Consider the following 108,876-nt stretch of genomic DNA (forward strand, 5'->3'; position numbering starts at 1 on the left):
GCCGGCTCGCGCAAGAAGCGTATGCGCGTCGGCCGCGGCATCGGTTCGGGCAAGGGCAAGCAGTCCGGCCGCGGCGGCAAGGGCCAGACCGCGCGTTCGGGCGTGCGCATCAAGGGTTTCGAAGGCGGTCAGATGCCGATGCATCGCCGTCTCCCCAAGCGCGGCTTCAACAACATCTTCCGCATCGAGTTCGCCGAGATCAATCTCGACCGGCTCCAGGAAGCGGTCGATGCCAAGAAGATCGACGCCGGCAGCGTCGTGAACGTGGAGACCCTGGTGAAGGGCGGCGTGCTGCGCCGCACCAAGGGCGGCCTGCGGCTGCTCGGCCGTGGCGAGCTCAAGTCCAAGCTCAACATCGAAGTGCACGGCGCCAGCAAGACCGCGATCGCCGCGGTCGAGAAGGCCGGCGGTTCGGTGAAGATCCTCGCCCCTGCCAAGGAAGAAGGCGAGGCGGCGTAACAACTGCGTCATTGGCCCGCGGCTCGCGGGCCTTTACGCATGCGAGACGTGGACTTATCGATGCCGAGCCCCAGATAATGTCCGGCGTCCGCGAGAGTAGCCCGGCCGCGGGCATGACGGCGCAATAGGCGGCGGGAGAAAGTCCAAGATGGCCTCTGCAGCGGAACAACTGGCAGCCAATCTCAATTTCGGTGCGTTTGCCAAGGCTGACGAACTGAAGAAGCGCATCTGGTTCACCCTGGGTGCGCTGCTCGTTTATCGGCTCGGGACCTATATCCCGCTCCCCGGCATCGATCCCAACATCTGGGAGCAGGTGTTCCGTTCCCAGGCGGGCGGCATCCTCGGCATGTTCAACATGTTCGCCGGCGGCGGCATCCACCGCATGGCGATCTTTGCGCTAAACATCATGCCGTATATCTCGGCATCGATCATCATCCAGCTCCTCACCACCGTCTCGCCGCAACTCGAGGCGCTGAAGAAGGAAGGCGAGTCCGGCCGCAAGCTGCTCAACCAGTACACCCGCTATCTCACCGTGATCCTCGCCGCGTTCCAGTCCTACGGCATCGCGGTGGGTCTCGAGGGCGCCGGCAACGTCGTCAGCGACCCCGGTCTGTTCTTCCGCCTGTCCACCGCGATCACGCTGACCGGCGGCACCATGTTCCTGATGTGGCTGGGCGAGCAGATCACCTCGCGCGGCATCGGCAACGGCATCTCGCTGATCATTCTCGCCGGCATCGTCGCCGAGCTGCCCGCCGCGCTCGCCAACATGCTCGAGCTCGGCCGTCAGGGCGCGATGTCGACCGGCCTGATTCTGGTCGTCATCGTCATGGCGGTCGCCGTGATCGCCTTCATCGTGTTCATGGAGCGCGCGCAGCGCCGCCTCTTGATCCAATATCCGAAGCGTCAGGTCGGCAACAAGATGTTCGAGGGCCAGTCCTCGCATCTGCCGCTGAAGCTCAACACCTCGGGCGTGATCCCGCCGATCTTCGCGTCCTCGCTGCTGCTGCTGCCGACCACGGTCGCCAACTTCAATGCGGGCAGTGGACCGGAATGGTTCCAGTGGATCACCACCCAGCTCGGCCACGGCCGTCCGCTGTTCCTGATCATGTATCTGGCGCTGATCGTGTTTTTCGCGTTCTTCTACACCGCGATCGTGTTCAACCCGACCGAGACCGCGGACAATCTGAAGAAGCACGGCGGCTTCATTCCAGGCATCCGCCCCGGCGAGCGCACCGCCGAATATATCGACTACGTGCTCTCGCGCGTCACCGTGTTAGGTGCGGTCTATCTGGCGATCGTATGCTTGATCCCGGAGATCCTGATCTCCTACGCCTCGGTGCCGTTCTACTTCGGCGGCACCTCGCTGCTGATCGTCGTCAGCGTCACCATGGACACGGTGTCGCAGGTGCAGGGCTATCTGCTGGCACACCAGTACGAAGGCCTGATCCGCAAGTCGAAGCTGCGCGGCCGCCGTAGATGAGCAGGGAGTTCGCGCGCCGGATCGCTTCACGATTGGCGCGCCGCTCCTTTTCAGGCCCGGCACCCAGATCCCGATCGCGGGATTGGTTATCTTCGACTATTCGCCGACGCTCGACCTCGTCTCCCGGCTCTGATCTTTGCACTCGGCCTCATTCCCTATCTGACCGGGGCGATTCTCATTCGCCTGCTCTCCGTGGTGTGGCGCGGCTTGAATTCGCTTGAGCGCCGTGGCTCTTTCTTTCTGCCGCTCGCCTTTGCGGGCTTCATCCTGAGTGCCGATCACCCTCTGCTCGCCGCGTCCTATCAACATCTCCAGCTGGGCCAGCCGGCGCACATGATCCGCGTGTCGATTGCGGGATTCGTGCTCGCCTTTGTCTACACGGCCTATGTCGTCGATCCCGAAAACACAGCCAATTCCCTGGCTCAGCGAAATGGCGCAATTCCCGGTGTTGCGCTGGCGAAGCCACGGCCGGCTATCTCGATCGCGTCGTGTCATTGACGAGTCTCGTCGGAGCCGTCTACCTGACGGCATTGCAGTTGATTCCGGAGGTGTTCGACCTTTACGGGATCGGCCTGCCTTATAGTATGATCGTCAATGGTGGTGCTGCACTGGTTGTGGTCTGCACTGCTCTTGATATCAAAACGCAGGTGCGCGACGTATCGCTCACCAATCCGGGGGGCGTACGCCGATGAGAATTATACTTCTGGGACCGCCGGGGTCGGGCAAGGGGACCCAGGCGCAGCTCTTGGTGCAGCGCTATGGCATCGTCCAGCTCTCGACCGGCGAGATGCTGCGTGCCGCGGTTGCGGCGGGAACGCCGGTCGGGCTGAAGGCCAAGGAGATCATGGCCAGCGGCGCCCTGGTGCCCGACGAGGTCGTGGTCGGTATTATCTCCGACCGGATCGACCAGCCGGACGCCAAAAACGGTTTTATCCTCGACGGCTTCCCGCGCACCGTGCCGCAGGCCGAGGCGCTGGACGAGCTGCTCAAGCGCAAGCACCTCAAGCTGGATGCTGTGATCGAGCTCCGCGTCAACGAGAGCGCGCTCCTGAACCGCGTCGAGACCCGCGTCGCCCAGATGCGGGAGCGCGGGGAGGAGGTCCGGCTCGACGACACCCCGGAGGTCCTGACCAAGCGCCTGGCCAACTACCGTAACCAGACGGAACCGCTGATTCACTACTATTCCGAGCGGCGGAAGCTCTCGACCATCGACGGTATGATGGCCATCGACGAGGTTACCCGCGCCATCCATCGCCAGCTCCTCGCCCTGGGGGCGCTCGAGCCGAAGACCCACGCCAGAAGCGCAGCCAAGGCGGCGCCGGCCAAGAAGGCCAGGGCGAGCAAGACGGCGACCCGGAAAGCAGCCAAAAAGGCGACTAAAACGGCCAGAAAGCCCGCCAAATCGGCCAAAAAGGCTGTCAAATCGGCGGTGAGGGGCTCCAAGAAGACGGCCAAGAAGGCCGGCAAGAAGGCCCTCACGAAAACCGTCAAGAAAGCGGCGAAGAAGGCAGCCAAAAAGACCGCCAAGAAGGCAGTCAAAAAGGGTGCCAAGAAGGCTGCAAAAAAGGTCACGAAAAAGCGAGCCAAACGCTAGCAGTGGTTGACGAAAGCCCCTGGAATCCCCTAATAAGCCCCCGCATCCAAGTCGGATAGTTTCAGACGATGCCGGGCCCCAGGAAGACCGGGGGTGGGCGTCGTGTTCGCGTTTGTGAACACCTGCCCGAGAACACAAGCACTTAAGCCCGATCCTGACGAGGATCGGCGACAGGAGAGAAGGCCTTGGCCCGTATTGCCGGCGTGAACATTCCCACCAACAAGCGCGTGCTGATCGCGCTCCAGTACATCCATGGCATCGGTCAGAAGATCGCCGGTGAGATCCTGGAGAAGGTCAAGATCCCCGTGGATCGTCGCGTCAATCAGCTCAGCGATGCCGAAGTGCTCCAGATCCGCGAAGTGATCGACCGCGACTATCTCGTCGAGGGCGACCTGCGCCGCGAGGTCGGCATCAACATCAAGCGTCTGATGGATCTCGGCTGCTACCGCGGCCTGCGTCATCGTCGCGGTCTGCCGGTGCGCGGCCAGCGCACCCACACCAATGCGCGTACGCGCAAGGGTCCGGCGAAGGCGATCGCCGGCAAGAAGAAGTAAGCTTTCGAATCCAATCGCGGCGTGTGGCGAACCGGGGATGACCCGTTCGCCACGCGCTTTTCGTTCCACAGGTGTAGCCGCTGGCATTACGGCGGCGTTCGAGATCTCCAGGAAAGGTACTCAATGGGCAAGGAAGCCACCCGCGTTCGTCGTCGTGAGCGCAAGAACATCGCCTCCGGCGTCGCGCATGTGAACTCGTCGTTCAACAACACGACCATCACCATCACCGACGCGCAGGGCAACACCATTGCCTGGTCCTCCGCCGGCACGATGGGCTTCAAGGGCTCGCGCAAGTCGACCCCGTATGCCGCGCAGGTTGCCGCCGAGGACGTGTCCAAGAAGGCGCAGGAGCACGGCATGCGCACGCTGGAAGTCGAAGTTGCCGGTCCCGGTTCGGGCCGCGAATCGGCGCTCCGCGCGCTTCAGGCCGCAGGCTTCACCGTCACCTCGATCCGCGACGTGACCACGATTCCGCACAACGGTTGCCGTCCCCGCAAGCGTCGGCGCGTTTGATTCCAAATTGCGGGTGCATCGGCACCCGCGATGATTTTTTGCAAAGCCGTGGGAATGATCTGCGGCCTTTCTCCAACGCCAGTGCCTGCAACAGCAGTTTGACTGGCCTGTATGGGTGAAACAGTGACGATCCAGAAAAATTGGCAAGAACTGATTCGGCCGAACAAGCTCCAGGTACAGCCCGGCGGCGATCCGGCCCGTTTCGCGACCATCGTCGCCGAACCGCTCGAGCGCGGCTTCGGCCAGACGCTCGGCAATGCGCTGCGCCGCATCCTGCTGTCCTCGCTGCAGGGCGCAGCGGTGCAGTCGGTGCATATCGACGGCGTACTGCACGAGTTCTCCTCGATCGCGGGCGTTCGTGAGGACGTCACCGACATCGTGCTCAACATCAAGGACATCTCGATCAGGATGCAGGGCGAAGGCCCCAAGCGCATGGTCGTGAAGAAGTCCGGCCCCGGCGTCGTCACCGCCGGCGACATCCAGACCGTCGGCGACGTCGTCGTGCTCAACCCGGACCTGCAGATCTGCACGCTCGACGAGGGCGCCGAGATCCGCATGGAGTTCACGGTTGCCACCGGCAAAGGCTACGTGCCTGCCGAGCGCAATCGTCCCGAGGACGCGCCGATCGGCCTTATCCCGGTCGACAGCCTGTACTCGCCGGTCCGCAAGGTCTCCTACAAGGTCGAGAACACCCGCGAGGGCCAGATCCTCGACTACGACAAGCTGACCATGACGATCGAGACCAACGGTGCGCTGACGCCGGATGATTCCGTGGCCTACGCTGCGCGCATCCTGCAGGATCAGCTCAACGTGTTCGTCAACTTCGAAGAGCCGCGCAAGGAAGTCGCCCAGGAGATCATCCCGGACCTCGCCTTCAACCCGGCCTTCCTCAAGAAGGTGGACGAGCTCGAGCTGTCGGTGCGTTCGGCCAACTGCTTGAAGAACGACAACATCGTCTACATCGGCGATCTCGTGCAGAAGAGCGAAGCGGAAATGCTCCGCACCCCGAACTTCGGCCGCAAGTCGCTCAACGAGATCAAGGAAGTGCTGGCTCAGATGGGTCTGCATCTCGGCATGGAAGTGCCGGGCTGGCCGCCGGAGAACATCGACGAGCTCGCTAAGCGCTTCGAGGATCACTACTAAGCATTCGTCATTCCGGGGCGGCTCGCAGAGCCAACTCCGGGATCTCGAGACTTCGGATCGTCGCTTCGCGCCGTCCGGAATGACTGACAGGGCGAACGCAGGCAGCCCACCTGAGCAACATGTCCGACGAACCGTCGCGGCAGTTTTAAGTAAGGACTACACACATGCGTCACGGCAAGGTTCATCGGAAGCTCAACCGCACTGCCGAGCATCGCCGCGCGATGTTCGCCAACATGTGCGCCGCGCTGATCAAGCACGAGCAGATCGTCACCACGCTGCCGAAGGCGAAGGAATTGCGCCCGATCGTCGAGAAGCTGGTTACGCTCGGCAAGAAGGGTGGCCTCGCGTTGCGCCGCCAGGCGATCTCCGAGATGCGCGACAAGGATCAGGTCAGGAAGCTGTTCGACGTGTTGGCACCCCGCTACAAGGATCGCCAGGGCGGCTACACCCGCATCATCAAGGCCGGCTTCCGCTACGGCGACAACGCCGCGATGGCCGTGATCGAGTTCGTCGATCGCGACGTCGATGCCAAGGGCCAGGATTCCGGTCCGGTGCAAGAAAAGGAAGCCGAGGCGGCGTAAGCCACTCAGCGCATGTGAATTGAAAGCGGCGCCCTCGGGCGCCGCTTTTTTGGGTTTTCGGGGCAGGTTAATATCCGCCGGATTATTCTTCCTTGATCCCTGCCTTTTGCGCGATCTCCTTCATTTCGCCGGTCTCCTTGCCGATCGCGCCCGCCCAATCGCTGTAACGCGCGAAGCCGGGCTCGAAGCCGACCTTGGCGAAGCGCCCGGCCACGGAGGGATTGTTGATCGTCTCCTCCAGGGTCGCCGAAAGCTTGTCGTGAATGGCCGGCGCCAGGCCCTTGGGAGCGACCACGGCGCCCCATGAGGCGAAATCGATGTTGCCGTAGCCGAACTCGGCGAGCGTCGGCACGTCGGGCAGGAAAGGCGTGCGCTTGGCCGAGAACACGGCGAGCACGCGGACGGTGCCGGCTTCGATCTGCGGCTTGACGGCGATCACCGTGTCAACGTGGTACTGGATGTGCTTGCCAATGAGGTCGTTCATGGCCGGCGCGCTGCCCTTGTAGGGCAGGTGGACCATCTTGATCCCGGCGGCCGATTTGAACAGCTCGCCGGCAAAATGCGAGACGGTCGCGACGCCAAAGGACGCAAGCGACAGCTTGTCGGGATTGGCCTTCGCCTCGGCGACGAGCGCAGCCACGTCCTTGATCGGGTTGTCCTGGTAGGTGACCAGCGCCAGCGTGATCTTGCCGACCTGGCCGAGCGGCTCGAAATCCTTGGCGGCGTCGTAGGGCACGCTTTCCTTCACGGCCGCCGGCAGCGTGAAGCTCGAGTTCGAGCTGAAGAACAGGGTGTACCCGTCGGGCGCCGCGCGCGCGGCTTCCTTGGCCGCGATCGTGGTGCCGCCGCCCGGACGGTTCATGATGATCACCGGCTTTCGGAGCCGCGTCTCCAGTTCGCCGCCGATGATGCGCGCGACGACGTCGGAGGCGCCACCCGGCGGGAAGGGGACGATCAATTGCAACGATTTTTCCGGATAGACCGGTTGCGCCGGCGCGAGCGAGTTGCCTCCCATCAGGCCGAGCAACCCGAGCGCAACAGTGAGGGCCGTTCTCTTCATCCCTTGGTCCTTCCCGCGTTCGCATCAGCAAAGATGCCCGGGTCTGCTTTAGCAATAATCATTCCACCTGCGGCCGAGGGGAGCGTGAGATCCAGATTGCTGTCGGAACAGCTCCCGATCGTCTCACTGATTGGTGAGCGCCGATTGCGACCCGGTCCACCGCGCCCGATATCCCGTCATCGATCTGATGGAGATACTACATGAACATCGACCTTTCCGGGAAAACTGCGCTGGTTACGGGCTCGACCGCCGGCATCGGCCACGCCATTGCCAAGGGCCTCGCCGCGTCAGGCGCCAGCATCGTGATCAACGGCCGCGGCCAGGACAAGGTCGATGCCGCCGTACGTAAGCTCGAAGGGACGGGCGCCAAGGTGCGCGGCATCGCGGCCGACGTCTCGACCGCGGCAGGCTGCAAGGCACTCGTTGCGGCGCTGCCCGATGTCGATATCCTCATCAACAATGCCGGCATCTTCGAGCCGAAGGACTTTTTCGACATCCCCGACGAGGACTGGAGCCGTTTCTTCGAGGTCAACGTCATGAGCGGCGTGCGGCTGTCGCGGGCCTACATGAAAGGCATGCTCAAGCGCAATTGGGGCCGCATCGTCTTCATTTCCTCGGAGTCCGGGCTCAACATTCCCGTCGAGATGATCCACTACGGTATGAGCAAGACGGCCCAGCTGTCGGTCGCGCGGGGCCTCGCGCAGCTCACCCGCGGCACCGGCGTCACCGTCAATTCCGTGCTGCCGGGCCCGACCATGTCGGAGGGCGTCGAGACCTTCGTGAAGGATCTCGCGAAGCAAAACGGCCAATCGGCGGACGAAGCCGCCGCCAATTTCGTCAAGCAGCACCGGCCGAGCTCTCTGATCCAGCGCTTCGCCAGCGTCGACGAGATCGCCAATATGGTCGTCTACGTGGCCTCGAAGCAGGCGTCCGCCACCAACGGCGCAGCGCTGCGCGCAGAAGGCGGCATCGTCAACACGATCGCATGAGGCCGTGTATGACAGCCTATCAAGCTGCGGCAGACGGCGCTGGAGCGGCGACTGCTATTCGTCGAGGGCGCGGTTCAATCGCAGCTGCCGTAGGGTGGCCAAAGCGGCTTGTCCGCCGTAGCTCGGAGAGCGAAGGCGGAAGCGTGCCCACCACGTCTGCCGCGCGCGTCGAAGATGGTGGGCACGGCGCAAGCGTCGTTGTCCACCCTGCGACTTTGCCTACCACCCCTCCAGAACGATCTTGCCGCGCGACTTGCCGCTTTCGAGCAGCGCATGCGCGCGCTTGAGGTTGGCGGCGTTGATCGTGCCGAAGGTCTGGTCGAGCGTTGTGCGCAAGACGCCCTTGTCGATGAGGTCGGCGACGTCGTTAAGCAGATGATGCTGCGCGATCATGTCCGGCGTCTGGAACGAGGAGCGCGTGAACATCGATTCCCAGTGCACCGAGATCGCCTTGCCCTTGAAGGCTGCAACCGTGAACTCAGGGGGATCGTCGATCAGGCCGAACCTGCCCTGCGGCGCCATGAACTCGGCGATTGCCTTGTAGTGCTGGTCGGTGAAGGTCAGGCTCGCCACCAGCGCGACCGGCGGCAGCTTGAGCTTTTCGATCTGCTCCTTCATCGGCTTGCCGTGGTCGATCACCGCGTGGGCGCCGCGATCGAGGCACCATTTCTGCGACTCCGGCCGTGTCGCGGTCGCGAGCACCGTGAGGCCGGTGAGGCGGCGCGCGAGCTGGATCAGGATCGAGCCGACGCCGCCGGCGCCGCCCGTGATCAGCAGCGTGCGTGGATCGACGCTCTTGGCCGGCACCGCGCCGAGCCGGTCGAACAGCAGTTCCCAGGCGGTGATGGAGGTGAGGGGAAGAGCGGCGGCCTGCGCGAAAGACAGGCTCTTCGGCTTGTTGCCGACGATGCGCTCGTCGACCAGATGGAATTCGGCATTGGTGCCCTGGCGCAGGATCGAGCCGGCGTAAAACACCTCGTCGCCCGGCTTGAACAACGTGACCTCGGGCCCGACTGCATCGACCACGCCGGCCGCGTCATAACCCAAAATCTTGGTCTCGCCCTCGGGCGGGGCAGCGCGCTTGCGCACCTTGTAATCGACCGGATTGGCCGAGATCGCCTTCACGGCGACGCGGATGTCGCGTCCCCCGGGAGCTGGCTTGGGGGTCTCGAAATCGATCAGCGAATCCGCGTCCTCGATGGGAAGCGATTTCTTGTAACCGACGGCCTTCATCGTTTGTCTCCATCAGATGGCTTGCTCGCCTGCCGTCTTAACTGTCGCTATGGCTCCGATTTAGCAAGTACTGTAAATTCGGGGATATAGTCCCTGTCTGGATACTATTGGAAAAACACGCATGAAACGGCGCGACTTTGCCCGTCGTCCCGGCTGCTCGGTCGAGGCGACGCTGGACCTGATCGACGGCAAGTGGAAGGGCGTGATCCTCTATCACCTGCAGAGCGGCACGCAGCGCTTCGGCGAATTGCGCCGCCGGATGCCCGGCATCACCCAGCGCATGCTCACAAAACAGCTTCGCGCGCTGGAGGAGGACAAGCTCGTCATTCGTAAGGTCTATGCCGAGGTGCCGCCCCGGGTGGAATATTGCCTCTCCGAACTCGGCGAGAGCCTCAAGCCGGTGATCGATATACTGAAGGCCTGGGGCGAAAGTCATCAGCAGCGATTGTCCTGTGCGCCGCCGCCGGTGGTCGTGAAGAAGCCGAAGCGCGCGGCGTAGTGAGTTGAGAGGAGACGGTGCCGGCCGGTACCTCTCGCGGAGCTTGCATCCAGGACACCCTGGAAGGGCACCGAATTGCCGCCCGGCGCCCTTCTATTGAGCGGCGAACGCGCCTATATTCCGGCGTCTTTTCCAAGAGGTAGGAATGTTTCGAACGACCTGGACCGCCGCCGTCGCAGCATTGTGCATAGGCTTTTTCGCCCACTTCAATCCGGCTGCGGCGCAGGACCGCCGCGTCCCGTCCTCTCCGGCCGAGCTGCGGCTGTCCTATGCGCCGATCGTGCAGCGGGTGCAGCCGGCCGTGGTCAACGTCTATGCCGCCAAGGTGGTGCAAAACCGCAACCCGCTGCTCGATGACCCCATCTTCCGCCGCTTCTTCGGCGTGCCCGGCCAGCAGCCCGAGCAGATGCAGCGCTCGCTGGGCTCAGGCGTCATCGTCGATGCCTCCGGCCTCGTCGTCACCAACGTGCACGTCATCGAGGGCGCGGACCAGGTAAAGGTGTCGCTGTCGGACAAGCGCGAGTTCGAGGCGGAGATCCTGCTGAAGGATTCCCGCACCGATCTCGCCGTACTCCGCCTGAAGGACACCAAGGAGAAGTTCCCGACCCTCGATTTCACCAACTCCGACGAATTGCTGGTTGGTGACGTCGTGCTCGCGATCGGCAATCCCTTCGGCGTCGGCCAGACCGTGACCCACGGCATCATCTCGGCGCTCGCGCGCACGCAGGTCGGGATCACCGACTACCAGTTCTTCATCCAGACTGACGCTGCGATCAATCCCGGCAATTCCGGCGGCGCGCTGGTCGACATGAGCGGCAAGCTCGCCGGCATCAACACCGCGATCTATTCGCGCTCTGGCGGCTCGCAAGGAATCGGCTTTGCGATCCCTGCCAACATGGTCCGCGTCGTCGTCGCCTCCGCCAAGAGCGGCGGCAAGGCGGTGAAGCGGCCGTGGCTCGGGGCAAAGTTGCAGGCGGTGACGCCCGAGATCGCCGAGAGCCTGGGCCTTCGTTCGCCGACCGGTGCGCTGGTCGCGAGCGTAGTCTCGAACGGCCCGGCGGCGAAGGCCGGCCTGAAATCCTCCGATCTCATCACCGGGATCGATGGCCAGCCGGTGGATGATCCCAACGCTTTCGACTATCGCTTCGCTACCCGTCCGCTCGGGGGCACCGCGCAGATCGACGTGCAGCGCAGTGGCAAGCCGCTCAAGCTGGCCGTGGCCCTGGAGACCGCACCCGATACGGGCCGCAACGAACTCGTCGTCACGGCGCGCTCGCCGTTCCAGGGCGCGAAGGTCTCGACGATCACGCCGGCGGTCGCCGACGAGCTGCATCTTGACGCCGATGCCGAGGGTGTCGTGATCACCGATCTCGGCGGCGACAGTGCAGCCGCGAATGTCGGCTTCCAGAAGGGCGACATCATCCTTGCGGTCAACAACCAGAAGATCAGCAAGACCGGTGACCTCGAAAAGGCGGCCGGCGAGCGCCCGCGGGTCTGGCGCGTCACGCTGGTGCGCGGCGGCCAGCAGATCAACGTCACGCTGGGCGGATGAGTCCGAAGCGACCACAGGAGACACCAACTCTCTTCGCCGCGGCGGGGCTCGACCACGACGCCCCGCATCCGCTGCCGGACCGTCTGCGCCCGCGCGCGCTGGCGGAGGTCGTCGGCCAGGACCACATTCTGGGTCCCGACGGGGCGCTGACGCGCATGCTGGAGACCCGCACGCTGGGATCGCTGGTGTTCTGGGGCCCGCCCGGCACCGGCAAGACCACGGTCGCGCGATTGCTCGCGGACGCCACCGATTTGCATTTCGAGCAGATCTCCGCGGTGTTCTCCGGCGTTGCCGATCTGAAGAAGGCCTTCGAAGCCGCGCGCGCCCGCCGCGAGATGGGCAAGGGCACGCTTCTGTTCGTCGACGAGGTGCATCGCTTCAACCGAGCCCAGCAGGATTCGTTTCTGCCCGTGATGGAAGACGGCACCGTGGTCATGGTCGGCGCCACCACCGAGAACCCGTCGTTCGAACTCAACGCGGCGCTTCTGTCCCGCGCGCGCGTGCTGGTGTTCCGCTCGCTCGATGCGGCCGCAATCGAGAAACTGTTCGCGCATGCCGAGGAGGTCGAGGGCCGCAAGCTGCCGCTCGATGAAGAGGCGCGCGCCGTGCTGGTGCGCATGGCCGACGGCGACGGACGGGCAGCGCTGACGCTCGCCGAAGAGGTCTGGCGCTCGGCGCGCGCGGACGAGATTTTCAACGCCGCGCAGTTGCAGGACATCCTCCAACGCCGTGCGCCGATCTACGACAAGTCGGCCGATGGCCACTACAATCTGATCTCGGCGCTGCACAAGTCGGTGCGCGGCTCCGATCCCGATGCGGCGCTGTACTATCTCGCGCGCATGCTGGACGCCGGCGAGGATCCGTTGTTCCTGGCCCGCCGCGTCGTGCGCATGGCGGTCGAGGACATCGGGCTTGCCGACCCGCAGGCGCTCGTCATCGCCAACGCGGCCAAGGACGCCTTCGACTTTCTCGGCCATCCCGAAGGCGAGCTCGCGATCGCGCAGGCCGTGGTCTATCTCGCCACCGCACCGAAATCGAACGCGGTCTACACCGCCTTCGGCACGGCGATGCAGGTCGCAAAGCAGGCCGGCTCGCTGCTGCCGCCAAAGCACATCCTCAATTCCCCGACCAAGCTGATGAAGTCGGAAGGCTACGGCGCATCTTACGAATACGACCATGATACGCCGGATGCCTTCTCCGGCCAGGACTACTTCCCGGAAGCCCTTGGCCGCCAGACCTTCTACGACCCGCCCGACCGCGGTTTCGAGCGCGAGATCCGCAAGCGGCTGGATTATTGGGCGAAGTTGCGGAAGGAGCGGGGTGGCTGAAGCCAAAATCGCCATTTCGCCGTGACGTGAGGCCGCTTTTGAGCTAGGCAGGCAGCCATGAGCCGCCGCATCAAGAGAATGAACCCAAAGCCCCGTTCGCGTGACGAGCGCGACGATTCGCGTCCGTTGAAGGCGCGCAGCGCGAAGAAGGCAGGGCCGCGGCTGGGCGGGAAGCCGGGCGCTAAGCCGCCGCGGTTTGCCTCTGAACGCACCGAGCGCCGCACGCCCAAATCTGCAGTGGAAAAGCTTGCGCAGGAAAAGCCCGAGCCAGTCAAGCCCGTCGAGGTCCTGCTGCCGACCAAGGTGGAGACCGTCAAGGTGACGGCCGACGAGAACAACATGCGGGTCGATCGCTTCCTCGAAGCGCGCTTTCCCGGCCTGTCGTTCTCCCACATCCAGCGTGTCGTGCGCAAAGGCGAGCTGCGCGTCGACGGCAAGCGCGTCGACAGCAAGGACCGCCTGGAGGAGGGCCAGAGCGTCCGCATTCCGCCGCTGAAGCTCGACACGCCGAAGGCGCCCAATCCGCAGTCGGAGGCAGCGCAAAAGACGCTTGCCGCGCTGAAGGAAATGACGATCTACGAGGACGACGACGTTCTCGTCCTGAACAAGCCGGCCGGCCTCGCCGTGCAGGGCGGCTCAGGCATGACGCGGCACATCGACCAGATGCTGGAGGTGATGCGCGATTCCAAGGGTCAGAAGCCGCGCCTCGTGCACCGCATCGATCGCGAGACGTCGGGCTGTCTCCTGGTCGCCAAGACCCGCTTTGCCGCCTCGCATTTGACCGGTGCATTCCGTTCGCGGTCGGCGCGAAAAACCTATTGGGCGCTGGTGCCTGGCCTGCCGAAGCCGAAGCAGGGCCGCATCTCGACCTTCCTCGCCAAAGAAGAGAGCGAGGACGACACCATCATGCGCATCGCCCAGCATGGCGACGAGGGTGCGAGCCACGCGGTGACCTATTATGCGGTGGTCGAGACCGCCGGCAACAAGCTGACCTGGGTCTCGCTGAAGCCGGTGACGGGCCGCACCCACCAACTGCGCGCCCACATGGAACATATCGGCCATCCCATCGTCGGCGATCCCAAATATTTCAACATCGAGAATTGGCAGTTGCCAGGCGGCCTGCAAAACCGGCTGCATTTGCTCGCGCGCCGTATCGTCATTCCGCATCCGCGCGGCGGCGTGATCGACGCCACCGCGCCATTGCCGCAGCACATGCAACAGTCGTGGAATCTGCTTGGGCTCGATGCGAGCCGGTTTGATCCGATCGAGAACGCACCGGAGGAGTAGGGGTACATTCTCCCGTGTCATCGCCCGCGCAGGCGGGCGATTCAGTATTCCAGAGGGCGGCGTGAGGGGAGTTCGCTCTCACAGCCCAAGCCCGGCGAACACGGCCACAATGCCCGCAAGTTCCCTCATGCCAGCCGCTCGCTTTATCGGCCGCCGGTCCTATCTTAAAAGCCTAGCATCCAGCGACCAGGGCCGAAACTAAATGCGTGAATTGTTCGAAGAAGCCGCGGGCCAGACCCCGCCCGATCCGCAAGGCGCGATCCGGCGGGCCGCGCGCCCGCCGCAGCGCAAGCGCTTCTACAAAGACGCCGGCGTCACCGATGTCGAAGGCGGCTACGCCATCACCCTCGATGGCAAGCCGATCCGCACGCCTTCCGGCCGTCAGGTGGTGATCCCCTCGCGCAGACTAGCCGATGCGGTGGCCGCGGAATGGTCAGCCCAGCGGGAGACGATCGATCCCGTGACCATGCCGCTGACGCGGATCGCCAACAGCGTCGTGGAAGGCGTCGTCGATCGCGTCGAGCTCGTCAGGGACGACCTCGCAAAATACTTCGAATCCGATTTGCTGTTCTATCGTGCTGGCCATCCCGAGGGGCTGGTCGCCCGTGAGGCCGCGCATTGGGATCCCGTGCTGTTCTGGGCCGCGGAGACGTTGGGTGCGCATTTCATCCTCTCCGAGGGCGTCATGCACGTGAAGCAGCCCGACGAGGCTCTGAACGCCGCGCGTGCCGCGTTGCCCGGTGACGCCTGGTCGGTCGCCGCACTCCATGTGGTGACAACCCTGACCGGCTCCGCGCTGCTGGCGCTGGCGCTGGCGCATGGCGCGCGCGATGCCGGCCAGGTCTGGGCCGCCGCCCATGTCGATGAGGATTGGAACGTCGACCAATGGGGCGTGGACGAGGAGGCAGCTAGCCGTCGGGCCGCGCGCCTGCGGGACTTCGAGGCCGCCGTGGCGGTTCTGGCGGCCTTGAAGGTGCCCGCGGCCAAAGGTCCTTAACGAGAGGTTTACGACGGCGGCGTTAGGGTGGGCCGTGCTCCCTCCCGTGTCCCTTGGGCCCCCTGAGATGCCGACGCCGGTCAATTCCATCGCTCCCGTCAGTGCCGCCAGCCCCGCGGCCGATGCGGGGACGCCTGACCTCGTGCTTCAGGCCGGCAGCGTCGTCGATGCCAGGGTGGTGAGCGTGCTCGCCGACAATCTGGTGCGGATTGCGATCGCCAACCTCTCGATGGACGTGATATCGGACGTATCGCTGACGCCAGGCCAGAATCTCCAGCTGACCGTGTCGCAGAACGAGGGCACCATCCGCCTCGCCGTATTGGGCGGGGCAGGCGAGGCGGCCACCGACCAGATCACGCTGACGCCGCGTGCGGCTTCGCTGGTGGAGAGCCCGCCGCTTGCGCCGTCGATCAATGCGGCACGCACTGCTCTGACGCCGACCGAACAGGTTGCAGTGACATTGGCCTCGGCCGAAGCCGCAACGAAGCAGGGCAGCCAGGCGCCGCTGTTCGCCAATCTGGCGTCCGTCGTCAGCGGCAGCAATCTGCCCGCGGGCTTGAAGCAGGCGGTGCTCGACGTATTGGCGCAGCAGACGCCGCTCAATTCCGGGCTCGATGGCGCCGATGTCGAGTCCGCATTCCAGAAGTCCGGCTTGTTCTTGGAGGCGTCACTGGCCGCGGGCGTGACGCCGCCCTCCGGCACGATGCCCGACCTGAAGGCGGCATTGCTGGTGCTGCGCCAGACCTTGGCCACGCTCGAGTCACCTGCGTCGCAGGCGCAAGGCGCCGCGCTTCCCGCCAGCGCCGCGGGATCACCGCAGGTCGCCGCTGCGTCCGCTCTGGCGGCAGGTGAGGCCGCGCAGGCGGCATTGCCGTCGATCGAACCCGAAATCCCCCAGCAGCCGCAAATGCCGCGCAGCGCCAATCTGGCGGCCACCGTGCTGGCCGACATGGCGGCCGACGCGCCGCAAACGGCGATGCCGCGGCTGATGTCCGCCGGCCTTGCCGCGAGCTTCCTGCAGGAGGTCACGCAAAACCTGCCCCGCCTGACCGGCAACGTGCCCGGCTCCAACAAAGCCGTGCCCGACGGCCATGTCTTCGAGGCAGCGGCGCGCGCGACACCGCCGCCGTTCCGTGGCGCGCTGCCGTCGCCGCAATCCATTGCTTCGCCATCGCTCGCGCCGGATACGCCGCTTGCCGCGACCGTGCATCGCCTGCTCGACGACACCGATGCCGCGATCGCGCGGCAGACGCTGCTGCAGGTCGCTTCGCTTCCCGATCGCGCTGACGCCAGCGGTCACCGCGTTGATCCGGCCGTACCGCAGTGGAATTTCGAGATTCCCTTTGCGACGCCGCAAGGCACCGCGATGGCGCAATTCGAGATCTCGCGTGACGGCGGCAACGAATCCGCCGATCCCGCCAAGCAAGCCTGGCGCGCGCGCTTTTCGCTCAATGTCGAGCCGGCCGGTCCGGTGCATGCGCTGATCACACTGAACGGCGACAAGACTTTCGTGCGGATGTGGGCGGAGCGGCCGGCGACCGCGCAGCAGCTCCGCGCCGGAATCGGTGAGCTCAATCAGGCTTTGACGCGAGCCGAACTCAAGCCCGGCGATATCATCGTGCGCGACGGCACGCCGCCGCAGCCGGCACCGGCCCGCGCCGGCCATTTCCTGGATCGCGCCACATGAGCGACCCCTCCAAGCTTGCGATCGCCCTGCACTACGAGAAGGGCACCAACGCGCCGGTCGTCGTCGCCAAGGGCAGGGGCACGATCGGCGAAAAGATCGTCGAGATCGCCAAGGCCCACGACATTCCGATCGAGGAAAACGAGGTCTTGGCCGGCGCGCTGTCCAAGGTCGAGCTTGGTGAGGAGATCCCGCCGGATCTCTACAAGGCGGTCGCGGAGGTGCTGGTATTCGTGCTGCGGCTGTCGGGACGAGGACGCTAGCCGTCATCGTTTGACCAGATATCGGCGGCATTGTAGCCGTCACCTTCATCGTTCAACGGACATCGCTCTTGATCACCCGCCGTTCCACCCTCGGCCTGCTCGCCGCAGCCGCCACTCTGCCGTCCCGCGCGCTCGCCCACGTCGCGCCGCCCCGCAACGAGATCCGCGACAGCCTGGCAAAGCGCTTCACCGACCTTGGCACATCAGGTACCTTTGTCGGCTACAAGGTCGAGGACTATCTCGTCATCGCCAGCGACAAGGAGCGCTCGGGCGAGGGCAAGCTGCCGGCCTCGACCTTCAAGATTGCGAACTCGCTGATCGCGCTGGAGACCGGCGTGGTCGCCGATCCCGACAAGGACGTGTTTGCCTGGGACGGCGTGAAGCGCTCGATCGAGGCCTGGAACAAGGATCACACCCTGCGCAGCGCGATCGCCGTGAGTGCGGTGCCGGTCTATCAGGAGATCGCGCGGCGCATCGGGCAAGAGCGCATGCAAAAATACGTCGACGAGTTCGACTACGGCAACCGCGACATCGGCGGCGGCATCGACCAGTTCTGGCTCACCGGGGCGTTGCGCATCGATCCGGTCGAGCAGATCGATTTCGTCGATCGGCTGCGTCGCCGCGCATTGCCGGTCAGCAAGCGCAGCCAGGATCTCGTCGCCGACATCCTGCCGGTGACCAAGGTGGGCGACGGCGTCATCCGCGCCAAGTCGGGCCTGCTGGGTGCAGAGCGCGGCGAGCCGTCGCTCGGCTGGATGGTCGGCTGGGCCGAGAAGGGCGAGGCGCACACGGTGTTCGCGCTCAACATGGATTGCCGCGAGCCGCGCCACATCAGTGAGCGCATGCCGCTGACGCAGGCGTGCCTTGCCGAGATCGGCGCGATCTAGAGCATGATCCGGAAAAGTGCGCAGCGGTTTTCCGAAAAGATCATGCTTAAACAACAACCTAAAGCGCGATTGCGATTCATCCTAATCGCATCGCGCTTTAGCCCCGCCAAGAGTATCTGCGTTTGGGCAGCCATGTGGCGCGCCCGCGCAGATGCCGTAGGGTGGGCAAAGGCGCAAAGCGCCGGGCCCACCATCTTTCTGTGATGGGCTACAATCCGTGGGCACGCTGCGCTTTGCCCGCCCTACGGCACCGGTGAAGGCCGAGGTGCCTCTCAGCCCAACTTGAACAACACCTGCAAAAACTCCTCCACAGCCTTGCGCGCTTCAGCGGCCGTCTTCGGATTGCCGCCGACATGCGGATTGAGCTCGACGCAGGCATCCTTGTAGGTGAAGGGCGCGTTGGTATCGCCGTTCATCAGCACGCCGCCGTCACCTTCCCTGATGTGGCAGTTGCGTACGGTCTGCGCGTTGGCTGATACGGTCACGGTGTTGATACCGAGCAGGCCGCTGTCGAACCCGTGCGCGCTATCAGGATATTCGGTCATTATCACGTCGCGCCCGGCGGTCTTGAGCCGCTCGACGAAGGCCTTGCAACTCCTCACGGGATTGTAGTCATCCGGTGTGCCGTGGAAGATGCGGATCGGGCGTGCGGTGACCTCGCTATCGCCAACGTACGTCGTCGAGCAGTCCGGATAGAACGGGATATAAGCGGCGAACTGGATGCCGGACTTGTTCCAGAGCTTGTGGAAGCGGTCGAGGCTCGCATAGAGCGTCGCCTGTCCGCCGCGTGAAAAGCCCATCAGCACGATACGGTCCGGATCGACGCGCGGGTGTTTCGCCAGGATTTCCAGCGAGCGGTAGATGTCGATGATCAGATTGAGCCGGCCAAGGAGCGCCTGGTTCGGTCCCACCACCGTCAGCCCGCGGCCGGTGAAACCGTCGATCACGAAGGTCGAAATGCCCATTGCATTGAACGCGTGCACCCAGGCTTCGGTGGTGGCGCCGACGCCGCTGGAGCCGTGCATCAGCACCACGACTGGAAGCTTGCCGGAGCCCTGGGCCACGCGCAATTCGCCCGCCACGGTCACCGGCTTGCCCGCTGCCGCATCGCCGCTGAGGAATTGCTGGTCGGAGAGGGTGAGCGAGGGGATCGGGTAGATCTCGGCGCGGGTGGCGACTTCCTTGGGCAGTGCCTGCGCGACGGCTGCGCCTCCGGCAAACGAGCTCGAAACGCACAGCGCGATCAACGCTGCGACGGCGCGCGATGTCGTGGCCATTGGATGCTCCCCTGGTTTTTGGTCAGTAGAACAACGGGTCCACGCGCTGTCAATCGACGCGTGCAGTTGCCTGCTAGGCCGGCACCTGCACTTCAGTCGTCGCAATCAGGCGCCAGTCGGCGAGCGCGGCCAGGCGGTGCGGCTCGGCGTCACGCCGATAGTCCGCGCTCAAGACAATGCGCTGAAAGGTTGGAAAGTCGGGATAGCGGACGATCGCGGCGTCGTGCCAGCCTTCGCCTTCAGCTCCCACCAGCACAGCTCCGACCGATCCAAGCCAGTTTGGCACGACCCCTTGATTGAGGGCCAGCTTGCGAAAGGCGGGGACATAGCGCGTGTAGTAGGCCTCGCGCCCGCTGCAGGACGGAAGCTCTCGGTTCGCCCGGTACAAGGCTTCATCCCGATAGCGCAGGAGGTTGAGCATGAAGATCGGCTGATCTTCCGGCAATTTTGCATGCGCCGATACGAGTGATGCTTCGCCGATTTCAACAAACACTGTTCCCTCCAATCGTCAGATCCATTGCTGCGATCTGATATCAGCCCTCGCAGGCGGTCTTGTAGTGGGCGCAATGTCATTGCTATGATGACAGCATGGCGACACCGCGCAGCCATCAGCAGCTCCTCAATCTGCTTCAGTTCGTCCGCGTCGTCGAAGCAGGCTCGTTCGCCGAAGCCGCCCGCCGCGCCGGAACGTCGACCTCGGCGATGTCGAAGGCGATCGCGCGGTTCGAGCAGATTCGGGGCGTGAAGCTGCTTCACCGGACCACGCATGCGATCTCGTTGACGCATGACGGCGAACGCCTGCTGGAGAGCGCGCGCGATCTGTTGCGGCAGGCCGAGCAACTCGACGTGATGCTGGACGAAGCCACCGGCGGCGAAGCCGGACGCGTGCGCCTTGCAGCTCCGGGCGCTTTCCTCAGGACCTGCATCGCGCCGAAACTACCGGCCATTCTCAAGGCCAATCCGGCGCTCGAGCTTGAACTGAAGGTGGACGATTTCGGCCTCGATCTGGGAACCGAAGGAATCGACATCGCTATTCGGTTCGGCTCCCTCGATCGCCACCCCGGCGTCACTGCCAAGCGGCTCGCGACGTTCCCCTGCGTGCTGGTTGCGACCCGCCGCTATGTCGAGTTCATGGGAGAACCGCGCTCGATTCGAGACCTCAAGGCGCATCATCAGATTGGTTTTCGCGATCCGGCAACGGGGCAGCTCATGCCGTGGCAATTTCAGAATCCGTCGGACGGCGCGCTGATCAGGATGCTGCCGCGAAAGCGCGTGGTCGTCGAGGACATGTCGGTGGCGTGGGCGATGGTCTCGCGCGGCCTCGGAATAGCCTGGCTTCCGGCCTGGTGCGGCCTGAAGGACCTCGAAGGCGGACGCATTGTGGAGCTATTGCGCCGCTGGCGGGTGCCGAATACGCCGATCCATGCCGTGCAAGTCAGCCGCAAACAGATGCCCACGCGTATCCGGAGTCTGTTGCGGGTTCTGTCGGACAGTGCGTCGACTTGGGAATATCGCGGATAAATCCGCGGCATCGCCTGCGGCGGCTGGGCTGGGGGACCTCAGGCGGCGTCGGTCTTCTTCGCTGTCAGTGCCTGGTCGATGGCGAAGCCGCCGATCTCGCTCATCGCCTGCGAGATGACATCGCCGCGCCTGGCAAAGCCGCTCGAGAGATGATCGAACTGCGTCCGTGCCAGCTGCAGCACCTCAATCGGTACGGAAACAAATGTCTCGTTGAAGCTGTCGATGGAGGCGCGCAGGCTGTCCAGCTCGGTCGTGAGCTTGCCGATATGGCTCTCGGCATTCTGCATCAAGCCGATCAGCTTGCCGCGCTCGGCATCGAACGCGGCGCGCTCGGCCGCGGCTGCCGCGGTGACCTCGGCAAGCTGCGCCCGCAGCAATTCGATCTGGCCGACCATGGCATCGGAGGCGAGTTCGGCGGCCAAGCGCAGCTCGGCGTTGCGCGTGCTCTCGACCTGCTGCTGGTGATAGAGCCGCTCGGCCGACATCGCCCGCTGCGTCAGCGACTCGATCAGGCTTGCGGCACGCAGCAGCATTTCGCCGTTCCGTCCCGACACCATGCTGGCCATCCGGCGCAGGAAGTCGGTGGTTTCGGACGATGAGTTCGGCGGCAGGGTGACCGTCGCGGACATGTGTGATGCCAAAGCCAAGGCCTGGTGACCGCCGCCGTACCGAACTGGGCTCACGCAACATTCGGCGCCTGATCGTAAGCTCCGAGCAAGCCTGAATCGGCAGGCCCGGTCAACCGGGCGGGGACACCAATTTGCTAGAGATAGCAGGGATCAGGCGCTCTTCTGCGAGCCGATCCGGCCGAGACGGGTGAAGCGGAAGCCCGGCCCGTCCGGCCATTCCCGCGTCCACGATCGGCTCGCAGGCAAAACTTTGTAATTCCTTGCGCTTTCCCGCTGCTTCACGGCAGCTCTGCGGCGCCGAAAGCGGCTTCCTGCTCCGCAAAATGCCGTGTTAGAACCCCGGTCGCGTAGAGGCTTAAGAACTGGCGGGAGCAAATGAAACACATCCTGGACGCCCTTGAAGATCGTCGCGCCGGCGCAAAGCTCGGCGGCGGGGAGAAGCGCATCGAGGCGCAGCACGCCCGCGGCAAGCTGACCGCGCGCGAGCGGATCGAGCTCTTGCTCGACAAGGGATCGTTCGAGGAATTCGACATGTTCGTCGAGCACCGCTCCACCGAGTTCGGCATGGAGAAGACCAAGGTCCCCGGTGACGGCGTCGTGACGGGTTGGGGCACCGTCAACGGCCGCAAGACGTTTGTGTTCGCCAAGGACTTTACGGTTTTCGGCGGTTCGCTGTCTGAAACGCACGCGCTGAAAATTACAAAACTGCAGGACATGGCGATGAAGGCGAGGGCGCCCATCATCGGCCTCTATGACGCGGGCGGCGCCCGCATCCAGGAAGGTGTCGCGGCGCTCGCCGGCTACTCATACGTGTTCCGCCGCAACGTGCTTGCCTCGGGCGTGATCCCGCAGATCTCCGTCATCATGGGCCCTTGCGCCGGCGGCGACGTCTATTCGCCGGCGATGACCGATTTCATCTTCATGGTGAAGAACACCAGCTACATGTTCGTCACCGGCCCCGACGTGGTAAAGACCGTGACCAACGAGGTCGTCACGGCGGAAGAGCTCGGCGGCGCCTCGGTGCACGCCACGCGCTCCTCGATCGCGGACGGGGCCTTCGAGAACGACGTCGAGACGCTGTTGCAGATGCGGCGCCTGATCGACTTCCTGCCGTCCAACAACACCGACGGCGTGCCGGAATGGCCGAGCTTCGACGACATCGGACGCGTCGACATGTCCCTGGATACGCTGATCCCCGACAATCCGAACAAGCCCTACGACATGAAGGAACTGATCCTGAAGGTCGTGGACGAGGGCGATTTCTTCGAGATCGCGGATTCCTTTGCCAAGAACATCGTCACCGGCTTCGGGCGCATCGCGGGCCGCACCGTCGGCTTCGTCGCCAACCAGCCGATGGTGCTGGCCGGCGTGCTCGACAGCGACGCATCGCGGAAAGCGGCCCGCTTCGTCCGTTTCTGCGATGCCTTCAACATCCCGATCGTCACCTTCGTCGACGTGCCGGGCTTCCTGCCCGGAACCGCGCAGGAATATGGCGGTCTGATCAAGCATGGCGCAAAGCTGCTGTTCGCCTATTCGCAGTGTACCGTGCCGCTGGTCACCATCATCACCCGTAAGGCCTATGGCGGCGCCTTCGACGTCATGGCCTCCAAGGAGATCGGCGCCGACATGAACTACGCCTGGCCGACCGCCCAGATCGCGGTGATGGGCGCCAAGGGCGCGGTCGAGATCATTTTCCGCTCAGACATCGGCGACGCCGACAAGATCGCCGCCCGGACTAAGGAATACGAAGACCGCTTCCTGTCGCCCTTCATCGCAGCCGAGCGCGGGTATATCGACGACGTCATCATGCCGCACTCGACGCGCAAGCGGATCGCGCGAGCGCTGTCGATGCTGAAGGACAAGAAGATCGAGACGCCGGCGAAGAAGCACGACAATTTGCCGTTGTGAAAGCACGTAGCCCCGATGAGCGAAAGCGACATCCGGGTCTTTGCCTGGGCCTCGCATGTCGCTTTGCTCGTGCGGGTAGTAATTCTCTTGAAGTGGCATGACCGAAGACGACCTCACCGACGAAATTTCCGACATCGAAGATCGGATCGAGCGGCTCGCCGAGATCGCCGAGCGGTGCCGGAAGTATATCCTTGCGTCCAAGATCGCGATCGGCGGCGGGGCCGCGCTGCTGCTGATCACGATCCTTGGCCTGCTCGGGATGGGGCAGTCCGCCGCGCTTGGATCGATCGCGCTGGTGCTGGGCGGGATCGTATCGCTCGGCTCGAACGTCTCTACGCTGCGCCAGACCGAGAGCGCTATCAGCGCTGCGGAGGCGCGCCGAGCGGCGTTGATCGGCACGATCGACCTTCGCCTGGTTGCCGATACCCCAATGAAGCTGGTGTGACGCGGCGCGCGGTCGAATGCTTCACGCGGCGGCTCTGTGCGTCAGCACGGACAACTCGGAGCGGCATTCGGCCGCGAATGCCTGAAGTCGCTCGGCAGTCTGCCGGTCAAGGATCGCCTTCGCCAGCCGCTCGGCGCGGGCAAGCTGGTCTTTGAGATATTCGATGCGGGCCATGTGATCCTCCGTTGCTTCGTTCCGGTCGGGGTGACTGTACGGCCAAGGTGAAGCCAGTTAAGTGAGGCGCATCACACCTCGCGAGCCTTATCCGCTGCGGCGAAATGCGCCATTTGGTCTGCGTGGGCTTTTGCAAACGCCGGTCGACCCGTAGCCCGTGCGACGTAGGCGCGGCAGGCAGGACTGTCCGCCAGGCCGCCGAAACTATCCACGACGCGCAGCACATCCGACATCAGGATGTCGGCGATGGAGAAGGAACCGGCCAGCCATTCGCGGCTGGCCAGCACCGGCTCGAGATGCTTGAGCCGAAGCTTGAGGAAGTCGTCCACGAATTTCCACGCCGCCGTGTCGGTCGGATGTCCCATGAACTTCGACATTCCCCAGGGCAGGCTGGCCATCTCCACCGAATTGAGCGCGGCGAACACCCATTCCGTCGCCTCGACGCGACCGCGCGGGTTGGCGGGCATGAGTTTCGCACTTAGCCCGCCGAGATGCAGCAGGATCGCGCCGCTCTCGAAGATCGAGAGGTCGCCATCGGTCAGCCACGGCACCTGGCCGAACGGCTGGTGCGCGAGATGCGCGGGCCCGCGATCGTCGAACGGAGCGCTGGCGACACGATAGGGCAGCGCCGCTTCTTCGAGGGCCCAGCGCACGCGAAGATCACGCACGAAGCCTCGCGGCGGTTCGGGAACCCAACTGAAGGTGGTCAGGGTGAGGTCGGCCATTTGCTGTCTCCGTGTCCTGGTTCGAAGCAAAGGACGAGGGAAGGGCGCCCAGTCCGACACCGATGCCGACTCTTTTTGTCGCCGGCGACCAGAGCGGCTAGTCTCATTCCAAACACAGGAGGAAACCCGATGCCGTCAGCCTTCTTCGTCGTCCGCGCCATTGTCTCCGACACCACCAAGCGCGCCGCCTTCGACCGGTGGTACGAGACGGAACATTTGCCCGACGCCGTGAAGGCATTTGGCGTCAGCAAGGCATGGCGGTACTGGAGCCTTGATGATCCCTCGCTGCACCAGGCGATTTATCAGTTCGATGACGAGGCCAAGCTCGCGGCTATGCTGAAAGGTGACGCGCTGCAAAAGCTCGTCGCCGATTTCAACCGCGACTGGCCGGACGTGAAGCGTACACGCGAGACGCTGGTGCTGGCGCAGGAGTTTTCGCAGTAGGGCACACCGAATCTCCGCTACGCAACGAATCTGAACATGCGATTCAGCCTCGGTTCATGTCGTGCCCGCGACACTCCTTCTGCATCACTTGCTCGGTAGACTGGAGGACATGTCATGGAGCGTCGAAACTTTTTGAAACTTGCACTCGGGGTGACGGCGGGCGCCGCCGCATTCGCTGCGACCGCGCAGGCCGCACCGCTGTCGCCGCAGCCGCTCAGTGAGCCCGCTCGCACCCCGCAAGGCAATCCCGACGCTCGTCCTGCCGTCACCACCGGCGAGGAAGCCGCCAACCTGACGCCCGAACAGGTTCACTGGCATGGCCGCCATCGCGGCTGGGGCCATCGTCATTGGCGCCGGCATCGCCGGCGCTGGCACCGCCGTCACTGGTAAGCTCGCGGTCAATAGCGAATCGGACGGGGATCGCAGCCAGCGGTCCCCGTTTCGATTCCGAGTTGCTCGGCAAACGAATCGTCGGCGGCAAACTCTGAAAACGAAGATGGCCGCGCAGGCTTTCGCCGCGCGGCCATTTTGCAATGCAAATGGACCAGATCAGAACGGGCGGCAGCGGCCGGCGTACCAGCGGAAGCCATAGGGGCACGCGCGCGCGCGGGGCACGACGACGACCGGCGGGGCTACATACACGGGGCCCGGGCGCACCACGACTGCGCCGCGCATCGGACGGCAATTTCCATAGGGACCGCGATAGAACCCTCGGCCGCAACCCTCGGCGGCGCTGGCCGCCTCGCTGAAACCGACGACCGCGCTGGCGAGCATGGCGGCGGCGAACAGGTATTTCATTTGGTCTTCCTTCTCGTCCTTGGGGGCAAGTTCTTGGGGGCACGTCTTGGGGGCAAGTCTTGGTGGCAAGTCTTTGGGGTTGGCGCTTGCGGCGCACAATGAATCAAAAGACACGATTCGACATGTCAAATCTTGCAACACATCGACACGGCGCGATCCAAACCTGCCAATCATGACCTGAATGCGGCATGAACATTCGCCGCATGCGGCCTTGGGCGACAGAAGCTTGGCGCTTGCGGATGGAAAGTCCGGCATCCGCACCTAAAGCGCGCGTGGTCAGTCCTTGCTGTTACCGAACAGCGCGGCAAACTGCTTCTCGCCGGTGCGGGTGAAGTTCACGACACGGCTGCCGGGCGTGGCGTCGCGCGCCGCCCATTTCAGTTCCGCGAAACGCTGCATCATGGAGGCTCCCAGCGTGCCGGCGAGGTGATGCCGCCGCTCGCTCCAGTCGAGGCAGGCCTTGCACACGGGGCGGCGCGGATGGGTCAGCATATCGGGCGAGATCTGCAGATGTTTGGCGAGGAAGCGCTCGCCCTCGGCCGTCAGCTCGATCTCCTGCTTCTTCTGCCGGACCAGATTGCGCTCGCGCAAGGAATCCAGCATTTGCACGCCGAGATCGCCGGCGAGATGGTCGTAGCAGATCCGCGCGCGCCGCAATGCCGGATCCTTCGGCCCGGTGCGCACCCGCATGTGGCCGGTCCGCGCCGCAAGTCCTGCAAGACCTTCGAGCACGCCGGCGACGTCGTCGTCGGTGAGGCGATAGTAACGGTGGCGGCCTTGCTTCTCTGGCTCGACCAGCCCGCCGGCCTCGAGCTTGGACAGATGCGAGCTCGCAGTCTGCGGCGTGATGCCGGCCTCCTGCGCCAGCTCGCTCGCCGTCAGGGCGCGGCCGTTCATCAGGGCGGTGAGCATGTTGGCGCGGGCGGGGTCGCCGACCAGCGCAGCGATCACGGCGATGTCGGGTCCTGATTTCATGCTTCGATGGTAGCCGAAGCATCGCGGTGAGACAAGGGCGTAGCCTGTCGCAGCAAACACTTCATTGCGAGCGAAGCGAAGCAATCCAGTGCTTCAGCGGCGACGGTGCCGCACGCGCTTTCGCAACGACAAAGAATACCAAAGGAGCCCACCATGTCCCTCACCGTCTTCATCCGCTACCAGCTCGACCCCTTCAAGCGCGCGCAGTTCGAGGAATATTCGAAACGCTGGCTCACCATCATCCCGAAATGCGGTGGCGATCTGATCGGCTATTTCATGCCGCACGAGGGCACCAACAACATTGCGTCCGCGCTGATCACCTTCGACAGTCTCGCCGCCTATGAGGCCTATCGCGCCCGGCTGCGGCAGGACGCAGAGGGCATGGCGAATTTCCATTTCGCCGAGGAGCACAAATTTATCATGGCCGAAGAGCGCACCTTCCTGCGCCAAGTGGTCTTATAAGGGGTATTGTAGGCGAAATAGCAGCAGGAGATGCCCATGATCGCCGTGATCTTCGAGGTCTGGCCCAAGCCCGAACACCGCCAGGATTATTTCGACCTCGCAGCCGATCTGAAGCCGCTGCTGCAAACGATCGACGGTTTCATCTCGGTCGAGCGTTTCGAGAGCCTAAGCGAGAAGGGCAAGATCCTGTCGATGTCGTTCTGGCGGGACGAGGCGGCGGTGCAGGCCTGGCGCAACACGATGGAGCACCGGCGCACCCAGGCCAAGGGCCGCGCAAATATCTTCGCCGACTATCATCTGCGCATTGCCAGCGTGATCAGGGACTACAGCATGAACGATCGCGAGCAGGCGCCGAAGGATAGCCGTGCGGTGCACGACGCGCACTAGCGCTGCCAGGCGCGCACTGGCGCTGCCAGGCGCGCACTGGCGCTGCCGCGTGAGCGCGCCTATGTCTGCGCGGCAAATAGGGGAGAGAAACATGCACGTGACAACTGCTGACAAGCGCGCGACGTTCAAGAAGATGCACGAGAGCGGATGCTTCATTCTGCCCAATCCGGTCGACGTCGGAAGCGCCAAGGCGTTGCAGCATCTCGGTTTCAAGGCGATCGCCTCATCGAGCGCGGGCTTTGCCTGGACCATCGGCAAGGCTGACAACCACATCAATGTCGAGGAGGTCTGTCAGCATCTGGCAGCATTGAGCTCGGCCGTCGATATTCCGGTGAACGCCGACTTCGAGGGCGGCTTCGCGGTCGAGCCGGACAGGGTCGCGGACAATGTCGAGCGCTGCGTACGCACCGGCGTTGCCGGCCTGTCGATCGAGGATTCCACCGGTGACAAGGACGCGCCGATCTACGAGCGCACGCTCGCGGTCGAGCGCATCAAGGCCTCGCGCAAGGCGATCGGCGACAGCGGCACGCTGCTGGTCGGCCGCTGCGAAGCCTATTTGTGGGGCATGACCGATCTCAAGCTGGTCATCGATCGGCTCACCGCTTACGCGGACGCCGGGGCGGATTGCCTTTACGCACCGGGCCTGAAGACCCGGGAGGACATCGTTGCCGTGGTGAAGGCGGTGCATCCCAAACCGTTCAACCTGCTGATCGGCGGCTCCGGGCTGTCGTTGCAGGAAGCTGCCGATCTCGGCGTGCGCCGGATCAGCGTCGGCGGTTCACTCGCACGCGCCGCCTGGGGCGGCTTCATGCGCGCGGCGAAGGAAATGGCGGAGAAGGGCACTTTCGCGGAGCTCGCGAGCGGGTATCCCGGCGGCGAGCTCAACAAGATGTTCAGCTAGGAACAACGAAAACGGCGGGATGTAAATCCCGCCGCTGTTGCATGTTGTTGCAAATCGTTACTTCGCGCCCTCAGCCGGGGCTGGCGTATCCGGAGCGGTCTTGCTCGGCGCTGCGCCCGTGGTTACGCCCGGCCCGGTGTTGGTGCGCGGCGTCACGTCGCGCACGCCCGGAGGTGCGGCCGGATTGGCAGACGGCGCCTGCTGCGCGGTCTGCGTCGCCGGCGTGTTGCTCGCTTGGTTGCCGGTGTTCGTATTGTTCAGGCCGTAGAAAACGGCACCCAGCACCAAGGCGATTGCCACTGCGAACAGGGCTACCTTGCCGCTGGAGGCCGGGCCTTCGCCAAGCTCCGGGTCGGCCTGAAGTTGGGCATCCCGTCGCGCCGCGTTGCCATACTCATCATCGGCGAGATTCGGGCGGTACGGATCGTTGGTGAAACGGTCGTCAGCCATCGATTGGGTCTCCTCGATTATTGTGGCTGGACAACCGTTAGATGCGAGGTTCAGTTCCGCCCTCCCTAAGGCTTTCGTCGCATGTTGCCCTCCTGCCGGGAATCGGGAACCACTCTGGCAGGGGAACTGGACGCGAGTTCCATCGCGGCGAGGAAGGAATAAACCGGTGTGGAGCCTGCCGCCGACGGATAGCGTGCTGCATTTCCTGGCCCTGGTCGCGATAGCCGCCCAAGGCATGACGGCTGCGCTGGCTGCCGGACGCCGCAGCATGGACTGGTTGGGGGTCTGCTTTCTCGGCTGCATCACCGCGCTCGGCGGCGGCACGTTGCGCGATCTCTTCCTCGGACATTATCCTTTGGCGTGGGTGCAAAACCCCCTCTATCTCGCGCTCGCCGGCGGTGCGGCCTTCCTCACCATCCTGATCGCGCGTCTCGTGCACCGACTGAAGGTGGCCTTCATCGTGCTCGACGCCATCGGCCTCGTCGTCTTCACCATGATCGGCTGCGACGTTGCTTGGCAGATGGGTGCCTCGCTGCCGATCGTGATCGTCTCCGGCATGGTGACGGGCTGCGCCGGTGGCGTGTTGCGCGACGTGCTCTGCAACGACGTGCCGCTGTTGTTTCGCTCCGAGCTCTACGCCAGCGTCTCGGTGGTGACAGGGCTGTTCTATGCAACCGCGTTCGGCCTCCATCTTAATGCCGAGCTCTGGACGATCTTGACCTTCGTGCTCGGCCTCAGCTTCCGCCTGCTCGCGGTCCGCTACAAATGGGAGATGCCGAAATTCGTGTTCACCGAGGATGGGGAGCGGTGAGCGCCTGCGCGAGCAAACGCCGAACAGCGAATAGATCGGGCCATTCGTTACTCACTCCTGCGCATTCGCCCCTCGCGTCCTCGCCTTCGCCACCTGCGCCGGCGTCACCAGCAGGCCCGCATTGCCCCAGGAGTTGCGGATGTAGTTCGTGACCGCCGCGATCTCCTCATCGGACAGCTGCTTGTCATATGCCGGCATCTCGCCAGTATTGGGCGCGCGTGGCGTCGTCACGGTATGGGCGCCGTCGAGGATGATGCGCAAGGTGGAGGACGGATTGATCGATTGCAGCAGCGCGTTGCCGGGCAGCGGCGGATAGATCCGGGGCGCGCCTGAGCCGTCGGCTTCATGACAGGCGATGCAGAGTTTTGCGTAGACCGCCTGGCCGGCCTTCATCTCGGCGTCGTCAGGCGGCGTTACGATCGTCTCGCGCCGTGCCGGCGGCAGGCCCTTCAAGTAAACCGCGATCGCACGCACATCGGCATCGCTCATCTTCGAGGTCGCGTTGACGACCACTTCCGCCATCGGTCCTCCGGCGTGGCTCCTGGCGTTGCGTCCGCTCTGCAAATACTCCGTGATCTCAGCCTCGCTCCACGACTTCAGCCCAGTGCGGGAAGCGCCATCGAGGCGCGGGGCAAACCAGCCGCCGATCTCATTGCCGGATAGCGCCTGCGTGTCCCTGTCGGCGCCGAAATAATTCTTCGGCGTGTGGCAGGCGCCGCAATGACCGAGCCCGGTGACGAGATAGCCCCCTCTGTTCCAGGCCGCGCTTCTGCTCTGGTCGGGCTCGAACAGGCCGGGTTTGAAATACACGGCGTTCCAGACTCGCATCAGGCCGCGATAGCCGAACGGCCAGCGCAGCTCCGGCGGCTTGTTGCGGCTCACGACAGGCGCCAGCGTGCCGAGATAGGCGCGGATCGCCAGCGTGTCGTCCTTCGTCATCTTCGTGAAGTAAGGGTAGGGGAACGCCGGATAATAGTTCGAGCCGTCGGGCGCGATGCCATAGCGCAAGGCGCGGGTGAAATCGGCGTCGCTCCAGGCGCCGATCCCGGTGTCGCGGTCCGGGGTCAGGTTCGGCGCATAGATCGCGCCGAAGGGTGTGTCGATGCGCTTGCCGCCCGCGAACGGCTTGGCGGGATCGGCGGTGTGGCAGCCCGCGCAATCGCCGGCCTCGACGAGCGTCTTGCCGTAGGCGATCAGCTCCGACGACGGCTCGGCCGCGTCTGCAACGCTTGCAACCGCACTGCACAACGCCAAGCCCGCAACGGCCAGGCCGGCCAGAATTGTCCGCATCGAAGCCACTCCTGCGACCAAACGCCCGCATTCCCGCCCGAGGCGCCGTCAATTCATTTCGCGGCGGCGGGGGTATGGTGACACAAATTGCAAATGGCCAGCGTGTTTCAGGCCACGAAATTGCGATTTTTACCCGGCGCTCCCTTTAGTCCAGATTTGTGATGCGGATGGTGAAATATCCGACATAGAGTGGCGGAGTTGGTCGGCGCGCCCTAGCTAAAAATAACGGGCAAGCAACGGCTTAAGGCAAGACCTGAACAGGGCGTTGGAAAGAGGACAGCATGGGCATCAACCAGGGTCCGATCAGTCTCGATCAAAAATACACCCAGGAAACCGGACACGTCTTCACCACAGGCATCCAGGCGCTGGTCCGCTTGCCCATGGCCCAGATCCGGCGCGACCGCGCCAGCGGCCTCAACACCGCGGGCTTCATCTCCGGCTATCGCGGCTCGCCGCTCGGCGGCTACGACCAGCAGCTCTTTGCCGCCCGCAAGCATCTCGAAGCCTACAACATCAAGTTTCAGCCCGGCGTGAACGAGGATCTGGCGGCCACCGCCGTCTGGGGTTCGCAGCAGCTCAACCTCTCGCCCGGCGCCAAGTATGATGGCGTGGTCGGCATCTGGTATGGCAAGGGCCCCGGCGTCGACCGCTGCGGCGACGTGTTCCGCCACGGCAATGCCGCAGGCTCGGCCAAGAACGGCGGCGTGCTGTGCCTTGCCGGTGACGACCACGGCGCAAAATCCTCCACGGTCCCGCATCAATCCGACCATGCCTTCATGTCGGCGCTGATGCCGTATCTATATCCATCGAGCATCCACGAGATGATCGAGATGGGCCTGCTCGGCATCGCGATGTCGCGCTACTCGGGCTGCTGGGTCGGCATGAAGGTGATCACGGAGACGGTGGAGACCACCGCCGAGATCGACCTCACCGACGAGATGACGCCGTTCGTGATCCCGACCGATTTCGAAATGCCGGAGGGTGGCCTCAATCTGCGCTGGCCCGACGATCGCTTCGCCCAGGATCGCCGCCTGCAGGACTACAAGGGCTTTGCCGCGATCGCTTTTGCGCGCGCCAACAAGGTCAATCGCATCACCATGGATTCGCCGAACGCCCGCTACGGCATCATGGCGTCCGGCAAGAGCTACGAGGACATCCGTCAGGCGCTGCGCGAGCTCGGTATTACACCCGAGGTCGCCGCCAAGATCGGACTTCGATTGTACAAGATCGGTATGCCGTGGCCTCTTGAGCCGGAAGGCGTCAGGCAATTCGCTGTAGGTCTCGAGGAAATCTTCATCATCGAAGAGCGCCGCGAGATCGTCGAGAATCAAGTGAAGCAGGAGCTGTTCAACTGGCGCGACGACGTCCGTCCCCGCATCATCGGCAAAATGGACGATCACGATAAGCGCTTCCTTCCCTTTGCTGAAGAACTCAGCGTCGCTTCCCTGGCCAGTTCGCTGACCGAGCGCCTGCTTCGACTTGATCTCAATCCCGAAATCGCAACGATGCTGCGCGCCAAGGCCGATTGGTTCAACGGCCGCCAGGCTTCGCAAATGCAGGCGACAGCGCCTGTCGCCCGCACCCCGTATTTCTGCTCCGGCTGCCCGCACAACACCTCGACCAAGGTGCCCGAAGGCAGCCGCGCCTTTGCCGGAATCGGCTGCCACTTCATGGCGCTCTGGATGGATCGCTCCACCGAGACCTTCACCCACATGGGTGGCGAGGGTGTGCCGTGGGTGGGCGTTGCCCCTTTCACCAAGGAAGAGCACGTGTTCGCCAATCTCGGCGACGGCACGTATTTCCATTCCGGCAGCCTTGCGATCCGCCAGGCGGTCGCCTCCGGCGCCAACATCACCTACAAGATCCTCTATAACGACGCGACCGCGATGACCGGCGGCCAGCATGTCGACGGCGAATTGTCGCCGCAGCAGATCACCTTCCAGCTCCATAGCGAAGGCATCCGCGAGATCTATCTGGTCTCGGAGAACCCTGACGCCTATCCGGCGAACGAGATCGCGCCAGGAGTCAAAACCGCGCATCGAGACGAGCTCGACGCCGTCCAGAAAACGCTGCGCAAGATCAAGGGGGCATCCGCAATCGTGTTCGTGCAGACCTGCGCCGCCGAGAAGCGCCGCCGCCGCAAGCGCGGCACGCTGGAGGATCCGGCCCGCCGCGTGCTCATCAATCCCGCGGTGTGCGAAGGCTGCGGCGATTGCTCAGTGCAATCGAACTGCATTTCGGTCGAGCCGCTGGAGACCGAGTTCGGCCGCAAGCGCGCCATCAACCAGTCGACCTGCAACAAGGATTATTCCTGCGTCAAAGGTTTTTGCCCGTCCTTCGTCACCGTCGACGGCGGCAAGATGCGCAAGCGCGCGCCGGCCGGCGTTGGCGATATCGGCACGCTGCCTGAGCCGGCATCGCGCCCCAATCTGGATAAGCCCTACAACATCGCGGTCGGCGGCGTCGGCGGTACCGGCGTGCTGACCATCGGCGCGCTCCTGGGCATGGCCGCGCACATCGAAGGCAAGGCCTCGATGATCCTCGACATGTCGGGCCTGGCGCAAAAGGGCGGGGCGGTGCTGAGCCATGTGCGCCTGTCCGATCATCCGGCCGAGGTCACCTGTTCGCGCATCGTTACCGGCACGGCTGACGTTGTGCTCGCGGCCGATGAGGTGGTCGCGGTCGCCAAGGACACCATCTCGCTCTGCGACACCAGCCGCACCCGCGGCATCATCAACAGCCACGTCATTCCCACCGCAGACTTCGTCCTCAACCGCGATTTCAACTTCCAGACCCGCAAGCTGAACGGATTGCTGGAGACGGCGCTGCACGAGGAGTCGGTGTTCTTCGATTTCACCAAGCCGGCCGAGCAGCTGCTCGGCGACAGCATCGCCACCAACATGATGATGATGGGCTACGCCTACCAGAAGGGCCTCTTGCCGCTGTCGGCGGAGTCGATCGAGCAGGCGATCGAGGTCAACGGCGTCTCGATCAAGATGAACAAGGAGGCGTTTCGCCTCGGCCGCCTCGCCGTCGCGGACCCCCAGCGTCTCGCCGACATGCTCAAGGGAACGGACGAGGTCATCGCGCCCAAGACCCTGGACGCAATGACACTCGACGAAGTCATCGAGCACCGCGCTAGGCATCTGACCGCCTATCAGAATAGCCGCCTCGCCGAACGTTACCGCAAGCTGGTCGATCAGGTCCGCGATGTCGCGGTGAAGGGTGGTTATGATGAGGCGCTGCCGCGCGCGGTCGCCGTCAACTATGCCAAGCTGCTGGCCTACAAGGACGAATACGAAGTCGCGCGCCTCTACTCCGACGGCGCCTTCGAGCAGCAGCTCCGCGACCAGTTCGAGGGCGAATTCAAGTTCAGCTTCAACCTGGCTCCGCCGATCTTGGCGAGCGGCGTCGATGCGCTGGGACGTCCGAAGAAGCGCGCGTTCGGCCCGTGGATGCTGAACGTGTTCCGTGTGCTGGCCAAGTTCAAATTCCTGCGCGGCACCGCGCTCGACGTCTTCGGCCGTAGCGCCGACCGCAAGCTCGAGCGCGATCTGATCGCCGGCTACGAGAAGGACGTCGCCACCGTGCTCGGCCTGTTGTCGCCAGTCACGATCGATACCGCGGTCGAATTGCTGTCGCTGCCCGACCGCATCCGCGGCTACGGCCCGGTGAAGGAGAAGGCGGTGAACGACGCCAAGCTGCGCTACGCCCAACTCGCGGCTGATCTCGCCAGCCCGCCGCCGGCGCCAAGGCAGATCGCTGCGGAGTAGGGTGATCTCGTAGGGTGGGCAAAGGCGCAAAGCGCCGTGCCCATCATCTCACCAGGATTGCAGGAGAACGCGGGGACGCTTCCGCCTTCGCTCTTCGAGCTACGGCGGACAAGTCGCTTTGTCCGTCTTACGAATTCCGGTGTGAAACCAACGACCGGTCTACTGTGCATGGGGTTGTTTTCGCAAAATCGAAGCGCCGGGCAGAGCACCTCTACGATGTTGCTCGGCCTGTCGTGCCCCGCTCTGCGCATCAACGCTGAAGCGATGCAGCGCGTCCGGGACACGAGAGCTCGCCAATTGCGCCAACCCGCTGCCCTCTCGCGGGGCGGAATATTTCCGCGCTTGCCAAGCTGCCATCCGCGGTTCAGAAAAACGGAGCAACAAGAAACGCCAGCGGAGACCTGAAGTTTGACCATCAAGGGCAAGGCCTACATTGCCGGGATATTCGAACACCCGACCCGGCACGCGCCGGACAAATCCACCGCGCAGCTCCATGCCGAGGTCGCCAAGGGCGCGCTCGAGGATGCCGGGATCAGCAAGGACGACGTCGACGGCTATTTCTGCGCAGGGGACGCCCCCGGCGGCGCCTGGCCGATGGTCGATTATCTCGGCCTGAACACCAGGAAGCTCCGCCACGTCGATTCCACCGAGACCGGCGGCTGTTCCTATATCATCCATCTCGGCCATGCCGCCGAGGCGATCGCGGCGGGCAAGTGCTCGATTGCGCTGATCACGCTGGCCGGCAAGCCGCGCACCGGGGTGATGCCGCCGCGTGCGGCCGGTGCCGAGGCCGATTTCGAGTCCGCCTACGGCGCAACCACGCACAATGCCTATGGCATGTGTGCCATGCGCCATATGCACGACTACGGCACCACCTCGGAGCAGCTCGCCTGGATCAAGGTCGCAGCGTCGCATCACGCGCAATACAATCCGCATGCGATGCTCAAGGACGTCGTCACCGTCGAGGACGTCCTGAACTCGCCGATGATCTCCGATCCCTTGCATCGCATGGATTGCTGCGTCGTCTCCGACGGCGGCGGTGCGCTGATCGTGACGACGCCGGAGATCGCCAGGAGCCTCAAGAAGCCGCTGGTCAAACTGATCGGCCACGGCGAGGCCATGAAGGGCCCGCGCGGCGGCAAGGATCTCGATCTCACGTACTCCGCCGGCATCTGGTCCGGCCCGCGTGCGTTCGAGGAAGCCGGCATCACGCCGAAGGACATCAAGTATGCCTCGATCTACGACAGCTTCACCATCACCGTGCTGATGCAGCTCGAGGACCTCGGCTTCTGCAAAAAGGGCGAGGGCGGCAAGTTCGTCGCCGACGGCAATCTGATCTCGGGCGTGGGCAAGCTGCCGTTCAACACCGATGGCGGTGGCCTCTGCAGCAACCATCCCGTCAACCGTGGCGGCATGACCAAGATCCTCGAGGCCGTGCGGCAACTGCGCGGTGAGGCCCATCCGAAGGTGCAGGTCAAGAATTGCGATCTCGCCATCGCCCACGGCACCGGCGGGCTTCTCGGCGTCCGCCACGCCGCCTCGACGGCGATTCTGGAGCGCGTGTGATGAGCGAAGCCAAGAAATATCCGGCCCCCGTGACGAACCCCGAGACCGCCGCGTTCTGGGACGCGGCCAAGCAGGGCAAGTTCATGATCAAGCGCTGCACCGCCTGCGGCGAAGCGCATTACTTCCCGCGCGCGATCTGCCCGTTCTGCTACTCCGACAAGACGGTGTGGGAGGAGTCTTCGGGCGAAGGCACGATCTACACTTACAGCTTGATGCGGAAGTCGCCGACCGGTCCTTACGCGATCGGCTACGTCACTCTGAAGGAGGGACCGTCGCTCCAGACCAATTTCGTCGATTGCGATCTGACGACGTTGAAGATCGGCCAGAAGGTGAAGGTGGTGTTCAAGCCGACCGATGGCGCGCCGCTGCCGTTCTTCACGGCGGCCTGACTTCTTCCCTTCTCCCCTTGCGGGAGAAGGTGGCGCGAAGCGCCGGATGAGGGGTATTTCTCCACCGAGAAATTGTTCGATGCGGAGCGAACCCCTCACCCAAACGAGTTTGTTGCACGGCTCTCGCGGCCCTCTCCCACAAGGGGAGAGGGCAGATTAACGAGCGCCGCTGCTCGCTGAGAACAACGCCGGGAGGAAACCAGAAAAATGTCCGCCAGATACGAAGAGCTGAAATCCCTCAAAAACCTCGGCCAGAAATATGCCTACACCGACCGCGAGGTGATGCTCTACGCCTGTGGCATCGGCCTCGGCGCCGATCCCATGGATGAAAACGAACTCGCCTTCGTCAACGAGGGCACGCTGACGCCGCGGCCGCTGAAGGTGGTGCCGACCTTTGCCTCCGTCGCCGCGTGGGGCTCGGGGCCGGGCGAGATGAATCTCAACCGCGTGATGGTGGTGGACGGCGAGCGCGACATCACCTTCCACCAACCGCTGCCGGTGGCCGCGAACATCACGGCCGACTCGACCGTCGTCGAGATCTACGACAAGGGCAAGGACAAGGGCGTCGTCATCGCTCACCAGACCGTGCTGAAGAACGAGAAGGACGAGAAGCTGGCAACGCTGGTCGCCTCGCGCTTTGCCCGCGGCGACGGCGGCTTTGGCGGGCCAAGCCTGACCCAACCCGATCCGCACAAGATCCCCTCGCGCAGTCCCGACAAGACCATCGACATCACGACGAGGCCCGACCAGGCGCTGGTCTACCGCCTCTGCGGCGACCGCAATCCGCTGCACTCCGATCCCGAGTTCGCCACGAAGGCCGGCTTCCCGCGCCCGATCCTGCACGGCATGTGCACCTATGGCATCACGTGCCGCGGCGTGCTCCAGACCTATGCCGACTACGACGCCAGCGCCTTCCGCCAGCACGTCGCGCGGTTCTCCTCGCCGGTCTATCCGGGCGAGACCGTGACCATGGACCTCTGGAAGGACGGCAACGTCATCTCGTTCGAAGCCAAGGTGAAGTCGCGCGGCGTCACCGTGATCAAGAACGGCAAGACGGTGCTCGCGTAACTCTCGTGCCCCGGACGCAGCGCAGCGCTCCTTAGCGGTGCGCTGCAGAGCCGGGGCCCAGAGGGTCCCAACCAAGAACTGGGTCCCGGCTCTGCGAAGCAGCGTTGCGCGCTGCATCGCGTCCGGGACACGAGAAAACGAAAACAAGGAGAAGCCACCATGGGACTACTCGACGGCAAGGTCGCGCTGATCACCGGCGCGGGCGGCGGGCTCGGTGAAGCCTACGCAAAGCTGTTCGCGCGCGAAGGGGCCTCGGTCGTTGTCAACGACCTCGGCGGGCCCCGCGACGGCTCCGGCGCCGACAAGTCGATGGCGCAGCTTGTGGTGGACGCGATCACGGCCGAGGGCGGCAAGGCCGTTGCCAACGGCGCCGACATCTCGACAATGGAGGGCGGCCAGTCTGTATTCGACGACGCCATCAAGCACTTCGGCCGCGCGGACATCCTGGTCAACAATGCCGGCATCCTGCGCGACCAGACCTTTACCAAGGCCTCTGAATCGGATTGGGACAAGGTCATCAAGGTGCATCTGAAGGGCACCTTTTGTTGCACCATGCCGGTATTTCGCTGGATGCGGGAAAACGGCGGCGGTGTCATCGTCAACACCTCCTCGACATCAGGGCTGATCGGCAATTTCGGCCAGACCAACTATGGAGCTGCCAAGGGCGGCATCTGGGGCCTGTCCAACGTGCTGGCGATCGAGGGCCGCAAATACAACATCCGGATCTGGACGCTAGCGCCGGGCGCGCTGACCCGCATGACCGCAGACCTGCCCCGCTATAAGGAGAACCCGGGCGCGGCGCTGGGGCCGGACGGCATCGCGCCGGCCGTGCTATACATGGTCAGCGACTTGTCGGGCGACCAGACCGGCAAGGTGCTGGGCGTGTCCGGGCCCCGCGGCGTGCGCGAGATGCGGATGATGGAAATGGAAGGCTGGAAACCGCCGCACACGGGCTGGAAGGCCCAGGACATCGCCGATCATGCCAAGGAGATCTTCTTCTCCGACGAGCAGATCAAGATGGGGGCGCGGCGGTTTTAGACTTTTCCGTCATTCCGGGGCGTGCGAAGCACGAACCCGGAATCTCGAGATTCTCAGGTGCGCAATTGCGCACCAGAGTTCGGCTCTCCGAGCCGCCGCGGAATGACGAACAAGGGATGCAGGACTGATGAAACTCACCGCCGAGGCCAAGGGCACCTTCGCAATCGCGCCGACGCCGTTCCACGACGATGGCCGGATCGACGAGCGCTCGATCGACCGCCTGACCGATTTCTACGAGGAGGTCGGCTGCGACGGCGTCACGGTGCTGGGCATCCTCGGTGAGGCGCCCAAGCTCGACGCCACTGAAGCCGAGCAGGTGGCGGTGCGCTTCGTCAAGCGTGCCAAGACAATGCAGGTGATCGTCGGCGTCTCCGCGCCAGGTTTTGCCACCATGCGCTCGTTGGCAAGGGCCTCGATGGAGGCCGGTGCGGCCGGTGTGATGATCGCGCCGCCGCCGTCCTTGCGTACTGATGACCAGATCGTCGGCTATTTCAAGCAGGCCGCGGAAGCGATCGGGCCTGATGTACCCTGGGTGCTCCAGGATTATCCGCTGACGCTGTCGGTGGTGTTCACGCCCGCCGTGATCCGCAAGATCGTCATGGACAATCCGAACTGCGTGATGCTCAAGCACGAGGACTGGCCGGGGCTGGAGAAGATCACGACACTGCGCGGCTTCCAGAAGGACGGTTCGCTCCGTCCGCTTTCGATTCTCTGCGGCAATGGCGGCACGTTCCTCGACTTCGAGATGGAGCGCGGTGCCGACGGCGCCATGACTGGCTACGCCTTCCCGGAGCTTCTGATCGACGTGGTGAACCTCTCGAAAGCCGGCAAGCGCGATGCCGCGCATGATTTGTTCGACGCGCATCTGCCGTTGATCCGCTACGAGCAGCAGCCCGGTGTCGGCCTGACCATCCGCAAATACGTGCTGCAGAAGCGCGGCATCATCGCCTCCAGTGCCCAGCGCAAGCCCGGCGCCACGATCACGGCGATGGCGCGGGCGGAGGTCGAATATTTGCTGTCGCGCGTCGCCCGTGTCGACAAGCGCGCCAATCTCGGCCCGCAATCCAGCGCCGCAGGTTAGTTGCATGGCCGAGACATCAGCATCACGCCCGGCCTCGACGATCCTCCTGCTGCGCGACGGCGTTCAGGCCGACGGCAAGAGCCGCGGCGCGATTGAAGTCTTCATGATGGTTCGCCATCATCAGATCGAGTTCAATTCGGGCGCGCTGGTGTTTCCCGGCGGCAGCGTCGATGCCGGCGACAAGGAGATCGTCGCCCGCTCCGACCTGTATTCCGGCGGCGAGGGTCTCAGTGAAGGTGACCGCGGATTTCGCATCGCCGCGATCCGCGAGACCTTTGAGGAGAGCGGCATCCTGCTGGCGCGGTCGAAGGAGACGGGCCTGCCGATCGACGCCGAGCGCGCCGGTGAGATTGCGAATGCGCATCGCGTCGCGCTGAACGAGCACAAGGTCAGCTTCCTGAGCATCCTGACCGACAACAGCCTGCAGCTCGCGCTCGACACGCTGGTGCCTTACGCGCACTGGATCACGCCGGAGGGCATGCCGAAGCGTTTCGACACCTGGTTCTTCCTTGCCGCGGCGCCGCCCGATCAACTCGGCGCCCATGACGGCCGGGAGTCGACCGATTCGATCTGGGTCTCGCCGCGCGAGGCGGTGGAGGGCGGAGAAAGCGGCCGCTTCAAGTTGCCGTTCCCGACCACGCGCAATCTGATCCGGCTGGCGAAGCAGCAAACGGTGCAGGCGGCGATGGAGCATGCCCGTGGCATGTCGATCGTCATGGTGATGCCGGTCATGACCAAGACCGAAACCGGCCGCCAGCTCCGCATCCCCCGCGAGGCCGGCTATGACGGCGAGGTGTTCGAGGTGGGGGCGCTGGGCTAATACACTTCGACGCGTGACGAAGTATCGAGGATCGCGGTCACGCTATGTTCCGTCCATCGCGAATGGATGGGACGCACAGGATGATTAACCGGCAGGGCACCAACATTGCCGTCGAGCTGGCGCTCCTGGTCGCCCTCGCAACGCTCTGGGGCGGCTCCTACACCTTCATCAAGCTCGGCGTTGCCACCATCCCACCGATTACGCTGATCGCGGCGCGCACCACGATCGCAGGCCTCCTGCTGCTGGCCGTCATGTGGGCGCGCGGCATCCGCATGCCGACGGATGCCGCCACCTGGCGGCGCTTCGCCTTCCAGGCCGTGCTCAACAGCGTCATCCCCTGGACGCTGATCGCCTGGGGCGAGCGCCATGTCGATGCTACGCTGGCCACCATCCTCAACTCGGCCGGCCCGATCTTCACCTTCCTGCTCACGGCGGTCGTGACCCGTCACGAAGCGACGACACCACGAAAGCTGTTCGGCGTCGTCGCCGGCATGGCCGGCATCCTGCTGATCGTCGGCGTCGACGCCTTTCACGACATCGGTAGCGGCCTCGTCGCGGAGGCGGCGATCGTTGCCGCCACGATCTGCTACGCCTGCGCCGCGATCTTCGGCCGCAGCTTCAAAGGTCTCGACCCCATGGCGCCGGCAGCCGGCTCGCTGCTGGCCGGGGCCGCCGTCCTGATCCCCGCCTCGCTGGTGGTCGAACAGCCCTGGACGCTGTCGCCCTCGCAAAGCTCAGTGCTGGCGCTGCTCGCGCTCGCCGTGTTCTCGACGGCCGCGGCCTTTGCGATCTATTTCCGCCTGATCCAGACCCTGGGCTCGGTCGGCACCACGGCGCAGGCCTATCTCCGCGTGCCCATTGGCGTCGCCATCAGCGTCGCCTTCCTCGGCGAGAGCCTGAGCCGGACCGCCTGGATCGGGCTGGCCTGCGTCGTTCTCGGCGTTGCCGCCATGACGATCCCGGGCCGGCGGCGGGCCAGTATCGAAGCGTCATAGCTTGGGGTAAGGGGGCTCCGAGGGCCGCAATATTAACGATAATCGGCGGCCCGAGGCATGTTCCCCCCGGGCGGCAATACGTCGTATATTAGGCCCCCGATATCCCGGTCCTCAAAGCCCAATGTCCGCCGAATTGACGCCGCCCCCTGAGAAAAAGCGAACATTCTCGCTCTCCATCGGCCAGCTCACTTTCGGCAGCTTCCTGTTGGTGCTGGCGGTGATCATCGTCACCTCGACCGCGAGCGTGATCGCGATCCGGCACATCGACACGACCTTTGCCGAGCTGCAACGGCTCCAGAGCGTTGGTGACCTCGCCGAGGACATCGACCGTCGCATGAACGAGCTGCGGCTCGCCGCGCGCGACTTCGTCACCGATCCCGGCGCGGGCACCCAGTTCCAGCAGGTCGGCGAGGCGGCCTCGACGCTCAGCGACATCCTGAAGAAGACCCGCATCGAGCTTGCACCCGAGCAGCAGGACATGATCGATGGGGTCACCGAGCGCCTAGCGACCTATCGGAGCGGCCTCGAACGGATCTCGACCCTGATCGATCGCCGCGCCCAGCTGCTTGCCAGCCTGCCGCCGCGGCGCGACCAGTTCGACGCAGTCGTCGCAGGCACCGCCGACCGCGAGCTGGCGTCCCGCTTGTCCGAGGCGCAGAGCCGCATCGCGCTCGGGCTGCTCGCGCGCAACCCGTCCGCTGCGGAGCAGGCCGCGCAGAACATGCGGGCGCTGAACATTGGCGATGCCGGACTGAAGTCGGCAGTGAACGATTATGCCGAGGCCATCATGGCCGTGGCCGTCCGCGAGCGGCAGATCGCCGACATCGACCGCGAGGTGCTGGGAACCGAGGGCCGGCTGATCGGCCGCGTCACCGAATTGCTGCGCGAAGTCAGCGACCGGCGCGGCCACGTGCTGTCGCGCGACTTTGCCCGTACGCTGACGGAAGCGCGGTGGCAGAGCATCGTGCTCGGCACCATCGGCGTTCTGATCGGCATTCTCGCGGCGGGCTTCGTGGTGCGCAGGACGGTCCGTCCGCTCGCCCAGATCGCACGTTCCATTCGCGCGCTTGCGGCGGGCCAGAAAGACACCTCGATCCCGTCAGCCGACCTCGACAACGAAATCGGCGACATCGCGCGTGCGGCCGAAGTGTTCCGCCGCGCGCTGGAGGAGGCCGATACTGCGCGCGAGGCGGCCGTGCGCGCGCTCACCGAGCAGCGCCTCGCCGAGGAGAGCTACCGGAAACTGTTCGAGGGCTCGGTCGACGGCATCTATGTGACGACGCCGGCCGGCGATCTGCTCAACGCCAATCCGGCGCTGGCGCGGATGATGGGCTACGACAGCCCGCAGCAGCTGATCGACAGCATCAAGGACATCGCCCACACGATCTACGTCCATCCCGAGGCGCGCGTCGAATACCAGCGGCTGATGGCGCGCGACGGCATGGTGCGCGAGTTCGAGTATCAGGTGCGCCAGCGCAGCGGCGACATCCTGTGGCTCTCCGACAGCGCCACCGGCGTGCGCGACGAAACGGGCAACATCGTCCGCTACGAGGGCACGCTGCGCGACATCACCGACCAGAAGCGGGCGGAAGACGCCATCGCCGAAGGCCGTCGCCTGCTCCAGCAGGTCATCGACACCGTGCCCGCGGTGATCAACGTCAAGGACCGCGACCTGCGCTACGTGCTGATGAACCGCTACATGGCCGGAATCTTCGGCATCGAGCCGGGCGATGCGCTCGGCCGCACCACGGCCGACCTGATGTCGCGCTATGGCGCGGCCAAGTCGGACGAGAGCGACAAGAGGGTGCTCAAGCTCCGCAAAGGCCTTGGCTTCTACGAGGAGGAGTACGAGGATTCCTTCGGCAACATGCGGCAATGGCTGGTCAACAAGCTGCCGCTGCTCGATGCCGAGGGCGAGATCGAGCGGATCGTCACCGTCGCGCTCGACATCGGCGAGCGCAAGCGCGGCGAGCAGGAGATGCGCAAGGCCAAGGAATCCGCCGAGACCGCGCTGCGCAATCTGCGCGAGACGCAGGCCTCGCTGATCGAGGCCGAGAAGCTCGCGGCGCTCGGACGCCTGGTCGCCGGCGTCGCGCACGAGGTCAACAATCCCGTCGGCATCAGCCTCACGGTCGCTTCCGCGTTGGAGCGCAAGACCGCGATGTTCACTGCCGAGGTCGAGCGCGGCGAGCTCCGCCGCTCCACGCTCAACGACTACCTCAGCACCAGCCGCGACGCATCCTCGCAGCTCGTCTCCAATCTCAACCGCGCCGCCGAACTGATCCAGTCGTTCAAGCAGGTCGCGGCCGACCGCAACTATTCGGACCAGCGCAACTTCGATCTCGGCGACCTCACCGAGCAGGTGGTGATGAGCCTGCGGCCGGGGCTGCGCAAGCACAATCTGACGCTCAACGTCGAGTGTCAGCCCGATCTCACCATGAACAGCTATCCGGGCCCGTACGGCCAGGTGCTGACCAATCTGTTTCTCAATTCAGTGGCTCACGCTTTCCCGGACGGCCGGCCCGGGACCATCGACATTCAGGTGCGGGAGTCCGGCAAGGACAATGTCGAGATCATCTTCTCCGACAATGGCTGCGGCATGTCGCTCGACGTCCGCCGCCGCGCCTTCGATCCGTTCTTCACGACGCGACGCGACCAGGGCGGCACCGGCCTCGGCCTGCACATCGTCTACAGCATCGTCACCAACCGGCTCGGCGGACGGCTCGATCTCGATTCCGAGCCCGGCAGCGGCACGCGTATCCAGATCATCCTGCCACGCGCGGCACCGCTCGAGCAGGCCGCGGAATAGCTAAAGCACGATCCGGAAAAGTGCGCAGCGATTTTCCGAAAAGATCATGCTTAAACAACAACCTAAAGCGCGATGGCGATTTGTCTTGATCGCATCGCGCTTTAGTCGGCGTCAGCGAGCTTCTGCAGAGTCGCACCGAAAATCTGACTGGCCTTGCCGACCAACGCCGTGCCCGTCATCTCTCCGCGCGTTTCTGTGAACGTGCCACTGACGCCGATGCCGACCGGGGCAGGACCGCCGAACAGCGGATTGTCGTCGCCGCGGGGTGAGGTATGGCGTTGCACCAGCACCTCGCCCTTGAAGGTGTTGTTGTCCTTCACCACGTAGCTGCCGATGTAATAGAGGTAGGCATCGCCGCCAAGAATCTTGCCGTCGCGAAAAAGAATGACGCCGCTGCCCTTGCCGGCTCGACCATCGAGCAGGGTCACATGAATCGAATAGAGACCGTTCTTCATAACGTCCCGCGGGCCGGCCGCCATCGCCCAATGGCGTAACCGATCCTGCTTTTATGCCAAAGCGCATCCGCTCGCGCAACGCGGCAGTTTGCCGGCCGGCCGCGGGAGTTGCCGCTTCCAGCCGCAATTGTCCCGTGATCTCCGAACCGAACCGGGTGGGGCGCACCATGGTGTCGCCGATCCACGGCTACATGGGCGTCACCATCCGCTGCTTCATGCCCGGCAGCATGACCTGGCCGGATCGGGCGCATGTCGTTCGGTCGGGCAGGCGCCGCGTCAGGTGTATTTCTTGTCGCGCTCCAGCAGCTCGACGGAGATGCCTTCGGGGCCGCGGATGAAGCAGATGCGCACGCCGGGCCGGATCGTGGTCGGCTCGCGCGTGAAGGTGACGCCCTTGGCCTTGATCTCGGCCGCGACGGCATCGATGTCCTTCACCGTCAATCCGATATGGTCGAGGCCCTGATGCGGGTGCGGAGGCGGCGGGTTGACGGCGCTATCGCCCTCGAGCGGCGCGATGAAGATCCTGGCGCCGCCAAGATTCACGTCGATCCGTCCTGGTGCGTGCACGATCTCGCCCCCGAGGATGTCCCGCAGCCAAGCCGCCGTGGCCTCCGGATCAGGGCTGCGTAGATGGACGTGATCCCAAGTGACGACAACTGGCATTCCAATTCTCCCAACGCGATCGTTCGATGTTGCGGCGCATGTTAGCGGCGCCGGCCGGCGATCGCCACCGTCCTTGCCGATTCGCAACTGCGCGGGAACCTTAGTTCGTCTTCCGGTTTAAGGTAAGCAGTGACCGGCTCCCTCGTTGAATGTGCTTCGGCCGCGATCGGTGATGCAACCATGAACGCCAGGCTCGACCGGATCGGATTGGGGCGCTTCGCCGGAATCGGCGAGAGACTGGCGCGAGGCGTCACGATGGCGAGCGTCTCATTCAGCCGAAGCCTGCTGTGGCTGCTCGCCGCCATCATCGTGGGTTGCGGCGTCTGGATGCTGCTGCCCCTCTCCAAAGGCAATAGCGCTGAGCAGTTGAAGTCGGAGCTGGCAGCAGTCGAGCCGGCTCCTTCGGGCGATCCGGCAGCATCGGCCTCACTGGCTTCCGAAGCTCAGGTACCGGCCATGGCGGACACCGGTCGTCTCAGGATCTCGTCGCAGACCTGGCGCCGCGGCGGCCTTGGCTCAAAAGCCCTGGTGACGTTCACGCTGCGAAACGACAATGACTATGCCGTAAACAATGTCGAGATCGTCTGCGCCTTTACGCGGCGCGACGGCAGTCATCTGACCGATCGCAGCCGCGTGCTGGCAGATCCCGTCAACATGAAGAGCCGCAAGACCTTTGCGCTGATCCCCGTGGGCTATGTCAACGTCAATGCCGATCAGGCGAAATGCTCGTTGGTTGCGGCACGTCGCGCGTAAGGACGGCACGCTCCGGTAGCGGAAAAGTTACCCTCCGTGATCCTTGGCAAAAAACCTCGCGTCGCCATTTGAACCGAACGGCTGGGCCAGGAACCAATCTAGTGATCGCCTGTTGAAGGCGAAGAGCCCACGCGGGGATGCGGGGGGCGGAGCGCGGCCAATGCTCATCTTTCGGTATTTCGTCTTTGTCGGTGGAGCCTTGCTCGCACTGCTGTTTGCAGCGGACTACGTTCTGCCACCGCAACCGATTGCGCAGGCCGCCGCCAACGTAGGCAATGATCAGCCGCTGATCCGGATCCGTTCCGACCGCCATCTGCCCGAGCGTGTCGTGCTCGATACGACCCAGCCCACGATTGTCGCGCCCGCGGTGACGACCGCCGCTGTGGTTGCGCCTCAGCGGCCGATGCAGGATAGCGCCTCGGCAGCGCTCGCCGAGATGTCGGCGAAGGCGCGAGTGCGCGAGACCTTCGCCCAGTTCACGCCGGACGCCAAGGCCGAGGCCGCGGCAGCCAGGAAGAGCGACGGCAAGTTGCAGGCTCAGGCTCAGGCTCAGGCCCAGCAGAGCCAGCCGCAGACGCCTGCGGCTTCGCAGCCTCAGCCCAAGCGCAAGGTCGTGAGAACACATCCGGCCCCGCAGCCGGGCGGGCCGATGGTGGTGGCACAGCGCCCGCAGTTCGGCTTCTTCGGCAATACCTGGTGAGCACGGTTAGCCCGCTTCGAAACGGGGCGGGGAGGGCTTTTTATTCGCCGTCCTCTCTGCTAATTCGAACCCATCCGAACACCGCCCGGTGCGCTGGCTCGTCAGCGTTCGGTCGGACAGGTCTCGGTTTGCGGCCCGGTAGCCCCGGGCCAGGGCGCTCGTAGCTCAGCTGGATAGAGCATCGGATTTCGATTCCGAGGGTCGGGAGTTCGAATCTCTCCGAGCGCGCCAGTCCCCCTGCCGTTCCAGATATGTTCCGAAATGACGCCGATGCCGGGTCACCGTCGCGATGGGCTGCTGCGTCAGACCGCCTGTCAGGATCCGCTTTGCCGCCCACGGGCCAGCGTGTCTGAGGGTGCTTCGTGGAACGTCGCGCGATAGGCTGCGGCAAATTCACCGAGATGGTGGAAGCCCTGGGCACGTGCGCACGTGGCGACGGTGGCGCCGCCACCCCTCAGGAGGCGGCCGCGGGTCGCCCACAGCCTCTTGAGGCGAATGTACTGGTGCAGGCTCATGCCACGCACCTTGCTGACTGCGCCGCCGAGTGTCCGGATCGAGACGCCGAACTCTCCGGCAAGATCGGCGGTGTAGATCGGCGCGGTCGGCCGGGCTGCGACGTAGTCGTCGATGCGCTGCACGAGCTTGATCGCTCGCTCGCCCTGGACCGAGGCGCTCAGATCCAACATCGAATCGATCCCAAACAAATCGTCGAGCGCGAGCAGCAGACCTTCCTGGAGATGGGAGGCCACCTCGCTGGTTTCGAACAGGAGGGGCTGCGCGGACGCGGTTCGCAGGATGTCCCGCAGGAGTTGCCGCGTGTGGAGCAGGGCGCGCCGGTTCGCGACGCGGGCCCGCAAGTCGTCGGCGTGATCGAACCAGCCCCGGTCTCTCAACTCGGGGGAGAAGATGATCATTGCAAAATGATTGGTCTGAGGCTCGACGAAATGGCATTCATCGTTGCCGCGCAGCGTCACGAAGAAGCGCGCATCGAGATCAAGGCCCTTGAAGTTGACTTGAAGTTCGTCGGTCATCGACAGGATCACCATCCCGCCCGGCATTCGATAGGCGGTGTCGAGGATGCGCGCGAACGACCTCATCACCACGATGCGGCACCCTGGGAGGGAGACCACGGCGCGGGCCGCCGCGAAGTTTGCAACGTCGAGCGGAATGCTTCTCGCATCCTCCATCGTCTCGATCGGGCGAAACGCATCGACATCGGCGAAGCCGACCAGTTGAAGCGCGGAAGATGGAGCGAGGGCGTCGAAAAACATGGATCTGGCCGGCTGCCGAAATGTGACAATCAAATGAACGTCGATACATCGCCATCAATGACGGAACAGCATGCTTCAGTAAATCGGATTTCGTGCCGTAGTATTGCGGACATCATGCCTTGAAGCCCTGCAGTTTATGTCACCGTCAATGTTCTCCGCTCATCGCTTGGCGGAAGGCAAGGTCGATGACATGCAGGCGCGTGCAGGCGGGACAGGCGTAGGACGCAAAGCTTCGTCCCTCCTGTCTCAGCTGCTTCTCAAGATGCGTCTGTACGTTCATGCCCGTCTAAGGGCATCGAAAAACGATCAACTCGGCCATCACCGCAGAATGGCAGTGTGGGCCGATTTCATCTTGATCTGGATCAATTTTGGAGTCCCTCCAGCCCGGCGACAGCCGCAAGGAATGATCTTGCAAAAAGCGAAGGGGTCCGAGGGCCCCTTCAGACGTCACCAGCGGCGATAGCGTGGGCCATAGCCGTAATAGCGGGGACCGAAATAGCGCGGCGCATAATACCGCGGGGCGTAATATGGCCGCGGACCGTAATAGTTCGGACGCCACCAGCAGCGTCCCCAGGCATCGCAGACCATGCGGACTTGCTCGACGCCGGAGACCTGCGGCGTCGCAGGTGCGGGCGCGATGGGCATGGCGGATGCCGCCGGTGATGCCGCCAAGCCACCCAACGTGGCGGCGAACATTGCTGCGGCGACGAGGCCGATCTTGAGAGTCATGAGTCTTCCTCTGCTTACAAGATGCAGGATATCGAGGCTGTTCTGATCAAATTGTGGCGGAATCGAAATGTAATGCTGATGAACACATCGTCAGCAAATCCGCTCGGCTCGCCGGCTTCGGCTGCATGGCCGATGCCGTGCCCAGACCTTGACCCTGCGCAATTCGCAAGTCTGCCTCGGCCTTTGGTGTTGCTGGCGTGGCAGAGGCGCGGTGCTTGCGTCCCGGCAAGGTGAACGGGATGCTGGTCATTGCCAATCTGTCGATCTCGCCGGGAGACCTTCTTCGTCATCTTGTGAACGCGCCGGTCCGACAGCGAGGTGCCGGTCTACGAGATCGAGAAGCAATTGCTGCAATGGGGCGCCGCCAAATAAGGGCCTCCGCAGAGGCCGCGCAGCGTCCCTCAGTAGCAGGGGTGCCGGCGGCGGTCCTGGCCGACATAGCCGGCCGCGCTCTGGTAGCAGTGGTTGGTCGACGGGCCGTCGTAGAAGGCGAAGGTGCCGGGGGTGACGCCCGGACCGTAATTGTGGACGTAGCTGATCGGGTAGGGCAGCGGGTTGACGTAACGGTGGTGCCGGTGGTGTCCCCGAGCCTCCGCGAGGCCAGGGGCTAGGATTGCGGCCGACAAGGCAGCAATTGCGGCTACAAGCTTCAACTTGCTCATCTTGATTCTCCGGAACCCGCGCGAATAGGTCGGCCATCTATAGCCATTTCGGGCCTCCGGGGCACCCGTCCGGCGCCCGGAAATCCGGGATGATCCCGCAGATTCCCCGGTGGGTGTGACAGAATTGCCCGAAACGCCGTCCGGCCTGCCCATTTTTGGCCTTTTCAGGGTGCTTAACGAATTCCCCACACAAGTATGACCAAAGACTATTCGATTAAGAATCCCGTCGCCGGCCTTTTGGGGGTCCTTCGAGGCCGGTGCATTCCTGAAGGCTTTCGCCGTCACCTCGCCATGCGCATCACGCTTTTGAGCCTGCTGTTGCTCTGCCTCGCCGCCGCTACGCCGGCGCGGGCCGACCTGCATATTACCCGCGACCACGGCGGCTATGTCGAAGAATACAAGGCCAAGTACAAGCGGGTGCGCGAGAAGGGCGAGCGCGTCATCATCGACGGCATCTGTAATTCGGCCTGCACGCTGGTGCTCGGTATCGTGCCGATGAACAAGATCTGCGTGACGCCGCGCGCCAGCCTTGGCTTCCACCAGGCCTATTACGACAAGGCCTTCACTTTCGGCATCAAGGTCACCAGCTCCGAGGGGACGTCTGACCTGATGGCCTACTACCCCAACACGGTGAAGGACTGGATTCGGCGCAATGGCGGGCTCACCACCGACATGAAAAAAATCAAGAACGGCATCGAGCTCTGGAAGATCGTCGACCCCTGTCCGGAAGAGTGGTGAGCGGCTGGGCTGAGCCGCCGTCTCGCCTCGCAGCGCAGCATCATCAAGACGAAATTCGCATTGCCGCATGAGCCCCCGCTGGGGCAATGAGGGCGGCAATGGACCGCAATCAAGAAGCCCTGACCGCCCGCGCCGCGCCGATCCTGTTCGTCCTGCTCTGGAGCACCGGATTCATCGGCACTAAATATGTCGTCGACAACGCCGATCCCTTGACCTATCTCGCCATCCGCATGGCGATCGTGGTCGGCCTGATGGCGATGATCGCTGGCGTCGCGCGGCCGAAATGGCCGGATCGTATCGGTATTGCGCACAGCGCGGTCGCCGGCATTCTCGTCCACGGCTTCTATCTCGGCGGCACCGCGATCGCGATCGCGCATTCGATCCCGGCCGGGCTCTCCGCCCTCATTCCGGGCCTTCAGCCGATCCTGACCTCGACCATCGCCAATCGCTGGCTCGGCGAGCGGGTGACGCCGGTGCAATGGGCCGGGCTCGTGCTCGGCCTCGGCGGCGTGGTGCTGATCCTGCACAACCGCCCCATGACGGGTGAAGCCGGGCTTGGCTGGCTCGCCTCGGTGGTCTCCCTGATCAGCATCACCCTCGGCACGCTCTATCAGCGCCGCTACTGCAACCAGATCGACTGGCGCGCCGGCAATCTCGTGCAATATGTCGCTGTTACCATCTTCTTCGCGATCGGGGCCTTCCTGTTCGAAGACCGCGTGGTGCACTGGACGCGGGAGTTCGTGCTCGCGCTGGCCTGGCTTGCCGTGGCCCTTTCGATCGGATCGATCGGGCTATTGTACTGGCTGATCCGCCACGCCGCGGCGACCTCGGTCGCGAGCCTGTTCTATCTGGTACCCGCCGTGACCGCGCTGATGGCTTATTTGCTGTTCGGCGAAAAGCTCGATGCGCTGGCGATTGCCGGCATGGCGATGTGCGCGGCCGCGGTGTTCGTCGTCAACCGGCGCTCCTAGGCTGGTACCCCCGGCCGGCAAAATACATCCCTGACGTGCGTGGCACGCTCGTGTTAGGCTGAGCGCATTTCAGTTTCACATTCCCCACGGTGATTTCCATGAAGAAGGCGAGGCGCGCGTTGCTCGGCAGGTCATTGAAGCCGGTCCGGATTGCCTGCATCAACTACGCCGAGGAGATCATAAGCGACCGGATGATGGCGCGGCTCACGGCCGCGCTTCAGAAATGCTACGACGAGCACTTCCTGCCCGTGTGGGGCTACCCCGTCGATCTCGACGTCACCCGCAAGCCGAAGCCGACGGACTGGCAGCTCGTCTATTTCGGCGATGCCACCCACAAGAACTTCCTCGGACGGCACGAGTTGACCCATCGGGGACAGCCGATCTCGAAGGTCTTCGTCAAGGCGCTGGGTGACGAGCCCGTCAGCGTGGCGGCGTCGCACGAGCTGTTCGAGATGGTGCTCGATCCCATGGCCAATCTGTGGGCCGACAAGACCCGCCACACCCAATATGCCTACGAGGTCTGCGACGCCGTGGAGGAGGAATCTTTTCTCGTCAACGGTTTTCCGATGTCGAACTTCGTCTATCCGTCCTGGTTCGAGCCTTTCGGGCATCCCCGCGGCACCAAATTCGACCATATGGGATCGCTGAAGGAGCCGTTCTCGATGACCGAGGGCGGCTACGTCATCAAGAAGGTCAACGGCAGGCGGGTGATCAAGCAGTTCGGCTCGCCGGAAAAGCGGCGGCGCTTCAACGCTGAGGACCGCCGCGGCCATCGCAGCGAATTCCGCGATCCGAAGGGAGAGCATCACCCGGGCCGGCGCGCAGCCAAGCGGCGAGGGTAGGGCGCCGCTGTCTCCGGGTGCGTCCGCACCCGGAGACGCATCCGTTGCGATCAGCGCTTCGCCTTCTTGGCCTTCTTCTTTGACCTGGTGGCTTTCTTGGCAGCTTTCTTGGCGGCCTTCTTCGCAGACTTCTTCGTGGCCTTTTTCGCGGCTTTCTTCGAAGACGTCTTCGCCGCTTTCTTGGTGGTCTTCTTGGCGGCCTTTTTGGCTTTCTTCTTGGCAGCTTTCTTCGGCGTTATTTTCTTCGCGACCTTCTTGGCAGCTCTCTTCACCTGCTTGACGGCGGTGACTGCGGCGTCCTTGGTCGCTTCCACCGCATTGGTGATGCTGTCCATCGCTTGCTCGGTGATAGGCTTCTCGTCGTCCATGTCGTCCCCCATTGTTTGAATGGAGCGATCACGATAGCGGGATTCGAAATTGTGTCAAAGCAGCGCTCAACCTTTGCGGATCTTCGCGTAAGCGGCCAGCGCGCGCTCGCGCCCCCCTGGCATGAACTGCGGGGACGAGGGCGGGATGGTCGGACAGACGAACATCATCACGGGACCCAGATGATGGGCGGCGCGCTTGGGATGGCCAGGGAGGGCCTCGTTTACGATTTGGAAAGCAGGCTGCGACCGTCGTTAATGCGGCCGTAAGCCGATTGCACGAATATGCAGGAATTACGGGGGTCATTCCACTCATGTCCAATATCCTAACGGCGAAGTTCCTGCCGCAGTTCAAGCTCGGCACCAAAGCGGTCCTGTGTGCCGTGCTGCTGATCGCCGTGAACACGGCACTCGTGGTCGGCGCCGGCTACTGGTCGCTGACGTCCGCCTTCAATGATCGCGCATTGCGCGACATCGAGGTCAGTCTGCGCACGTTGGCGCTGGCCTTTACCGAGAACGTGCCGGCCGCCAAGGTCACGATCCGGGAAGGCGCGGTCGCGCGCGCCGAGATCCCCAAGATGCCCGACTTCAATGATCACGCCATCGTGGATCGCGCCGTGTCCTATGTCGGCGGCAACGCGACCCTGTTCGTGTTCGACGATGCGAGCGGGCAGTTCGTGCGACGCTCGACCAACGTGAAGAAGGAAAATGGCGACCGCGCCGTCGGCACCCAGCTTGCCGCCGACCATCCGGGGCAGGCGCCGCTGCGCCGGGGCGAGGCCTATAAGGGGCCGGCCACGCTGTTCGGCAAGTCGTTCATGACGGCCTATTTCCCGGTCGCGGACGGGGCCGGCAAGGTCGTTGGCATTCTCTATGTCGGCATTCCCATGATCCAGTACGAGAGCATGCTGGCCCACGCCATCGAGAGCATGGCAGCGGCCGCCGGGCTCGCCGCGCTTCTGGTGCTGGTGCTGACCCTGCTGGTCGTCCGCCGCGTCACCCGGCCGCTCACCTCGGTCACGCGCTCGCTCACCGCGCTTGCCAACGGCCAGAGCGACGTCGCGATCGAATGCGAGGATCGCGCCGACGAGATCGGCGAGATCGCCCGCACGGTTGCGGTGTTCAAGAGCAACTCGCTTGAGCGGGCGCGCATGCGCAGCGAGCAGGCGGCGGCCTCGGCCGCAGCGATCGAGCAGCGCAAATCCGACCTGCGCAACTTCGTCGTGGAATTCCGCGGCAGCGTCGGCAGCGTCCTCGACAAGGTGCTGACGTCGTCGGGCGAGTTCGAGCGCGCCGCGCGGCAACTCACCGACGTCGCACGCTCCACTGCGGATCTGTCGGCTCAGTCCGCCGGCGCTTCCGAAAATGCCTCCGAACATGTGCGTTCGGCAGCCTCAGCGTCCAACGAGCTGTCTCAATCGATCTCCGAGATCACCCGGCGCGTGCAGGAATCGAACGAGATTTCCGCCGAGGCGGTGCAGCAGGCCGAGGCGACCGACCAGCGCATCGCGCAGCTCTCCGAGGCCGGCGCGCGCATCGGGGACGTGGTCAAGCTGATCACCTCGATCGCCGAGCAGACCAACCTGTTGGCGCTGAACGCCACCATCGAGGCCGCCCGCGCGGGCGATGCCGGGCGCGGCTTCGCGGTGGTGGCCCAGGAGGTCAAGACGCTCGCCGGCCAGACCGCCAAGGCGACCGACGAGATCTCGAACCAGATCGAGAGCATGCAGCTCGCGACCGAGGAATCGGTTGCCGCCATCAAGGCGATCGGCCAGACCATCGAGCGCATCAGCGGCATCGCGGGCTCGATCTCGGCTGCGGTCGAGCAGCAGAAGAGCGCGACCCACAACATCGTGGCCAGCGTTCGCGCCGCGGTGTCGGGCACGGCCGATGTCGCCCTCAACGTCCGTCACGTCGCCGAGGGCGCCAGCGAGACCGGCGAGACCTCGAGCCGGATGCTCGTCTCCGCGCAGGGGCTGTCGGGCGAGAGCCTGCAGCTGAAGGCTGAGGTCGACAGGTTCCTCGACCGCGTGCACGCGGCGTAAGTTGTCACCGTCATTCCGGGGCGGTGCGAAGCACCGAGCCCGGAATCTCGAGATCCCGGGTCTGGTCCTTCGGACCATCCCGGGATGACAATGAGTTATTTCGGCTGCGGCACGATGCGGATGTAGGGCTTCGGCTCTTTCCAGCCCTGCGGGTAGATCGTCTTGGCCTCGTCGTTGGAGACCGAGCCCGCGATGATGACGTCGTCACCCTGCGACCAATCGGCCGGGGTGGCGACGCGATGCTTGGCGGTGAGCTGGAGCGAGTCGATGACGCGCAGGATCTCCTGGAAGTTCCGCCCCGTCGTCATCGGGTAGACCAGCACCAGCTTGATCTTCTTGTCAGGCCCGATGACGAAGACGTTGCGGACGGTCTGGTTATCGGCAGCGGTGCGGGTGAGGGGATCGCCCGAGATCGCGGCCGGCAGCATGCCGTACAGCTTCGAGACGTTGTAATCGGTATCGCCGATCATCGGGTAGTTGGGAGCTGCGCCTTGCGTCTCCTTGATGTCTTCCGACCATTTGGCATGGCGATCGACCGGATCGACCGACAGGCCCATCAGCTTGACGCCGCGCTTATCGAACTCCGGCTTCAGCCTGGCGAGCGCGCCCAGCTCGGTCGTGCAAACCGGCGTGAAGTCCTTCGGATGCGAGAAAAGCAGCGCCCAGCTGTTGCCGATCCAGTCGTGGAACTTGATCTTTCCTTCGGTCGTCTCGGCTTCGAAGTCGGGTGCAGTAGTGCCGATCGGAAGTGTCATGGATCTACCTCATCGTATTGAATTTACTTGAGAATTCGTCTGTGTCGTCGCGGACATTATAGGTCGTTGCCGAGCTGAAGTGAACCGCTTCAAGCAAAATGTGAATTCCTTCTTTGAAGACCCGATGTCCTAGCACTTTTTTGTTACAGCGGCGCCTGCGGCGAAACATCTTCACCGGAGCCGCACGGGGCTCGATTGCCCCGATATTGCCTTTTATGACTTTCATCACGCTCGCCCGGCGCTGCCAGAACCAAAATGGTCCTGATAGCGACCAATTGGCAACCATCTCGAAAAGTCGCGATCGCCGTATCGAATCGTTAACCACCCCTTTACGTCGGCATGAAAATGCTGGCCGATCAGAAGAAGTCTGGAAGTGCATTATGTCTGCCGCTGCGCCTAAGTCTGTTGAGTCGCCGTCCCTGGAACCGTCCTGCCGCGATACCGCGGCCCATGCGCTGAGCATCGTGCGCGACGGCGTGATCACGGGCGAAGGCCCGACCACCAAGGGACGGGTGCATTTCTCCCGCTCGCTCGATGCCGATGATACCGCCTGGTGCACGCGCATCCTGACCGCAAGCGCCGTCAACGACCAGCCCGTCAGCCGCACCGAGGCTGAAGTGCTTTTCGAGATCAACGAGGCCGCGACTGAGCGCACCGATGGCGGCCGCTTCGACGATTTGCTCGCCAAGGCCGTTGCCCACTATGCCGCCAGCGCCTCGGGCCTGAAGGTGCCGCCGCGCAGTGTTGCGCTGTCGGCCGACACCGACATCGAGACCTGGGCGCCGTCCTATGCCTCCAAGGTCAACAGCGAGATGCTGGAGTGGATCGCCGGCCAGATGCGCGGCAAGCGCCACAACAACCGTCGCCTGATGGCGATGGTGGCGACCTTCCTGGGCGCCACCGCGCTGCCTCTGGCGGGCCAGCTGCCGAACGTGTTCGACATTGGGATGTAAGAAGTCGGGCACTTTAAGATTTTTGCGCCTCTCACGAGGAGCATTTGAACGGCGGGGTTATTTCCCCGCCGTTTTTTGTTTGCCGGCGTCGACCGCGAGCCCGAGCGTGCGGCCCGGGAAGCCGGCGGCGTCGAAATAGCGCTGGCTGCCGACGCGCTGGAAGTTCAGCACGGTGGTCAGGCCGCCCTCGGCAGGCTTGGACTTCTGCGTGCCCGCATAGGCCTTTGGCACGGTGCCGTTGGGCATGGCTTCGGACATCACGCGGCCGACCAGCTCTCCCTTCTGCGTAGTGGACAGGCCCATGAGCCGGGCCGCCGTCATGCCGACGTCGGCATTGCTGACCGGCAGCTCGTCGACGAAGCCGGCTTTGAAGTCCGGCCCGATTGCGGCCATGAAGTTCATGGTGTCGCCGCGGCTGAAGCTGCCATGCATGCCCTGGCCCTGGCGCAGCACCGTGTCGGCGACCTGCACCGAGCAGTTGGTCGGCGCCTCGCCGCAGTCGCTGGCATAGGAGCGGAAGTTGACGACGATCGACGGTGTCGGCGTTGCCGACTTGCCGCGCAGATTGATGCTCGACAGCGGCAGCGTGCCGGGGAAGCGGCCGAGCGAGTCCTCGACGAACAGGCCGGAGACGTAGTCCTGCTCGAGCAGCGCCTTGATGGTTTTCGCCGCCAGCTTCTTGTCCTTGTTCGGGAGATAGACGAGGTCGGAGCCGCCATTGGTGGCGACGACGAGATCGGGCTTGGCGGGATCCTTGCCGAGCACGCCGTTACCGGCCTTGGGATGCTTGTTGCCCTCAATCTTCGCGTTCTTGTCGTTGGGATCGAACAGCGGCATGTCGAGCGCCTTGGCAAGATCGAGCGCCAAGAAGCCCATCGGCAGGAAATCCTTCGGCGTGTCGTCATAGCTGATCTTGGCCGAAGGGCTGGTCGTGCTCTCCTTGGAAATGGTGGAGAAGCCGTGGTCGGCCGAGATGATGATGTTGGTCGAGGCGGCGAGCCCGAGTTCGTCGAGCGCCTTGCGGAGCTGGGCGAGGTTGGTGTCGGCGTTCTTGATACCGGCCATCGAGGTCGGGCCGTTGATGCCGGGCTTGATCTGGTTGAGGCTGTCGCCGGTGTTGTGCTGGCTGCCATCGGGGTCGCGCGACCAGAACACGAGAACGAAAGGCTTGTTGCGCGCCTTGAACATCGGCAGCACCACCTTGGTGGCGGCGTCGGCGAAATAGGCCTGCTGCGCGACGTTGGCAGACGTGGTGCCGGGCGTCTTGGCGTCGCCCGCCTTGGAATTGTCGCCGCGCGGCGGCGTGGCGGTGGGCAGGCCGGCCTTGATCAGCGCGTCCTTCACCTCGTCCGATAGCGCGACACCGTTCTTGCCGCCCGTGGCATCGTCGAACACGATCGAGTGCAGGCCGGGCTTTTCGGGCTTGTCGGTATGGTCGAACTGGTAGGTCGGACCATGCTTGCCCAATGCGGCGGTGCTGTATCCCTTGTCACGCGCCAGCTTCAAGAGGGTGTCCTCGTTGAGGTAGTTGCCGTTAAAATGCTCGTCGATGTCGCCGAGCACGGCGTCGTTCTCGATGAAGGGGACCACGGTGTTGCCGGCGGGGACCGAGGTGTAATTGGTCCAGATCGTGTTGGAGAACACGCCGGTATCGCCGAGATAATGGCCCGTCGACATCGCCGAGCCGTTGGCCATGGTGAAGGTCGGGAACAGCGAGTGCGAATTCTTGAAATTGACGCCCTTGTCGCGGACCTCGGCCATGGCGGGCGCCGTTTCGGGGGTGACCTTCAGCGCGCGCAGGCCATCCGGAATGAACAGGATCAGGTTGCGGGGCGTGTTGTTCTGAGCGGAGGCAAGTCCGTTGACAAGTCCGGTGGACAGCACTGTCAGTCCGGCGGACAGCAACACCAGTGAACGGCGCATCAGAATCTCCCTGCGGTGAGGCTTGGCCGCCAACCGCGGCCACCGGTTCGTTTAGTTTCGCTGGATGTCAGTTTTGTTACAAGACCGGAGCGGCATGCAGAGGTGACGGGGAGGGGGCCGGGGCTCCAGGTTTCGTCATTGCTTGCTCTCGTGTCCTGGACGCGATGCGGCACGCAGTGACGCTCCGCGGAGCCGGACCCAGCAAGGCCGCAGCACTCGCTAATGGATGGGCCCCGGCTCTGCAGCGCACCGCCGCGCCGGACGATGCTTCGCAAATGCGCTACGCTGCGTCCGGGGCACGGGACTGTTGTTGAATAGCTGACATGGGATCGCATCCTCGCGGCGTGTTCGCCCGAGCTTTGCTTTTTGGTCTCACCCTCGATTGGAAGAGGGGCGCAGGGAAGACCGGGTGCCGGCCGGGCACCCACGGTCCACTGTGCGAAAGGTGGCAACAAGAATTTGCACAGCGGCATACAGGTGAAGCCAAACAACCGGCCTTCCCTGCGCAGTGGTTTTACGGCTTATGTCGTGCTCTCCCCGGGGAGCGATGCACTATTGCCCCCGTCGCCCTGCGGATGACTGACGCATGCGTCCGGTTGGACGACACGCATCACCACAAGACTTGACGCACAGACCCCGGGCGCCAGGACCACACGATTTTGCCGTACGCCGATCACACCGGTCGTGTGCGCGACGCGTTCGCTCACGGCTCTCCGCCCTGCGAAGCTCTTCGCGCCGATGCAACTAGCGTCCACTGCCGCCCGGCCCGCGTTCGTGACGATCGCGATACGCCCCTCTTCCTCGGGCCGGGTTGCGACGACACATACGCCGTTTCCGAATTTCGGCAAAGTGGAATATTTTCCGCAACGCGGATTGACCGACCCATGGCCTGTTCTGCCCGTCGGGCAACGCAAGGGATTGTGTCCGGAGCGTTCAATCCGGTGGTCCAGGACGAGAACGGCACGTCGGTGATCACGCCGAGTGGCGATCCGGCGCAGGCCGAGGCCAAAATCGAAGAGGAACCCGGGCGCACGACAGTCTATCGCCGCGGCGGCGGCAACACGGCCCTCGTGACGCAGGGCACCGGACAAGGCGCCGCTGCCGCGCAGGACCTGCTCGACTGGCTGCGCAAGCCGCAGGGCCATTGACGCGCGAAGGCCCACCGTCCGATCTGGACGGTGGGCCTCGGGTCGAGTGGCTCTAGCGGCGATAGCCGCCGGTCAGCGTGCCGTTGTTGTTGCCATCAGGGCCGACATCGCCCTGGGTCGAGCTCGGGGTCGGATGGTTGGTGCCGTTCATTGCGCCATAGGGTCCCGCGACATCAGGATAGTACGCACGCGGCTGAACCGGCTCGTAAGGTGACGCGGTCCGATCCCAACCCACGCGCGGGCCGTTCCCGTCGTAGTAGCCTTGGGCCGAGGCAGCTGCAGTGCCCGCGACGAGTGATGCCGTGATCAGGCACAGGAGTTTAGATTTGTTCTGCATTCGAGATGCTCCTTGCTTGTGTCGGGAGCCAACGGTTGCAGTGCGGGAGCGTTCCGAACCTGTTGGCCCGTCCGCGATCAACTCCGATCAACTGGTTATGAGATGCGTTTTCGGAACGGAGTGCCTGTCAGCCCCGAATTCCGGGCGTCTTGCCGCAGCGGTTCCGCCGTTAATCCCGTGCCTTAACCAATAATTAATTATACGTTTGCGGGTGGGCGGCAGCCCGGCCTAGCGTCACTGCGGGGAGCCGCTATCGCTTAAGCCAAACGAGTTGGTGCGTATCATGACGTATAGAATGCATGGGGCCTTGCTCGCCTCGCTCAGCGCAGTCGCGCTGCTCCTTCCCGCCAATGACACTCTTGCCCGGGCTGGCGGCGCCGCGCCGCATGGGCTGACGGCTGCGCCTTCCGGCGCGATGGCGCGTGCGCCGATCGGGCCGGGAGCCAGGTTCCATCGGCGGAATAATCCCTGGGTCTACTGGCCGGGCGGCGGCGGGTTCTTCTACGATGGCTCCGGCTACAGCCAGCCCTTCGTCGATGCCGGGCAGCCGGTCTCCACCGACGTGCGTTACACCTACACCTATGACGTTCCCTGGGACTGGACGCATCGCTTCCCGCCGAACGTCGTGCCGTCCGACCGGCCCTATGTACCGAGCTGCCCGACGGAGCAGGTGACGGTTCCCGGCCGCGGCGGCAGCGAGCATACCGTCAACATCATGCGCTGCTATTGAGCGGCGATCTAACCTAGCTCGAAGCTGGTCACGCCGAAGACGCGGTCGATGCGCAGCGGCGCGATCGCTCCCGTGTACATCCGCGCGGTCTCGAAGACCGGCTCGAGGCCAAGCGCCTCCGCAAGCGCGATGGCCTTGCGATTGACGGCAGGGACATCGAGGAAGACTTCACCGATATCGGCGCTCGCAAGCAGGGCTTGGACGATCGCCTCCGCCGCCGCGCGATCGTCGGCGACGAGCGGGCCGATCTTGTGGCCTATCAGGCACGGCCGGATCACGCCCCATGCGGCAAGCTTGCCGTCGCGCACGAGCGCGCGGCCGACATGGCCTGACGTGTTGATCCATGCGCGCAGGAAGGCACTGCGCCGGGCCGGGAAGACGGTGGCGTCGTCGGCCTCCACATTTGCGAACGGGATCCTGTCGAGCGCAACGACATCGGCGGCCGGCCTTGAGGGTGCGGCGACGATGCCGCCATAGCGGATATTGGCGTAAGCGAGCTGGAAACCGGATTTCCTGTAATTGTCCTGCTGCGCCACGACGCCGTCGAGCCCGATCACGCGCGCGTTCGCATGCGCGATCGCCGCGTTCCAGATGCGCAGGCCGTGGCCGGAGCCGCGCAAATCTGCGCGCACGATGTAGAAGCCGAGGAAGGCGAAGCGGTCGTCGTAATTGACGCAAGAGACAGTCGCGACCGGCTCGCCGTCGATCTCGCCGACGAAGAAGCCCTGCGCGTCGGGAGCCGCGAAGCAGCCAGCATCCGAGAGGCCCGGATTCCAGCCCTCGGCCGCGGCCAAGTCGATGACGAGAGGGATCTCCTCGGGGCGCAAATTGCGGATCTGCAAATCACTCATCTTGCATTGCTCATAAGGCGCGTCCTTCGACCATGGACCTGCCGACAGGTCTGGCTGTAGAAGGCCTCATGATAGGTCGAGCCTGTGGCTCGCCTCAACTGAAGGGATGATCGGTCATGGCAGCAGAGAAGGTTGCGCTCGTTACCGCCGGCGGCAGCGGCATGGGGGCAGGGGCTGCGCGGCGGCTGGCGGCGGACGGGTTTCGCGTCGCGATCTTGTCGTCCTCCGGCAAGGGCGAGGCCCTGGCCGCCGAGCTCGGCGGGCTCGGCGTCACCGGCTCGAACAAGGAGAACGACGATTTGAAGCGTCTCGTCGACGGTGCCATGGCGAAGTGGGGACGGATCGACGTGCTCGTCAACAGCGCCGGGCACGGGCCGCGTGCGCCGATCACCGAGATTACCGACGAGCAGTGGCACACCGGCCTCGACACATATCTCCTGAACGTGATCCGTCCGACGCGGCTGGTGACACCGCTGATGCAGGCGCAAAAGGGCGGCGCCATCATCAACATCTCGACCGCTTGGGCGTTCGAGCCCAGCGCGATGTTCCCGACCTCGGCGGTATTCCGCGCGGGCCTTGCCGCCTTCACCAAGATCTTCACCGACGCGCATGCCGCCGACAACATCCGCATGAATAACGTTTTGCCGGGCTGGATCGACAGCCTGCCGCAGCAGGATGCGCGCCGCGACAGCGTGCCGATGCAGCGCTACGGCACGGTCGAGGAGATCGCGGCGACGATCTCGTTCCTGGCTTCCGACGGCGCGGCTTACATCACCGGCCAGAACATCCGCGTCGACGGCGGGCTGACGCGCTCGGTCTGAGGCAGGCCCATCCTGGTGCGGAAAGCCCCGGCTCGGCCGCGGCTTTCTATTTTGAAGCTCAACTGGCGTGCGCTGCCAGCAGTCGCGTCAGCGCGGGCAGGATCTTGTAGCGGGCGATCTCGTGCGGGTACTCGCCGCGATTGGCGAGCAGAACGATGGCGATCCGCCGCGCCGGCACCAGCCCTATATAGCCTGAGGCGTTGTTGAGGCCGCCCGGCTTGTCGACGACGGTGGCATCAGGCAGATGCACGGTCTCCCAGGCCATGGCCTGTCCGAATTTTTCGTTGACGCGGACGGCCTCACGTCGCGTCATCCGCAGCGCCTCGCGCAAATGCGGATCAATCGCCCGGCCGTCGACGCAGGCCGCGGTGAAGGCGGCAAGATCCCGGGCGGAAGAGAACATCTGACCCGTGCCGGGAAAGTCAAAATAGCTCTGCTGGCTGCCGATCGGCCCGATCGCCGCGCCCTGGTCGGAATAGCCCTGGACCACGCGCTGCATCCACGCCTCGTCCATGACGGCGCGATTGTCTGCGCCGCGCTCGGGGATGAAGGTGGCCCGCATGGCGAGGGGACGGAGAATGCGGTGCTGAATCAGCTCGCGGATCGGCCTGCCGTAGCAGCGCTCGAGCACGAGCTGAAGCACCACGTAGCCGGCATGGGTATAGACGCGCTGCCGGCCGGGCGCGACGCCCGGCGCCGGCGCGAAGGCGTTCAGCATGGCGAGGAACTGCTCGCGCGTGTACTGCTCGTTCGGCCAGGGCGGATGGTCGGTCGGCAGCAGCAGCCCCGAGGTATGCGTGACCAGCTGGCCAACGGTGACATCGCGGATATAGTTGCCGTCCAGCTCGGGCAAATATTTCGGCAGGCGGTCGTCGAGCCGCAGCTCGCCGCGCACCACGCCCAGCGCGACAAGAGCTGCCTCGAACGGCTTTCTTAAAGAGGCGAGGTTGAACAGCGTGTCCGGCGTCACTGGTCGTTTGGTGGCGTCATCGGCAAGACCATAGGTGAAGAACTCGACGTGGCGCCCGGCATAGAGGGCGGCGGCGAGGCCGCCGGCATGGTCCGGCGTCGCGGTCGGCGCCAGGTCGTTCGCGACGATGTCGCGCATCTGCGCGATCATATCCGAATCCGCCGAGGCGCGGCGCGGCCAGGCGAGGGCGAGTGGAACGAGCGCCGCCCTCAAGAGCGCGCGGCGGGTGAGGTGCGATGAAGTGACAACGGCTGGCACGGCTGTGACGCATGTGTGTGATGCGCCCCCGTGGCCTTCATAGCGTGAAGAGGTGAGGGTCCCAATTCACGATTGCGCGTTGTCGGTTCCTCATGACGGATGGTGGTTCGCAGCGCTGGATGCGCGAAGCGTTATCGAATGCTTTACTCCGAGCACGAACGCCCGGATTGTGCTTCGCGCCATGGGGCTGCGGCGCGACAATTTAAACTTAGCTAAGCGGCTAACAATCGTTGACGCCGGATCGTGGTGGCACTATAGTTAGCTTCATGGCTAACCAATTATGCCCCCTCGACCAGGTCTTCTCCGCGCTCTCCGATCCCACGCGGCGGGCGATCGTGATGCGGCTCTGTGCCGGCGAGGCTTCCGTCGGCGAGCTCGCCGATCCCTTCGACATGGCGCTGCCGAGCTTCATGAAGCACATCCACGTGCTGGAGACGAGCGGGCTGGTTCAGTCGGAGAAATCCGGCCGCGTGCGGACCTGCCGCCTCAGCCCGGATGCGCTGCTCGGTGCGGAGGACTGGTTCCAGCGGCAGCGCGCGATTTGGGAGGCGCGGCTCGACCGCTTCGAAGCCTACGTGATGAAGCTCAAGAAAGAGAAGGAGAGGGCGGCCGCCAAGCGGCCATCCCGAACAACCAAGAAGAAAGGTTATGAGTGATGACGAATTCTGCCAACCCCGCTCTTTCGCTGTGGTCGCTCGACCGCGAGATCGTGATGTCCCGCGTGATCGATGCGCCGCGCGATCTGGTGTTCGAGGCCTGGTCCGACCCGAAGCATTTGCCGCAATGGTTCGGGCCGAAGGGGTTCAAGGTCGAGACCTTCGAGATCGACGTGCGGGTCGGCGGCGTCTGGCGCTTCAACATGATCGGCCCCGACGGTACGGTCTATCCAAACCGCATGCGCTTCCGCCGCATCGAGCGGCCGTCCCTGATGGAGATGGATCACGGCCTCGACCAGGACGAGGACCCCGGCATGTTCCGCTTCACCGTCACCTTTGCCGAGCAGAGCAACGGCAAGACCGTGCTGATGATGCGCCAGTTGGCCTCGAGCGCCGAGCAGCGCGACGGCATGATCGGATTCGGCGCCGTCGAATATGGCTACCAGACGCTGGACAAGCTGGCAGCGTATGTGGCGAACCTGAAGAGGTGACAGGGCCGTGGTCATTCCGGGGCGCTGATAGAGCGAGCCCGGAATGACTGGATAGCGGAGCGATGCTAATCAAGCCGTCACCGCAAACGACGGCTTGACCCGCAAAGGTCAGGTGAGCGCGTTGGTGACCGGCGGCTCCTGCATCTGCTCAACTTGCGCCGCGCTGTCCGGCCGCGCCGGTCCAAGCACAGGCTCGTCTCCAAGCGGTTCGAAGCCTGGACGGGCGCTGAATTCGCCCCGGCCGTCGAGCGAGGGGCCTTCAGAATAGCGACCCGGCTCTACAGGAGCCCCGTTGCGTTCTGTGCCCATGAACATGTAGCTGAACTCGGTTGCTTCCTTGCTCCGGTCGAAGCTGTTCGGAATCGGCAGCGAGGCATCTCCCCCCATCTCCTCGATCACGGCGAGCCATTGCTGCTGATGCATGGTGTCGCGCGCGATCAGATAGCTCAACATATCCTGCATGCCCGGATCGCTGGTGGAGTTGTAGAGGCGTACGGCCAGCGTCCGGCCGGTGGCTTCCGCGGCAACGTTGCAATACATGTCGGCGGCGAGATTGCCGCTGGCGTAAACGTGCGAGCAATCAAAGGGGGTGCCGTCGCAATCGGCTGGAAGGGCTGCCATGCCGGTCGAGAGGATGTGCCGATGCAGCATCCCCTCGATCACATGCCGCGGCCTTTCTCCACCCGACATCACCGCTCCGACGATTGGATTGCCTTGAAGACTGGTCTCCTGCATCGTCGCCGGTGCATTCTCGAGGTTCAGCGCGACTGCGGTCGAGAGCATCTCGATGTGGCTGATCTCCTCGGTCGCGGTGTTGAGCAACACATCGCGATATTTGGCGGGGCCGCGCGCGCCCCAGGCCTGAAAGAAATATTGCAGGCAGACGCGGATCTCGCCTTCCACGCCGCCGATCGCCTGCTGCAACTGGCGGGCGAAGATCGGGTCGGGCTTCTCGACCCTGACCGGGTATTGTAGCCGCTTGTCGAAGTAGTACATGCGCAACTCCTTATGTCCTGGCGCAACTCGCCGAGGTGCAATTGCGCAATGAAGGCCGTCGGGTTGCGTTCCTAATCAGGTGCAATCGCAATTCAGATCGATTCCAAATTTGCGCGCGAGCGGTTGGCTGAAACGGATGCGGCCCCGGCGAGCACGATCGCCGAGGCCGCTTACGCGTCGTCCAGAGATTGCCGTTCAGGCTGCGCGAGCCGTGATCCGGTTAGCGTCGAGGGGCGGTACCGGTCGATGACGGAGTCGTCTCGTTGCGCATGCCCGGAGCGCTGGAGGCGCCTTGTCCGCCGCGCTCGGTATGAGTGGTGCCGCCACTGCCGGAGCCGGAGCCGTCTCCGGCGCTCCCTGAGGAGCCAGCGCCGCTACCGCCCGCACCAGCACCTGCGCCCGCTCCGGCGCCCGCGCCACCGGCGCCTGCACCTCCCGCACCGCCGCCTGCGCCACCCGCACCGCCGCCACCGGCGCCTTGTGCGATCGCTGCGCCCACAGAAGCGCCGGCCAACACGGCTGCTGTAAAGATCGTCAGAATTGTCTTACGCATATTGCTTCTCCTTGAGGTTTACGATGAGCCAATCACGCGCGGCGCCAAGCGTTCCTAACGCGGCGCGCGATCACGCCCGTCGATGCGGTGGCACGGCAACTTCGTCGAATCGTTCGGCGAGTGCGTCGAGCGCAGCGCGCATCTCCGGGCCTTGCATCGCCGCACCGTGACCGGTCACGACGATTTCGGGAGCGAGCGCGGCAAGTTCACGCACCGAGTTCTTGGCGCTCGCCCAATCCGGTGTGAAATACATGGGCGGTCCGTGCATTTCCGGCGTTTGGGTCATGGCCGCGTAGACGGACTCCTGCCGTGTGGTGATGAAAGCATCGCCGGCGATCAGCACGTGGTCGCGCTCGCGCCAGAGCGAGACATGACCGGGCGTGTGACCCGGCGTGGGGATCCATCGCCACTCTTGCATGAAGGGCACGCTGTGATCCGAGGGAAGATCATAAAGGTGGGATGCAACGTTGACCGGCCTGGTCGGAAACAGCGGAGAGAGCAGGGCGAGAAGGCCGCCACCAACGCCAGGATCGGCCGGCGGATAGGACTGCGTGCCATCGAGATAGGGATGTTCGGCAGGATGGGCGTAGACGGGTACGTCCCATTCGCGCGCGAGCGTCTCGAGCACGCCGACGTGATCGAAATGAGCGTGCGTCATGATGATGCACGCCGGACGGCCGTGGCCGCCGAACCGCGCGACGGCCGCGGAGCGGATCGCGGGAGCGGAGCCGGGAATCCCGGCGTCGACCAGCACCCAATTGCCGTCGCCCGCGCCTTCGAAGCCGACAAAGATCACGTTGACGATGGCAAGCTGCCGATAGGCGACGTCAGCAACGATTTGCCGCGTATTGTCGTTGCGGTCGACATCGAACTCGGGATGTTCCGCTTCTGCTGCGGAGGAGAGCGGAATTTGCGTCATGCCGGTCGAGCCCACCGTATCTGATGTCTCATCGTTCGATCGTCCCCATGCGCCGGATCTTTTGCTGAAGCAGCATCACCCCGTAGAGCAGCGCTTCCGCGGTGGGCGGACAGCCGGGCACATAGATGTCGACGGGCACCACCCGATCGCAGCCGCGCACCACGGAATAGGAATAGTGATAGTAACCACCGCCATTGGCGCAGGACCCCATCGAGATCACGTAGCGCGGTTCGGGCATCTGGTCGTAGACCTTGCGGAAGGCGGGAGCCATCTTGTTGGTCAAGGTGCCTGCCACGATGATCACGTCGGATTGCCGCGGCGATGCCCGGGGCGCGAAGCCGAACCTTTCGGCGTCATAGCGCGGCATCGACATCTGCATCATCTCGACCGCGCAGCAGGCGAGCCCAAAGGTCATCCACATCAATGATCCGGTCCGGGCCCAAGTGATCAACTCCTCCGCGGTGGCGGTGAAGAAGCCCTTGTCCGCCAGGTCATCCCGGATCTGCATGAAATACGGGTCCGAGCCGTTGTGCGGTTGTCCGTGCCCGGGACGCGCGCCGGAGAAATTGCTGGCAGCTGGAGTTCCGTCGGTCATCGGGCCATCGTTAATTTTGGGCCGCAACTTCGCGATGTGGCCCCTCGCTGCGATGAACCGCCGGTCGAGCTCGACGTTCCTGCCGCTGGAGCCTGTTTGGCGTTTTGCTATCGCAGGTTAGCGACGGGTCCTTCGACGGAACACCTGCTGAAACGGGTCAGCTCTGCTTCGGTCATCAGTCCCGTCTTCTTAGGAACAATCGCCGGTGCTTCCCGGTTGCGGGAGCGAGACCAGCCAATACGGAGGACAGCAAAATGGCCAACACAGCCCGTGATACGTTCGTGGTCGGACTACGCAATGCGCATGCAATGGAAGTGCAGGCGCGAGAGTTGATGGAGCGCCAGTCGGAGCGGCTGGATGAGTATCCGGAGGTCAAGGCGAAGCTCACCGCGCACCTTGAGGAAACCAACGAGCAGCTCAGGCGGCTGGAAAGATGCCTTGAAGCCTGCGGCGAGAGCACGTCCACCCTGAAGGACACGGCGCAGTCGGTGATGGCCAACATGATGGCCATGGCGCATTCGGTTGCCGGTGACGAGATCCTCAAGAACACGTTCGCCAACAATGCGTTCGAGAATTTCGAGATCGCCGCCTACAAATCTCTGCTGGCGCTCTGCGGCGCCGCCGGCATGCCGGAGGCCAAGGCACCGCTGGAGACATCGTTGAAGGAGGAGCAACGCATGGCCGCCTGGATCGATTCCAATGTCGAGAAGGTGACGATGGAGTTCCTGTCGCATCAGCGCCAGGCGGCGTAGTTTTTCGTTGCTCTCCAGGATCGAACCACCGGCGCGCGAGAGCGGCCGGTGGTTTTTCGTGCCTTGAGCCCGGCCGTGCCCCCGTAGGAACGATCGCCGCGCTCCGGCCTTGCCAATGATGACGCACATTATCTTCAGCGACTATCGCGATCCCGCCGCGGAGCAGGCTTACGAGATCGCCTGGGACTTTCTCGCGCGCAGCGGGACCATCCGTGATGAGTTCGAGGCCTGCGTGTTCCTGGCGCAGCGTATCACGATGATGGTCGAGGAGGGGCTGACGAACCGGATCCGCATGGCCAATCGCGCGATCTCGGAGTATCAGCACTATATCGAGGAGAGCGACGATGTCGTCCGCAGCGGCGGCCGACGTGCCGAAGGGTGAGCGGTACCCCGGCGAGTTGCTCGCCGCCTCACTCCCTGGCTTCGTCCGTGACGATGTCTCCGAGTTTCCGCCAGCGCTGGCCATCGAACTGCACCATCTGGAACTGCTTGTTGACGCGATAGTCGGTCGGCGAAGTCGTGACTGAGATGCCCGGCAGCGTCAGGTCGAGTTTGACGTTCTTCAGGTTGGCCGCCTGCCGCATCACGTTGTCGCGGGTGAGATCGTCGCCACATTGCTTCAACACCTCCACCAGCAGCTGGGCTGTGATGTACCCGTAGACGTTCAGGTTCGAGTCCTTGTCGCCTTCGGGGTAATATTTCGCCATGAAGGCAAGGTAGCGCTTCATGCCGGGATCGTCCTTCCATTCGGGATCGGCGGCATCCTTGACGTATCCGACGCTGATGACGCCCTTGGAATTGTCCAAGCCCGCCGGCTTCAGCACGGCGCTGAGCGAGGAGGCGTTGATGTCGATGATGTGCAGCGGCTTCCAGCCGATCTCCGCGACCTTCTTGATCGCCTGCGCCGCCTGTTTCGGCGTCGTTGCGCTGAACAGCACGTCGGCGCCAGCGTCCTTCAGCCGCAGGATCTGTGAGTCGATCGTCGGTTCGGTGATCTCGTAGGACGTCTCGGCCACGATCATGTTGGCCTTGCCGCCGAGACCAGCCTTGAGGCCGGCGAGATAGTCCTTGCCGAGATCGTCATTCTGGTAGAGCACGCCGATTTTTGCGTTCGGATGGTTCTTCAGCAGGTACTGCGCGTAGATCCGGCCCTCGACGAGGTAGGAGGGATTGAAGCCCATGGTCCAGGGAAAGTTCTTGGGATCGGTGAAGCGCGCCGCACCGGTTGCTGCGAAGAGCTGGGGGATCTTCTTTGCATTGAGATATTTCTGTACCGCGACGTTCGGCGCGGTGCCGATGATCTGGAACGTCAGCAGCACCTCGTCACTTTCGACCAGCCTGCGGGTCTGCTCGACGGTCTTCGGCGGCGAGTAGGCATCGTCATACTGGATCAGGTCGACCTTGCGCCCGTTCACGCCGCCCTGGTCGTTGATCATCTTCATATAGGCTGCCTGGGTCTTGCCGATCACGGCGTAGGCTGACGCCGGGCCGCTGAGCGGCACGGTCTGACCGACCTTGATCGCAGTATCGGAGGCGCCGGCATCGTATTTCTTCTGCGCATATGCTTGTGCGATCGACATCACGAGGGTGAGCGCGGTGACCGCCACGCGATCGAGAAGACGGTTCTTCATTTTCATTTTCCTGTTCGGAGACGGTCATTCGCCCTTGAGACCGGCGTCCCGGATCAGCTTGGTCCATTTCTGCGTCTCGGCGTCGATGAACCGACCGAACTCGGCCGCATTGCCGGCGCGCACCTCGAGGCCCTGAGCAGTCAGCTTGTCCTTGATCCCTGGTTCTGCGAGCGCACGCAGAACTTCGGTCTGGAGCTTGTCGACGATGGCGTGCGGCGTCGTCGAGGGCGCCATGATGCCGTACCAGCCGGCAGCGGCCACATTGGGAAAGCCCTGCTCGCGCAGGGTGAGTGCCTGCGGATAGAGTGCGCTACGCTCCGGCGAGGCGACGCCGAGCACGATGAACTTGCCGCTCTGGATGTAAGGCAGGGCGGTCGGCAGCGCCGTCAGGGTGGCATCGACGCGGCCCGCGAGCAGCTCGGTGTAGGAGGCGGCATCGCCCCGGAACGGGATGTTGAGACCCTTGACGCCGGCGTCACGAAACAGGAGCTCGCCCGCGAGGTGCGGCTGCGAGCCTGCGCCCGGCGAAGCGAAGGTCAGCCCATCGGGTTTTGACTTGCCGTAGGCGATCAGCTCGGGAAGCGTCTTGAATGGCGCATCGGCACTAATGATGAGAAACAGCGGCGCGACCACCGCCATTGCCACCGGCTGCAAATCCTTGCGGTCGTAGGTGAGTTTGCCGAAAAGCGCCTCGGCCGTGGCGTAGGGGGCGGCGACGTAGAGAATGGTGTAGCCGTCGCCCGGCGCATGGGCGACCATGTCGTTGGCGATGCGGGTGCCGGCACCCGGCTTGTTCTCGACAATGAATTGCTGACGTAGGCTGCGGCCGAACTCTTCGGCCAGCAGGCGCAGCGAGATGTCGTTGGAGCCGCCCGGGCCGTAGGGCGAGATCAGCCGCACCAGGCGCGAGGGCCAGGCATCCTCGGCCCGTGCCGTTGGGACCGAGCCGGCGACTAGGCCGCCTGCGATTGTGCCCAGCAGGGTTCGGCGTGTGACCTTGAGCGATGTCACTGTCATCTTCCTCCCTTTTGTGTTGTTGGTCATCTTTATTGTTGTTCTTGTTGCGATCAGATCACCTTACGCTCGGTGAGCCGTTCGATCTCATCCTTTGAAAGGCCGAGCCAATCCCGAAATACTTCGTCGTTGTCCTGGCCGACATCACCTGCAGCGTGACGCATGCGCGTGGGATCGACGGTGAAGCGCGGAACGACGTTGGTCATGGCGACGGTGCCGAAATCCTTGTCGGGGACTCGCGTGATGACTTCGCGCGCTCGCATTTGCGGATCGCTGGCGATCTGGTCGACCGAATAGATCGGGGCGAGCGTTCCTTGCGCGGCGTTGAATCTCGCGAGGACCTCGTCGAGGGGATGGGCGGCACACCAGCCGGCGAAGATATTGTTGAGCTCGGCAGCATGCTTGACGCGCTGGTCGTTGGTGGCGAAGCGCGGATCGTCGATGAGGTCGCGCCGCTCGATTGCCCGGCAGTTCGCCGCAAACAGCGCGTTGGTCGACCCCGCGAGCGTCACCCAATGATCATCGCCGGTGCGAAACACGGCGGCTGGTGCCGAATAGCCGTTGGCGTTGCCGATCCGGCTGCGAATGGCGCCGAGCTGATCGTGCTCGATGGCGAGGACGTCGAGCAGGCGGAAGGTGGCTTCGGTCAGCGAAAGATCGATCTCCTCGCCGGGAGCGTTCGGATCACGCGCCCGTTTCCACAGCGCCGCGAGCACGCCGACGGCGCCGAACAGGCCGCCGATCGAATCCCCGATGGGGTAGCCGGGATGGGTCGGCTCGCCCTTGCTCTCTCCCGTGATGTAGGTGAGCCCGCCCATGGCCTCGAAGATGCGGGCAAAGCCGGGTCGCTCGCGATAGGGTCCATCCTGCCCGAAGGCGGTGGCCCGCAGAATCACGAGGCGCGGCTGGATCGACCACAGCACCTCCCTCGGCAGGCCCCATCGATCGAGCGTTCCCGGACGGAAATTCTCGACCAGCACGTCGAAGCGCGGAAGCAGCTGCTTAAACAGCGCAAGCCCGTCCGGCATGCGCAGATCGAGCGTCGCAAATTTCTTGTTGCGGTTGGCCGCCTTCCACCACAGCGGCTTGCCATCCTTGAACGGCGGAAACGAACGCACGCCGTCGCCGTGGCCGGGCATCTCAATCTTGAGCACGTCCGCGCCGTAGTCGGCCAGCAGCGTTGCGGCAAAGGGCGCTGCGATGATGGTCGCGATGTCGAGAACCTTCAGTCCCTCGAGCGGTCCAGCCATGTCACGCCCTGGCGCTTGTGGTTTTCTTGGCTTTGCGCAGCGGCGTGAGCTCTGCTGGCCCGACGATGGCGCGGATGCTGTCGGCGAGCGCTGCGATGCGCGGTCCGATCTCACCCTCCAGCTGCCCCGGCTGGAGCCGGAAGGCGGGGATGCCGCAATTGATCGAGAACGACTGCCTCGATTCGCTGGCGTGAAACAACGGCGCGGCGACCGCATGGATCGAGGCCATGTATTCGCCCCAGCAGGTGCAGAAGCCGCGGCTTCTGCTTTGAGCGATCCCGGCTCGGTATTTGTCACGAAACGCCGACCATAGCTCGGCGTCTTCGGCTGCGATGTTCCGCTCGAGCCGGTCTGCTTCGGCCGGCGGCAGGGTCGCTGCCGCGGCGCGCCCCATCGCGGTCATCACCACGGGAATCGGCATGCCGATGTCGGGCGCGTGCGGCCCGACATCGCCGGAGCGCGCGGTCTCGACATAGATCATCGCGGTGGCGTCGAGCAGGCCGATCGAGACCGTGCCGCGGACGCTGAGCGCCAGCTCCTGCATCATCGGCCGCGCCACCTGGCGGAATTGCAATCCGGCAAGCAGAGGATGCGCGATCCGCAGGGCCCGCGCACCGACGCGGTACTTGGCTCGCCCGGCGTCGTAGCGGAGGTAGCCGAGCTCGGCCAGCGTGTGGGTCAGCCGCGCGACCGTTGGCCGCGGAATTCCGGTGAGCGTCGACAGCTCCATGTTGCCGAGCAGCGTGCTGCCGGCCTTGAACGCCTCGAGCACGACAAGCCCCTTTGCCAGCGTCGTGGCGAAGGCGGCGTCATCGATACTCTCAGCCAACACTGCGGCAGCGGAGGAGAGCGGATGTCGCGGCTTGGCAGAGTTGGTCGGTGTCATTCCTAAATATCAGCCGGAGAGATTTTCATCTGTCCAATAGATTCGAAGCTTCGCCGCAAAATGTCCGCTATGTGGACGCGCCAAACCGGCTGACCCCACAGATATTTGTCGATTGCGTGTCGTGCTGTGACAGGAATATTACGACGACATGTCAGATCGATAATTTGCGGAGCGGTTCATGCTGCAGTGGCAGGCGCGGTCGAATCCCCTCGCGTGGTGGTGGGGATCCCTCACGCTCGTGAGCGGCGCCAACATCCTCGTCTGGTTCATGCTGTACCGCGAGTTCTACCCAACGTCTCCGGGTAGCCTTAGTGGCCACTCAGATATCGGGCTGATGTTCCTGCTGTGCGCCGGCTATGTGTTCGGCTGCGCGTTCCGCTCGATCCTGCCGCGCGCCGACGTGCAGCGCATTTGCCTGTTCGACACCTGGCTATCGAGCGTGGTCGTCGGACGCTCGGTCGCGACGCTGGCCGAGCTCTGCTTCGTGGCGCAATGGGCCATTATCCTGCACCAGCTTGGCATCATGACCGGCGCCGAGACGGCCCTGAACGTCGCGCTCGTGATCGTGCCCATCATCATCATCGCGGAGTGCTTCTCCTGGTACGCGGTGGTGACCACCAACTTCCTCCACAACGCGATCGAGAATTCGCTCTGGGCGGTGACCTTCTTCCTCGCCGGCATCGCGCTATGCCGCCTGATCCCGGAATTCCAGGGGCCCGTGCGCTGGGTGCTGATCGCAGGCATCGTCGGCATCGCCTGCTTCCTGGCCTTCCTTATCACCGTCGACGTGCCGATGTATCTCAGCCGCTGGCGCGCAGGGCACGCCGAGGGCGGCAGGTTCCTGGGCTTCCTCGAAGGCCTGCACGACGTCTCAACGCGCTGGGTGGTGACCCGCGATATCGCGCATTGGAAGGGCGAGCTGACCTGGATGTTCCTGTATTTCAGCGCCGCGGTGTGGTCCAGCCTGGCACTCTGCGCGCTCTATGCGATGGGCTATCTGGCGCGTTATCTGGCCTGACGTTCAGGCCTCGCCGAGATCGAGCTGCGTCAACAGTCCCTGGCGCAGCGCCAGCCGGACCAGCTCGATGTCGGAGCCGACGCCGAGCTTGTCCTTGATCAGGGAATGCAGGTTCGCCACCGTCTTCGGGCTGACATGCAGCGTCTCGGCGATTTCGTCCGTCGTCTTCTCCGCGAGCAGCAGCCGCAGCACCTCGAACTCGCGCGCGGTGAGCACGTCGGCGGCCGAGCTTTCGCCGCCGAGCCGGCTTAGCGCCAGCTCGTGGTCGATGTCGGGGCTGATGGCGATCTTGCCGGCGAGCACGTCCATCACGGCGCGCACCAGCGTTTCGGGCGGGCTGGTCTTTGTGACGTAACCCCTGGCGCCGGCGCGGATCGCCTGCACGGCGAAGCCTGCATTCTGGTGCATGGTGAAGATGAGGATCCTGGCGCTCTTGTCCCACTGCCTGATCCGCCTGACGGCCTCGATCCCGCCGATGCCGGGCATGCTGAGGTCCATGATGACGAGATCTGGCGCCTCGGATTTGTACAGACGGTAGGCTTCCGCGCCGTCGGCCGCTTCAGCGATGACGCGCAGTCCCGGCTGCTTCTGCAGCACGGAGCGATAGCCCTCGCGGACCACGGAATGGTCGTCGACCAGCAGAATGGTCGCGTCGGCCGCGCTCATGCGGCATGCTCCAGCGGCTGCCGATCGGCGGCTGCGAGCGGAATGACGACGCGCAGCGCCGAGCCGCCATTGGTTCCGATTTCAAAGGTCATCCGGCCGCGCAGGGCCGCAACGCGCTCGCGCATGCCGAGCAGGCCCATGCCGGATTTGACGGACGCATCGCTCGGCCGGCCGTCGTCGTCGATGGCCAGCGCGATCTCATTTGCTGCCATCGTCAAATGTAGCCCGACCTTGGTGGCGCCGGCATGCTTGGCGGCGTTGGTGAGCGCCTCCTGGACGATGCGGTAGAGGTTGGCGCTGATCGCGGCGGGCAGGGTCTCGAACGCACCGTCGAAATGGATCGTGAAGCGCGTCTCGCCGCGGCTGCGTCCGTTCCAGCCGGCAACGAGGCCTTCCAGACTCGCAACCAGCCCGAGCTCCTCGACGTCGGGCGGGCGAAGCCGGAACAGCGTGCCGCGCAGCGTCTCCATCATGCCGGTCGCTGTCCGCGCGATGCCGTCGCATTCGGAAAGCAAAGCGGGGCAGTCCTGCGCGGCGGTCTGGCGGGCGGACGAGGCCAGCGCGCGGATAGCGGCGAGCGATTGGCCGAACTCGTCATGCAGCTCGCGGGCAAGATGGCGGCGCTCGTCGTCCTGCAGCGCGATCAGCTTCCGCGTCAGCTCGCTGCGTTCGGCAAGCGCATTGTCGAGGCTTTCGGCAAGATGGTTGAAGCCGTTGCGGATCGCGGAGAGTTCGGCGAGATCGAACGGCGGCAGCCGTGCCGTGAGGTCATTGGCCGCGATCCGCTCGAGGCCGGTGCAGATCAGGCGGGTTGGGCGCAGCGCGCGCGCCAGCGCGGCGTAAACCAGCAAGCACAGCAGCGGCAGCGCGATCGCAAGCGCGATCATCAGGCGGCCCGCCTCGTGCCACGCCTCTGCCGTCTGCACGGCCGAATCGACCGACACCACGGTCTCGCCGAGCTTGGCGCCGCGCACGATCACGGGCCGTGACGCTTCGCGGCCGGGATCGAACAGGCTGCGATAGAACGCCGCGAAGGCCTGCGGCGGCGGGCTCGCCGGGGCAGGCGCACCGCTGCAGAACCGCTGCAGCATCTCGCCGCTAGCGCCGCGGAAAGCCAGACACAGGCCCGGCGTCATCACATAGGCCGCGACGGGGTCAAGGTTGGGAAAATCGCGCGGGCCGGCCACCCACTGGATCTTGCCTTGTTGCAGCTCCAGCGACTTGGCCACGATCGCGGCGATGCCGTCGATGCGCGCGTGCACCGCGCGGTCGGCCGCGATCAGGAAATAGGCGGAGATTGCGGCGAAGCAGGCGGCCGTGATGGCGGCCACGCGCAACGTCAGACGGACCTTGAGATCGAATCTCGGGCGGTTCCACATCGAGGGCACCTGGCGCGAACGGGTTTGTCGCCTGCGCATTAAACGGCAGAACGCCAGCCGCGGAAAGCGCTACGCCCTGCCGCAGTGCAGCGTCGTGACATTTTCCCGGCGCTCGCCGGGACCGTTGCCGTTGCAAGGCTCGGGCTGGCCGCCGAGATTTGCGAACCGCTTGCTGCTGCGAGGCCCGCTCATGCACCTCTTCCGGTTGATCCTCCCTGCTTTTCTCTGGCTCGTGCCGCCTTGTTCGCCGGCTGCCGCCGAGCCGGCCATTGGCGTTGCCATGGATGATTTCAGCTATACCGATACCTCGGCCGAGCCAGCCAATCAGACCGCGGCCCATGAGCGGCGGCTGTCGGCATTCATGGCCGCGCTCAGGCGGGACATCGGGGAGGGTGGGCGCTATCGGCTGGTGCCCTCCGCCCAGGACGGCGCCGCGTTCAAGGTCATCGGCGGCATCCAGAAGACGAGCACGCTGGTGCAATGGGCCAAGGTCGCCGTGATCGAAGTCGGCGCCAAGCGGCTCGTGATGGACAAGCTCTACACGTTCCGCGGTGACAATGACGAATCGTGGGAGCGCGCTGAGATGTTCGTGTCTCGCGAGGTCATCGCGGCGCTCGCCCAGCCTGCGCCGGTCACGCTTGCCGTGTTCGATTTCGAGCTCGAGGACATGACCGCCGCCTCGGGGAGCACCTTAGCCGCTTCAGACGTTTCGTACCTGGCCGAGGTTACCGGCGGCGTGCGTGACGTCCTCGGCCAATCCGGCCGCTACCGCATCGCCGATGTCGGCAGCGCGCGCGGCGAGGCGGCGAAGGCAGGCGCTCTACGCGACTGCGGCGGTTGCGAGGCGGTGATTGCGCAGAAGCTGGGGGCGGATCAATCGCTGATCGGCGTGGTGCGGCGGGTCAGCCGTACCGAATACACGCTCGGCTTCCAGCTGCGCGACGCAGGCACCGGCGCGGTGCTGGCGCGTGGCGACAGCGGCCTGCGCGTCGGCGCGGACGATTCCTGGAAACGGGGCGCCGTGCGGCTGGTCAGCGACCAGCTGATCGAGAGCCAGCAGGCCGCGAGTGCAGCTAAAAAGTAAGCTGCACCTTCATTGATCGCGAGCGGTCGCCGGCAAGCTCGAAGGCCGCCACCGCGTCTCGAACGGCATGGTGGCCGTGATCAGCGGCTTTTTGTCGATGCCTTCGCCCATCAGCCGCACTTCGAGATCTTTGACCCGGACTTCGCCGGGGCCGCGCTCGGTATCCGGATAGTTGTCGATCCGCAGATCCTTCGGGGCGTGAATGACGACGGCGCGCATGGTCTCGTGTTCTGTTTCGAGGATCACATCGCGGCGATCATGCCGCCATCGACGTAGATGATCTGGCCGTTGACGTAAGTGGAGGCGTCCGAGGCGAGGAAGATCGCGGCGCCCACCAGCTCGTCCGGCCGGCCCCAGCGCTTCGAGGGAACGCGGCCCATCAGCCAGTTGTTGAAGTCGGTGTTGTTGACCAGCGCCTCGTTCATGTCGGTCAGCATGTAGCCGGGGCCGATCGCGTTGGCCTGGATGCCATGCTGGGCCCATTCCACCGCCATCGAGCGGGTCAGGTTCTTGATGCCGCCCTTGGCGGCGGTGTAGGGCGCGATAGTGGGACGCGCGAGCTCGCTGCCCAGCGAGCCGATATTGATGATTTTGCCGTGCTTGCGAGGGATCATGCGCTTGGCCGCCTCGCGGCCGATCACGAAGGCGCTGGTGAGGTTGGTCTCGATCACCTTGCGCCATTCGTCGGTGGTGAACTCGACCAGCGGTTTACGGTGCTGGATGCCGGCGTTGTTGACGACGATGTCGACCGCAATCCCTTGTCTGTCGAAATCGTTGAAGGTGGCGACGATGGCGGGCTCGTCGGTGACGTTGAAGGCGGCCCCTTCGGCCTCGTGGCCGGCGGCGCGAAACTCGGCGACAGCCTGCTCCACGCGCTTGGGGTCGACGCCGTTCACGATGATCCTGGCGCCGGCCTTCGCCATGCCCTCGGCGATGGCGCGGCCGAGCCCGCGGGAAGAGCCGGTCACAAGGGCGGTGCGGCCGGAGAGATCGAAGAGGGACGTGCTCATCTCGCGAATCCTTAAGGGTTGGAGCGGCGCACGATTAGATCGGCGCGCTCGAAGACGGCGGGCAGAAGGTCGACGCCGAGGCCGGGCCCTTCCATCGGATAGACAAAACCGTCCTTGATCACGGGCATCGTGGTGACGAGCTCGTTGTACCAGCCTTTGTAGAAGGCGCGCACCGATTCCTGGATCAGCGTGTTGGGCTGGCTGAACGACATGTGGATGGCGGCGATGAAGCCGATCGGTCCGATACAGTCGTGCGGGGCGAAGGGCCGATGATAGGTCTCGGCCATCGCCGCGATCTTGCGGCCCTCGGTGAGGCCGCCGGTCCAGCACAGATCCGCCATCACCACGTGCATGGCGTCGCGGTCGAGCATATCCTTGTATGGGAAGCGCGAGCCCAGCGTCTCGCTGGCGCAGACCCAGACGTCGGTGGAGCGCGCATATTCGGCCAGCGCCTGCGGCGAGTTCATCCTGATCGGGTCCTCGTACCAGGTCGGCTTGTAGGGCTCGATCGCGCGTGCGATCTGCTTGGCGGTCGGCAGATTCCACAGCGAATGGAGCTCGACCATGATCTCCATCTTGTCGCCGACCGCTTTGCGGATCTTCTCGAACGGCTCGATCGCCTGCTTCATCTGGGCTGCCGTGATGTAGAGGCCCTTGTTCTCCTGGGCCGCCGGATCGAACGGCCAGATCTTCATCGCGGAGATGCCGCTTTCCAAAAGGTTTTCGGCCAGCGCATCGGCGCGGTTCATGAAGCCGTCGAGATCCTCGTAAGGCCCCTTGTTGGCACCGAGATTCCAGTTCGCGACCGGGCTGATATTGTTCGAGCGGACATATTGCGTGCCGGCGCAAGTGTTGTAGATGCGCTGCTTGTCGCGGCAGAGGCCGCCGAGCATCTGGTGCACCGGCTGGCCGCAGACCTTGCCGAACAGATCCCACAGCGCGATGTCGATCGCGGAGGCCGCGCGATATTCGACGCCGGTGGATGACTGCGCCATCGGCAGGTTCAGCATGTCGCGGTGGATGGCCTCGATATGCAGGGGATTGCGGCCGAGCAGGCGGCCGGCAAAAGTGTCGTGGATCTGCGCCTCGACCGCACCGGCGCCATAGAAGGTCTCACCGAGTCCGATCAAGCCCGTATCGGTATGGACGCGCACCCAGATGACGTTCGAGAATTCCTCGGTGCGCAGCGTTTCGATCGATGTGATCTTCACGGCAACAATCCTCTCGTCGGGTCCATAGCGCCCGGTTTGTTTGTCATTTCTGCGCCGCCATTACCGGGACCTGTTCTACGCGCGCTTGTAATATATCACAATATGTTTTAGGGATTCACAAACAAGGCGCCGCCCTGCAACGGGGCGCGGGCTGAGGGAGAGGACAACATGGCAACGCGCAAGCGCGCGCTCGAGGTGGTGAGAAACGACGACGGCGAGGGCAAGCCCTCGCGGCGCAATCGCCTCAACTTCTTCGAGCTGGCCTATCAGAAGATCGAGGAGCTCCTCGTCCATTGCGAGCTCAAGCCCGGTCAGTTTATGACGATGCTGGAATTGCAGCACATCACCGGCTTCGGCCGCACGCCGGTGCATCATGCCGTCAATCGTCTCTCCGCCGACACGTTGATCATCATACGCCCGCGCCACGGTCTGCACATTGCGCCGATCGATCTGGCCCGCGAGCGCATGCTGCTCGGCCTGCGCCGCGACATCGAGCGCTTCGTGATCCGGCTTGCGGCGGATCGTGCCAGCCTCTCGCATCGCAATCAGGCCCTGCATATCGACAGGCTGTTGCGCGAGCGCCGCGCCAGCCTGACCCTCGACGAGTTCAACAGCATCGATCGCCGCATCGACGCGCTGGTCCTGGACGCGGCCGGCGAGCCGTTTCTGGTGCACACGCTGCGGCCATTGCACACGCTGTACCGACGTATCGGCTACATCCACCACCGTTTCATGCCGGGGCAGGCGGAGCTGTCAGGAACAATCGATCATCATCTGGCTATTCTCAATGCGGTTGCCAATCGCCGTGTCGAGGACGCCGTGAAGGCGAGCGATGCGCTAATCGACTACATGGGTGAGATGTTCACGGGTATGGAGGCCGGAATCGACCCGCGGCTGCTGGATTGCAGCATCGAGCCGCTGCTCGGCACGTAAAAGTTCAGGAGGACCAGACATGTCAACGATGGCGATGCCACAACCGACCGCGAGCGAGGCCGCGGTCCGCTACCTCATCACGAACTACAGTCCCAAGGGCAACAAGGTCGGCTGGCTGATGATGGCCTCGATCCTGGTCGAGGCCTGGGATCTCTATTCGATCGCCTTCGTGCTGATCTTCATCAAGGAGCAGTTCAATCCCGATCCGCTGATGCTGGGCCTCGCCGCCGCCGGCACCCAGGGCGGCGCCCTGATCGGCGCGCTGCTCGGTGGCTGGCTCTCCGACAAGATCGGCCGCCGCGTGATGTTCCTGGTGACGATGGTATTGTTCATCGTGCTCGCATTGGCGCAGGCCTTCGTGCCCAACGTGTTCTGGCTCGTGGTGGTCCGCTTCCTGCTCGGCGTTCCGCTCGGTTCGGACATCTCGACCGGCTACACCTACATCATGGAATCCATGGCCAAGGGTGAGCGCGAGGTCATGGGCAACCGCTGGCAGTTCATGTTCGCGGTGGGTGAAGTCCTCACCATCGGCGTCATCGTGATCTTCCTGCTGCTCGACATCAACCACGAAACGCTGTGGCGGGTGACGCTCGGTCTCGGCGCGCTGCCGGCGCTGATCATTCTGGTCATGCGCCACGACGTGCCTGAGACGGCGGTGTGGCTGGTGCAGAAGGGACGCTACCGCGAGGCCAAGCAGGTCGCGCGCGAGATGTTCAACGACAATCTCGACATGCTGCCGGACCATGACGTCGAGGTGCCGAAGGTCTCCACCCGCGCCTTCCTCGCCGACCTCAAGAAGGATCCGATCCGCTGGCGCGCCACGGTGTACGGCTGGATCGCCTGCTTCGCGCAGGCCAGCGAATTCTCGACCTTCGCGTTCTATCTGCCGGTGTTGTTCGTGATGGTCGGCGTGTCGAGCGTGCTCGGCATCAATCTGGTGACGATGGCGCTGTTCTCCTTCGCCGCCCTGTCGGGCTGGGTCGGTCCGCTGCTGACGCCGAAGATCGGCCACCGCGGCATCTCGATCGCGGGCTTCTCGATCGTGCTGGCCGCGCTGCTGGTCGCGGCGTTCGCGCTCTACACCGACAACAAGATCCTGCTGCCGTTCGCGGCCGCCGCGATGCTGTGGGGCCATTATTGGGACGCGTCGAACTGCATGACGATCCCGACCATGGTTGCCAAGCCGAAATATCGCGGCACCGCCAGCGGCTTCGCCTACATGTTCGTAAAGCTGCCGTCGTTCCTGGCGATCTTCCTGTTCCCGACGGTGTTCGCCGCGATTGGGCAGGCGAATGCCACGCTGATGGTCGCGATCTTCCCGCTTATCGGATTGCTCGCCGCAATCTTCATCCTGCCGGAAGTCTACGGCTACGAGAACGACTGAGGATGCTCGCTACCTGATCGCGGCAGCCAATGCCGCGATCAGGGCGGGCGGCGTCACCAGCATCCCAAGCTTGAGGAATGGCCAGGCGCCGACCTCGATCTTCTCCCGCCGGAGCGCAACCAGCCAGAGGATGGTGGCGAGCGATCCGGTCACCGACAGATTGGGGCCGAGATCGACGCCGATCAGGATCGCGCTGACGACCGGGGCGGGCAAATGATCGCTGGCGGCGACCGAGCCGGCGACGAGGCCGACCGGAAGGTTGTTGGCGACATTCGTGGCGATCGCGGTGGCGATGCCGACGCTCCAGGCCGCCTGCGGGGCCGATTGCGCCACCGCCTGATGCAGCAGCGCGCTGAGCTGCGCGATCACGCCGGTCTTGACCAGCGCCTCCACCATGACAAAAAGTCCGCCGACCAGCGGCAGCACGCTCCAGGATACGCCACGCAGCACGGGCAACGGTGATTGCCGGCTGAGCAGCAACACGATCGCGGCCGTCACGCCGCCGCAGATGAAGGTCGGCAGGCCCAGTTGCTTGTCCAGTGCGGATGCCGTGACCAGCACGAGGCCGATCGCGACGATGCCGATTGCGGTCAACTTGCCGCCGCGGCCGAGCTTGGGATGCGGCACGCTGCGCGCAATCGTCGCCTCCTTCAGCGCGCGGTGCTGGGTCAGGCGCAGCACGATGTAGGTCAGCAGGATCGAGGCCGCGGAGGGCAGGGCGAACAGGCGCAGCCATTCGGTGAGCTCAGGCATCCGGGCGCCGAACACGACGAGGTTGGCGGGGTTGGAAATCGGCAGCACGAAGCTTGCGGCATTGGCAATGAAGGCGCAGACGAACAGATAGGGCAGCGGTTTTGCGCCGGCCGCGCGCGTCGCGGCATAGACGGCCGGCGTTAGCACGATCGCGGTCGCATCGTTGGAGAGCAGCACCGTCACGAGCGTGCCGACGAGATAGATCAGCAGGAACAGGCGCTGCGGCGAGCCGTCAGCATATTCCACCGCCAGCGCGGCGAGATAGTCGAACAGGCCCTCGAGCCGCGCGAGCTCGGCGATCAGCATCATGCCGATCAGGAAGAGGTAAACGTCGAGGCCTTTTTCGATGCCGGTGAGCGCATCCCGCCAAGGCAGGAGGCCTGATAGCATCAGGGCGCCCGCACCGATCACGGCCCAGACCGCCTCGGGGAGGCGAAAGGGGCGGATGATGACGCAAGCGGTCGCGAGGACGATGATGCTCCAGGCCAAGATGGCGTCAGGCGGCGGGGTCGGCAAGTCGATCTCCAGAATCCGTTCCTGACTACCGTGCCCGGAACGGGTCCGCCAGCCTCAAAAATTCACTACGCCGAGCAGTCCAGACTGCTTCTGCGGAAAGAGACTGGATGGCTTCGCGTCGCTCGCAATGACGGAGTTTGTGGTAGCCTCCAGCCCCCCATAACGATCACCGCGTCAGCGACCGCTTCTCCGTGATCGCCTTGCGCAGGATGCGCGAGAGCGATTCGACCGAATACGGCTTCTGGATCAGCTCGAAACCACGATGGGCGCTTTCGGCGAGCACGTTGCTGTAGCCCGAAGTGAGCACCACGGGCAGGCCCGGATAGCGCTCGCGGATGATGCCGGCGAGCTCGACGCCGTTCATGCCGGGCATGATGACGTCGGAGAAGACGAGGTCGACGGCGAACTCGTTCTCGCCGAGGATCGCGAGCGCCGCGTTGGCGTTGGCGACGCGGCGCACGACATAGCCGAGATCTTCCAGAAGCTCGGTCGAGAACTGGCCGACATCGTCATTGTCCTCGACCACGAGCACGCGGTAGCCGCGCCCGGTCGTCGCAGCCTCGTGGGTCAGCGCCGCGGCTTCCTTCTCCGCGGTGGGACTCTGCGCCTGCGGCAAATAGATGGTGAAGGTCGCGCCTTTGCCTTGCGTGCTCGTCACGGCGATGTCGCCCTCGGACTGCTTTGCGAACCCGAAGGCCTGGCTGAGGCCGAGACCGGTGCCCTTGCCGACCTCCTTGGTGGTGAAGAACGGCTCGAAGATCGAATCGAGATGGTCCGCTGCGATGCCGCTGCCGGTGTCGGTGACGGAGATTGCGACATAATCGCCGCCCCGCGCCGATTGCGCGCGCAGGCTTGGAATGCCCTGAACCTTACGCACCGCGATGGTGAGGCGACCTTCGCCGTCCATGGCGTCGCGGGCGTTGATGGCGAGGTTGATCAGCGCGGTCTCGAACTGTGCGATGTCGGCGACGGTGAAGCAGTCGGCATCGTCGATCTCGACGACGATCTCGATGCGGCCGCCGACCAGCGGCCGCACCAGTTGCGCAACGCCCTCGACCTGGCTGCCGACGTTGAAGATCTGGGGTTTCAGCGGCTGCCGGCGCGCGAACGCCAGAAGCTGCGCGGTCAGCTTGGAGGCGCGCTCAACCGTGTCGGAGATGGCGTCGACATAGCGGCGACGGCGCTCCTCCGGCAACTCGCGGCGGCGCAGGAAATCGGTGGCCGAGCGGATGATGGTGAGGAGATTGTTGAAGTCGTGCGCGACGCCGCCGGTGAGCTGGCCGATCGCCTCCATCTTCTGCGACTGCCGCAAAGCTTCCTCGCCGCGGCGGCGCTCGGTGATGTCGACGGCCTCGGGCACGACGCCGGTGATGTTGCCGTGGCGGTCGAGCACGGGGCGCATGCCGAAGTCGAAATCGCGCTCACCGACGGGAAGGCGCAGGTGCAGCTCGAGCCGCACGGCTTCGCCCTTGAGCACGGTGTGGAAGGCTTCCTGCACCAGCGCACTCATGCCTTCCGTGGCGCTGAACCAGGGGGTCTCCCAGAACGGCTTTCCGATCACATCTGAAGAGCTCGCCTTGATCCCGTCGAGTGCGGTTTTGTTGGCGTAGAGCAGTTCGCCCCTGAGATTGACCAGGCCTTGATACTGATTGCTGGTCTCAAGGATCGTGCGCAGGCGGGCCTCGTTGGACTCGAGCTCGGCGGTGCGCTCGACGATGCGCTCTTCCAGCGTCTCGTTGAGCCGCCTGAGCTCGATCTCGGCCTGCTTGGCGACGGTGATGTCGTGGGCGACACCGATGAAGCCGATATGCTTGCCGGTCGGGTCCCAGCGTGGCTGCGATTCCGAGCGCAGCCAGCGCCATTCGCCGCGGGCGTCCCTGTAACGCGCTTCGAGCACGAACGGCTTCAACGAGGCTTCGCCTTGGACCGATTGCTGGAGCACGTGCGGCAGGTCGTCCGGATGCAGCACCTTGCGCCAATCGAAGTCGATGGCCTGATCATAGGGCAGGCCGACGAAGTCGACATAGGCCTGATTGGCGAAGGACCGCTTGCGATCGAGCTTGGTCACCCAGATCGGCACCGGCGCGCTGTCGGCGATCAGCCGGAAGCGCTCCTCGCTCTCGCGCAGGGTCTCGCGCGCGAGCATCTGGTCGGTGACGTCGATATGGGCGCCGACGAGGCGGATGGCCCGGCCATCCTTGTCGCGTTCGATCTTTGCGACGACCCGGATCCAGCGGGTCTGGCCGTCGCTGGGACGGATGATGCGGTATTCGGCGGTGTAGTCTTCGCTTGTGCCGGCGAGCGCGTCGAAGAACTGCCTGACCGTCGCTTCGCGATCGTCGGGATGGAGGCGATTGACCCACTCCTCGTGTGACTCGTCGGCGGCCTCGAGCGGCAGGCCATGAATCATCAGATATTCGGGCGAGCGGCGGTTCTTGAAGCCTTCGCGGAAGTCGACCTCGACGCCGCCGACCTTGCCGATGCGCTGGATGCGCGCGAGCTCGGCCTCGCGCTCCTGGAGCGCGCGATAGGCGTTGTCGCGCTCGCGCGCGACGTCTTCGAGGTGCTGGCGCAGCCTTTCGGCGGCGATGGTCTCGGGCAAGGGATCGTTCAAGGCATCGGCCGTTGTCATGCGGTTGCGCACGTGCCGGACCGATATTCACATAGACGGAGCGTGATGGCCATCGTTTAGAAGAAATAGACTGTCTGGAAAAATCGGGGAAGTGCGGAAAGTGCGCTCGGGCAATGCCGGGTCTGGCATTTTGTTCCTGCAGCTGGAACGATGCACCTGCGGATGCGTCTTCGCGAGGCGCCACAACTCTCGTTCCTCAGACTCCCTTTCCGAAGAGGCTAAATCTTGAAGCTCTTTCTCTGCCAGGCCTGCGGCAACGTTCTCTATTTCGAGAACCGTGCCTGCGAACGCTGCGGTCATCAGGTCGCCTTCCTGCCGGAGAAGGAGACGATGTCGGCGATCGAGCCCGACGGAGAGGCCTGGAAGACACTAGCCGGCAAGGGCGAAAGCCGGATGCTGTGCCGGAATGCCGCGTACGATTCCTGCAACTGGCTGACGGATCCAGGGGAGGGCAACGGCTATTGCCGCGCCTGCCGCCACAACGGCATCGTACCTGATTTGTCCGACCCCGCCCAACTCGCAGGCTGGCGCGAGCTGGAGGTGGCAAAACACCGTCTGTTCTATTCCCTGATCCGCTGGAAGCTGCCGCTCCGGACCCGGCAAGACGACCCCGAGCATGGCCTGATCTTCAATTTCCTCGCCGACGATCCGAACAGCGGAGAGAAGGTCCTGACTGGCCACGACAACGGCCTGATCACGATTGCGCTCACCGAGGCCGATACGATTGTGCGCGAGCGGCGCAGGCTCGAGATGGGCGAGCCGTACCGTACGCTGCTCGGGCATTTCCGGCACGAGGTCGGGCACTATTTCTGGGACGTGCTGGTGCGCGACGGCGGCAAGCTCGAGGCATGCCGTGCGGTATTCGGCGACGATTCCGCCGATTACGGCCAGGCCTTGCAGCGCCACTATGCCGAAGGCCCGCCGCCGGACTGGCAGCAGAATTACGTCTCGGCCTATGCCACGACCCATCCCTGGGAAGACTTCGCCGAGACCTGGGCGCACTATCTCCACATCGTGGACGCGCTGGAGATGGCTGGCGAGTTCGGCATGGAGGTACGCCCCAAGGTCGACCGCGCCGGAGAGTTGACGGCCCGCATTCGTTTCAACCCCTACGAGGCAAGGGAGGTCGAGGCGCTGGTCAACGCATGGCTGCCCTTCACCTTCGCCATGAACAGCGTCAATCGCGCCATGGGCCTGCGCGACCTCTATCCCTTCATCCTGTCTCCCGCAGTGGTCGGCAAGCTCGGCTTCATTCACGGCTTGGTCCGGGACGTGGCCAAGGCCGGAAAGGCCGAGGACGCGGCACGACGTCCCTAGGGGGTGCCGAGCCCGTTTCGGTCTTGCGCTGGTACGCCACAGCGGGCCGGATTTAGACCGTTGCCTCCGGCCTATTTTGATGTACCACGGAAGCCACACGGCCCGTCCCCCATAGGCCCGAACGGCCAGGGAAGGGTCCCGCCGAAGGTCGAGACTCAAGAAAAGCATGTTCAAACGCATCCTGATCGCCAATCGCGGCGAAATCGCCTGTCGGGTCATCAAGACCGCTCGCCGCATGGGAATTCAGACGGTTGCGGTCTATTCCGAGGCCGATCGCGACGCCCTCCATGTCGAGATGGCCGACGAGGCCGTACTGATTGGCCCGCCCGCTGCAGCCGAGAGCTATCTGGTGATCGAGAAGATCGTGGAGGCTTGCCGCAAGACGGGCGCCGAGGCCGTGCATCCGGGCTACGGATTCCTGTCCGAGCGCGAGGCGTTTCCGCGCGCGCTGGAGGCGGCCGGCATCGTCTTCATCGGCCCGAACCCGGGCGCGATCGCGGCCATGGGCGACAAGATCGAGTCGAAGAAGGCGGCCGCCAAGGCCAAGGTCTCGACCGTCCCAGGCCATCTCGGCGTGATCGAGGACGACAAGCACGCGGTCAAGATCGCCGACGAGATCGGCTATCCCGTGATGATCAAGGCTTCCGCCGGCGGCGGCGGCAAGGGCATGCGCATCGCGCATTCGACGGCCGAGGTCGCCGAGGGTTTCAATCTTGCCAAGGCCGAGGCCAAGGCCTCGTTCGGCGACGACCGCGTCTTTGTCGAGAAGTTCATCGTCGATCCCCGCCACATCGAGATCCAGGTACTGGGCGACAAGCACGGCAACGTGATCTATCTCGGCGAACGCGAATGCTCGATCCAGCGCCGCAACCAGAAGGTCATCGAGGAGGCGCCATCGCCGCTGCTCGATGAAGCCACCCGCCGCAAGATGGGGGAGCAGGCGGTCGCGCTGGCAAAAGCCGTGAATTACGACTCCGCCGGCACCGTCGAGTTTGTCGCAGGACAAGACAAGAGCTTCTATTTCCTGGAGATGAACACGCGCCTCCAGGTCGAGCATCCCGTCACCGAGCTCGTCACCGGCATCGATCTCGTCGAGCAGATGATCCGCGTTGCCGCGGGCGAGAAGCTCGTGCTGGCGCAGAAGGACGTCACGCTGACGGGTTGGGCGGTGGAGTCGCGCCTCTATGCCGAAGACCCGTTCCGCAATTTCCTGCCCTCGATCGGGCGGCTCGTAAAATATCGTCCGCCGGCGGAAGCCAGCCAGGACGGCATCACCATCCGCAACGACACCGGCGTGCAGGAGGGCGGCGAGATCTCGATCCATTACGATCCGATGATCGCCAAGCTTGTTACCCACGCGCCCTCGCGCGCGGCCGCGATCGAGGCGCAGGCAACCGCGCTGGACTCGTTCTATGTCGACGGTATCAGGCACAACATCCCGTTCCTCTCGGCGCTGATGCATCATCCGCGCTGGCGCGAGGGCCGGCTGTCGACCGGCTTCATCGCCGAGGAATTTCCAAAGGGCTTTGCGGCGCGCGTGCCCGAAGGCGAGGTCGCGCGGCGGATCGCCGCGGTCGGGGCTGCCATCGATCACGTGCTCGGGGAGCGCAAGCGGCAGATCACGGGCCAGATGGGCGGCCGCGTCGTGCAGCGCGAGCGCCGCCGTGCGGTCTGGCTCGCCCGTCAGGAGATCCTGCTGGAGGTCGGCCGTGAATGCGAGGCGATCGCGGTGCGTTTCGTCGATGCCGCCGGAAAGGCCGGCAATGCGCATTTGTTGCAGTCGCCGTGGAAGCCGGGCGATCCGGTCTGGCAGGGCACAATCGACGGCCACTTCGTCGCGATGCAGGCGCGCCCGATTGCCAACGGCATTCGTCTGGCGCATCAGGGCGTCGAGGTGCCGGTCTATGTCTGGACCGAAGCCGAAGCTGCGTCCGCGCGCTTGATGCCGGTGACGACGGCCTCCGATAGCGGCAAGAAACTGCTCTGCCCGATGCCCGGCCTCGTAGTCTCGATCGCGGTGACCGAGGGACAGGAAGTCAAGGTTGGCGAGACGCTGGCGGTGGTCGAAGCCATGAAGATGCAGAACGTGCTTCGCGCTGAGCAGGACGGCACCGTGAAGAAAGTCCACGCCAGCGCCGGCGCGACGCTTGCGGTGGACGCGCTGATTTTGGAGTTTGCGTAAGAGGCGAGTGTGGCGGGGCAGGCTGCCCGCCACCATCCTCATTGCGAGGAGCCCTTCGCGACGAGGCAATCCAGTCTGTCTCCGCCGACGCATCTCTGGATTACTTCGCTTCGCTCGCAATGACGGAGTATGCTGCGGGCTCCGTGACCTAGTCGAGACAGCACCATGGCCTTTCGTTCCCGCCGCGAAAAACTGCGCTTCGTCCTGTCGGGCGCAACTTGTGTCCATCCCGGCTCGGTGTACGACGCTATCTCGATCCGCATCGCCGAGGACCTCGGCTTTCCGCTTGGCATGTTCGGCGGTTCGGTCGCCTCGCTGGCGGTGCTTGGCGACCCCGACATCACCCTGATCACGCTTACCGAGCTCGCCGAGCAGATGCGGCGAATGTCGCGCGCTGCCGCGCTGCCGGTGCTGGTCGATGCCGATCACGGCTACGGCAATGCGCTCAATGTTCGCCGCGCCGTGCAGGAGCTGGAGGCGGCGGGCGCGGCCGGTCTCACCATCGAGGACACGCTGCTGCCGGCCGCCTTCGGCGAGGCGAAGGCGCAGCTGATCTCGCTCGAGGAGGGCGTCGGCAAGATGAAGGCCGCGCTCGGGGGCCGCAGCGATGCCTCGCTGGTCGTCATGGGCCGCACCGGCGCTGCTTCGATCACCTCGATAGAGGACGCGATCCGCCGCGCCATTGCTTATGAAGCCGCCGGTGTCGATGCGCTGTTCTTCACCGGCATCAAGTCGCGCGCCGAGCTCGAGGCGGTTACCGCCGCGACGCACCTGCCGATCGTGCTCGGCGGGGCGCCGGAGGATTTGAACATGCTCGATTACCTCGCCGGTCAGCGCGTCCGCATCGCGCTCCAGGGTCATGCGCCGATCGCAGCCGCGACGCAGGCGGTTTACGAGACGCTGAAGGCGCTCCGCGAAGGCGCGCCGCCGAAAAGCCTCAGGGGGATCGCATCGTCGGAGCTGACGGCCCGTGTCATGCGCGAGGCCGATGCTAGGGCGCGCAGCGCTGACGTCCTCGGATTGAAAAAATGAGCCGGGCGATTCTCCAGGTCATGATTCGCGGGCGCGTGCAGGGCGTCGGCTATCGGGCCTGGGTCGAGCACCAGGCGACGACGAGCGGCCTCGAAGGCTGGGTCCGCAACCGCCGCGACGGCAGCGTGGAAGCGCTGTTCGCCGGCACGCCGAAGCACGTCGCCGACATGGTCGCGCTCTGCCGCCACGGCCCGCCATCCTCGCGCGTCGACAGTGTCACCAGCGAAACGGCGAGCCTCGACGAACTGGGCCTGCGCAGGGCAGGGGAAGCCTTTTCGGTGCTGCCGACGGTGTAGGTTTCAGAGAAGATCGCCAAGCCCGGCCCTGACGCCGTGAGGCTGAGCTACCCCAAGCTCTCGACGGATATTTCACCGCGGCAGCTTTGCGATCGCTTCGCTGAGTTCGTGGATCTCATACGGCTTGCGCAGGATCGGGAAATCCCCGCGCACGCCGGCGGCGACCTCGCTGTAGCCGGTGGCGAGCAGGATCGGCAGGCCGGGACGGATCTGGCGGAGATGACGGGCGAGGGTGATGCCGTCCATCTTTCCGGGCATGACGATGTCAGAGAATACGAAGTCGACGCCGTTGTTCTCGATCTCGCGCAGCGCAGCTTCGGCATCGGCGACCCGGCGCACATGGTAGCCGAGCTGCTCCAGCAGGCCGATGCTGACGATGGCGACGTCCGGATTGTCCTCGACCAGCAAAACCGTGCCGCTGCCTTGGAACGCCGGCTCCCCGGTCGTGTCAGACGATGGCGCGTCTTCGCCGCGGGGCAGGAGGATGGTGAACGTCGTGCCCTTGCCGAGCTCGCTTGCGACGCTCACGGTGCCGCCGGCCTGGTGCGCGAAGCCGTGCACCTGAGACAGGCCTAGGCCCGTGCCCTTTCCGATCGGCTTAGTGGTGAAGAACGGCTCGAAGATCTTGTCGAGAACGTCGGAGGGAATGCCGAAGCCGGTATCGGTGACGTCGATCGCGACGAATTCGCCGGCGAGGGGCGCCTCGTCCAGCACGACCTTGCGCGCGCCGATCGTCACCGTGCCGCCGTCGGGCATCGCATCGCGGGCATTGATGACGAGGTTGAGCAGCGCTGTCTCGAGTTCGGAGGCGTCGGCCTTGATCGGCCAGATGTCGTGGTCGATGTCGAAGGCCAGGCGTACGGAGCTGCCGATTCCGGCATCGAGTACCTCGCGAATCGCCGTGATGCGTTCGGCGAAATCGATCGCCTGCGGATTGACGCTCTGCCGTCGCGCGAAGGTGAGGAGCTGGTTGGTCAGCGCCGCGCCGCGCTTGGTGGCGGTCTCGATAGCCGAGATCGCGCGCTGCAGCTTGGCCGCATCGTCGGCGCCTCGTTTCAGCATGTGGAGGCTGCCGCTGATGATCATCAGCAGGTTGTTGAAGTCGTGCGCGACCCCGCCGGTGAGTTGCCCGAGCGCGTCGAACTTCTGGGACTCGGCGAGCTGCTTCTGCATCGCCTCTAGCTTGACCTGGGTATTGCGGCGTTCGGTGATGTCGCGCGTGATCTTGGCGAATCCGACCAATTCGCCGTTCTCGTAGATCGGGTCGATCACGACGCTGGCCCAGAAGAAGGTGCCGTCCTTGCGAACGCGCCAGCCTTCCTCTTCGTAGCGGCCCTTATCCCTGGCGATGCCGAGCGCACGGGCCGGCTTGCCGTTGGCGCGGTCGGTTTCGGTGTAGAAGCGGGAGAAATGCTGGCCGAGGATCTCCTCGGGTGAATAGCCCTTGATGCGCTCGCCGCCGATGTTCCAGCTGGTGATGATCCCGTTGGGATCGAGCATGTAGAGCGCGTAGTCTGCAACTCCCTCAACCAACAGCCGGAAACTGCGTTCGCTCTCGAACAAGTCCCTCTGTTGACTAGACTTTTCGACCATTCCCGCACCCTGCCTCGACCGGAGCAAACGCCGCAGCCGCCGGATGGTTCCCTGAATTTGGAACATTTTTAGGCAGATGCCCCGCCTCGTGCCCATCGGCGCCGCTCTTGACAGGAGAGCGGTATTGTCAGATATTTCTGTCATGACAGAAATAGCCGCAAAGAAGAAGCTTCCTTCTGCCGTCGAGCGCTTCATCCTGCATTGGGGCGACATGGGCGACGAGTGGGGCGTCAATCGCTCGGTCAGCCAGATCCACGGGCTGCTCTACCTCGCCGAAGCGCCGATGACCGCCGAGGACATTGCCGACACGCTCGGCATGGCGCGCTCCAACGTCTCCAACTCGCTGAAGGAGCTCCTCGCCTGGAACCTGATCCGGCGGGTGCCGATCCTCGGCGACCGCCGCGACCATTATGAGGCCGAGACCGACATTTGGGAGGTCGCGGCCAGAATCGCGGCGCGGCGCAAGGAGCGGGAGCTCGATCCGGCGATCGCGGCGCTCAGGGCGTGCGTGTCCGACGCCGCCGGCGATCCGGCCATCAATCCGGTCGCGAGCAAGCGGCTGAAGGAGATGCTCGCCTTCACCGAGCTTGCCGACCACTGGTTCATGCAGATGCTGAAGGTGCCGCGGCCGCGGCTGGCCGCCTTGATGCGCCTTGGCGAGAAGATCGCCAACCTGCTGCCGCTGGGCAAGGCCAAATAGTGTCGAGGAGGGTACGATGACGTCGGCAAGATTATCAGGCTGCAACGCATCGACCCACGCTCACACCAGACTGCGCGACGATCGCCGCTTCCGCGCATTGCTGTCGGACGAGGATTGGGGCCGCCTGCCGCTCGCGACCTGGCGGCGCTTCTCCAAACGCGTCGCCGACGGCGACAGCGTCGTCTATGTCGGCGTGGTCGAGGAGATCCGCTTCAGCGCGATCGGCTGGTGGCTGGCACAGGCCGCACGCATCATCGGGGGGCCGCTGCCGACCGGCCGTGACACCGGCGTGCCGATGATCGTGACTGTTACCGAGGATGCAGCAACCGGCGGTCAGACCTGGACGCGCATCTGCGCGCGCAAACGTCGCTTTCCGCAAGTGATCCATTCCGCCAAGCGCTTTGACGGTCCGACCGGGCTCGAAGAATATGTCGGCTTCGGCGTTTCGATGGCGCTCCGCATCGCAGTCGAGGACCAGGCGCTGACCTTTCGCAGCGCCGGCTATGGGCTCCAGCTCGGACGCCTGTGGATCCCGTTGCCGCCATGGCTCACGCCGGGCGATCTCACGGTGACGCATCGCGATCTCGGCGAGGGCGCATTCCGCTTCACCCTCGATGTCATTCATCCGCGTTACGGCGCGCTGATCCACCAGTCCGCCATCTTCAGGGAGGCCGTGTCATGACACAGCTCTTGTGGACGCTCATCGCCATCCAGATCGTGATGGGCGTGTTCGACACTTTCTATCATCACGAATTCACCGAACGCCTGGCGTGGCGTCCGTCGCAACGCTTCGAGCTGAAGCTGCACGGTAGCCGCAACATGCTTTATGCGCTGCTATTCCTGCTGCTCGGCTGGGTCGAGGTCCATGGCGTGCTGGCGCTGCTGATCGTCGCGGTGCTGATTGCCGAGATCGTCATCACGCTGATGGATTTCGTCGAGGAGGATCTTAGCCGAAAGCTGCCGCCGAGCGAGCGCATCAATCACACCCTGCTCGCGATCAACTACGGAGCCATTCTCGTGCTGCTGCTGCCGGTGCTGATCGACTGGGCGATGCAGCCGTTCGGCGTGACCCTGGTCTATCAGGGCCTGCTCAGCATGGCCGCGACCGCCTGCGCGGTCGGCGCGGCGCTGTGCGGCGTCAGGGATTTTGCCGCGGTGCGCCGATTGGGTCGCATGAAAGTTGTTGCAGCACCCGACCTCGTCGAGAAAATTCCCGGTCGCAAGACCGTGCTGATATCAGGCGCCACCGGCTTCATCGGCAGCCGCCTGGCGGCGGGCCTCGGCGGGGCAGGGCACGACGTCATCGCGTTGATCCGTGACCCCGCCAAGGCCGAGATGCTGCCGCCACCGGTCACGTTGATCACGAGCCTCGATCAGCTCTCCTCGGACACGAAGATCGACGCCATCGTCAATCTCGCCGGCGAGCCGATCGGCAACGGCCTCTGGACCGAGGCGAAACGCGCGAAGATCATCGGCTCCCGCGTCGACATGACCGGCGAAATCGTCAAGCTGATCGCGCGGCTTGAGCGCAAGCCCAAGGTGCTGGTCAGCGGCTCCGCGATCGGCTGGTATGGTCTGTGGGCCGACCAGGTGCTGACGGAATCGGCGAAGTCGCACGCCTGCTTCAGCCACGAGCTCTGTGCGGCCTGGGAGACGGCGGCGCAGCCGGCGGAGGAGTTCGGCGTGCGCGTGGTTTACTTGCGCATCGGGCTCGTGCTCGGCACGGAAGGCGGCTTCATCACGCGCATGTTGACGCCGTTCGAGTTCGGCCTTGGCGGTCCGCTCGGCACCGGGCGGCAGTGGATGTCCTGGATCGAGCGCGACGATCTGATCCGCCTGATCGCCTATGTGATGGCGACGCCCGATCTCACCGGGCCCGTCAATGCCACCGCGCCGATCCCGGTCACCAACGCCAAATTCACCGAGGAACTCGGCCGCCGACTGCACCGGCCGGCGGTGTTCCGCATCCCCGGCGGCCTGCTGCGCCGGATCGGCGGCGGCTTCGCCGACGAACTCCTGCTCGGCGGCCAGCGCGTGCTGCCGAACAAGGCGCTTAGCCGCGGTTTTGTATTTCGACATGAAACGCTGCGCAGTGCGTTCGAGGCGATCCTGTAAAGGCGTACGGCGTCACGCGGCTGCGCTCCGAAATGTCGCCGCCACCGCACGCAGCGCCGCCATTTTCGCGGGATCGCTGACCTTCGAATGCAGCATCACCTTCGAGCTGCCGAGCTTCGGCAGCTTGTGCGCAGGCCCGATGTCGACGAGGCCAGGAGGCGCGATCCGCCGTGCCAGCGGCGCGATCGCAAGTCCGGCAAGTGCCGCTGCGACCACGGCCGTGACGCCGCCGCCGACGAAGCGCTCGCGCCAGGCGATGTTGGCCTTGTCGAGCGCGCTCACCGCGACCGCGCGGACCCCGCAGGGCGGTGCGAGCGTCGCGAGCGGCAGCGGCTCGCCCTTCGGCAGTGTGAGGCGGCGTGCAGCGAACCAGCCGAACTCGTCCTCGGTCAGCTTCTCGCCGCCGCGGCGGCTGCCTTCCTGGCGGACGATCACCGCATCGAGCTGACCCGCGTCGTAGGCATCCTGCATCTCGCGCGAGAAGCCGATGCTGACGGCGAGGGTGAGATTCAATGACATCGCGTGCAGGCGTTCGAGCAGCGGCACCAGTTCAGGGCCTGCAGCGTGATCGGAAATGCCAAGCGAGAGCGACTGCACGGCCGGTGCCTCACCCGACAGCGCGCGGTCATGCGCCGCGATCAGCGCACGGGCGCGTTCGAGGAAGCCGGCGCCCTCGGCGGTGAGCCGGACTGCGCGCGGCGAGCGCTCGACGAGACGTTTGCCCAGCAACGTCTCCAGCCGTTGCAGCTTGAGGCTGACCGCCGCCTGGGTCGTACCCAGCGCTTCGGCGGCACGGGTAAAGCTCTGGAGGTCGGCGACAAGCAGGAAGGCCTTGATGGTGGCGATGTCGAGCGTCGGTGTCATTATGAATGCTTATCACTGATATCAAGAGAGATAAGATACCAAAATGAGGAGCAAAGGTCTAGCTTCTCATCAACGCCGCACCAACCGGCGCAGCATCTTGAGGAGACCAGCATGCCCCTGATCACCGTGTCCTATACCTCGTCCCGGCAGTCGCCGACCCTGAAGGCCGAGATCGCGAACGCCGTGTCCGAGCTCACTGCACAAATCCTGCACAAGGATCCCAAGGTGACCGCCATCATCGTCAAGGCGGTGGATGCCGATGACTGGTTCGCCGGCGGCAAGTCGCTCGCCGAGCAGAAGCTTGCAAGCTACTGGATCGACATCCACGTCAGCGAAGGCACCAACACCAAGGACGAGAAGGCGGCCTATCTCGCCGCGATGTTCAAGCGCATGGCCGGGATTCTAGGCCCGCTGCATCCCGAGACCTATCTGCATGTCGACGAGGTCAAGGGCGATGCCTACGGCTTCGGCGGCCTGACCCAGGAGCGCCGCTACATCGCCGGCAAGCTCGAGGTGTCGGTGCAGGCGGCGTAAGGCAGCAAGCCGCGGGTGAGCAGTCTCATCCGCGGCCTGATCGTCAGCTCGCCGCCCGCAACCGGACTTCGGAATTGTTCAGGAAGCACATCTTGTCGAACAGCGTCAGGTCCAGCGGATTCGGCAGCCTGACATCGCCGAGATCGGGGCAGGGCTTGACTGAAGGATCGTAGGATCGGTCGATCTGCGAGATGAAGACGACGATCAGCCCCTGATCGCGCGCGAACGATTTCAGCGCGCGCACCTGAACGGTGAGGTCTGGATTTTCGCGTCTCTGGTCGAGCAGTTGCAAGTAGTCGATCACAACGACCGTGCCGCGGGGCGCCGCGGCCATCTGCTTGACGACGTAATCGGCGCTGATGGCGTCGGAGCAATCGACCTCGAATAACTCGCCAAATTGCGCCGGCTCCACGCCGATCGCGCGCAAGCGATCCAAAACATCTTTCTTGGTGTATTCGAGCGAGAAGAACGCGGCACGATGGCCCGACCTCATGGCCTCCACCGCAAGTTCGAGGCTGATCAGCGTCTTGCCCTGACCGGGCCGCGCGCCGACCAGCACCAGATCACCGGGCCGGAATTGCGGGAACAGCCTGCTCGCGGGCGTCAGCGCGGCGGCTTTCGCGGCCAGGATGCTCCAGGCGGAAAATCCTTCCGTCGCGGCGATGCGGTCAAGGGCGTCGTGCAGCGGAATGCCTTCCTCGCGGGACAGGCGCTTCGCGCGTCGTTTCAGATGATAGATCGGCGCAGAGAGTCTCATCGTCAAAACCTCCCATTGCGAGCTGAAACGCAATCCCTCCTTATGCCCAGTGCTCGAACAGTCGGTCGATGATCTTATCGCCCGGCATGAGGTCTGTTTTCCCGGCGGAGGGGGGGAGGCGTGGGCGGCACCGGAATCGAACATAACCGATTCCGCGTCGGTGGAGAACGCGGACGCTGCGTCTCCAACAGGAATGCGTCAGGCGGCCACTTCGGGCAGCAGCGCGCGGGTCGGCCCGAACAGCTCCTCGAACGCCTGCCGGAGCGCGACGTCGATATCAGCCATCGTCACGAGCTGGCCGAGGTCGACCAGCGAAGTGACGCCGTAACGGGCGTCAGTGACGCCGCACGGCACGATGCCGGCGAAATGCGATAGCTCCGGCTCGACATTGATCGCGATGCCGTGGAACGAGACCCAGCGCTTCAGCCGGACGCCGATCGCCGCGATCTTGTCCTCGTGGTCCGCGCCCTTGTCTGGCCGCTTGACCCAGACGCCGACCCGGTCCTCGCGCCGTTCGCCGCGGACGTTGAAGGCAGCGAGCGTGCGCAGAATCAGCTCCTCCAGGCTCGCGACATAGGCGCGGACGTCCGGCCGCCGGCGCTTGAGGTCGAGCATGACATAGGCCACCCGCTGGCCCGGCCCGTGATAGGTGAGCTGGCCGCCGCGTCCGGTGGCGAAGACCGGGAATCGGGAATTGAGCAGGTCCGTTGCCTTGCCCGAGGTGCCGGAGGTGTAGAGCGGGGGGTGTTCGAGCAGCCAGACCAACTCCGCGGCCTCACCCGCCGCAATGGCGGCGACCCGGGCCTCCATGGCGGCCACCGCCTCCGGGTAGGGCACCGGAGCGTCCGAGATCCGCCACTCAACCGGCTCGCCGTCGGACTTGGAAAACGACGCCAAATCGAGCTCTTGACGCTGGTTTTGGCGAGGGTTTTGAGGCGAATTAACCATTGGCTAACCATAACGTGGTGATCATCTCGGGAGCAAATGCTAGTCCCTAGTTGCGGCGGTCCTGACAGTGCCCACCCTCGATAAAGTTACCGTGGATCTCATGGTCGTCCTCGGAACGACCTCCATGCCGATCCATCAAGTATTACGTCTTTCCCGCGGCGCCATCATCGAGCTGGACGCAACCGAGGCCGACGAGGTCAAGGTTTTGGCCAATAATCTGCCGGTCGCTTCCGGCGTCGTCCTGGTCGACCGCAACCGGATCGCGGTCGAGGTCAAGCAGATGCTGCCGCGCTCACCGGGCATGCGATAGCGACCTGGGCAGCCGGAAGGCGCCTAGCACGCGGTTGCGGCCCGGACACCGGGGTCAACGCCGATTCGGGGCGAGCGGCCCGACTTTCCTGCAAAGCTTGTGGAATTCAGGGCCTTTGCAGGCTTGTACCCCTCTGATGGATTTGTTAGATCGGCGCCGTTGATCCGGCTGGCCTTCAAGCCTCATGCCGGCATCCCCAAAGCGCTCGTGGCGGAACTGGTAGACGCGCTGCCTTGAGGTGGCAGTGAGTAAAATCGTGGGGGTTCGAGTCCCTCCGAGCGCACCATGGTTCATTCTTCCCTTTGAAATGATTGATATTTCCGACGCAGTCCGAGGATTGCGTCGATGCAATCGATTCCGCCGCACTGGATTTGGGCGACCTGGCGAAACCTCGCAGTCGTGACAGCCAAAGCCTAATGCGGCTCGATTCCGGCCGCTTTGATGATCCGTCCCCAACGCGCCGACGCCCGAGGATGTGATCCTCACGCATCTGCACTACGGTCATGCCGGAAACTTCGTCCCGTTTCCGAACGCGCGGTTTCATCTCCAGGAGCACGAACTCGCCTACGCCACGGACGGCGATTCATCCTGATCGCATCGCGCTTTGGGGAACGCTGGCGCGACCGGGCTCAGCGTGCTCGCGGAACCAAAGCCTTTCCATTGGCATTCAGTCGCTGAATTCGCCGCGGCGATGTCGACTGACGTGGCGGGGCGATGCGCTTGACGGTGGAGAACGATGAGGGACAGCGCTTCGGAAGTCACCGAGATCAGGAATGCCGTTCATCTCTGCATCGACATGCAGAACATTTTCGCCCCCGGTGGTCTGTGGGCGACGCCATGGATGGAGCGGGTCCTGCCGGCGATCGTCGGGGTCGTTGCGCGCCACCAGGCCAGGACCATCTTCACGCGTTTCATCACGCCGCAGGATCCGGAAGATCGTCCCGGCCAGTGGCAGAGCTATTTTCATCGCTGGCATCAGGCGACCCGCAGGCATCTGCCGCCATCCGCGCTCGAACTCGTACCTGCCCTGAGCAAGTTCGTTCCGCCGGCTGCGGTCATCGACAAGCCGGCCTATTCCGCCTTCAGCAATCCCGCCCTCGCGACCCTGCTGCTCGACAAGACTATCGGCACGGTCGTGATATCGGGCGCAGAGACGGACGTCTGCGTGCTGTCGACCGTTCTGAGCGCCGTCGATCTCGGCTTCCGGGTCGTCATCGTCGAGGACGCGCTGTGCAGTTCGTCCGACGTCGGGCATGACGCGCTCATGACGATGTACCGCACCCGCTTTCACGGCCAGGTCGACCTCATGACTGCGGAGGAGCTGTCGGAGTTCTGGCGCGAATAGGGGGGATCATCGGGACCGCTGCCGAACACGCGGCGCCGGAAAGAGTTCGGGGCTGCCGCGATGCGGCCGTGTCCCAGGGCCGAAAAACGCATCGCGGCCGATTCACATAGTCTAATGCGTTCGGCCCTCAAGCCGGTCAATCTGGGCTCGCTGGATAGGGGCCGGGCAATGGATCGCATCGAACAGGCGTTTGTCGCCACCGCAATCACGGGTTTTCTCGTGATGATGGGCGCAATCGTGTGGATGATGATTTGAGGGGGCGGAGGCTGTCTTGCGCGTCGCGCTGCCTTATGCCGCGGTTCTCCTTTGCCTGGCGGTCAGCGCCTGGCTCGCTTTCGCGCATCTGTTCTGATTGCCTCGCCTTATCGATCCTTTGGATCGGCGATCAGCGCCGCCAGCTTCCGTGCCATCGCGGTCAGATCGATCGGCTTTTCAATGAGCGGCACATCCTGGAATTCCGCGCCGACGGTGATCCTTTCGTATCCGGTGGTGAACACGAAGGGCACCTTGCGCGCCATCAGTTCGCGGGCGATCGGAAAGATCATCTCGCTGTGAATGTTCACGTCCAGGACCGCGGCATCCAGCGTGCTGCCGTCGTGCAGGATCTTGAATGCGTCCTCGACGTGACCGGCGGGACCTGCGACCTCGGCCCCCAGCGCGCGGACTGCCTCGCTGATGTCGTCGGCGAGAAAATATTCGTCCTCGACCACGAAAACTCTGCGCCCCGTGAGAGGCGCAGGTCGATCGGATGACGAGCGCGATATTGTCATTGTGCCTCAGCCTTGGCTTCCGCCCCCGTTGGAACATAAACCGGGGGGCCCGCCTTGATTCAAAACGACGCAGTTGAAAACGGGTTCCATGAACAACCGCAACATCATCGTCATCGGCGGTTCGGCCGGAGCGACCCAGCCGTTGAAGCACATCCTGAGCCGCTTGCCGCCGGATTTGCCGGCAGCCGTGTTTATCGTTCTGCACATTCCGGCGCGGGGTATCGGTATTCTGTCGACGGTCGCCAGCAGCGCCGGCCCACTTCCGGTTCGTCAGGCTGAAAACGGCATGGAGATCCAGCCGGGGCAGATCTATCTGGCCGCGCCAGACCATCATTTGCTGCTGTCCGAGGACCGGATCTTGCTCGGGCGCGGTCCACGCGAGAACCTGGTGCGGCCGGCCATCGACGCCCTGTTTCGCTCCGCAGCAATCACTCACGGCCCGCGGGTGATCGGCGTGCTCTTGAGCGGCCTGTTGTCGGACGGCGCGGCAGGCCTCAATGCGATCAAGCGCTGCGGCGGGATGGCGGTGGTCCAGGACCCCATGGACGCCATTTCCGACGAGATGCCGCGGCGCGCGATGGAGGAGACCACCGTCGACCTCTGCGTCCCCGGCGCCAGTATGGGTGATGTGCTGTCCGAACTCGTCAGGGAGCAGGCCGGAGCTGCGCTGCCGATCCCGCCGGAGATCAGACTGGAGGTCGCGATTGCGGCGGGAGACCGGATTGGCAGCGACAAGCTGCTCACCGTTGCCGATCCCGTTGCGCTGACCTGTCCTTCCTGCGGCGGCGTTCTGTCCGAGGTCAAGGAGCAGCGTCCGATGCGCTTCCGTTGCCAGGTCGGTCATGGCTTCACGGCCGATACGCTCGCCAAGGAGCAGGAGGGGCGCGTCGACGAGGCCCTGCGTGTCGCCTTGCGCATTATCGAGGAACGGGCGGAACTGGTGCACCGCATGGCGGTCGACGGCCAGCGCAGCGGCCGGCCCGCGGTCGCCGAGATGTACCAGGCGAGGGCGGCCGAATATCGTGAATATGCCGACATGATCCGGCGGGTGGTGCTACAATCGCTCGATCCTCCAGCCCGCAATCCGGACGCGTGAAGGGTCTGCCATGTCCATCTCCCCCGCCGAACAAACTGAGCAGCTCGACGCCGAGCAGCGCGTTCTGGTGAAGGCCGACCGCGACATCGAGGAGGGCTGGCAACGTATCCGCAAGCAGGAGGACCGCGTCCTCGAGCTTCGGGCCGGCGGTCACGATATCTCCCAGGCGCAGCAACTGGCCGAGGTCCTCAAGCAGACCCTGGCCGAGTGGGAACGCCACCGCGTCCTGATCGTGCAGCGCATCGCGTATCTGCAAAGGCAATTGGCGGCGCGACAGCCAGAAGCCGGCCAACAGCCGGAGCCCTGAAAGCCGCGCGCCGCCCGCCGAAGCTGGTCTAGACGCCACGCGGCTCCCTGATCAGGGCTCGGACGACGCCGACATCAAAGGAGGCCCTGTGATATTCTCGTCTTTGACCTGTTGGGGTTCGGTTGATTTCTGCTATTTGCAGGAGGACCGGGCGCCCATTAGTCCCGGCCAGTGAAAGAGAGCTACCAAGGCCATGACTGAAGTCGGCGAGAGAGCGGTCGAAGAAGAGCGCCAGACCAAGTCCCCGCTTGTGATCGGCGTTGGCGCCTCACCGGCCGCTCTGGACAGCATCGAGCGCTTCTTTGCCAAGCTGAGTCTGAGTGCCGACCAGACCGTCGTGCTGGCGCTTCAGCACCACGAAGCCTTCGACGAGGCACGGCTGCGCCAGATCGTACAAAGCTCAAACGGCGGCAGGCTGTCCGAAGCCGGCCATGGCCATCCGATCGAGGGTGGCGCGATCTATCTGTGCCCGCCCGCGATGATCACCACGATCCAGGGCGGAAGCTTCGCGATCCGCAAGGCCGAGCAGGCGCCAGGGGGGCGCGCCACGATCGACAGCTTCCTGGTGTCGCTGGCGGAGGAGCGCGCCGAGAAGTCCATTGGTGTGATCTTGTCCGGCACCGGCGGCGATGGAACGCTGGGAACGGCAGCGCTCAAGGATCACGGCGGTCTCGCCATTGCCGAGCAGGTCGCGAGCGAGACATCCGACCCTCTCACGGAGGCCAACACGCCGGCGGCGATCGCGGACTACGTCCTGCCACCGGAGGAGATTCCCGAGCGTATCCAGCTCTATGCCCGGCATCTGCGGCGTCTGGAGGAGAAGCACGGGTTCGACGAGATTCTGGCCGCGGCTGCGACCTCGCTGTCGCGCATCGCCGACGTTCTTCGCAACAAGACCGGCAACGATTTTCACGGCTACAAGCAAAACACTTTCCTGCGCCGCGTGCAGAGGCGCATGCAAGTTGTCCAGATCGCCGACATCCCCGCCTACGTGGATTTCCTGCGCAACGACAAGGATGAGGCGCATCATCTCTTCAATGATCTCCTGATCGGCGTCACCGAGTTCTTCCGCGACAAGCGCGAGTTCGAGGTGCTGGAGACGCAGATCATCCCGAAGCTCTTCCAGGACAAGGGCGCGGCCCAGCAGGTCCGCGTCTGGGTGCTTGGTTGCGCGACGGGCGAGGAGGCCTATTCGATCGCCATCCTGCTGCGCGAACAGATGGCGCGGATGGACTCCCCACCGCAGGTGCAGATCTTCGCCACCGACATCGACGGCCGGGCGCTCGCCACCGCGCGCGTCGGCCGTTATCGCACCTCCATCGAAGCCGACATGACCGGCGAACGCCTGGCGCGCTGGTTCGTGCGCGAGGGCGACACCTATTGCGTGGTGAAGGAGCTGCGCGAGGTGTGCATCTTCTCCCAACACAACGTCATCAAGGACGCGCCGTTCTCCAGGCTTGACCTCGTTTCGTGCCGCAATTTGCTGATCTACCTCAATGCGGAGCTTCAGAACCGTGTGATCCCGCTGTTCCACTTCGCGTTGTTGCCGGACCGCTATTTGTTCCTCGGCAATTCGGAGAACGTGACGCGGCATCCAAAGCTGTTCGTGCCGATCGATCGCCGTGCGCGCATCTTCAGGAAACTCGATACGGGAACGCGGCTGCCCCCCGAATTTCCGATCACGTCCGCTGCAAGCAGAGTGCCGGTCGAGGTACCGCCGGCGCGCTCGGTCGGCCGCGACGTCGGTCTGGAGCGGCGCGCGCAGCGGGTCGCGGATCGATATGCCCCCGCCTATGTCATCACCGACGACAATTTCCAGATCCTGCACTTCTCGGGGCGCACCGGGCGGTACATCGAGCCGACCGCAGGCGCCGCAACCCTCGACCTGCTCCAGCTCGTGCATCGCGATCTTCGCCTGGAGTTGCGGGCCGCGCTCGCCCGTGCGGCCGAAACCAACGAGCCTGTCCATGCCGAGCAGGTGCACCTCGGCGTGAACGGCCACCGCATCCTTGTGAACATCACGGTGGAGCCGATACAGGATGGCGCTGGCGGCCACCGAAGTTTCGTCGTTCTGTTCAAGGACGGACCGGCCCAATCGGACGGGGACGACCACAACAAACCCAACGCTCTCATCCGCACCGAGCATGTCGAGCGGCTCGAAAGCGAGCTGCGCGCGACGCGTGATCGCCTCCAGGCCACCATCGAGGAGCTCGAAAGCACCAATGAGGAGCTGAAATCCTCCAACGAGGAATACCAATCGCTCAACGAAGAGCTTCAGTCCGCCAACGAGGAGCTCGAAACCTCACGCGAAGAGTTGCAGTCGGTCAACGAGGAGCTGACCACCGTCAATGGCGAGCTGGCGCACCGCGTCCACGAATTGACCCGCGCCACCAGCGACCTCAAGAATTTCCTGGAAAGCACGCAGATCGCGACGGTGTTTCTCGACAATGACCTGCGGGTGATGACTTTCACGCCGGCGATCACGCAGGTCTTGCATCTGGTGGAAACCGATGCGGGCCGCCCCATTTCCCACATCAAGGCGCGCATTCCGATCGAGGAGCTCTACGACGACGTACGCCGCGTGCTGCGCACCCTGGCGAGCGCCGAGCGCGAGCTGACTGCGCCGGACGATGGCAGGAAATACATCGCCCGCGTCCTGCCCTACCGCAGTGTCGACAACTTCATCGCGGGCGTCGTCATCACCTTTATCGACATCACGGCGATTACCCGCGCCGAGGAGCGGCAGCGCCTCCTCCTGGCCGAGCTCAAGCATCGGGTCCGCAATACGCTCGGCGTGGTACGCTCGATTGCGCGCCGCTCGGCAGCAACGAGTTCCACTGTCGAGGAATATGCTTCCCATCTCGACGGCCGGCTGAATGCGTTCGCCCGGACCCAGGCGCTGCTCACCCATGATCCCGAAGGCGGCGTCGACCTCGAATATCTCGTGGCCGAGGAATTGTTGGCGTGTGATGCGCGGGAAGGCGAGCAGATGCGGGTCTCCGGCCCCAAGGTGCGCTTCCAGCCCAAGGCCGCCGAAACATTCGCCCTCGCGATTCACGAACTCGCGACCAACGCGCTGAAATACGGCGCGCTGAGCCGGCCGTCGGGCTACATCCAGGTCTCCTGGCGCATTGATGCAAACACCGAACCCGCGCAGCTGACGTTCGAATGGCGGGAGCGCGGGGGACCGCAGGTGCGGCCGCCGACGCGGAAAGGTTTCGGCACCGAGCTCCTAGAGCGTACGCTGGCGTTCGAGCTGAAGGGCCACACCACGATGGCCTTCGATTCCGAGGGCCTGCAATGCACTGTCACGATCCCATTGAGCAAGGAATCCTTCCACACACCTTCTTTGGCTAACTGATGCCCTTGTCGAGCGCCGATCGCAGCTTGGTGGAACCGGCCATTCGCCGGCTGAATGCGCTGAGGCCCCTGTCGCCGGAGGCGCGCGCGTCGTTCGAGTATGCGATGCTCGAGGGGGTACAGCGCGCCGGAGCGGGCGAGGACCTGATCTGCGAGGGAGACCACGTCGACAGCGTCCGCATCGTGTTGTCGGGTTGGCTCTGCCGCTACAAGACGCTCGAAGACGGCCGGCGCCAGATCGTCAACTTCATCTTTCCCGGTGAGAGCTGCGATGCTCATGCTTTTCTGCTTCCCACCATGGACCATTCCATCGCCGCGCTGACCCCTTCGGTCTACGCCGACATCAAGCGCGCGCGCTTCGACAGCCTGCTGGCCGCCGACCATTCACTTACCGAAGCGTTCATGTGCGAGACCCTCGTCAACAACGCGATCCAGCGCGAATGGGTCATCAATCTCGGCCGTCGCGTCGCGTTTGAGCGCGTCGCGCACCTGTTCTGCGAGATCTTCGAGCGGCTTCGCCCCGTCGGCATGGTCGAGGGCAACACCTGCGCGATGCCAGTGACGCAGATGGACTTGGCGGACGCCACCGGCCTGTCGGTGGTCCATCTCAATCGCACGCTCCAGGAGATGCGCGCCTCAGAGCTGATCGTGCTGCGCGACCGTACGCTGATTGTCAGGGATCTCGACGCGCTCAAGAACGCAGCCCTGTTCTCGGCGGGTTATCTGCAGCTCTATCGGGGCGGCCGAGAGCGCGAATGAACCCGCTGTACTTCGGGGGCCCGCCGACGAGGGCGGCGGTTGGGATTCTCCGCTCCGCACTAGCAACAGGCGCCGATCTGAGCTAGTTTACCTGCATCGCTGGCCTAGGCTCTGTCCGTAGGCGCCGGTGACTGAGAGATCGCGCACTCCCGCCTGCATTCATCGGGAGTCATTATGGACGACGATCCTCTTTATCCCGAGACTCTGAGTCTGCTGGAACGCGCCGATCGAGCGATTGAGGAAAGTATTCGCTTGCGGGCGCTCAATGCCGACGTCAGGGGGCAGCTTCGGCGGGCCCGCCATGAAATGGAACAACAACTCTCCCTGTCGATGCTCATCATGTAGGACCTCCCGGGTCTTCCTTTGAGCTGTAAGTTCGTGCTCGCGCACGATCCGTACGGCTGGTCCAGGTTGTGCCCGGCACATTTTGTGCCGATGTCGCAATTTGAGTAACCTGCTTAAATGCCTGCTTCTGCCGGTCTGTCACTATAGGCCCATGAGCGAGGCCCTGATATCCCGCGCGACTTGCGTCATCGATGACAGTCTCTCGCTGCGCGAGCAGCGTCGACTGCTCATGGAGCATCACGATCAAATCGTCTCCGATTTGCGCCGGGCTATGATGGAAAGCGCTATGATCCGGACGGAAATCAGGGCGCACCGCTACAATCAGGACAGACGAGGTCTCGTTAACGGCGTCCGGACAAGACGCCCCTGAGACAAGTCTTTTTCGTGGAACCCGCGAAACCGTTCCGCGTCGGGAACGTTGTCGGTTCGCTGCGCTGTCCGGCGTGGCGCGGACCAAACCGAGGACGCAACGGCGCGCTCCGGTGAACAGGGAGAACGTCTCATGGCGACGCGGCGCACATCCAGGCAAACGGATCAGCTCGAGACGCGCTTGGCTGCCGAGGCTGAGCGGCTGCGCGAACAAGCAGGTTCTCTTCCGCCAGGTACGGCCCGCAACGAGATGTTGCGCAAGGCCCGTCAGGCGGAAACCGGCTCTCAAATGAGCGAGTGGCTGCGATCACCCGGCTTGCAGGCGCCGGACTGAACCCGATTTCGAAAAGCGAGCAGGGGTTTTCCGAACAAGATTACGCTCAAGCAAGAGGCTTGAGCGCGATGATGATCGATCCTGATCACATCGCGCTCGAGCCTGCTCGGCTTCGAGAGTGTCGCAACCGGTGGTGAGGAGAATCAACGCCGCTTCGCAGCTTTGCTTCGCCGATTATAGGGCGAGCGGTTGACCGGCCTTAGCGAAATCCCTTCGCGTTGCGCCTTGCTGCGAATGGCAGCGACCGGGCGCTGAAGCTTGATGCTCATCACGCCGGTCGGTGTGTTGCCCTTCGCAAGCTGTTTCAACTTGCTCACATCCGCGGGCGTCCATGGTTGCCGCGCGCGGCGCTTGTACGCGGGGTTGGCATTGCGCGGTCCCTTGCGGCCGATCGGCGAGTCCGGCCGCTTCCATGCTGCTTTTGCCATGATGATCCTCCTTCAAGTCGTTCTTGAACATGCGAATCAGCATTTCGGTTCCGCCGCAGCGGGGACCGAGCGGTCACCGCCGTGTCTCGGGCGCAAAATCACGCACGGTTAACTTATTGAAATGCTGGAACCGGCTGTTGCGGCCGAAGCTACGAAGGTTGCCGGGCTGGGCCGCCCCGACCGGGCAAGCCACTTGAGTGACAAGAGAGTCCTTGGGCCCCCGGCGCCGATCCCCCGCCGGGGCCGATTTCCCTAGATCCCGAACCCCTGTGAAAGTCCAGATGACCGCCAAACGTAACCGCAGGAAACAGACCCAATCGCTCCAGGAGCGGTTGACCTTGTTTGCCGAAAGCGCCCGCGAGCGCGCGCGCAGCCTGCCGCCCGGCAGGGAGCGCGAGACGCTGCTGCAATTCGCCAAGCAGAACGAAGTGACCTCGAACCTGACAGACTGGCTGAGCGCACCCGTCTCGCCGCGACGAGGACCATCATAATGGGAAGCTTCAAGCATTACCGTGCTTTTCAGATCGATCCGGACGGGCACGTGTTCGGATGCGTCAATCTGGTCTGCAACGACGATGAGCAGGCCAAGCGCGAAGCCGCAGCGCTCGTGCTGGTGCATCGCATCGAGCTGTGGCGGCTGGACCGGCGAATCGCACAATTCGATTCCCCGGCGGAGATAGCTCGCCAATAACGGGCAGGAACCGCGCGCAGCGCCCCGGGTTGGTCGGGATACCGACTTCGCCGGGAGCAAGAATGACGGACGCCGAAATTCGCCAAGGGATGCCGCCCGTCAAGCTGTCGCTGCAACGTAAGCTCGATGCGATCGTCGGTGCCGCCTGGGACGCCCACAGCCGTTCGCGCAAGGCGCCGCGAAAGGCGGGCGTCGGTCTGAGGGACCCGAACCCCAAATGACAAGTGCGCCGCTTGATTGCCTGATCGTCGGCGGGGGGCCTGCCGGACTGATGGCTGCGATCTATCTGGCGCGCTTCCGCCGCAATGTCTGTGTC

General features: G+C 64.3%; 118 protein-coding genes, 2 tRNA genes and 2 pseudogenes (2 of these 122 cut by a window edge). 78 read left to right on the forward strand and 44 right to left on the reverse strand.

The genetic code is table 11. From position 1 onward, the window contains the following. The 9 genes from rplO to rplQ all read left to right on the forward strand — a co-directional run. Positions 1 to 459 carry the 3' portion of a 50S ribosomal protein L15 gene (rplO, locus tag IVB28_RS12395; protein ID WP_247526461.1) on the forward strand. Its footprint begins 27 nt before the window's first position, so only the last 459 of its 486 coding nucleotides appear in the window; its start codon lies off the left edge, out of view; it ends in the stop codon at positions 457 to 459. A 148-nt stretch (positions 460 to 607) separates the two neighbouring features. Next, positions 608 to 1,939, forward strand: coding sequence for a preprotein translocase subunit SecY (secY, locus tag IVB28_RS12400; RefSeq protein WP_247526462.1), 1,332 nt, complete (start codon positions 608 to 610; stop codon positions 1,937 to 1,939). Positions 1,940 to 2,146: 207 nt separating this feature from the next. Then, complete coding sequence (locus tag IVB28_RS12405; protein ID WP_247526463.1) at positions 2,147 to 2,437, forward strand: hypothetical protein; 291 nt, start codon at positions 2,147 to 2,149, stop codon at positions 2,435 to 2,437. Next, positions 2,434 to 2,631 carry a hypothetical protein gene (locus IVB28_RS12410; RefSeq protein ID WP_247526464.1) on the forward strand — a complete coding sequence of 66 codons (198 nt, stop codon included), beginning with the start codon at positions 2,434 to 2,436 and terminating at the stop codon, positions 2,629 to 2,631. Before IVB28_RS12405 ends, IVB28_RS12410 begins: the two co-directional genes overlap by 4 nt. After that, on the forward strand, positions 2,628 to 3,533 hold the full coding sequence (locus IVB28_RS12415; RefSeq protein WP_247526465.1) for an adenylate kinase: 906 nt from the start codon (positions 2,628 to 2,630) through the stop codon (positions 3,531 to 3,533). The genes IVB28_RS12410 and IVB28_RS12415 overlap by 4 nt, the downstream gene beginning before the upstream one ends. Positions 3,534 to 3,718: 185 nt before the next feature. Further along, positions 3,719 to 4,087 (forward strand): 30S ribosomal protein S13, encoded by a 369-nt coding sequence (gene rpsM / locus IVB28_RS12420; RefSeq protein ID WP_008549231.1) that lies wholly within the window; start codon positions 3,719 to 3,721, stop codon positions 4,085 to 4,087. Positions 4,088 to 4,210: 123 nt separating this feature from the next. After that, positions 4,211 to 4,600: a 30S ribosomal protein S11 gene (gene rpsK, locus IVB28_RS12425; RefSeq protein ID WP_007603045.1), complete on the forward strand. Its 390-nt coding sequence runs from the start codon at positions 4,211 to 4,213 to the stop codon at positions 4,598 to 4,600. Positions 4,601 to 4,711: 111 nt separating this feature from the next. Next, complete coding sequence (locus IVB28_RS12430) at positions 4,712 to 5,743, forward strand: DNA-directed RNA polymerase subunit alpha (protein WP_247526466.1); 1,032 nt, start codon at positions 4,712 to 4,714, stop codon at positions 5,741 to 5,743. Between the two features lie 164 nt (positions 5,744 to 5,907). Next, on the forward strand, positions 5,908 to 6,324 hold the full coding sequence (rplQ, locus tag IVB28_RS12435; protein WP_247526467.1) for a 50S ribosomal protein L17: 417 nt from the start codon (positions 5,908 to 5,910) through the stop codon (positions 6,322 to 6,324). 82 nt (positions 6,325 to 6,406) lie between these two features. Here the strand turns inward: rplQ and IVB28_RS12440 are convergent, their stop codons facing one another. Continuing rightward, on the reverse strand, positions 6,407 to 7,384 hold the full coding sequence (locus IVB28_RS12440; protein WP_247526468.1) for a tripartite tricarboxylate transporter substrate binding protein: 978 nt from the start codon (positions 7,382 to 7,384) through the stop codon (positions 6,407 to 6,409). 200 nt (positions 7,385 to 7,584) lie between these two features. Between IVB28_RS12440 and IVB28_RS12445 the strand changes: the two genes are divergently transcribed. Continuing rightward, positions 7,585 to 8,373 (forward strand): SDR family oxidoreductase, encoded by a 789-nt coding sequence (locus tag IVB28_RS12445; protein ID WP_247526469.1) that lies wholly within the window; start codon positions 7,585 to 7,587, stop codon positions 8,371 to 8,373. 219 nt (positions 8,374 to 8,592) lie between these two features. Here IVB28_RS12445 and IVB28_RS12450 read toward each other — a convergent pair whose 3' ends face one another. Beyond that, on the reverse strand, positions 8,593 to 9,606 hold the full coding sequence (locus IVB28_RS12450) for a zinc-binding alcohol dehydrogenase family protein (RefSeq protein ID WP_247526470.1): 1,014 nt from the start codon (positions 9,604 to 9,606) through the stop codon (positions 8,593 to 8,595). A 121-nt stretch (positions 9,607 to 9,727) separates the two neighbouring features. Between IVB28_RS12450 and IVB28_RS12455 the strand changes: the two genes are divergently transcribed. The 8 genes from IVB28_RS12455 to blaOXA all read left to right on the forward strand — a co-directional run bounded on the left by IVB28_RS12455 (position 9,728) and on the right by blaOXA (position 18,103). Continuing rightward, positions 9,728 to 10,105, forward strand: coding sequence for a helix-turn-helix domain-containing protein (locus IVB28_RS12455; RefSeq protein WP_027564389.1), 378 nt, complete (start codon positions 9,728 to 9,730; stop codon positions 10,103 to 10,105). Positions 10,106 to 10,250: 145 nt separating this feature from the next. After that, the gene (locus IVB28_RS12460; RefSeq protein ID WP_247526471.1) at positions 10,251 to 11,657 is read left to right on the forward strand and encodes a DegQ family serine endoprotease; all 1,407 of its coding nucleotides are present in this window, start codon (positions 10,251 to 10,253) and stop codon (positions 11,655 to 11,657) included. Beyond that, positions 11,654 to 12,985, forward strand: a complete 1,332-nt coding sequence (locus tag IVB28_RS12465) for a replication-associated recombination protein A (protein WP_247526472.1) — start codon at positions 11,654 to 11,656, stop codon at positions 12,983 to 12,985. Before IVB28_RS12460 ends, IVB28_RS12465 begins: the two co-directional genes overlap by 4 nt. A 57-nt stretch (positions 12,986 to 13,042) precedes the next feature. Next, positions 13,043 to 14,272, forward strand: coding sequence for an RluA family pseudouridine synthase (locus IVB28_RS12470; RefSeq protein ID WP_247526473.1), 1,230 nt, complete (start codon positions 13,043 to 13,045; stop codon positions 14,270 to 14,272). Between the two features lie 202 nt (positions 14,273 to 14,474). Continuing rightward, positions 14,475 to 15,269, forward strand: a complete 795-nt coding sequence (locus IVB28_RS12475; RefSeq protein ID WP_247526474.1) for an ATP12 family protein — start codon at positions 14,475 to 14,477, stop codon at positions 15,267 to 15,269. A gap of 67 nt (positions 15,270 to 15,336) precedes the next feature. After that, entirely contained in the window at positions 15,337 to 16,956 is a 1,620-nt protein-coding gene (locus tag IVB28_RS12480) for a flagellar hook-length control protein FliK (RefSeq protein ID WP_247526475.1), read from the forward strand. Then, on the forward strand, positions 16,953 to 17,216 hold the full coding sequence (locus IVB28_RS12485; RefSeq protein WP_247314936.1) for an EscU/YscU/HrcU family type III secretion system export apparatus switch protein: 264 nt from the start codon (positions 16,953 to 16,955) through the stop codon (positions 17,214 to 17,216). Before IVB28_RS12480 ends, IVB28_RS12485 begins: the two co-directional genes overlap by 4 nt. 68 nt (positions 17,217 to 17,284) lie before the next feature. Continuing rightward, positions 17,285 to 18,103, forward strand: coding sequence for a class D beta-lactamase (gene blaOXA, locus IVB28_RS12490; RefSeq protein WP_247526476.1), 819 nt, complete (start codon positions 17,285 to 17,287; stop codon positions 18,101 to 18,103). 272 nt (positions 18,104 to 18,375) lie between these two features. Here blaOXA and IVB28_RS12495 read toward each other — a convergent pair whose 3' ends face one another. Together IVB28_RS12495 and IVB28_RS12500 are read right to left on the reverse strand one after the other, a co-directional pair. Further along, positions 18,376 to 19,380, reverse strand: coding sequence for a dienelactone hydrolase family protein (locus IVB28_RS12495; RefSeq protein WP_247526477.1), 1,005 nt, complete (start codon positions 19,378 to 19,380; stop codon positions 18,376 to 18,378). A gap of 73 nt (positions 19,381 to 19,453) precedes the next feature. Continuing rightward, complete coding sequence (locus IVB28_RS12500) at positions 19,454 to 19,873, reverse strand: hypothetical protein (protein WP_247526478.1); 420 nt, start codon at positions 19,871 to 19,873, stop codon at positions 19,454 to 19,456. Between the two features lie 95 nt (positions 19,874 to 19,968). Between IVB28_RS12500 and IVB28_RS12505 the strand changes: the two genes are divergently transcribed. Then, the gene (locus tag IVB28_RS12505) at positions 19,969 to 20,901 is read left to right on the forward strand and encodes a LysR family transcriptional regulator (protein WP_247526479.1); all 933 of its coding nucleotides are present in this window, start codon (positions 19,969 to 19,971) and stop codon (positions 20,899 to 20,901) included. A 38-nt stretch (positions 20,902 to 20,939) separates the two neighbouring features. On the opposite strand, the gene IVB28_RS12510 is transcribed toward IVB28_RS12505, so the two are convergent. Continuing rightward, entirely contained in the window at positions 20,940 to 21,530 is a 591-nt protein-coding gene (locus IVB28_RS12510; protein ID WP_247526480.1) for a hypothetical protein, read from the reverse strand. 375 nt (positions 21,531 to 21,905) lie between these two features. On the opposite strand from IVB28_RS12510, the gene IVB28_RS12515 reads away from it, so the two are divergent. Then, a complete protein-coding gene (locus tag IVB28_RS12515) occupies positions 21,906 to 23,438 on the forward strand; it encodes an acyl-CoA carboxylase subunit beta (RefSeq protein WP_247526481.1) in 1,533 nt (510 codons plus the stop codon). Positions 23,439 to 23,535: 97 nt separating this feature from the next. Then, positions 23,536 to 23,883, forward strand: a complete 348-nt coding sequence (locus IVB28_RS12520; protein ID WP_247526482.1) for a hypothetical protein — start codon at positions 23,536 to 23,538, stop codon at positions 23,881 to 23,883. A 21-nt stretch (positions 23,884 to 23,904) separates the two neighbouring features. On the opposite strand, the gene IVB28_RS12525 is transcribed toward IVB28_RS12520, so the two are convergent. After that, positions 23,905 to 24,057, reverse strand: coding sequence for a hypothetical protein (locus IVB28_RS12525; RefSeq protein ID WP_247526483.1), 153 nt, complete (start codon positions 24,055 to 24,057; stop codon positions 23,905 to 23,907). A gap of 71 nt (positions 24,058 to 24,128) precedes the next feature. Beyond that, entirely contained in the window at positions 24,129 to 24,782 is a 654-nt protein-coding gene (locus IVB28_RS12530; RefSeq protein ID WP_247526484.1) for a glutathione S-transferase family protein, read from the reverse strand. Positions 24,783 to 24,911: 129 nt separating this feature from the next. Between IVB28_RS12530 and IVB28_RS12535 the strand changes: the two genes are divergently transcribed. Beyond that, positions 24,912 to 25,226, forward strand: coding sequence for a hypothetical protein (locus IVB28_RS12535; protein ID WP_247526485.1), 315 nt, complete (start codon positions 24,912 to 24,914; stop codon positions 25,224 to 25,226). A 114-nt stretch (positions 25,227 to 25,340) separates the two neighbouring features. Next, complete coding sequence (locus tag IVB28_RS12540; RefSeq protein WP_247526486.1) at positions 25,341 to 25,616, forward strand: twin-arginine translocation signal domain-containing protein; 276 nt, start codon at positions 25,341 to 25,343, stop codon at positions 25,614 to 25,616. Positions 25,617 to 25,775: 159 nt separating this feature from the next. On the opposite strand, the gene IVB28_RS12545 is transcribed toward IVB28_RS12540, so the two are convergent. After that, positions 25,776 to 26,024 (reverse strand): hypothetical protein, encoded by a 249-nt coding sequence (locus IVB28_RS12545; RefSeq protein WP_247526487.1) that lies wholly within the window; start codon positions 26,022 to 26,024, stop codon positions 25,776 to 25,778. Between the two features lie 276 nt (positions 26,025 to 26,300). Continuing rightward, positions 26,301 to 26,999 carry an ArsR family transcriptional regulator gene (locus IVB28_RS12550; protein WP_247526488.1) on the reverse strand — a complete coding sequence of 233 codons (699 nt, stop codon included), beginning with the start codon at positions 26,997 to 26,999 and terminating at the stop codon, positions 26,301 to 26,303. A gap of 153 nt (positions 27,000 to 27,152) precedes the next feature. Here IVB28_RS12550 and IVB28_RS12555 point away from each other — a divergent pair, with 153 nt between their 5' ends. From IVB28_RS12555 to IVB28_RS12565, 3 genes are all read left to right on the forward strand, one after another. Next, entirely contained in the window at positions 27,153 to 27,461 is a 309-nt protein-coding gene (locus IVB28_RS12555; RefSeq protein WP_247526489.1) for an NIPSNAP family protein, read from the forward strand. A gap of 36 nt (positions 27,462 to 27,497) precedes the next feature. After that, positions 27,498 to 27,848, forward strand: coding sequence for an antibiotic biosynthesis monooxygenase (locus IVB28_RS12560; protein ID WP_247526490.1), 351 nt, complete (start codon positions 27,498 to 27,500; stop codon positions 27,846 to 27,848). A gap of 91 nt (positions 27,849 to 27,939) precedes the next feature. Then, complete coding sequence (locus IVB28_RS12565; RefSeq protein ID WP_247526491.1) at positions 27,940 to 28,749, forward strand: isocitrate lyase/phosphoenolpyruvate mutase family protein; 810 nt, start codon at positions 27,940 to 27,942, stop codon at positions 28,747 to 28,749. Between the two features lie 57 nt (positions 28,750 to 28,806). On the opposite strand, the gene IVB28_RS12570 is transcribed toward IVB28_RS12565, so the two are convergent. Then, positions 28,807 to 29,199 carry a hypothetical protein gene (locus tag IVB28_RS12570; protein ID WP_247526492.1) on the reverse strand — a complete coding sequence of 131 codons (393 nt, stop codon included), beginning with the start codon at positions 29,197 to 29,199 and terminating at the stop codon, positions 28,807 to 28,809. 166 nt (positions 29,200 to 29,365) lie between these two features. Here IVB28_RS12570 and IVB28_RS12575 point away from each other — a divergent pair, with 166 nt between their 5' ends. Further along, complete coding sequence (locus tag IVB28_RS12575) at positions 29,366 to 30,010, forward strand: trimeric intracellular cation channel family protein (protein ID WP_247526493.1); 645 nt, start codon at positions 29,366 to 29,368, stop codon at positions 30,008 to 30,010. 51 nt (positions 30,011 to 30,061) lie between these two features. Here IVB28_RS12575 and IVB28_RS12580 read toward each other — a convergent pair whose 3' ends face one another. Then, positions 30,062 to 31,300, reverse strand: coding sequence for a c-type cytochrome (locus tag IVB28_RS12580; protein ID WP_247526494.1), 1,239 nt, complete (start codon positions 31,298 to 31,300; stop codon positions 30,062 to 30,064). Positions 31,301 to 31,581: 281 nt separating this feature from the next. Between IVB28_RS12580 and IVB28_RS12585 the strand changes: the two genes are divergently transcribed. The 9 genes from IVB28_RS12585 (at position 31,582) to IVB28_RS12625 (ending at position 44,839) form a co-directional block, all read left to right on the forward strand. After that, positions 31,582 to 35,073, forward strand: coding sequence for an indolepyruvate ferredoxin oxidoreductase family protein (locus tag IVB28_RS12585; protein WP_247526495.1), 3,492 nt, complete (start codon positions 31,582 to 31,584; stop codon positions 35,071 to 35,073). Positions 35,074 to 35,481: 408 nt separating this feature from the next. Continuing rightward, entirely contained in the window at positions 35,482 to 36,639 is a 1,158-nt protein-coding gene (locus IVB28_RS12590) for a thiolase domain-containing protein (RefSeq protein WP_247526496.1), read from the forward strand. Beyond that, complete coding sequence (locus IVB28_RS12595; protein WP_247526497.1) at positions 36,639 to 37,028, forward strand: Zn-ribbon domain-containing OB-fold protein; 390 nt, start codon at positions 36,639 to 36,641, stop codon at positions 37,026 to 37,028. Before IVB28_RS12590 ends, IVB28_RS12595 begins: the two co-directional genes overlap by 1 nt. A gap of 207 nt (positions 37,029 to 37,235) precedes the next feature. Beyond that, positions 37,236 to 38,096 (forward strand): MaoC family dehydratase, encoded by an 861-nt coding sequence (locus tag IVB28_RS12600; protein WP_247526498.1) that lies wholly within the window; start codon positions 37,236 to 37,238, stop codon positions 38,094 to 38,096. Between the two features lie 159 nt (positions 38,097 to 38,255). Continuing rightward, positions 38,256 to 39,134: an SDR family oxidoreductase gene (locus IVB28_RS12605; RefSeq protein ID WP_247526499.1), complete on the forward strand. Its 879-nt coding sequence runs from the start codon at positions 38,256 to 38,258 to the stop codon at positions 39,132 to 39,134. A gap of 127 nt (positions 39,135 to 39,261) precedes the next feature. Further along, a complete protein-coding gene (locus IVB28_RS12610) occupies positions 39,262 to 40,215 on the forward strand; it encodes a dihydrodipicolinate synthase family protein (RefSeq protein ID WP_247526500.1) in 954 nt (317 codons plus the stop codon). 4 nt (positions 40,216 to 40,219) lie between these two features. Beyond that, complete coding sequence (locus tag IVB28_RS12615) at positions 40,220 to 41,035, forward strand: NUDIX hydrolase (RefSeq protein WP_247526501.1); 816 nt, start codon at positions 40,220 to 40,222, stop codon at positions 41,033 to 41,035. An 80-nt stretch (positions 41,036 to 41,115) separates the two neighbouring features. Beyond that, on the forward strand, positions 41,116 to 42,030 hold the full coding sequence (locus IVB28_RS12620) for an EamA family transporter (protein WP_247526502.1): 915 nt from the start codon (positions 41,116 to 41,118) through the stop codon (positions 42,028 to 42,030). Positions 42,031 to 42,151: 121 nt separating this feature from the next. Continuing rightward, a complete protein-coding gene (locus tag IVB28_RS12625) occupies positions 42,152 to 44,839 on the forward strand; it encodes a PAS domain S-box protein (protein ID WP_247526503.1) in 2,688 nt (895 codons plus the stop codon). 101 nt (positions 44,840 to 44,940) lie between these two features. Here the strand turns inward: IVB28_RS12625 and IVB28_RS12630 are convergent, their stop codons facing one another. Both IVB28_RS12630 and IVB28_RS12635 read right to left on the reverse strand, forming a co-directional pair. Beyond that, a complete protein-coding gene (locus IVB28_RS12630) occupies positions 44,941 to 45,294 on the reverse strand; it encodes a GrlR family regulatory protein (protein ID WP_247526504.1) in 354 nt (117 codons plus the stop codon). 276 nt (positions 45,295 to 45,570) lie between these two features. Next, a complete protein-coding gene (locus IVB28_RS12635; RefSeq protein ID WP_247526505.1) occupies positions 45,571 to 45,957 on the reverse strand; it encodes a VOC family protein in 387 nt (128 codons plus the stop codon). A gap of 180 nt (positions 45,958 to 46,137) precedes the next feature. Between IVB28_RS12635 and IVB28_RS12640 the strand changes: the two genes are divergently transcribed. From IVB28_RS12640 to IVB28_RS12650, 3 genes are all read left to right on the forward strand, one after another. Next, the gene (locus tag IVB28_RS12640; RefSeq protein WP_247526506.1) at positions 46,138 to 46,710 is read left to right on the forward strand and encodes a hypothetical protein; all 573 of its coding nucleotides are present in this window, start codon (positions 46,138 to 46,140) and stop codon (positions 46,708 to 46,710) included. Positions 46,711 to 46,870: 160 nt separating this feature from the next. Then, entirely contained in the window at positions 46,871 to 47,410 is a 540-nt protein-coding gene (locus IVB28_RS12645; protein WP_247526507.1) for a hypothetical protein, read from the forward strand. A 154-nt stretch (positions 47,411 to 47,564) separates the two neighbouring features. Next, positions 47,565 to 47,641: transfer RNA gene (locus IVB28_RS12650), tRNA-Arg, on the forward strand. Between the two features lie 83 nt (positions 47,642 to 47,724). Here IVB28_RS12650 and IVB28_RS12655 read toward each other — a convergent pair. From IVB28_RS12655 to IVB28_RS12670, 4 genes are all read right to left on the reverse strand, one after another. Next, positions 47,725 to 48,681 carry an AraC family transcriptional regulator gene (locus IVB28_RS12655; protein WP_247526508.1) on the reverse strand — a complete coding sequence of 319 codons (957 nt, stop codon included), beginning with the start codon at positions 48,679 to 48,681 and terminating at the stop codon, positions 47,725 to 47,727. A 447-nt stretch (positions 48,682 to 49,128) separates the two neighbouring features. Then, positions 49,129 to 49,410, reverse strand: a complete 282-nt coding sequence (locus IVB28_RS12660; RefSeq protein ID WP_247526509.1) for a hypothetical protein — start codon at positions 49,408 to 49,410, stop codon at positions 49,129 to 49,131. Between the two features lie 46 nt (positions 49,411 to 49,456). Beyond that, a complete protein-coding gene (locus IVB28_RS12665; protein WP_247526510.1) occupies positions 49,457 to 49,660 on the reverse strand; it encodes a hypothetical protein in 204 nt (67 codons plus the stop codon). Between the two features lie 151 nt (positions 49,661 to 49,811). Then, positions 49,812 to 50,072 (reverse strand): hypothetical protein, encoded by a 261-nt coding sequence (locus IVB28_RS12670; RefSeq protein ID WP_247526511.1) that lies wholly within the window; start codon positions 50,070 to 50,072, stop codon positions 49,812 to 49,814. Between the two features lie 291 nt (positions 50,073 to 50,363). Here IVB28_RS12670 and IVB28_RS12675 point away from each other — a divergent pair, with 291 nt between their 5' ends. The 3 genes from IVB28_RS12675 (at position 50,364) to IVB28_RS12685 (ending at position 52,623) form a co-directional block, all read left to right on the forward strand. Further along, positions 50,364 to 50,810, forward strand: coding sequence for a hypothetical protein (locus IVB28_RS12675; RefSeq protein ID WP_247526512.1), 447 nt, complete (start codon positions 50,364 to 50,366; stop codon positions 50,808 to 50,810). A 98-nt stretch (positions 50,811 to 50,908) separates the two neighbouring features. After that, positions 50,909 to 51,781 carry a DMT family transporter gene (locus IVB28_RS12680; RefSeq protein ID WP_247526513.1) on the forward strand — a complete coding sequence of 291 codons (873 nt, stop codon included), beginning with the start codon at positions 50,909 to 50,911 and terminating at the stop codon, positions 51,779 to 51,781. A gap of 98 nt (positions 51,782 to 51,879) precedes the next feature. Beyond that, positions 51,880 to 52,623, forward strand: a complete 744-nt coding sequence (locus IVB28_RS12685; protein ID WP_247526514.1) for a hypothetical protein — start codon at positions 51,880 to 51,882, stop codon at positions 52,621 to 52,623. Positions 52,624 to 52,673: 50 nt separating this feature from the next. On the opposite strand, the gene IVB28_RS12690 is transcribed toward IVB28_RS12685, so the two are convergent. After that, positions 52,674 to 52,991, reverse strand: a complete 318-nt coding sequence (locus IVB28_RS12690; RefSeq protein ID WP_247526515.1) for a histone — start codon at positions 52,989 to 52,991, stop codon at positions 52,674 to 52,676. A gap of 311 nt (positions 52,992 to 53,302) precedes the next feature. On the opposite strand from IVB28_RS12690, the gene IVB28_RS12695 reads away from it, so the two are divergent. After that, complete coding sequence (locus tag IVB28_RS12695; RefSeq protein WP_247526516.1) at positions 53,303 to 55,033, forward strand: Cache 3/Cache 2 fusion domain-containing protein; 1,731 nt, start codon at positions 53,303 to 53,305, stop codon at positions 55,031 to 55,033. Between the two features lie 95 nt (positions 55,034 to 55,128). Here the strand turns inward: IVB28_RS12695 and IVB28_RS12700 are convergent, their stop codons facing one another. Then, positions 55,129 to 55,788, reverse strand: coding sequence for a peroxiredoxin (locus tag IVB28_RS12700; protein ID WP_247526517.1), 660 nt, complete (start codon positions 55,786 to 55,788; stop codon positions 55,129 to 55,131). A gap of 380 nt (positions 55,789 to 56,168) precedes the next feature. Between IVB28_RS12700 and IVB28_RS12705 the strand changes: the two genes are divergently transcribed. Further along, a complete protein-coding gene (locus tag IVB28_RS12705) occupies positions 56,169 to 56,741 on the forward strand; it encodes a hypothetical protein (protein WP_247526518.1) in 573 nt (190 codons plus the stop codon). Positions 56,742 to 56,798: 57 nt separating this feature from the next. Here IVB28_RS12705 and IVB28_RS12710 read toward each other — a convergent pair whose 3' ends face one another. Beyond that, positions 56,799 to 58,664 carry a nucleotide pyrophosphatase/phosphodiesterase family protein gene (locus IVB28_RS12710; protein ID WP_247526519.1) on the reverse strand — a complete coding sequence of 622 codons (1,866 nt, stop codon included), beginning with the start codon at positions 58,662 to 58,664 and terminating at the stop codon, positions 56,799 to 56,801. Positions 58,665 to 59,584: 920 nt separating this feature from the next. Between IVB28_RS12710 and IVB28_RS12715 the strand changes: the two genes are divergently transcribed. Next, positions 59,585 to 59,812 carry a hypothetical protein gene (locus tag IVB28_RS12715; RefSeq protein WP_247526520.1) on the forward strand — a complete coding sequence of 76 codons (228 nt, stop codon included), beginning with the start codon at positions 59,585 to 59,587 and terminating at the stop codon, positions 59,810 to 59,812. Between the two features lie 52 nt (positions 59,813 to 59,864). On the opposite strand, the gene IVB28_RS12720 is transcribed toward IVB28_RS12715, so the two are convergent. Further along, positions 59,865 to 60,149: a hypothetical protein gene (locus tag IVB28_RS12720; RefSeq protein WP_247526521.1), complete on the reverse strand. Its 285-nt coding sequence runs from the start codon at positions 60,147 to 60,149 to the stop codon at positions 59,865 to 59,867. 283 nt (positions 60,150 to 60,432) lie between these two features. Here IVB28_RS12720 and IVB28_RS12725 point away from each other — a divergent pair, with 283 nt between their 5' ends. Further along, positions 60,433 to 60,879: a hypothetical protein gene (locus tag IVB28_RS12725; protein WP_247526522.1), complete on the forward strand. Its 447-nt coding sequence runs from the start codon at positions 60,433 to 60,435 to the stop codon at positions 60,877 to 60,879. Positions 60,880 to 60,887: 8 nt separating this feature from the next. Here the strand turns inward: IVB28_RS12725 and IVB28_RS12730 are convergent, their stop codons facing one another. Continuing rightward, positions 60,888 to 61,730 carry a GNAT family N-acetyltransferase gene (locus IVB28_RS12730; RefSeq protein ID WP_247526523.1) on the reverse strand — a complete coding sequence of 281 codons (843 nt, stop codon included), beginning with the start codon at positions 61,728 to 61,730 and terminating at the stop codon, positions 60,888 to 60,890. Positions 61,731 to 61,846: 116 nt separating this feature from the next. Here IVB28_RS12730 and IVB28_RS12735 point away from each other — a divergent pair, with 116 nt between their 5' ends. Beyond that, the gene (locus tag IVB28_RS12735; protein ID WP_247526524.1) at positions 61,847 to 62,551 is read left to right on the forward strand and encodes an SDR family oxidoreductase; all 705 of its coding nucleotides are present in this window, start codon (positions 61,847 to 61,849) and stop codon (positions 62,549 to 62,551) included. Positions 62,552 to 62,609: 58 nt separating this feature from the next. Here IVB28_RS12735 and IVB28_RS12740 read toward each other — a convergent pair whose 3' ends face one another. Beyond that, positions 62,610 to 63,671, reverse strand: a complete 1,062-nt coding sequence (locus tag IVB28_RS12740) for a serine hydrolase (protein ID WP_247528522.1) — start codon at positions 63,669 to 63,671, stop codon at positions 62,610 to 62,612. Between the two features lie 374 nt (positions 63,672 to 64,045). Between IVB28_RS12740 and IVB28_RS12745 the strand changes: the two genes are divergently transcribed. Together IVB28_RS12745 and IVB28_RS12750 are read left to right on the forward strand one after the other, a co-directional pair. Next, a complete protein-coding gene (locus IVB28_RS12745) occupies positions 64,046 to 64,435 on the forward strand; it encodes a metalloregulator ArsR/SmtB family transcription factor (RefSeq protein ID WP_247526525.1) in 390 nt (129 codons plus the stop codon). Beyond that, positions 64,435 to 64,926: an SRPBCC family protein gene (locus tag IVB28_RS12750; protein WP_247526526.1), complete on the forward strand. Its 492-nt coding sequence runs from the start codon at positions 64,435 to 64,437 to the stop codon at positions 64,924 to 64,926. The genes IVB28_RS12745 and IVB28_RS12750 overlap by 1 nt, the downstream gene beginning before the upstream one ends. 108 nt (positions 64,927 to 65,034) lie before the next feature. Here IVB28_RS12750 and IVB28_RS12755 read toward each other — a convergent pair whose 3' ends face one another. From IVB28_RS12755 to IVB28_RS12770, 4 genes are all read right to left on the reverse strand, one after another. Beyond that, the gene (locus tag IVB28_RS12755) at positions 65,035 to 65,922 is read right to left on the reverse strand and encodes a manganese catalase family protein (RefSeq protein ID WP_247526527.1); all 888 of its coding nucleotides are present in this window, start codon (positions 65,920 to 65,922) and stop codon (positions 65,035 to 65,037) included. A 220-nt stretch (positions 65,923 to 66,142) separates the two neighbouring features. Further along, positions 66,143 to 66,475 carry a hypothetical protein gene (locus tag IVB28_RS12760; protein ID WP_247526528.1) on the reverse strand — a complete coding sequence of 111 codons (333 nt, stop codon included), beginning with the start codon at positions 66,473 to 66,475 and terminating at the stop codon, positions 66,143 to 66,145. Positions 66,476 to 66,545: 70 nt separating this feature from the next. Further along, positions 66,546 to 67,394 carry an MBL fold metallo-hydrolase gene (locus tag IVB28_RS12765; RefSeq protein WP_247526529.1) on the reverse strand — a complete coding sequence of 283 codons (849 nt, stop codon included), beginning with the start codon at positions 67,392 to 67,394 and terminating at the stop codon, positions 66,546 to 66,548. A gap of 28 nt (positions 67,395 to 67,422) precedes the next feature. Beyond that, on the reverse strand, positions 67,423 to 67,989 hold the full coding sequence (locus IVB28_RS12770; RefSeq protein WP_276576211.1) for an NADH-quinone oxidoreductase subunit B: 567 nt from the start codon (positions 67,987 to 67,989) through the stop codon (positions 67,423 to 67,425). 254 nt (positions 67,990 to 68,243) lie between these two features. Here IVB28_RS12770 and IVB28_RS12775 point away from each other — a divergent pair, with 254 nt between their 5' ends. Both IVB28_RS12775 and IVB28_RS12780 read left to right on the forward strand, forming a co-directional pair. Continuing rightward, complete coding sequence (locus IVB28_RS12775) at positions 68,244 to 68,741, forward strand: ferritin-like domain-containing protein (RefSeq protein WP_247526530.1); 498 nt, start codon at positions 68,244 to 68,246, stop codon at positions 68,739 to 68,741. A 118-nt stretch (positions 68,742 to 68,859) separates the two neighbouring features. Then, the gene (locus IVB28_RS12780; RefSeq protein ID WP_247528524.1) at positions 68,860 to 69,123 is read left to right on the forward strand and encodes a hypothetical protein; all 264 of its coding nucleotides are present in this window, start codon (positions 68,860 to 68,862) and stop codon (positions 69,121 to 69,123) included. 28 nt (positions 69,124 to 69,151) lie between these two features. Here the strand turns inward: IVB28_RS12780 and IVB28_RS12785 are convergent, their stop codons facing one another. From IVB28_RS12785 to IVB28_RS12800, 4 genes are read right to left on the reverse strand one after another with little or no spacing between them, the layout of a single operon-like run. Further along, positions 69,152 to 70,372, reverse strand: coding sequence for an ABC transporter substrate-binding protein (locus IVB28_RS12785; RefSeq protein ID WP_247526531.1), 1,221 nt, complete (start codon positions 70,370 to 70,372; stop codon positions 69,152 to 69,154). 24 nt (positions 70,373 to 70,396) lie between these two features. After that, entirely contained in the window at positions 70,397 to 71,389 is a 993-nt protein-coding gene (locus IVB28_RS12790; RefSeq protein ID WP_247526532.1) for a tripartite tricarboxylate transporter substrate binding protein, read from the reverse strand. 50 nt (positions 71,390 to 71,439) lie between these two features. After that, positions 71,440 to 72,636, reverse strand: a complete 1,197-nt coding sequence (locus IVB28_RS12795; protein ID WP_247526533.1) for a CaiB/BaiF CoA-transferase family protein — start codon at positions 72,634 to 72,636, stop codon at positions 71,440 to 71,442. A gap of 1 nt (position 72,637) precedes the next feature. Beyond that, a complete protein-coding gene (locus IVB28_RS12800) occupies positions 72,638 to 73,522 on the reverse strand; it encodes an IclR family transcriptional regulator (RefSeq protein ID WP_247526534.1) in 885 nt (294 codons plus the stop codon). A 178-nt stretch (positions 73,523 to 73,700) separates the two neighbouring features. On the opposite strand from IVB28_RS12800, the gene IVB28_RS12805 reads away from it, so the two are divergent. Then, positions 73,701 to 74,540 (forward strand): hypothetical protein, encoded by an 840-nt coding sequence (locus tag IVB28_RS12805; protein ID WP_247526535.1) that lies wholly within the window; start codon positions 73,701 to 73,703, stop codon positions 74,538 to 74,540. 3 nt (positions 74,541 to 74,543) lie between these two features. Here the strand turns inward: IVB28_RS12805 and IVB28_RS12810 are convergent, their stop codons facing one another. Next, entirely contained in the window at positions 74,544 to 75,206 is a 663-nt protein-coding gene (locus tag IVB28_RS12810) for a response regulator transcription factor (RefSeq protein ID WP_247526536.1), read from the reverse strand. Beyond that, positions 75,203 to 76,585, reverse strand: a complete 1,383-nt coding sequence (locus tag IVB28_RS12815) for a histidine kinase (protein ID WP_247526537.1) — start codon at positions 76,583 to 76,585, stop codon at positions 75,203 to 75,205. The genes IVB28_RS12810 and IVB28_RS12815 overlap by 4 nt, the downstream gene beginning before the upstream one ends. Before the next feature lie 190 nt (positions 76,586 to 76,775). Between IVB28_RS12815 and IVB28_RS12820 the strand changes: the two genes are divergently transcribed. After that, positions 76,776 to 77,669: a DUF3280 domain-containing protein gene (locus IVB28_RS12820; protein WP_247528525.1), complete on the forward strand. Its 894-nt coding sequence runs from the start codon at positions 76,776 to 76,778 to the stop codon at positions 77,667 to 77,669. On the opposite strand, the pseudogene IVB28_RS12825 reads toward IVB28_RS12820, so the two are convergent. The 3 genes and pseudogenes from IVB28_RS12825 to IVB28_RS12835 all read right to left on the reverse strand — a co-directional run. Beyond that, positions 77,659 to 77,795 (reverse strand): annotated as a pseudogene (locus tag IVB28_RS12825) (L-idonate 5-dehydrogenase); the annotation flags it as partial. The gene IVB28_RS12820 and the pseudogene IVB28_RS12825 overlap by 11 nt on opposite strands. A 116-nt stretch (positions 77,796 to 77,911) precedes the next feature. Then, positions 77,912 to 78,679, reverse strand: coding sequence for an SDR family oxidoreductase (locus tag IVB28_RS12830; RefSeq protein WP_247526538.1), 768 nt, complete (start codon positions 78,677 to 78,679; stop codon positions 77,912 to 77,914). An 11-nt stretch (positions 78,680 to 78,690) separates the two neighbouring features. Beyond that, on the reverse strand, positions 78,691 to 79,890 hold the full coding sequence (locus IVB28_RS12835; protein ID WP_247526539.1) for a mandelate racemase/muconate lactonizing enzyme family protein: 1,200 nt from the start codon (positions 79,888 to 79,890) through the stop codon (positions 78,691 to 78,693). Positions 79,891 to 80,058: 168 nt separating this feature from the next. On the opposite strand from IVB28_RS12835, the gene IVB28_RS12840 reads away from it, so the two are divergent. Both IVB28_RS12840 and IVB28_RS12845 read left to right on the forward strand, forming a co-directional pair. After that, positions 80,059 to 80,823, forward strand: coding sequence for a GntR family transcriptional regulator (locus IVB28_RS12840; RefSeq protein ID WP_247526540.1), 765 nt, complete (start codon positions 80,059 to 80,061; stop codon positions 80,821 to 80,823). A 19-nt stretch (positions 80,824 to 80,842) separates the two neighbouring features. After that, on the forward strand, positions 80,843 to 82,207 hold the full coding sequence (locus IVB28_RS12845) for an MFS transporter (RefSeq protein ID WP_247526541.1): 1,365 nt from the start codon (positions 80,843 to 80,845) through the stop codon (positions 82,205 to 82,207). A 9-nt stretch (positions 82,208 to 82,216) separates the two neighbouring features. On the opposite strand, the gene IVB28_RS12850 is transcribed toward IVB28_RS12845, so the two are convergent. After that, positions 82,217 to 83,476, reverse strand: a complete 1,260-nt coding sequence (locus IVB28_RS12850; RefSeq protein ID WP_247526542.1) for an arsenic transporter — start codon at positions 83,474 to 83,476, stop codon at positions 82,217 to 82,219. A gap of 166 nt (positions 83,477 to 83,642) precedes the next feature. Further along, positions 83,643 to 86,120, reverse strand: coding sequence for a PAS domain S-box protein (locus tag IVB28_RS12855; RefSeq protein ID WP_247526543.1), 2,478 nt, complete (start codon positions 86,118 to 86,120; stop codon positions 83,643 to 83,645). 213 nt (positions 86,121 to 86,333) lie between these two features. On the opposite strand from IVB28_RS12855, the gene IVB28_RS12860 reads away from it, so the two are divergent. The 4 genes from IVB28_RS12860 (at position 86,334) to IVB28_RS12875 (ending at position 90,935) form a co-directional block, all read left to right on the forward strand. Further along, positions 86,334 to 87,425, forward strand: coding sequence for a putative zinc-binding peptidase (locus IVB28_RS12860; protein ID WP_247526544.1), 1,092 nt, complete (start codon positions 86,334 to 86,336; stop codon positions 87,423 to 87,425). A gap of 166 nt (positions 87,426 to 87,591) precedes the next feature. Further along, positions 87,592 to 89,607: an acetyl/propionyl/methylcrotonyl-CoA carboxylase subunit alpha gene (locus IVB28_RS12865; protein WP_247526545.1), complete on the forward strand. Its 2,016-nt coding sequence runs from the start codon at positions 87,592 to 87,594 to the stop codon at positions 89,605 to 89,607. Between the two features lie 165 nt (positions 89,608 to 89,772). Beyond that, positions 89,773 to 90,639, forward strand: a complete 867-nt coding sequence (locus IVB28_RS12870) for an isocitrate lyase/PEP mutase family protein (RefSeq protein WP_247526546.1) — start codon at positions 89,773 to 89,775, stop codon at positions 90,637 to 90,639. After that, complete coding sequence (locus IVB28_RS12875) at positions 90,636 to 90,935, forward strand: acylphosphatase (protein WP_247526547.1); 300 nt, start codon at positions 90,636 to 90,638, stop codon at positions 90,933 to 90,935. Before IVB28_RS12870 ends, IVB28_RS12875 begins: the two co-directional genes overlap by 4 nt. A gap of 72 nt (positions 90,936 to 91,007) precedes the next feature. Here IVB28_RS12875 and IVB28_RS12880 read toward each other — a convergent pair whose 3' ends face one another. After that, positions 91,008 to 92,528 carry a PAS domain-containing sensor histidine kinase gene (locus IVB28_RS12880; protein ID WP_247526548.1) on the reverse strand — a complete coding sequence of 507 codons (1,521 nt, stop codon included), beginning with the start codon at positions 92,526 to 92,528 and terminating at the stop codon, positions 91,008 to 91,010. A gap of 142 nt (positions 92,529 to 92,670) precedes the next feature. Here IVB28_RS12880 and IVB28_RS12885 point away from each other — a divergent pair, with 142 nt between their 5' ends. From IVB28_RS12885 to IVB28_RS12895, 3 genes are read left to right on the forward strand one after another with little or no spacing between them, the layout of a single operon-like run. Further along, positions 92,671 to 93,228, forward strand: coding sequence for a MarR family transcriptional regulator (locus tag IVB28_RS12885; protein ID WP_247526549.1), 558 nt, complete (start codon positions 92,671 to 92,673; stop codon positions 93,226 to 93,228). 16 nt (positions 93,229 to 93,244) lie between these two features. Continuing rightward, positions 93,245 to 93,910, forward strand: a complete 666-nt coding sequence (locus IVB28_RS12890; RefSeq protein WP_247526550.1) for a DUF4166 domain-containing protein — start codon at positions 93,245 to 93,247, stop codon at positions 93,908 to 93,910. Beyond that, positions 93,907 to 95,343, forward strand: a complete 1,437-nt coding sequence (locus IVB28_RS12895; protein WP_247526551.1) for a TIGR01777 family oxidoreductase — start codon at positions 93,907 to 93,909, stop codon at positions 95,341 to 95,343. The genes IVB28_RS12890 and IVB28_RS12895 overlap by 4 nt, the downstream gene beginning before the upstream one ends. Positions 95,344 to 95,355: 12 nt before the next feature. Here IVB28_RS12895 and IVB28_RS12900 read toward each other — a convergent pair whose 3' ends face one another. Further along, a complete protein-coding gene (locus tag IVB28_RS12900; RefSeq protein ID WP_247526552.1) occupies positions 95,356 to 96,207 on the reverse strand; it encodes a LysR family transcriptional regulator in 852 nt (283 codons plus the stop codon). Between the two features lie 111 nt (positions 96,208 to 96,318). Here IVB28_RS12900 and IVB28_RS12905 point away from each other — a divergent pair, with 111 nt between their 5' ends. Then, on the forward strand, positions 96,319 to 96,741 hold the full coding sequence (locus tag IVB28_RS12905) for a 4-oxalocrotonate tautomerase family protein (RefSeq protein WP_247526553.1): 423 nt from the start codon (positions 96,319 to 96,321) through the stop codon (positions 96,739 to 96,741). A 43-nt stretch (positions 96,742 to 96,784) separates the two neighbouring features. Here IVB28_RS12905 and IVB28_RS12910 read toward each other — a convergent pair whose 3' ends face one another. Together IVB28_RS12910 and lipB are read right to left on the reverse strand one after the other, a co-directional pair. Continuing rightward, positions 96,785 to 97,498 carry a DNA helicase gene (locus tag IVB28_RS12910; protein WP_247526554.1) on the reverse strand — a complete coding sequence of 238 codons (714 nt, stop codon included), beginning with the start codon at positions 97,496 to 97,498 and terminating at the stop codon, positions 96,785 to 96,787. Positions 97,499 to 97,696: 198 nt separating this feature from the next. Continuing rightward, positions 97,697 to 98,446 carry a lipoyl(octanoyl) transferase LipB gene (lipB, locus tag IVB28_RS12915; protein WP_247526555.1) on the reverse strand — a complete coding sequence of 250 codons (750 nt, stop codon included), beginning with the start codon at positions 98,444 to 98,446 and terminating at the stop codon, positions 97,697 to 97,699. 67 nt (positions 98,447 to 98,513) lie between these two features. Here lipB and IVB28_RS12920 point away from each other — a divergent pair, with 67 nt between their 5' ends. From IVB28_RS12920 to IVB28_RS12940, 5 genes and pseudogenes are all read left to right on the forward strand, one after another. Further along, complete coding sequence (locus IVB28_RS12920) at positions 98,514 to 98,756, forward strand: FliM/FliN family flagellar motor switch protein (protein ID WP_247526556.1); 243 nt, start codon at positions 98,514 to 98,516, stop codon at positions 98,754 to 98,756. A gap of 201 nt (positions 98,757 to 98,957) precedes the next feature. Next, positions 98,958 to 99,042, forward strand: a tRNA-Leu gene (locus tag IVB28_RS12925). Positions 99,043 to 99,228: 186 nt separating this feature from the next. Beyond that, positions 99,229 to 99,330: pseudogene (locus IVB28_RS12930) on the forward strand (N-acyl homoserine lactonase family protein); the annotation flags it as partial. 162 nt (positions 99,331 to 99,492) lie between these two features. Continuing rightward, positions 99,493 to 100,101: an isochorismatase family cysteine hydrolase gene (locus IVB28_RS12935; RefSeq protein WP_247526557.1), complete on the forward strand. Its 609-nt coding sequence runs from the start codon at positions 99,493 to 99,495 to the stop codon at positions 100,099 to 100,101. 114 nt (positions 100,102 to 100,215) lie between these two features. After that, positions 100,216 to 100,356: a hypothetical protein gene (locus IVB28_RS12940; RefSeq protein WP_247526558.1), complete on the forward strand. Its 141-nt coding sequence runs from the start codon at positions 100,216 to 100,218 to the stop codon at positions 100,354 to 100,356. Positions 100,357 to 100,463: 107 nt separating this feature from the next. Here IVB28_RS12940 and IVB28_RS12945 read toward each other — a convergent pair whose 3' ends face one another. Beyond that, on the reverse strand, positions 100,464 to 100,871 hold the full coding sequence (locus IVB28_RS12945; protein ID WP_247526559.1) for a response regulator: 408 nt from the start codon (positions 100,869 to 100,871) through the stop codon (positions 100,464 to 100,466). 88 nt (positions 100,872 to 100,959) lie between these two features. Here IVB28_RS12945 and IVB28_RS12950 point away from each other — a divergent pair, with 88 nt between their 5' ends. The 6 genes from IVB28_RS12950 to IVB28_RS12975 all read left to right on the forward strand — a co-directional run bounded on the left by IVB28_RS12950 (position 100,960) and on the right by IVB28_RS12975 (position 107,441). After that, positions 100,960 to 101,967 (forward strand): chemotaxis protein CheB, encoded by a 1,008-nt coding sequence (locus IVB28_RS12950; protein WP_247526560.1) that lies wholly within the window; start codon positions 100,960 to 100,962, stop codon positions 101,965 to 101,967. Positions 101,968 to 101,977: 10 nt separating this feature from the next. Next, positions 101,978 to 102,274, forward strand: coding sequence for a hypothetical protein (locus IVB28_RS12955; RefSeq protein ID WP_247526561.1), 297 nt, complete (start codon positions 101,978 to 101,980; stop codon positions 102,272 to 102,274). A gap of 193 nt (positions 102,275 to 102,467) precedes the next feature. Then, positions 102,468 to 105,635: a CheR family methyltransferase gene (locus tag IVB28_RS12960; protein ID WP_247526562.1), complete on the forward strand. Its 3,168-nt coding sequence runs from the start codon at positions 102,468 to 102,470 to the stop codon at positions 105,633 to 105,635. Continuing rightward, positions 105,635 to 106,393: a Crp/Fnr family transcriptional regulator gene (locus IVB28_RS12965; RefSeq protein WP_247526563.1), complete on the forward strand. Its 759-nt coding sequence runs from the start codon at positions 105,635 to 105,637 to the stop codon at positions 106,391 to 106,393. Before IVB28_RS12960 ends, IVB28_RS12965 begins: the two co-directional genes overlap by 1 nt. 174 nt (positions 106,394 to 106,567) lie before the next feature. After that, positions 106,568 to 106,738, forward strand: a complete 171-nt coding sequence (locus IVB28_RS12970) for a hypothetical protein (protein WP_247526564.1) — start codon at positions 106,568 to 106,570, stop codon at positions 106,736 to 106,738. Positions 106,739 to 107,240: 502 nt separating this feature from the next. Then, positions 107,241 to 107,441 (forward strand): hypothetical protein, encoded by a 201-nt coding sequence (locus tag IVB28_RS12975; RefSeq protein ID WP_247526565.1) that lies wholly within the window; start codon positions 107,241 to 107,243, stop codon positions 107,439 to 107,441. 143 nt (positions 107,442 to 107,584) lie between these two features. Here the strand turns inward: IVB28_RS12975 and IVB28_RS12980 are convergent, their stop codons facing one another. Further along, the gene (locus tag IVB28_RS12980) at positions 107,585 to 107,869 is read right to left on the reverse strand and encodes a hypothetical protein (RefSeq protein WP_247526566.1); all 285 of its coding nucleotides are present in this window, start codon (positions 107,867 to 107,869) and stop codon (positions 107,585 to 107,587) included. A 281-nt stretch (positions 107,870 to 108,150) separates the two neighbouring features. On the opposite strand from IVB28_RS12980, the gene IVB28_RS12985 reads away from it, so the two are divergent. The 4 genes from IVB28_RS12985 to IVB28_RS13000 all read left to right on the forward strand — a co-directional run. After that, a complete protein-coding gene (locus IVB28_RS12985) occupies positions 108,151 to 108,360 on the forward strand; it encodes a hypothetical protein (protein ID WP_247526567.1) in 210 nt (69 codons plus the stop codon). After that, positions 108,360 to 108,560 (forward strand): hypothetical protein, encoded by a 201-nt coding sequence (locus IVB28_RS12990; protein WP_247526568.1) that lies wholly within the window; start codon positions 108,360 to 108,362, stop codon positions 108,558 to 108,560. The genes IVB28_RS12985 and IVB28_RS12990 overlap by 1 nt, the downstream gene beginning before the upstream one ends. A 62-nt stretch (positions 108,561 to 108,622) precedes the next feature. Next, on the forward strand, positions 108,623 to 108,781 hold the full coding sequence (locus IVB28_RS12995; protein WP_247526569.1) for a hypothetical protein: 159 nt from the start codon (positions 108,623 to 108,625) through the stop codon (positions 108,779 to 108,781). Further along, positions 108,778 to 108,876, forward strand: the start of a protein-coding gene (locus tag IVB28_RS13000) for an NAD(P)/FAD-dependent oxidoreductase (RefSeq protein ID WP_247526570.1). Its footprint extends 801 nt past the window's final position; the window shows 99 of its 900 coding nt (coding positions 1-99); it begins with the start codon at positions 108,778 to 108,780; its stop codon lies off the right edge, out of view. Before IVB28_RS12995 ends, IVB28_RS13000 begins: the two co-directional genes overlap by 4 nt.

Source organism: Bradyrhizobium sp. 199, from assembly GCF_023073355.1.
GTDB lineage: Bacteria > Pseudomonadota > Alphaproteobacteria > Rhizobiales > Xanthobacteraceae > Bradyrhizobium.

Bases quoted from the DNA above. Each gene is read 5' to 3' on its own strand.
- IVB28_RS12620 (WP_247526502.1), top strand. From the start codon at position 41,116: ATGATTAACCGGCAGGGCACCAACATTGCCGTCGAGCTGGCGCTCCTG.
- IVB28_RS12740 (WP_247528522.1), bottom strand. From the start codon at position 63,671: ATGATCGCGCAGATGCGCGACATCGTCGCGAACGACCTGGCGCCGACC.
- IVB28_RS12530 (WP_247526484.1), bottom strand. From the start codon at position 24,782: ATGGCCGACCTCACCCTGACCACCTTCAGTTGGGTTCCCGAACCGCCG.
- IVB28_RS12995 (WP_247526569.1), top strand. From the start codon at position 108,623: ATGACGGACGCCGAAATTCGCCAAGGGATGCCGCCCGTCAAGCTGTCG.
- IVB28_RS12845 (WP_247526541.1), top strand. From the start codon at position 80,843: ATGTCAACGATGGCGATGCCACAACCGACCGCGAGCGAGGCCGCGGTC.
- IVB28_RS12570 (WP_247526492.1), bottom strand. From the start codon at position 29,199: ATGGCTGACGACCGTTTCACCAACGATCCGTACCGCCCGAATCTCGCC.
- IVB28_RS12540 (WP_247526486.1), top strand. From the start codon at position 25,341: ATGGAGCGTCGAAACTTTTTGAAACTTGCACTCGGGGTGACGGCGGGC.
- IVB28_RS12735 (WP_247526524.1), top strand. From the start codon at position 61,847: ATGGCAGCAGAGAAGGTTGCGCTCGTTACCGCCGGCGGCAGCGGCATG.
- IVB28_RS12900 (WP_247526552.1), bottom strand. From the start codon at position 96,207: ATGACACCGACGCTCGACATCGCCACCATCAAGGCCTTCCTGCTTGTC.
- IVB28_RS12685 (WP_247526514.1), top strand. From the start codon at position 51,880: ATGAAGAAGGCGAGGCGCGCGTTGCTCGGCAGGTCATTGAAGCCGGTC.
- IVB28_RS12780 (WP_247528524.1), top strand. From the start codon at position 68,860: ATGACGCACATTATCTTCAGCGACTATCGCGATCCCGCCGCGGAGCAG.
- IVB28_RS12870 (WP_247526546.1), top strand. From the start codon at position 89,773: ATGGCCTTTCGTTCCCGCCGCGAAAAACTGCGCTTCGTCCTGTCGGGC.
- IVB28_RS12440 (WP_247526468.1), bottom strand. From the start codon at position 7,384: ATGAAGAGAACGGCCCTCACTGTTGCGCTCGGGTTGCTCGGCCTGATG.
- IVB28_RS12885 (WP_247526549.1), top strand. From the start codon at position 92,671: ATGACAGAAATAGCCGCAAAGAAGAAGCTTCCTTCTGCCGTCGAGCGC.
- IVB28_RS12770 (WP_276576211.1), bottom strand. From the start codon at position 67,989: ATGACCGACGGAACTCCAGCTGCCAGCAATTTCTCCGGCGCGCGTCCC.
- IVB28_RS12795 (WP_247526533.1), bottom strand. From the start codon at position 72,636: ATGGCTGGACCGCTCGAGGGACTGAAGGTTCTCGACATCGCGACCATC.
- IVB28_RS12980 (WP_247526566.1), bottom strand. From the start codon at position 107,869: ATGGCAAAAGCAGCATGGAAGCGGCCGGACTCGCCGATCGGCCGCAAG.
- IVB28_RS12765 (WP_247526529.1), bottom strand. From the start codon at position 67,394: ATGACGCAAATTCCGCTCTCCTCCGCAGCAGAAGCGGAACATCCCGAG.
- IVB28_RS12810 (WP_247526536.1), bottom strand. From the start codon at position 75,206: ATGAGCGCGGCCGACGCGACCATTCTGCTGGTCGACGACCATTCCGTG.
- IVB28_RS12455 (WP_027564389.1), top strand. From the start codon at position 9,728: ATGAAACGGCGCGACTTTGCCCGTCGTCCCGGCTGCTCGGTCGAGGCG.
- IVB28_RS12705 (WP_247526518.1), top strand. From the start codon at position 56,169: ATGTCTGCCGCTGCGCCTAAGTCTGTTGAGTCGCCGTCCCTGGAACCG.
- IVB28_RS12985 (WP_247526567.1), top strand. From the start codon at position 108,151: ATGACCGCCAAACGTAACCGCAGGAAACAGACCCAATCGCTCCAGGAG.
- IVB28_RS12480 (WP_247526475.1), top strand. From the start codon at position 15,337: ATGCCGACGCCGGTCAATTCCATCGCTCCCGTCAGTGCCGCCAGCCCC.
- IVB28_RS12505 (WP_247526479.1), top strand. From the start codon at position 19,969: ATGGCGACACCGCGCAGCCATCAGCAGCTCCTCAATCTGCTTCAGTTC.
- lipB (WP_247526555.1), bottom strand. From the start codon at position 98,446: ATGGTTAATTCGCCTCAAAACCCTCGCCAAAACCAGCGTCAAGAGCTC.
- IVB28_RS12700 (WP_247526517.1), bottom strand. From the start codon at position 55,788: ATGACACTTCCGATCGGCACTACTGCACCCGACTTCGAAGCCGAGACG.
- IVB28_RS12730 (WP_247526523.1), bottom strand. From the start codon at position 61,730: ATGAGTGATTTGCAGATCCGCAATTTGCGCCCCGAGGAGATCCCTCTC.
- IVB28_RS12720 (WP_247526521.1), bottom strand. From the start codon at position 60,149: ATGCAGAACAAATCTAAACTCCTGTGCCTGATCACGGCATCACTCGTC.
- IVB28_RS12460 (WP_247526471.1), top strand. From the start codon at position 10,251: ATGTTTCGAACGACCTGGACCGCCGCCGTCGCAGCATTGTGCATAGGC.
- IVB28_RS12565 (WP_247526491.1), top strand. From the start codon at position 27,940: ATGCACGTGACAACTGCTGACAAGCGCGCGACGTTCAAGAAGATGCAC.
- IVB28_RS12640 (WP_247526506.1), top strand. From the start codon at position 46,138: ATGAACGCCAGGCTCGACCGGATCGGATTGGGGCGCTTCGCCGGAATC.
- IVB28_RS12645 (WP_247526507.1), top strand. From the start codon at position 46,871: ATGCTCATCTTTCGGTATTTCGTCTTTGTCGGTGGAGCCTTGCTCGCA.
- IVB28_RS12680 (WP_247526513.1), top strand. From the start codon at position 50,909: ATGGACCGCAATCAAGAAGCCCTGACCGCCCGCGCCGCGCCGATCCTG.
- IVB28_RS12560 (WP_247526490.1), top strand. From the start codon at position 27,498: ATGATCGCCGTGATCTTCGAGGTCTGGCCCAAGCCCGAACACCGCCAG.
- IVB28_RS12960 (WP_247526562.1), top strand. From the start codon at position 102,468: ATGACTGAAGTCGGCGAGAGAGCGGTCGAAGAAGAGCGCCAGACCAAG.
- IVB28_RS12625 (WP_247526503.1), top strand. From the start codon at position 42,152: ATGTCCGCCGAATTGACGCCGCCCCCTGAGAAAAAGCGAACATTCTCG.
- IVB28_RS12415 (WP_247526465.1), top strand. From the start codon at position 2,628: ATGAGAATTATACTTCTGGGACCGCCGGGGTCGGGCAAGGGGACCCAG.
- IVB28_RS12725 (WP_247526522.1), top strand. From the start codon at position 60,433: ATGACGTATAGAATGCATGGGGCCTTGCTCGCCTCGCTCAGCGCAGTC.
- IVB28_RS12485 (WP_247314936.1), top strand. From the start codon at position 16,953: ATGAGCGACCCCTCCAAGCTTGCGATCGCCCTGCACTACGAGAAGGGC.
- IVB28_RS12975 (WP_247526565.1), top strand. From the start codon at position 107,241: ATGGCGACGCGGCGCACATCCAGGCAAACGGATCAGCTCGAGACGCGC.
- IVB28_RS12805 (WP_247526535.1), top strand. From the start codon at position 73,701: ATGCTGCAGTGGCAGGCGCGGTCGAATCCCCTCGCGTGGTGGTGGGGA.
- IVB28_RS12465 (WP_247526472.1), top strand. From the start codon at position 11,654: ATGAGTCCGAAGCGACCACAGGAGACACCAACTCTCTTCGCCGCGGCG.
- IVB28_RS12815 (WP_247526537.1), bottom strand. From the start codon at position 76,585: ATGTGGAACCGCCCGAGATTCGATCTCAAGGTCCGTCTGACGTTGCGC.
- IVB28_RS12745 (WP_247526525.1), top strand. From the start codon at position 64,046: ATGGCTAACCAATTATGCCCCCTCGACCAGGTCTTCTCCGCGCTCTCC.
- IVB28_RS12800 (WP_247526534.1), bottom strand. From the start codon at position 73,522: ATGACACCGACCAACTCTGCCAAGCCGCGACATCCGCTCTCCTCCGCT.
- IVB28_RS12675 (WP_247526512.1), top strand. From the start codon at position 50,364: ATGCGCATCACGCTTTTGAGCCTGCTGTTGCTCTGCCTCGCCGCCGCT.
- IVB28_RS12670 (WP_247526511.1), bottom strand. From the start codon at position 50,072: ATGAGCAAGTTGAAGCTTGTAGCCGCAATTGCTGCCTTGTCGGCCGCA.
- IVB28_RS12955 (WP_247526561.1), top strand. From the start codon at position 101,978: ATGTCCATCTCCCCCGCCGAACAAACTGAGCAGCTCGACGCCGAGCAG.
- IVB28_RS12450 (WP_247526470.1), bottom strand. From the start codon at position 9,606: ATGAAGGCCGTCGGTTACAAGAAATCGCTTCCCATCGAGGACGCGGAT.
- IVB28_RS12595 (WP_247526497.1), top strand. From the start codon at position 36,639: ATGAGCGAAGCCAAGAAATATCCGGCCCCCGTGACGAACCCCGAGACC.
- IVB28_RS12665 (WP_247526510.1), bottom strand. From the start codon at position 49,660: ATGACCAGCATCCCGTTCACCTTGCCGGGACGCAAGCACCGCGCCTCT.
- IVB28_RS12710 (WP_247526519.1), bottom strand. From the start codon at position 58,664: ATGCGCCGTTCACTGGTGTTGCTGTCCGCCGGACTGACAGTGCTGTCC.
- IVB28_RS12600 (WP_247526498.1), top strand. From the start codon at position 37,236: ATGTCCGCCAGATACGAAGAGCTGAAATCCCTCAAAAACCTCGGCCAG.
- IVB28_RS12965 (WP_247526563.1), top strand. From the start codon at position 105,635: ATGCCCTTGTCGAGCGCCGATCGCAGCTTGGTGGAACCGGCCATTCGC.
- IVB28_RS12660 (WP_247526509.1), bottom strand. From the start codon at position 49,410: ATGACTCTCAAGATCGGCCTCGTCGCCGCAGCAATGTTCGCCGCCACG.
- IVB28_RS12610 (WP_247526500.1), top strand. From the start codon at position 39,262: ATGAAACTCACCGCCGAGGCCAAGGGCACCTTCGCAATCGCGCCGACG.
- IVB28_RS12635 (WP_247526505.1), bottom strand. From the start codon at position 45,957: ATGCCAGTTGTCGTCACTTGGGATCACGTCCATCTACGCAGCCCTGAT.
- IVB28_RS12545 (WP_247526487.1), bottom strand. From the start codon at position 26,024: ATGAAATACCTGTTCGCCGCCGCCATGCTCGCCAGCGCGGTCGTCGGT.
- IVB28_RS12535 (WP_247526485.1), top strand. From the start codon at position 24,912: ATGCCGTCAGCCTTCTTCGTCGTCCGCGCCATTGTCTCCGACACCACC.
- IVB28_RS12970 (WP_247526564.1), top strand. From the start codon at position 106,568: ATGGACGACGATCCTCTTTATCCCGAGACTCTGAGTCTGCTGGAACGC.
- IVB28_RS12445 (WP_247526469.1), top strand. From the start codon at position 7,585: ATGAACATCGACCTTTCCGGGAAAACTGCGCTGGTTACGGGCTCGACC.
- IVB28_RS12470 (WP_247526473.1), top strand. From the start codon at position 13,043: ATGAGCCGCCGCATCAAGAGAATGAACCCAAAGCCCCGTTCGCGTGAC.
- IVB28_RS12630 (WP_247526504.1), bottom strand. From the start codon at position 45,294: ATGAAGAACGGTCTCTATTCGATTCATGTGACCCTGCTCGATGGTCGA.
- IVB28_RS12775 (WP_247526530.1), top strand. From the start codon at position 68,244: ATGGCCAACACAGCCCGTGATACGTTCGTGGTCGGACTACGCAATGCG.
- IVB28_RS12750 (WP_247526526.1), top strand. From the start codon at position 64,435: ATGACGAATTCTGCCAACCCCGCTCTTTCGCTGTGGTCGCTCGACCGC.
- IVB28_RS12430 (WP_247526466.1), top strand. From the start codon at position 4,712: ATGGGTGAAACAGTGACGATCCAGAAAAATTGGCAAGAACTGATTCGG.
- IVB28_RS12785 (WP_247526531.1), bottom strand. From the start codon at position 70,372: ATGAAGAACCGTCTTCTCGATCGCGTGGCGGTCACCGCGCTCACCCTC.
- IVB28_RS12895 (WP_247526551.1), top strand. From the start codon at position 93,907: ATGACACAGCTCTTGTGGACGCTCATCGCCATCCAGATCGTGATGGGC.
- IVB28_RS12475 (WP_247526474.1), top strand. From the start codon at position 14,475: ATGCGTGAATTGTTCGAAGAAGCCGCGGGCCAGACCCCGCCCGATCCG.
- IVB28_RS12520 (WP_247526482.1), top strand. From the start codon at position 23,536: ATGACCGAAGACGACCTCACCGACGAAATTTCCGACATCGAAGATCGG.
- rpsK (WP_007603045.1), top strand. From the start codon at position 4,211: ATGGGCAAGGAAGCCACCCGCGTTCGTCGTCGTGAGCGCAAGAACATC.
- IVB28_RS12655 (WP_247526508.1), bottom strand. From the start codon at position 48,681: ATGTTTTTCGACGCCCTCGCTCCATCTTCCGCGCTTCAACTGGTCGGC.
- IVB28_RS12790 (WP_247526532.1), bottom strand. From the start codon at position 71,389: ATGACAGTGACATCGCTCAAGGTCACACGCCGAACCCTGCTGGGCACA.
- IVB28_RS12830 (WP_247526538.1), bottom strand. From the start codon at position 78,679: ATGAGCACGTCCCTCTTCGATCTCTCCGGCCGCACCGCCCTTGTGACC.
- IVB28_RS12695 (WP_247526516.1), top strand. From the start codon at position 53,303: ATGTCCAATATCCTAACGGCGAAGTTCCTGCCGCAGTTCAAGCTCGGC.
- IVB28_RS12890 (WP_247526550.1), top strand. From the start codon at position 93,245: ATGACGTCGGCAAGATTATCAGGCTGCAACGCATCGACCCACGCTCAC.
- IVB28_RS12550 (WP_247526488.1), bottom strand. From the start codon at position 26,999: ATGAAATCAGGACCCGACATCGCCGTGATCGCTGCGCTGGTCGGCGAC.
- secY (WP_247526462.1), top strand. From the start codon at position 608: ATGGCCTCTGCAGCGGAACAACTGGCAGCCAATCTCAATTTCGGTGCG.
- IVB28_RS12935 (WP_247526557.1), top strand. From the start codon at position 99,493: ATGAGGGACAGCGCTTCGGAAGTCACCGAGATCAGGAATGCCGTTCAT.
- IVB28_RS12605 (WP_247526499.1), top strand. From the start codon at position 38,256: ATGGGACTACTCGACGGCAAGGTCGCGCTGATCACCGGCGCGGGCGGC.
- IVB28_RS12690 (WP_247526515.1), bottom strand. From the start codon at position 52,991: ATGGACGACGAGAAGCCTATCACCGAGCAAGCGATGGACAGCATCACC.
- IVB28_RS12945 (WP_247526559.1), bottom strand. From the start codon at position 100,871: ATGACAATATCGCGCTCGTCATCCGATCGACCTGCGCCTCTCACGGGG.
- IVB28_RS12580 (WP_247526494.1), bottom strand. From the start codon at position 31,300: ATGCGGACAATTCTGGCCGGCCTGGCCGTTGCGGGCTTGGCGTTGTGC.
- IVB28_RS12495 (WP_247526477.1), bottom strand. From the start codon at position 19,380: ATGGCCACGACATCGCGCGCCGTCGCAGCGTTGATCGCGCTGTGCGTT.
- rplQ (WP_247526467.1), top strand. From the start codon at position 5,908: ATGCGTCACGGCAAGGTTCATCGGAAGCTCAACCGCACTGCCGAGCAT.
- IVB28_RS12880 (WP_247526548.1), bottom strand. From the start codon at position 92,528: ATGGTCGAAAAGTCTAGTCAACAGAGGGACTTGTTCGAGAGCGAACGC.
- IVB28_RS12585 (WP_247526495.1), top strand. From the start codon at position 31,582: ATGGGCATCAACCAGGGTCCGATCAGTCTCGATCAAAAATACACCCAG.
- IVB28_RS12905 (WP_247526553.1), top strand. From the start codon at position 96,319: ATGCCCCTGATCACCGTGTCCTATACCTCGTCCCGGCAGTCGCCGACC.
- IVB28_RS12950 (WP_247526560.1), top strand. From the start codon at position 100,960: ATGAACAACCGCAACATCATCGTCATCGGCGGTTCGGCCGGAGCGACC.
- IVB28_RS12515 (WP_247526481.1), top strand. From the start codon at position 21,906: ATGAAACACATCCTGGACGCCCTTGAAGATCGTCGCGCCGGCGCAAAG.
- IVB28_RS12555 (WP_247526489.1), top strand. From the start codon at position 27,153: ATGTCCCTCACCGTCTTCATCCGCTACCAGCTCGACCCCTTCAAGCGC.
- IVB28_RS12865 (WP_247526545.1), top strand. From the start codon at position 87,592: ATGTTCAAACGCATCCTGATCGCCAATCGCGGCGAAATCGCCTGTCGG.
- IVB28_RS12760 (WP_247526528.1), bottom strand. From the start codon at position 66,475: ATGCGTAAGACAATTCTGACGATCTTTACAGCAGCCGTGTTGGCCGGC.
- IVB28_RS12840 (WP_247526540.1), top strand. From the start codon at position 80,059: ATGGCAACGCGCAAGCGCGCGCTCGAGGTGGTGAGAAACGACGACGGC.
- IVB28_RS12910 (WP_247526554.1), bottom strand. From the start codon at position 97,498: ATGAGACTCTCTGCGCCGATCTATCATCTGAAACGACGCGCGAAGCGC.
- IVB28_RS12510 (WP_247526480.1), bottom strand. From the start codon at position 21,530: ATGTCCGCGACGGTCACCCTGCCGCCGAACTCATCGTCCGAAACCACC.
- IVB28_RS12820 (WP_247528525.1), top strand. From the start codon at position 76,776: ATGCACCTCTTCCGGTTGATCCTCCCTGCTTTTCTCTGGCTCGTGCCG.
- IVB28_RS12525 (WP_247526483.1), bottom strand. From the start codon at position 24,057: ATGGCCCGCATCGAATATCTCAAAGACCAGCTTGCCCGCGCCGAGCGG.
- IVB28_RS12875 (WP_247526547.1), top strand. From the start codon at position 90,636: ATGAGCCGGGCGATTCTCCAGGTCATGATTCGCGGGCGCGTGCAGGGC.
- IVB28_RS12755 (WP_247526527.1), bottom strand. From the start codon at position 65,922: ATGTACTACTTCGACAAGCGGCTACAATACCCGGTCAGGGTCGAGAAG.
- IVB28_RS12940 (WP_247526558.1), top strand. From the start codon at position 100,216: ATGCGTTCGGCCCTCAAGCCGGTCAATCTGGGCTCGCTGGATAGGGGC.
- IVB28_RS12990 (WP_247526568.1), top strand. From the start codon at position 108,360: ATGGGAAGCTTCAAGCATTACCGTGCTTTTCAGATCGATCCGGACGGG.
- IVB28_RS12615 (WP_247526501.1), top strand. From the start codon at position 40,220: ATGGCCGAGACATCAGCATCACGCCCGGCCTCGACGATCCTCCTGCTG.